At 45.8% G+C, this 115,343-nt stretch carries 80 protein-coding genes, 4 tRNA genes and 6 rRNA genes (1 of these 90 running past the window's edge); 52 read left to right on the forward strand and 38 right to left on the reverse strand.

Translation table 11 applies throughout. From position 1 onward, the window contains the following. Positions 1-85: 85 nt before the first annotated feature. Positions 86-1,141 (forward strand): transaldolase, encoded by a 1,056-nt coding sequence (gene tal, locus D0T92_RS00005; RefSeq protein ID WP_151049054.1) that lies wholly within the window; start codon positions 86-88, stop codon positions 1,139-1,141. Positions 1,142-1,222: 81 nt separating this feature from the next. Here tal and gdhA read toward each other — a convergent pair whose 3' ends face one another. After that, positions 1,223-2,563, reverse strand: coding sequence for an NADP-specific glutamate dehydrogenase (gene gdhA, locus D0T92_RS00010; RefSeq protein WP_151049056.1), 1,341 nt, complete (start codon positions 2,561-2,563; stop codon positions 1,223-1,225). A gap of 398 nt (positions 2,564-2,961) precedes the next feature. Between gdhA and D0T92_RS00015 the strand changes: the two genes are divergently transcribed. Both D0T92_RS00015 and D0T92_RS00020 read left to right on the forward strand, forming a co-directional pair. Further along, complete coding sequence (locus D0T92_RS00015; RefSeq protein WP_151049058.1) at positions 2,962-3,756, forward strand: thymidylate synthase; 795 nt, start codon at positions 2,962-2,964, stop codon at positions 3,754-3,756. 141 nt (positions 3,757-3,897) lie between these two features. Then, positions 3,898-5,532: an ABC transporter substrate-binding protein gene (locus D0T92_RS00020; protein ID WP_151049060.1), complete on the forward strand. Its 1,635-nt coding sequence runs from the start codon at positions 3,898-3,900 to the stop codon at positions 5,530-5,532. Here the strand turns inward: D0T92_RS00020 and D0T92_RS11310 are convergent. Beyond that, positions 5,491-5,634, reverse strand: a complete 144-nt coding sequence (locus tag D0T92_RS11310; RefSeq protein WP_191963645.1) for a hypothetical protein — start codon at positions 5,632-5,634, stop codon at positions 5,491-5,493. The two genes, D0T92_RS00020 and D0T92_RS11310, sit on opposite strands and share 42 nt — an antisense overlap. A gap of 87 nt (positions 5,635-5,721) precedes the next feature. Between D0T92_RS11310 and rmuC the strand changes: the two genes are divergently transcribed. The 7 genes from rmuC to hpf all read left to right on the forward strand — a co-directional run bounded on the left by rmuC (position 5,722) and on the right by hpf (position 12,077). Beyond that, complete coding sequence (gene rmuC / locus D0T92_RS00025) at positions 5,722-7,347, forward strand: DNA recombination protein RmuC (protein WP_151049062.1); 1,626 nt, start codon at positions 5,722-5,724, stop codon at positions 7,345-7,347. Positions 7,348-7,504: 157 nt separating this feature from the next. Next, the gene (gene kdsC / locus D0T92_RS00030; protein WP_151049064.1) at positions 7,505-8,041 is read left to right on the forward strand and encodes a 3-deoxy-manno-octulosonate-8-phosphatase KdsC; all 537 of its coding nucleotides are present in this window, start codon (positions 7,505-7,507) and stop codon (positions 8,039-8,041) included. After that, positions 8,038-8,616, forward strand: coding sequence for an LPS export ABC transporter periplasmic protein LptC (gene lptC, locus D0T92_RS00035; RefSeq protein WP_151049066.1), 579 nt, complete (start codon positions 8,038-8,040; stop codon positions 8,614-8,616). The genes kdsC and lptC overlap by 4 nt, the downstream gene beginning before the upstream one ends. After that, the gene (gene lptA, locus D0T92_RS00040) at positions 8,597-9,109 is read left to right on the forward strand and encodes a lipopolysaccharide transport periplasmic protein LptA (RefSeq protein WP_151049068.1); all 513 of its coding nucleotides are present in this window, start codon (positions 8,597-8,599) and stop codon (positions 9,107-9,109) included. The genes lptC and lptA overlap by 20 nt, the downstream gene beginning before the upstream one ends. 215 nt (positions 9,110-9,324) lie before the next feature. Then, positions 9,325-10,053, forward strand: a complete 729-nt coding sequence (gene lptB / locus D0T92_RS00045; protein ID WP_151049070.1) for an LPS export ABC transporter ATP-binding protein — start codon at positions 9,325-9,327, stop codon at positions 10,051-10,053. A 216-nt stretch (positions 10,054-10,269) separates the two neighbouring features. Continuing rightward, positions 10,270-11,619 carry an RNA polymerase factor sigma-54 gene (gene rpoN, locus D0T92_RS00050; RefSeq protein WP_151049072.1) on the forward strand — a complete coding sequence of 450 codons (1,350 nt, stop codon included), beginning with the start codon at positions 10,270-10,272 and terminating at the stop codon, positions 11,617-11,619. Positions 11,620-11,756: 137 nt separating this feature from the next. Continuing rightward, positions 11,757-12,077 carry a ribosome hibernation-promoting factor, HPF/YfiA family gene (hpf, locus tag D0T92_RS00055; protein ID WP_151049074.1) on the forward strand — a complete coding sequence of 107 codons (321 nt, stop codon included), beginning with the start codon at positions 11,757-11,759 and terminating at the stop codon, positions 12,075-12,077. A gap of 132 nt (positions 12,078-12,209) precedes the next feature. On the opposite strand, the gene D0T92_RS00060 is transcribed toward hpf, so the two are convergent. The 6 genes from D0T92_RS00060 to D0T92_RS00085 form a co-directional block, all read right to left on the reverse strand. After that, positions 12,210-12,506 (reverse strand): ComEA family DNA-binding protein, encoded by a 297-nt coding sequence (locus D0T92_RS00060; protein WP_151049076.1) that lies wholly within the window; start codon positions 12,504-12,506, stop codon positions 12,210-12,212. Positions 12,507-12,707: 201 nt separating this feature from the next. Beyond that, a 5S ribosomal RNA gene (rrf, locus tag D0T92_RS00065) occupies positions 12,708-12,820 on the reverse strand. A gap of 114 nt (positions 12,821-12,934) precedes the next feature. Continuing rightward, positions 12,935-15,823, reverse strand: a 23S ribosomal RNA gene (locus D0T92_RS00070). Positions 15,824-16,164: 341 nt separating this feature from the next. Further along, a tRNA-Ala gene (locus D0T92_RS00075) sits at positions 16,165-16,240 on the reverse strand. Between the two features lie 42 nt (positions 16,241-16,282). Next, positions 16,283-16,359: transfer RNA gene (locus D0T92_RS00080), tRNA-Ile, on the reverse strand. Between the two features lie 127 nt (positions 16,360-16,486). Then, positions 16,487-18,027: ribosomal RNA gene (locus D0T92_RS00085) — 16S ribosomal RNA — on the reverse strand. The 16S, 23S and 5S rRNA genes sit together here with 2 tRNA genes alongside, the layout of an rRNA operon. Positions 18,028-18,399: 372 nt before the next feature. On the opposite strand from D0T92_RS00085, the gene thrB reads away from it, so the two are divergent. Then, positions 18,400-19,323: a homoserine kinase gene (thrB, locus tag D0T92_RS00090; RefSeq protein ID WP_151049078.1), complete on the forward strand. Its 924-nt coding sequence runs from the start codon at positions 18,400-18,402 to the stop codon at positions 19,321-19,323. 68 nt (positions 19,324-19,391) lie between these two features. On the opposite strand, the gene D0T92_RS00095 is transcribed toward thrB, so the two are convergent. From D0T92_RS00095 to hemN, 4 genes are all read right to left on the reverse strand, one after another. Continuing rightward, the gene (locus tag D0T92_RS00095; protein ID WP_151049080.1) at positions 19,392-20,918 is read right to left on the reverse strand and encodes a DHA2 family efflux MFS transporter permease subunit; all 1,527 of its coding nucleotides are present in this window, start codon (positions 20,916-20,918) and stop codon (positions 19,392-19,394) included. Between the two features lie 235 nt (positions 20,919-21,153). Beyond that, a complete protein-coding gene (locus D0T92_RS00100; protein WP_151049082.1) occupies positions 21,154-22,329 on the reverse strand; it encodes an HlyD family secretion protein in 1,176 nt (391 codons plus the stop codon). A 328-nt stretch (positions 22,330-22,657) separates the two neighbouring features. Continuing rightward, on the reverse strand, positions 22,658-23,341 hold the full coding sequence (gene bioD, locus D0T92_RS00105; RefSeq protein WP_151049084.1) for a dethiobiotin synthase: 684 nt from the start codon (positions 23,339-23,341) through the stop codon (positions 22,658-22,660). Positions 23,342-23,443: 102 nt separating this feature from the next. Next, entirely contained in the window at positions 23,444-24,850 is a 1,407-nt protein-coding gene (gene hemN / locus D0T92_RS00110) for an oxygen-independent coproporphyrinogen III oxidase (protein ID WP_151049086.1), read from the reverse strand. A 289-nt stretch (positions 24,851-25,139) separates the two neighbouring features. On the opposite strand from hemN, the gene fnr reads away from it, so the two are divergent. Beyond that, positions 25,140-25,874, forward strand: a complete 735-nt coding sequence (gene fnr, locus D0T92_RS00115) for a fumarate/nitrate reduction transcriptional regulator Fnr (RefSeq protein ID WP_225315115.1) — start codon at positions 25,140-25,142, stop codon at positions 25,872-25,874. 93 nt (positions 25,875-25,967) lie between these two features. Here fnr and D0T92_RS00120 read toward each other — a convergent pair whose 3' ends face one another. From D0T92_RS00120 to D0T92_RS00160, 9 genes are all read right to left on the reverse strand, one after another. Beyond that, positions 25,968-27,221: an NRAMP family divalent metal transporter gene (locus D0T92_RS00120; protein ID WP_151049088.1), complete on the reverse strand. Its 1,254-nt coding sequence runs from the start codon at positions 27,219-27,221 to the stop codon at positions 25,968-25,970. A 209-nt stretch (positions 27,222-27,430) separates the two neighbouring features. After that, the gene (locus D0T92_RS00125) at positions 27,431-28,684 is read right to left on the reverse strand and encodes an Nramp family divalent metal transporter (RefSeq protein WP_151049090.1); all 1,254 of its coding nucleotides are present in this window, start codon (positions 28,682-28,684) and stop codon (positions 27,431-27,433) included. 266 nt (positions 28,685-28,950) lie between these two features. Then, the gene (locus D0T92_RS00130) at positions 28,951-29,247 is read right to left on the reverse strand and encodes a ComEA family DNA-binding protein (RefSeq protein ID WP_151049093.1); all 297 of its coding nucleotides are present in this window, start codon (positions 29,245-29,247) and stop codon (positions 28,951-28,953) included. Between the two features lie 201 nt (positions 29,248-29,448). Beyond that, positions 29,449-29,561 (reverse strand): 5S ribosomal RNA (rrf, locus tag D0T92_RS00135). Positions 29,562-29,675: 114 nt separating this feature from the next. Beyond that, positions 29,676-32,564, reverse strand: a 23S ribosomal RNA gene (locus D0T92_RS00140). Positions 32,565-32,905: 341 nt separating this feature from the next. Then, positions 32,906-32,981 (reverse strand) — tRNA-Ala (locus D0T92_RS00145). A 42-nt stretch (positions 32,982-33,023) separates the two neighbouring features. Next, positions 33,024-33,100 (reverse strand) — tRNA-Ile (locus D0T92_RS00150). Positions 33,101-33,227: 127 nt separating this feature from the next. Continuing rightward, a 16S ribosomal RNA gene (locus D0T92_RS00155) occupies positions 33,228-34,768 on the reverse strand. Positions 34,769-35,433: 665 nt separating this feature from the next. Then, positions 35,434-36,234, reverse strand: a complete 801-nt coding sequence (locus D0T92_RS00160; protein ID WP_151049095.1) for a cytochrome C assembly family protein — start codon at positions 36,232-36,234, stop codon at positions 35,434-35,436. Between the two features lie 112 nt (positions 36,235-36,346). Between D0T92_RS00160 and ffh the strand changes: the two genes are divergently transcribed. After that, on the forward strand, positions 36,347-37,717 hold the full coding sequence (gene ffh, locus D0T92_RS00165) for a signal recognition particle protein (RefSeq protein WP_151049097.1): 1,371 nt from the start codon (positions 36,347-36,349) through the stop codon (positions 37,715-37,717). A 190-nt stretch (positions 37,718-37,907) separates the two neighbouring features. On the opposite strand, the gene D0T92_RS00170 is transcribed toward ffh, so the two are convergent. From D0T92_RS00170 to D0T92_RS00185, 4 genes are all read right to left on the reverse strand, one after another. Next, positions 37,908-38,744, reverse strand: a complete 837-nt coding sequence (locus D0T92_RS00170; RefSeq protein ID WP_151049099.1) for a PHP domain-containing protein — start codon at positions 38,742-38,744, stop codon at positions 37,908-37,910. A 373-nt stretch (positions 38,745-39,117) separates the two neighbouring features. Further along, complete coding sequence (locus tag D0T92_RS00175) at positions 39,118-39,576, reverse strand: DIP1984 family protein (RefSeq protein WP_151049101.1); 459 nt, start codon at positions 39,574-39,576, stop codon at positions 39,118-39,120. 67 nt (positions 39,577-39,643) lie between these two features. Next, positions 39,644-39,871: a hypothetical protein gene (locus tag D0T92_RS00180; protein ID WP_151049103.1), complete on the reverse strand. Its 228-nt coding sequence runs from the start codon at positions 39,869-39,871 to the stop codon at positions 39,644-39,646. Next, complete coding sequence (locus D0T92_RS00185; RefSeq protein WP_151049105.1) at positions 39,849-40,082, reverse strand: RNA-binding S4 domain-containing protein; 234 nt, start codon at positions 40,080-40,082, stop codon at positions 39,849-39,851. Before D0T92_RS00185 ends, D0T92_RS00180 begins: the two co-directional genes overlap by 23 nt. A gap of 319 nt (positions 40,083-40,401) precedes the next feature. Here D0T92_RS00185 and D0T92_RS00190 point away from each other — a divergent pair, with 319 nt between their 5' ends. Then, positions 40,402-41,910: a catalase gene (locus tag D0T92_RS00190; protein ID WP_151049107.1), complete on the forward strand. Its 1,509-nt coding sequence runs from the start codon at positions 40,402-40,404 to the stop codon at positions 41,908-41,910. A gap of 356 nt (positions 41,911-42,266) precedes the next feature. After that, positions 42,267-42,893 (forward strand): opacity family porin, encoded by a 627-nt coding sequence (locus D0T92_RS00195; RefSeq protein ID WP_151049109.1) that lies wholly within the window; start codon positions 42,267-42,269, stop codon positions 42,891-42,893. A gap of 214 nt (positions 42,894-43,107) precedes the next feature. On the opposite strand, the gene D0T92_RS00200 is transcribed toward D0T92_RS00195, so the two are convergent. The 4 genes from D0T92_RS00200 to D0T92_RS00215 are packed head-to-tail and all read right to left on the reverse strand — an operon-like array spanning position 43,108 to position 46,629. After that, positions 43,108-43,962, reverse strand: coding sequence for a metal ABC transporter permease (locus D0T92_RS00200; RefSeq protein WP_151049111.1), 855 nt, complete (start codon positions 43,960-43,962; stop codon positions 43,108-43,110). Next, positions 43,955-44,818 carry a metal ABC transporter permease gene (locus D0T92_RS00205; protein ID WP_151049114.1) on the reverse strand — a complete coding sequence of 288 codons (864 nt, stop codon included), beginning with the start codon at positions 44,816-44,818 and terminating at the stop codon, positions 43,955-43,957. Before D0T92_RS00205 ends, D0T92_RS00200 begins: the two co-directional genes overlap by 8 nt. Positions 44,819-44,821: 3 nt before the next feature. After that, positions 44,822-45,748 carry an ATP-binding cassette domain-containing protein gene (locus tag D0T92_RS00210; protein WP_318527723.1) on the reverse strand — a complete coding sequence of 309 codons (927 nt, stop codon included), beginning with the start codon at positions 45,746-45,748 and terminating at the stop codon, positions 44,822-44,824. Then, positions 45,748-46,629, reverse strand: a complete 882-nt coding sequence (locus D0T92_RS00215) for a metal ABC transporter substrate-binding protein (RefSeq protein ID WP_151049116.1) — start codon at positions 46,627-46,629, stop codon at positions 45,748-45,750. The genes D0T92_RS00210 and D0T92_RS00215 overlap by 1 nt, the downstream gene beginning before the upstream one ends. A 292-nt stretch (positions 46,630-46,921) precedes the next feature. Here D0T92_RS00215 and D0T92_RS00220 point away from each other — a divergent pair, with 292 nt between their 5' ends. The 5 genes from D0T92_RS00220 (at position 46,922) to dnaE (ending at position 61,202) form a co-directional block, all read left to right on the forward strand. Continuing rightward, positions 46,922-48,217: a valine--pyruvate transaminase gene (locus tag D0T92_RS00220; protein ID WP_151049118.1), complete on the forward strand. Its 1,296-nt coding sequence runs from the start codon at positions 46,922-46,924 to the stop codon at positions 48,215-48,217. A gap of 398 nt (positions 48,218-48,615) precedes the next feature. Then, a complete protein-coding gene (locus tag D0T92_RS00225) occupies positions 48,616-49,974 on the forward strand; it encodes a calcium-binding protein (RefSeq protein ID WP_191963646.1) in 1,359 nt (452 codons plus the stop codon). Positions 49,975-50,372: 398 nt separating this feature from the next. Beyond that, positions 50,373-53,258, forward strand: coding sequence for a calcium-binding protein (locus tag D0T92_RS11315; RefSeq protein WP_191963647.1), 2,886 nt, complete (start codon positions 50,373-50,375; stop codon positions 53,256-53,258). Positions 53,259-53,645: 387 nt separating this feature from the next. Continuing rightward, positions 53,646-57,659, forward strand: a complete 4,014-nt coding sequence (locus D0T92_RS00255) for a VWA domain-containing protein (protein ID WP_151049122.1) — start codon at positions 53,646-53,648, stop codon at positions 57,657-57,659. A gap of 108 nt (positions 57,660-57,767) precedes the next feature. After that, positions 57,768-61,202, forward strand: coding sequence for a DNA polymerase III subunit alpha (gene dnaE, locus D0T92_RS00260; protein ID WP_151049124.1), 3,435 nt, complete (start codon positions 57,768-57,770; stop codon positions 61,200-61,202). 88 nt (positions 61,203-61,290) lie between these two features. Here dnaE and D0T92_RS00265 read toward each other — a convergent pair whose 3' ends face one another. Next, positions 61,291-68,691, reverse strand: coding sequence for an Ig-like domain-containing protein (locus D0T92_RS00265; protein WP_151049126.1), 7,401 nt, complete (start codon positions 68,689-68,691; stop codon positions 61,291-61,293). Positions 68,692-69,061: 370 nt separating this feature from the next. Here D0T92_RS00265 and hpaR point away from each other — a divergent pair, with 370 nt between their 5' ends. Next, the gene (gene hpaR, locus D0T92_RS00270; RefSeq protein ID WP_151049127.1) at positions 69,062-69,505 is read left to right on the forward strand and encodes a homoprotocatechuate degradation operon regulator HpaR; all 444 of its coding nucleotides are present in this window, start codon (positions 69,062-69,064) and stop codon (positions 69,503-69,505) included. Between the two features lie 10 nt (positions 69,506-69,515). After that, entirely contained in the window at positions 69,516-70,022 is a 507-nt protein-coding gene (hpaC, locus tag D0T92_RS00275; protein WP_151049129.1) for a 4-hydroxyphenylacetate 3-monooxygenase, reductase component, read from the forward strand. A gap of 122 nt (positions 70,023-70,144) precedes the next feature. Here hpaC and prmC read toward each other — a convergent pair whose 3' ends face one another. Beyond that, positions 70,145-70,972, reverse strand: a complete 828-nt coding sequence (gene prmC, locus D0T92_RS00280; protein WP_151049131.1) for a peptide chain release factor N(5)-glutamine methyltransferase — start codon at positions 70,970-70,972, stop codon at positions 70,145-70,147. Between the two features lie 74 nt (positions 70,973-71,046). After that, on the reverse strand, positions 71,047-71,700 hold the full coding sequence (locus tag D0T92_RS00285) for an HAD-IIIA family hydrolase (RefSeq protein WP_151049133.1): 654 nt from the start codon (positions 71,698-71,700) through the stop codon (positions 71,047-71,049). A gap of 440 nt (positions 71,701-72,140) precedes the next feature. Between D0T92_RS00285 and mgtE the strand changes: the two genes are divergently transcribed. Beyond that, positions 72,141-73,577, forward strand: a complete 1,437-nt coding sequence (gene mgtE / locus D0T92_RS00290) for a magnesium transporter (RefSeq protein WP_151049135.1) — start codon at positions 72,141-72,143, stop codon at positions 73,575-73,577. Positions 73,578-73,676: 99 nt separating this feature from the next. Here mgtE and D0T92_RS00295 read toward each other — a convergent pair whose 3' ends face one another. The 4 genes from D0T92_RS00295 to aroG form a co-directional block, all read right to left on the reverse strand. Beyond that, a complete protein-coding gene (locus D0T92_RS00295; RefSeq protein ID WP_151049137.1) occupies positions 73,677-74,000 on the reverse strand; it encodes a hypothetical protein in 324 nt (107 codons plus the stop codon). A 38-nt stretch (positions 74,001-74,038) separates the two neighbouring features. Further along, positions 74,039-76,192 (reverse strand): YccS family putative transporter, encoded by a 2,154-nt coding sequence (gene yccS / locus D0T92_RS00300; RefSeq protein WP_151049139.1) that lies wholly within the window; start codon positions 76,190-76,192, stop codon positions 74,039-74,041. A gap of 189 nt (positions 76,193-76,381) precedes the next feature. Continuing rightward, positions 76,382-78,550, reverse strand: a complete 2,169-nt coding sequence (locus D0T92_RS00305) for a primosomal protein N' (RefSeq protein ID WP_151049141.1) — start codon at positions 78,548-78,550, stop codon at positions 76,382-76,384. A gap of 77 nt (positions 78,551-78,627) precedes the next feature. Continuing rightward, complete coding sequence (gene aroG / locus D0T92_RS00310) at positions 78,628-79,671, reverse strand: 3-deoxy-7-phosphoheptulonate synthase AroG (protein ID WP_151049143.1); 1,044 nt, start codon at positions 79,669-79,671, stop codon at positions 78,628-78,630. Positions 79,672-80,019: 348 nt separating this feature from the next. Between aroG and pgi the strand changes: the two genes are divergently transcribed. After that, positions 80,020-81,681, forward strand: coding sequence for a glucose-6-phosphate isomerase (gene pgi / locus D0T92_RS00315; RefSeq protein ID WP_151049145.1), 1,662 nt, complete (start codon positions 80,020-80,022; stop codon positions 81,679-81,681). An 83-nt stretch (positions 81,682-81,764) separates the two neighbouring features. Here pgi and dnaN read toward each other — a convergent pair whose 3' ends face one another. Together dnaN and dnaA are read right to left on the reverse strand one after the other, a co-directional pair. Beyond that, entirely contained in the window at positions 81,765-82,868 is a 1,104-nt protein-coding gene (gene dnaN, locus D0T92_RS00320; RefSeq protein ID WP_151049147.1) for a DNA polymerase III subunit beta, read from the reverse strand. Positions 82,869-82,887: 19 nt separating this feature from the next. After that, a complete protein-coding gene (gene dnaA, locus D0T92_RS00325) occupies positions 82,888-84,519 on the reverse strand; it encodes a chromosomal replication initiator protein DnaA (RefSeq protein WP_151049149.1) in 1,632 nt (543 codons plus the stop codon). 516 nt (positions 84,520-85,035) lie between these two features. On the opposite strand from dnaA, the gene rpmH reads away from it, so the two are divergent. The 28 genes from rpmH to D0T92_RS00465 form a co-directional block, all read left to right on the forward strand. Further along, positions 85,036-85,170 (forward strand): 50S ribosomal protein L34, encoded by a 135-nt coding sequence (rpmH, locus tag D0T92_RS00330; RefSeq protein WP_002214728.1) that lies wholly within the window; start codon positions 85,036-85,038, stop codon positions 85,168-85,170. A 1-nt stretch (position 85,171) separates the two neighbouring features. Beyond that, on the forward strand, positions 85,172-85,510 hold the full coding sequence (gene rnpA / locus D0T92_RS00335) for a ribonuclease P protein component (protein ID WP_151049151.1): 339 nt from the start codon (positions 85,172-85,174) through the stop codon (positions 85,508-85,510). A gap of 4 nt (positions 85,511-85,514) precedes the next feature. Further along, positions 85,515-85,727, forward strand: a complete 213-nt coding sequence (yidD, locus tag D0T92_RS00340; RefSeq protein ID WP_151049153.1) for a membrane protein insertion efficiency factor YidD — start codon at positions 85,515-85,517, stop codon at positions 85,725-85,727. Between the two features lie 224 nt (positions 85,728-85,951). Beyond that, positions 85,952-87,601, forward strand: a complete 1,650-nt coding sequence (gene yidC, locus D0T92_RS00345) for a membrane protein insertase YidC (RefSeq protein ID WP_151049155.1) — start codon at positions 85,952-85,954, stop codon at positions 87,599-87,601. 282 nt (positions 87,602-87,883) lie between these two features. Next, complete coding sequence (gene gyrB, locus D0T92_RS00350; RefSeq protein WP_151049157.1) at positions 87,884-90,277, forward strand: DNA topoisomerase (ATP-hydrolyzing) subunit B; 2,394 nt, start codon at positions 87,884-87,886, stop codon at positions 90,275-90,277. A 212-nt stretch (positions 90,278-90,489) separates the two neighbouring features. Then, positions 90,490-90,954 (forward strand): transcriptional regulator NrdR, encoded by a 465-nt coding sequence (gene nrdR, locus D0T92_RS00355; protein WP_151049159.1) that lies wholly within the window; start codon positions 90,490-90,492, stop codon positions 90,952-90,954. Between the two features lie 87 nt (positions 90,955-91,041). Then, positions 91,042-91,617 carry a cytochrome C gene (locus D0T92_RS00360; protein WP_225315116.1) on the forward strand — a complete coding sequence of 192 codons (576 nt, stop codon included), beginning with the start codon at positions 91,042-91,044 and terminating at the stop codon, positions 91,615-91,617. Positions 91,618-91,649: 32 nt separating this feature from the next. Further along, positions 91,650-92,744 (forward strand): bifunctional diaminohydroxyphosphoribosylaminopyrimidine deaminase/5-amino-6-(5-phosphoribosylamino)uracil reductase RibD, encoded by a 1,095-nt coding sequence (gene ribD / locus D0T92_RS00365; RefSeq protein ID WP_151049161.1) that lies wholly within the window; start codon positions 91,650-91,652, stop codon positions 92,742-92,744. Between the two features lie 419 nt (positions 92,745-93,163). Then, on the forward strand, positions 93,164-94,468 hold the full coding sequence (locus D0T92_RS00370; protein WP_151049163.1) for a nucleotide sugar dehydrogenase: 1,305 nt from the start codon (positions 93,164-93,166) through the stop codon (positions 94,466-94,468). A gap of 98 nt (positions 94,469-94,566) precedes the next feature. Continuing rightward, positions 94,567-95,619, forward strand: coding sequence for a Gfo/Idh/MocA family protein (locus D0T92_RS00375; protein ID WP_151049165.1), 1,053 nt, complete (start codon positions 94,567-94,569; stop codon positions 95,617-95,619). 2 nt (positions 95,620-95,621) lie between these two features. Continuing rightward, the gene (locus D0T92_RS00380) at positions 95,622-96,662 is read left to right on the forward strand and encodes a glycerol-3-phosphate dehydrogenase/oxidase (RefSeq protein WP_151049167.1); all 1,041 of its coding nucleotides are present in this window, start codon (positions 95,622-95,624) and stop codon (positions 96,660-96,662) included. Next, positions 96,659-97,255 (forward strand): acyltransferase, encoded by a 597-nt coding sequence (locus D0T92_RS00385; protein ID WP_151049168.1) that lies wholly within the window; start codon positions 96,659-96,661, stop codon positions 97,253-97,255. Before D0T92_RS00380 ends, D0T92_RS00385 begins: the two co-directional genes overlap by 4 nt. After that, complete coding sequence (locus D0T92_RS00390; RefSeq protein WP_151049170.1) at positions 97,255-98,334, forward strand: DegT/DnrJ/EryC1/StrS family aminotransferase; 1,080 nt, start codon at positions 97,255-97,257, stop codon at positions 98,332-98,334. The genes D0T92_RS00385 and D0T92_RS00390 overlap by 1 nt, the downstream gene beginning before the upstream one ends. A gap of 142 nt (positions 98,335-98,476) precedes the next feature. After that, positions 98,477-99,916: a lipopolysaccharide biosynthesis protein gene (locus D0T92_RS00395; RefSeq protein WP_151049172.1), complete on the forward strand. Its 1,440-nt coding sequence runs from the start codon at positions 98,477-98,479 to the stop codon at positions 99,914-99,916. Between the two features lie 51 nt (positions 99,917-99,967). Then, on the forward strand, positions 99,968-101,137 hold the full coding sequence (locus tag D0T92_RS00400) for a glycosyltransferase (protein WP_151049174.1): 1,170 nt from the start codon (positions 99,968-99,970) through the stop codon (positions 101,135-101,137). An 11-nt stretch (positions 101,138-101,148) separates the two neighbouring features. After that, the gene (locus D0T92_RS00405) at positions 101,149-102,444 is read left to right on the forward strand and encodes an O-antigen ligase family protein (RefSeq protein WP_225315117.1); all 1,296 of its coding nucleotides are present in this window, start codon (positions 101,149-101,151) and stop codon (positions 102,442-102,444) included. 4 nt (positions 102,445-102,448) lie between these two features. Continuing rightward, the gene (locus D0T92_RS00410; protein ID WP_151049176.1) at positions 102,449-103,519 is read left to right on the forward strand and encodes a glycosyltransferase family 4 protein; all 1,071 of its coding nucleotides are present in this window, start codon (positions 102,449-102,451) and stop codon (positions 103,517-103,519) included. 17 nt (positions 103,520-103,536) lie between these two features. Next, a complete protein-coding gene (locus D0T92_RS00415) occupies positions 103,537-104,706 on the forward strand; it encodes a glycosyltransferase (RefSeq protein ID WP_151049178.1) in 1,170 nt (389 codons plus the stop codon). Next, positions 104,703-105,320, forward strand: a complete 618-nt coding sequence (locus D0T92_RS00420) for a sugar transferase (RefSeq protein ID WP_151049180.1) — start codon at positions 104,703-104,705, stop codon at positions 105,318-105,320. The genes D0T92_RS00415 and D0T92_RS00420 overlap by 4 nt, the downstream gene beginning before the upstream one ends. Beyond that, positions 105,307-106,278 carry an ATP-grasp domain-containing protein gene (locus D0T92_RS00425; RefSeq protein ID WP_151049182.1) on the forward strand — a complete coding sequence of 324 codons (972 nt, stop codon included), beginning with the start codon at positions 105,307-105,309 and terminating at the stop codon, positions 106,276-106,278. Before D0T92_RS00420 ends, D0T92_RS00425 begins: the two co-directional genes overlap by 14 nt. Beyond that, complete coding sequence (locus tag D0T92_RS00430) at positions 106,262-106,942, forward strand: HAD family hydrolase (protein WP_151049184.1); 681 nt, start codon at positions 106,262-106,264, stop codon at positions 106,940-106,942. Before D0T92_RS00425 ends, D0T92_RS00430 begins: the two co-directional genes overlap by 17 nt. A 62-nt stretch (positions 106,943-107,004) precedes the next feature. After that, positions 107,005-107,787, forward strand: a complete 783-nt coding sequence (locus D0T92_RS00435) for a formyltransferase family protein (protein ID WP_151049186.1) — start codon at positions 107,005-107,007, stop codon at positions 107,785-107,787. Next, positions 107,780-108,955, forward strand: coding sequence for a DegT/DnrJ/EryC1/StrS family aminotransferase (locus tag D0T92_RS00440; RefSeq protein WP_151049188.1), 1,176 nt, complete (start codon positions 107,780-107,782; stop codon positions 108,953-108,955). Before D0T92_RS00435 ends, D0T92_RS00440 begins: the two co-directional genes overlap by 8 nt. A 108-nt stretch (positions 108,956-109,063) precedes the next feature. After that, positions 109,064-110,968, forward strand: coding sequence for a nucleoside-diphosphate sugar epimerase/dehydratase (locus tag D0T92_RS00445; protein ID WP_151049190.1), 1,905 nt, complete (start codon positions 109,064-109,066; stop codon positions 110,966-110,968). Between the two features lie 101 nt (positions 110,969-111,069). Then, positions 111,070-112,197, forward strand: coding sequence for a polysaccharide export protein (locus D0T92_RS00450; protein WP_151052918.1), 1,128 nt, complete (start codon positions 111,070-111,072; stop codon positions 112,195-112,197). A 30-nt stretch (positions 112,198-112,227) separates the two neighbouring features. Beyond that, positions 112,228-112,668 (forward strand): low molecular weight protein-tyrosine-phosphatase, encoded by a 441-nt coding sequence (locus tag D0T92_RS00455; RefSeq protein ID WP_151049192.1) that lies wholly within the window; start codon positions 112,228-112,230, stop codon positions 112,666-112,668. A gap of 50 nt (positions 112,669-112,718) precedes the next feature. After that, positions 112,719-114,893, forward strand: coding sequence for a polysaccharide biosynthesis tyrosine autokinase (locus tag D0T92_RS00460; protein ID WP_151049194.1), 2,175 nt, complete (start codon positions 112,719-112,721; stop codon positions 114,891-114,893). Between the two features lie 374 nt (positions 114,894-115,267). After that, a protein-coding gene (locus D0T92_RS00465) for an ammonium transporter (RefSeq protein ID WP_225315151.1) crosses the window boundary here: on the forward strand, positions 115,268-115,343 show its 5' portion. The gene runs 1,226 nt beyond the window's last position; only the first 76 of its 1,302 coding nucleotides appear in the window; its start codon is at positions 115,268-115,270; its stop codon lies beyond the right edge, outside the window.

Genomic DNA, 115,343 nt, shown 5'->3' on the forward strand with positions numbered 1-115,343 from the left:
ATTTGTTTTCCCGTAGGGCTATCCAAACACGCGGATTCAGGTTAGGATTTCCCATTACTTAGTATCAATTATAAGGATTTCAGAGATGACTATTTTATCGGACGTTAAAGCATTGGGCCAACAAATCTGGCTCGACAACCTGTCTCGCTCACTGATTCAGAGTGGTGAACTTGCAAAAATGTTGCAACAAGGGGTGTGCGGTGTTACATCCAACCCTGCTATTTTCCAAAAAGCTTTTGCGGGCGACACCCTTTACGCCGACGAAATCGCCAAGCTGAAACAACAAGACCTTGCCCCCAAACAACGTTACGAAACACTGGCGATTGCCGATGTTCAAGCCGCCTGCGACGTCTGCCTGCCCGAATTTGAATCGACCGGCGGCAAAACCGGCTTTGTCAGCCTTGAAGTCGCGCCCGATTTATCACACGACACCGAAGGCACCGTTGCCGAAGCCAAACGCCTGCACGCCGCCATCAACCGCAAAAACGTGATGATTAAAGTGCCGACTACCGACGAAGGCATAAAAGCGCTAACCCAACTGGTTGCCGACGGCATCAGTATCAACCTAACCTTAATCTTTTCACGCCGGCAAACCTTAAAGGCCTATGAAGCCTATGTTGCCGGAATCGAAAGCCGTCTGAAAGCCGGTTTACCGGTTGACAATATCCAAGTTGTGGCCAGCTTTTTCCTTTCCCGCATCGACCATGCCATTGATACCACCCTACCAGCACACCTGCAAGGCAAAATCGCCATTGCTTTGGCCAAAACCGCCTATCGCGACTGGCAAAACTTTTTCGGCAGCGAGCGTTTCAAAGCACTCGAAGCACAAGGTGCCAACCCCGTACAACTATTATGGGCATCTACCGGCGTGAAAAACCCCAGCTATCCCGACACACTCTATGTAGACAGCCTAATCGGCCCCAACACCGTCAATACCGTCCCCGATGCCACATTAAAAGCCTTTATCGACCACGGCACGGCAGCACAAACGTTAACGCAAGATGTTGAAACCGCCGAAGCACAACTGGCCGAAACTGAAAAACTAGGCGTCGACCTAGAAGCACTTGCCGCCCGATTGCAGGAAGACGGTTTAAAACAGTTTGAAGATGCATTTGACAAACTTTTAGAACCATTAAAGTAACTGTTTAATTCTTTTGATTAAAATAAATAAGCCGTCTGAAAACCTTTCAGACGGCCTTTTATATCTTTAGAAAGCAACCGGTTAAACTACACCTTGCGCCAGCATAGCATCGGCCACTTTCTTAAAGCCGGCAATATTGGCGCCGTTCAGATAGTTGATAAAGTCGCCTTCTTTGCCATTGGCCACACAGTTTTCATGGATATTTTCCATAATACCGAAGAGTCTTCTATCTACTTCTTCACGGCTCCAAGACAGACGGATGTGGTTTTGGCTCATTTCCAAGCCTGAAGTAGCTACACCGCCGGCATTGGATGCTTTACCCGGAGAAAACAGGATTTTTGCATCAATAAAGGCCTCAATTGCTCCTAATGTAGAAGGCATATTGGCACCCTCCGCCACACAGAAGCAACCGTTAGACAGCAGTGTTTTAGCATCTGATTCATCCAGCTCGTTTTGCGTTGCGCAAGGCAGTGCCACATCGCAAGCCACACCCCAAGGTTTTTTATCGGCAAAATATTGTAGGTCTTGCTCTTGTGCATATACGGATAAGCGTTCGCGGCGAACTTCTTTCAATTCGATTAATGCAGCCAAATGCGCTTCGGTCATGCCGCTGTCGGGGAAGAGTACGAAACCGTTGGAATCGGAAACGGTTAATACTTTCGCGCCCAACTGAATCGCTTTTTCAGCCGCATACTGGGCAACATTACCGGAACCGGAAATCAGTACCCGCTTCGCCCCCATGCTGTTGCCTCTGGTTTTCAACATGTTGTCGGCAAAATAAACAGTTCCGTAGCCGGTTGCTTCCGGGCGGATTAGACTACCGCCGTAGTTCAAACCTTTACCGGTCAACACGGAAGTAAACTGATTGCTCAAACGTTTGTATTGCCCAAATAGGAAGCCGATTTCACGACCGCCGACACCGATATCGCCGGCCGGCACGTCGGTATCGGCACCGATATGGCGGTAAAGTTCGCTCATGAATGATTGGCAAAAACGCATCACTTCGGCATCGCTCTTGCCTTTAGGATCAAAATCAGAACCGCCTTTACCACCGCCCATCGGCAATGTGGTCAGTGCGTTTTTAAATACTTGCTCGAATGCCAAAAACTTCAATACGCCCAAGTCGACCGTCGGGTGAAAACGCAAGCCGCCTTTATAAGGGCCGATAGCCGAAGACATTTGTACGCGGAAACCACGGTTTACCTGTACTTCGCCTTTATCATCCACCCAGGGCACGCGGAACATCACTACACGTTCCGGCTCTACTAGGCGTTCCAACAAATTATATTGGGTATACTTCGGATTTTTTGCCAAAAAGGGCGCCAAGCTGCCGAATACTTCTTCTACGGCTTGGTGGAAAACAGGCTGATTGGGGTCGCGCTGTTTGATTTTTTCAAAAAGGTCATTGAGATTAGCAGACATAACATACGCTCCAAAAAGTAGTGGCAATTAAATTTACTTAACAAGCAAATAAAATAAATTTTAGAGTGGGAAATATAACCCTGTTCCTACTTCTTGCCAAGCTGAAATTGTTAACATTTTTCGTTTTCAGTTATTTTATTTTTCAACTTTAACACTATAATTTTTTTATTTTTAAATTTTAATTTCACATAATTTATAAAAAATAAAATTAAACATTATTTGATAGAAATTGAATTAGCAAATTTTGTTATTTTTAATTTTTTTTGCGGTTTTTAATACCATACACCATGCCCTTCCAAACACTATCCGCCAAACTGACTTAATACGGCAACTAAATGTTACAATAGCGGCTTTCAAAAGCCATCACCATCAATCTATTTTTATTATAAGGATACTTAATGAAGGCCTATCTCGACCTGATGCGCCATGTACTCGAACACGGTGCCGATAAATCCGACCGTACCGGTACGGGTACCCGTTCCGTATTCGGTTATCAGATGCGCTTCGATTTGCGGGAAGGTTTTCCGCTACTAACCACCAAAAAACTACATCTGCGTTCGATTATCCACGAGCTGCTTTGGTTTCTCAAAGGTGACACCAATATCCAATATTTAAAAGACAATCAAGTGTCTATTTGGGACGAATGGGCAGACGAAAACGGCAATTTAGGCCCGGTTTACGGCTATCAATGGCGCAGTTGGCCCGCTCCCGACGGCAGACACATCGACCAAATCGCCAACGTCATCCAACAAATTAAAAACAATCCCGACAGCCGCCGCTTAATGGTTTCGGCATGGAATCCGGCCTTAATTGAAGAAATGGCGCTTCCGCCCTGTCATGCCCTGTTTCAATTTTATGTTGTCAACGGCCAGCTTTCCTGCCAGCTTTACCAACGCAGTGCCGATATTTTTCTGGGCGTGCCGTTTAATATCGCCAGCTACGCCTTGCTAACCATGATGGTTGCCCAAGTGTGCGGTTTGGAAGCGGGTGAGTTTATCCATACCTTCGGCGATGCCCATCTATACAGCAACCATTTCGAGCAAGCCGAACTGCAATTAAGCCGTACCCCGCGCGCGCTGCCGAAAATGAAAATCAACCCGGAAGTGACCGATTTATTCTCGTTCCGCTTTGAGGATTTCGAGCTGACGGATTACGACCCTCATCCGCATATTAAAGCCCCAGTAGCGGTATAATGCCATCTTATTATTTATAAATTAATAAACCTTAGAGGCCGTCTGAAACAATTATTCATTTCAGACGGCCTCTTATCTGATTTCGGTTTCATTACAAAATAATTTCAGTTATATTCAGGCATCTGAAAATAGGAGGCCATTATGTCGTTTTCCCCGTTCCGTTTTTCCGCTTATGCCGTTGCCGCTATCCTGCTTACCGCATGCGGCCAATCATCCGACAACCCGCAACAATCGGCGGGAACACAGCAGCCTTCCGCCTCTATCGTTACCCGAAATAACGTTACCGAACCGCAGTCTCTCGACCCCCATCAGATTACCGGCGTGCCCGAAATCAATATTGTGCGCGACCTATTGGAAGGATTGGTAGAAACCGATGAAACGGGTGCCATTATTCCGGCCGTTGCCGAATCATGGGAAAGCGCCGACAATAAAATATGGACTTTCAAACTGCGCCCCGATGCCCGCTGGAGCAACGGCGATCCCGTTACCGCCGAAGATTTTGTTTATAGTTGGCGGCGTTTGGTTGATCCGAAAACTGCATCCCAATATGCTTCTTATCTTCAGGCGGCCAAAATAGCGAATATAGACGATATTCTCGATGGTAAAAAACCGGCCGACAGCTTAGGCGTTAAAGCCGTTGATCCGCATACTTTGCAAATCACCCTCACCGCCGCCGTGCCCTATTTCCCCCAAATGCTCTATCACGCCGCCACCAAGCCGGTACACCGTGCAACCGTGGAAAAATACGGTGTCAAATGGACACAGCCCGAAAACTTTGTCGGCAACGGCGCCTATGTGATGGACAAATGGGTGGTCAACGAACGTATCGAACTGGTGAAAAATCCCCAATACCGCGATGCCGATCATGTCAAAATTGAAAGAGTGGTATTTGTACCGATCGGTTCGCAAACCGATGATGTTGCCCGCTATGAAGCCGGCGAAATCGATATTACCGATGCCCTGCCGCCTGAAATGTATGCCGGCTTGCAAGAAAAATATCCGCAGCAACTCAAGCGCAGCCCGTATTTATGTACCTACTATTTTGAAATCAACAACCAAAAGCCGCCTTTTGACGACGTGCGCGTCCGCAAAGCCTTATCGCTGGCACTCGACCGCGACATCATTGCCTCCAAAGTACTCGGGCGCGGTGAAGAAGCCGCCTACAACCTGACCCGCGTCGGCACTAGCGGCTTTGTGCCTTATGATCCCGAATGGCGCAAACTCGCTTATCCAGCTCGCGTTACCGAAGCCAAAAAGCTATTAGCCGAAGCCGGGTATGATGAAAACCACCCGCTCACGTTTAATTTCCTTTACAACACTTCCGAACAGCACAAAAAAATCTCCATTGCCGCCGCCTCAATGTGGCAGCAGGCATTCGGTTTTGTGAAAGTCAATCTCGAAAACCAAGAATGGAAAACCTATCTCGACAACCGGCGCAGCGGCAACTATCAAATCGCCCGCGCCTCTTGGTGCGGCGACTACAACGAACCGTCCACCTTCTTAAACACCCTGCAATCGGACAACAGCAGCAACCGCGCTTTCTATAAAAATCCCGAATACGACGCCCTACTCGCACAAACCCTGCAAGCGGGCATCAGCGACCAACAACGTGCCGAATACTATACGCAGGCCGAAGTCTTAATCGACCGCGACACCGCCATTATTCCCGTTTACGGTTATGTCAACTCGCGCTTGGTCAAACCACGCATCGGCGGATATTCGGATAAAGACGTATTAAACGAACTGCCCAGCAAGCGCTTGTTTATCCAACCATAACGCTTTATTTTCAAATAAAAGGCCGTCTGAAATATCACCTTTCAGACGGCCTTCTACTTCTTTAATGGTTAGAACGATAGTGCAAGCCGTCTGAAAACCCATCAAGCCCTATCCGTTATTTCCCTTTCGAAAGCCGGCATTTCTTTGTTATAGTGCATACCGCTTTGTTTTTCAGACGGCCCTATCACTATGAATGCCAACGACTTCACCCTTTATCTGATACTCACCGCCATTGCCGCCTTATTGTTCGGCATATTATTGACTTGGCTGATATTACGCAGCAAACACCGCAACGAGCGAAACCACCTAAATCAGCAATTAACCGAACGCACTCGCCAATATGAAACCGCCACGCAACAGCATACCGAAGCCGAGCATGCCTTAACCGAATTGCAACAACAGTTTCAGACGGCCCAAACCCATCTGGCCGCCTCCGAAACCCGCAACCGCCAAATCGAACCTTTGCAAAACGAACTGGCGCAAAGCCGGCACCACCAACAAGAAACGCAAGACAAACTTCAAGAAATCCACAGCCGTTTGGCCGCCGCACAGCAACACATCAACAGCCTGCAAGAGCGCGAACAAGAATTAGGCCGTTTGAAAGAAGACTATCAAGAATTGCAACAACAACTGGCCGACACCCGTATCCGCAACGAACGCCTGCACACCCAAATCGATCAGGAACGCGCCGCCCAACAGGAAAAAATCGAACTGCTGACCGAAGCCCGCCAAAGCATGACCGACCAATTCCAAAACCTGGCCAACAGCATTCTCGAAGAAAAAACCAAACGCTTCACCGAGCACAATACCGAAAGCATCCACCGCCTGCTCACTCCACTCAACGAACGCATGGGCAAATTCAGCGAATTGGTACAAACCACCTACGAAAAAGAAGCCAAAGAGCGGCTAACTCTTGAAAACGAGCTCAAGCGCCTGCAAACCCTCAACACCCAACTGCATACCGATGCCAAAGCCCTCACCGACGCACTCACCGGCGTACAAAACAAAACACAAGGCAACTGGGGGGAAATGGTATTGGAAACCGTTTTGGAAAACTCAGGCCTCACCAAAGGCCGGGAATACATTGTCCAAGCCGCCGGTACGCGTCGCGAAGAAGATGGCAGCACCCGCCGCCTGCAACCCGACGTTTTGGTCAACCTGCCCGATAACAAACAAATCATTATCGACAGCAAAGTATCGCTTACCGCTTATGTGCGCTACACACAGGCACAAACACCGGCCGAAGCCGAACGCGAATTGGCCGCCCATATCGCCAGCGTACGGGCGCACGTGAAAAGCCTGTCGCTGAAACAATATAACGATATAGAAGGCGTGAACACATTGGATTTTGTCTTCATGTTTATTCCGGTCGAGCCTGCCTATCTGCTCGCCCTGCAACACGACGACACCCTCTTCCAAGAATGCTTCGACAAACGCATTATGCCCGTCGGCCCCAGCACCCTGCTGGCCACCCTGCGTACAGTTGCCAATATCTGGCGCAACGAGCAACAAAACCAAAATGCCCTCACCATCGCCGAAGAAGGCGGCAAACTCTACGATAAATTCGTCGGCTTTATCTCTACCCTAGAAAACGTCGGCAAAAATATCGAACAGGCACATACCCATTACCAATCGGCTTTCAAACAGCTTTCCGAAGGCCGCGGCAATCTGGTTAACCGTGCCGAAAAACTGCGTAAGTTAGGGATAAAAGCCAGTAAACAACTGGAAAAAAGTTTGGCTGAAAAAGCCGCCGAAGAAGCCTTGAACCTACCCGAGTCTCCGAACGACAATCAAGAAGACAATACAGCCGTATAGGGCATCAGGCTGTATCTATTTAGGTTGCACGCGATTAATCGGCCTATAAAACATACCGTAAAATTCAATTTTCCAACCCTAATCTTTTTCAGACGGCCTTTTACTTGCTTTAATGTTAAAATACCACTTTTAAAAGCCGTCTGAAAAAGATATATCCATGCAAGAGCTCTCTCCAGAAATCCAAACCCGTGCCGCCAAAATCAAACTCCTGATTATGGACGTAGACGGCGTGTTAACTGACGGACGTATTTTTATCCGTGACAACGGTGAAGAAATCAAATCATTCCACACCCTCGACGGGCACGGCCTGAAAATGTTACAGGCCAGCGGCGTTCAGACGGCCATTATTACCGGCCGTGATGCCCCTTCGGTCGGCGTACGCGTGAAGCAACTCGGCATCCGCCACTACTACAAAGGCATTCATGACAAACGTGCCGCCTATGCCGACTTATGCGCACAAGCCGGCGTCAGCGAACAAGAATGTGCCTTTATCGGTGATGACGTGGTTGATCTGCCGGTGATGGTGCGCTGCGGTTTACCTGTGGCCGTTCCCGAAGCACATTGGTTTACCTTGCAACACGCAGCCTATGTCACGCAAAAGAGTGCCGGGAAAGGTGCTGTTCGCGAATTGTGTGACCTGATTATGCAGGCACAAGGCAACTTGGAAAATGCTTTGCAGGAGTATATAAAATGATGAAATGGCGGCACGGCTTGCTGTTTCCCTTAATCCTAGCCATTTGTCTAGGCGGCCTTTCCGCATGGCTCGGGCGCATCAGCGAAGTCGATATTGAAGAGGTTGAACTCAATCCCAACGAACCTCAATACGCCATGTCCGGTATTGATGGCAAAAGGTTTGACGAACAAGGCCGTCTGAAAGAAAATTTAAATGCCAAAGCCGCTTGGCAATTACCTAAAAGCAACGAAGTAACCTTTGAAAAACCGCAACTTGTACTCTACGACAACGGTAAATTGCTTTACAAAGTGGAAAGCAACAAAGCCGGCTACAACACCGAAAACCGCACGGTTACCTTTAAAGAAAATGTTATATTAACCAAAACCGCAGAAGCAGAACGCCCTGCCGGCATTTTAAAAACCAGCAACCTAATCGTAGATACGCAAACAAAAATTGCCGAAACCAAAGCACCGGTTGAATACCGCTACGGCGAATCCTACGGCACAGCAAACGGCTTGGTTTATGATTACAATAAAGGCTTCCTGAACCTGCCCTCCCGAGTGAAAGCGATTATTTATGATCCCAAAAATATTTAATATTGCCCTTCTTACCGCCGTACTTGCTGTGCCGGTCTCCGCATTCGCACTGGAAAGCGACCGCAAACAACCTATTCAGATCGAAGCCGACCAAGGGTCACTTGATCAGGCCAATCAGGTTACTACTTTCAGCGGCAATGTGATTATCAAGCAAGGAACGTTACATATTAATGCCGGCAGCGTGCGCGTATCACGCAACAGTAAGGGCGAACAAACCATATCGGCTGACGGTCGGCCTGTCCGCTTTGGACAAACTTTAGATGGCGGAAAAGGTACGGTAAACGGCCAAGCAAACAAAGTAGAATATGCATCTGCCACCAATATCGTAAAACTGATAGGTAACGCTAAAGTACAACGCGGTGGCGACAGTGCTGAAGGTGCCGCCATCACCTACAATACTCGTACTGAAGTCTACACTGTGAACGGCAGTAAAGCAGCGGGAATGAGTGGTAACCGACGTGTTACCGTCGTCATACAACCTTCCGCTAAATAATATTTACTGGCCGTCTGAAAACGACAAATCCATTTCAGACGGCCTATCATTATCCTTAATTGAAAACACATCGGCCATCTAAAGCACATCGAGACAAATATATTCAAACACTCGTATTTATTTTATTAATATACAAATCTTCACAAACATTAAATAAATATTTTCAAAAGTTATTAAAATAAATTACAATAGTAATCATAGTTAAAGAGTACCTCATGACCCAAAGCTGTTTAAACGTACAAAACCTACAAAAAAGCTTCAAAAAACGCCAAGTGGTGAAAAATTTTTCACTAGAAATTAAAAGTGGAGAGGTTGTCGGCCTGCTCGGCCCCAACGGAGCAGGTAAAACCACCAGCTTTTATATGATTGTAGGCTTGATTGCAGCCGATGCTGGCAGTGTAACGCTTGATGGGCAAGAAATACGCCATCTGCCAATACACGAACGTGCCCGTTTGGGACTTGGCTATTTGCCGCAGGAAGCATCGATTTTCCGAAAAATGACGGTAGAGCAAAATATCCGTGCTATTTTGGAAATCAGCCTCAAAGATAAAAATAAAATTGATGCCGAATTAGAAAAACTACTGGCTGATCTAAATATTGAACGACTCCGCAACAATCCAGCCCCATCTCTTTCAGGTGGTGAACGCCGCAGGGTCGAAATAGCCCGTGTATTAGCCATGCAGCCACGCTTTATTTTGCTTGACGAACCGTTTGCAGGTGTCGACCCCATTGCCGTCATTGATATTCAAAAAATTATCGAATTCCTTAAAACACGAGGTATAGGTGTGTTAATTACCGACCATAACGTACGTGAAACCTTAAGAATTTGTGATCGTGGTTATATTATTAGTGAAGGTGCCGTACTCGCTTCCGGTCATCCTGAAGAATTAGTTGGTAACGAGCAGGTAAGAGCTGTTTATTTAGGAGAGAATTTCAATTATTAATTATCTAATCAAAACTTACCTAAAATATAAGTATTTAAAAATAAACAATTTATAATAAAAATTACAAGATATTGAATTAAATTTAAAGGGTAAAATATAAAATAAATACATAGGTTTACTTTCCTATTCATATCTTCTGAAATATCCTCTGCTTTATCCGAGATTTATTCTATTTTGCCCTAAATTGCGGTGCACTTACTCACGAAACTAAAAATTATGAGCCAAAACTTAGGATTAAAACTCAAGCAAACCCAACAGCTGAACCAACAGCTGCAACAATCACTGCGTATTCTGCAAATGTCAGGGTTGGAGCTGGATCGGGAAGTTGAAGACTGGCTACAAGATAATCCTCTTTTAGAACGAGTGGAAGACAACGAACCCTCAGATGTTCAACAAAACCACTTATCTGCAGCTTTACCTACAAGTTCTGGAATTGGTGGAGAGGATGCAGAAGATATCTGGGCAACCATTGCCGAAAAAGACAATTTTAACGACTATTTGCATAAACAAGTGTGCGAGCATCCATTAAGTGAAGCAGAAGCAGCCAGAATACATATCCTCATCGACTTTTTAGACGATCAAGGCTATCTTACCGACAGCCTTGATGAAGTACTTGATCACACACCTTTAGAATGGATGTTGGAAGAAACCGACATGCATGAAGCATTGGATATTCTACAAACATTCGATCCCCCCGGTGTTGGAGCAAGTAATCTTACCGAATCCATGCTATTACAATTGATGCGACTGCCCGCCTCCCCTGCCCGCCAACTTGCGGCTAAAACTGCTCAGCTTCATTTAGATGATTTAAGCCGCAGCCGGCAACAAAATATAACCAAAATGCGCAAATGGTTTCCCGATATCGATATCGATACCATTCAGACGGCCTTAGATTTAATGACCAACCTCAACCCCTACCCTGCATACGGATTCTCCTCTACCGAACCAACACACTATATACAACCGGATATTATTGTTAAAGAAAATAAAAATGGTTGGAGTATAAGTAGCAATGAAAAAATCTGGCCCAAAGTAAAATTAAATAATGAATATTGCGACCTACTAAAAGAAGTCGGAGAAATCAGCCCCGAATGGAAAGAAAAGCTTCAAGAAGCCCGTCAAAAAATAGACAGTTTAGCACTACGTAAGAGTACTGTTTTGCGTTTAGCAGAATATATTGTAGCAAAACAAGAAGATTTTTTTATCTTTGGAGAAATCGGCCTTACCCCCATGTTAATAAAAGATGCTGCTGCCGAGCTTGGTGTTGCTGAAAGTACAGTATCACGCGCCGTAAATCATAAATATTTGTCTTGCCCGCGCGGAGTGTTTGCGCTACGCTATTTCTTCACACAAGCGGTTTCATCAGGAGATGGAGAGGGCGTCAGCCAAAGTGCTGTAAAAGCCATGATTGCCAAATTAGTCGAAACAGAAGACAAAAGTAAGCCACATTCTGATGAAGCTTTAAGCCAACTATTAAAACAACAAGGCATAGAAATTGCCAGGCGTACGGTTGCCAAATATCGTGAATCATTAAATATTCCAGGGGCACACCAAAGGAAACCTTAATCTAATTAAATATATAAGTCTTCCCAACAAAGAGAACTCTGTCTTTTCAGACGGCTTATGTACAAAAATCAACTTAATAAGATTTCCCCACCACCTATATATCACAGGTGGTACAACCTAACTGAAGGAGTAACGCCATGAATTTAAAAATTAACGGTTTGAATTTTGAAGTAACCGAAGCCATTAAAAATCATGTAACCGGCAAATTAGAACGTATAAACCGCCATGCCGCCAATGTAATTTCTGTCGTTATCACCTTATCGGTAGAAAAACTAAATAATCAAGCAGAAGCCGATGTTCATTTGGCAGGTAAAGATTTACATATACAAACCGTTGAATCTGATATGTATGCTGCGATTGACATTTTGATGGATAAAGTAGACCGAGCTATCTTAAAACATAAAGGCAAAAGTAGTGATGTACGTTCCACGGTTAAACCTCAACCCATAGATGAATAATACCCACTAATCATTAAAGTAAAAAAAATTCATTCGGTTTTAATAATAGATAGTTTATTATGCAAGTTATGCCCCCTTTGGGGGCATAAGTATTTTACTGCCGGTATTTCGTAAACTAAATGGCGGCTATATTTACTTTTTCAGAGCGGGTTTGGCTTTTTTATTGGCATTGTCGGCATTATCGGCGGTAACGGCCTCTTCGCGTACCTTCGCTAAAATACCGTCGCCAATCCCCTTCACATTCTTCAACTCTGCCACCGACTTAAAGGCACCATTCTCATCACGGTAGGCCACAATCGCCGCCGCCTTCGAGGGCCCGATACCCGGCAGCTCGGCCAACTCCTCCGCCCCCGCCGTATTGATATTCACCGCTGCCGCAGCCATCGTCACCGATAGCGCCGCCCAGATGCCCAACAAATAACGCTTCATCACTGCTCCTTTGTCGTTGTGTATAAGATACCGTCTTCTTCCCAGACAGCAGCCCCATCATAAAGCAGCATACAAGTATTAACAATTATTATCACTGCATTTATCATATCTGTTGTCATGACGTCACAATAAGTATTTGTAATATATCTCTGTAAAAAGCAAAAACCCCTGATAGTATTCTATCAGGGGTTCGGTATAAGTGTCTGGCAGTGACCTACTTTCACATGGGTATCCACACTATCATCGGCGCTGAGTCGTTTCACGGTCCTGTTCGGGATGGGAAGGCGTGGGACCAACTCGCTATGGCCGCCAGACTAAACTGTCAAATCGGTAAAGCCGTTTTTATTTCAATCAACTGTTTCGGTAATGTTTGTATCGTATCCTTTTGAAGGATACAGTAAGCTTTCATCTGAAGTTCTTCAAATGATAGAGTCAAGCCTCACGAGCAATTAGTACAGGTTAGCTCCACGTGTTACCACGCTTCCACACCCTGCCTATCAACGTCCTGGTCTCGAACGACTCTTTAGTGCGGTTAAACCGCAAGGGAAGTCTCATCTTCAGGCGAGTTTCGCGCTTAGATGCCTTCAGCGCTTATCTCTTCCGAACTTAGCTACCCGGCAATGCGACTGGCGTCACAACCGGTACACCAGAGGTTCGTCCACTCCGGTCCTCTCGTACTAGGAGCAGCCCCCGTCAAACTTCCAACGCCCACTGCAGATAGGGACCAAACTGTCTCACGACGTTTTAAACCCAGCTCACGTACCACTTTAAATGGCGAACAGCCATACCCTTGGGACCGACTACAGCCCCAGGATGTGATGAGCCGACATCGAGGTGCCAAACTCCGCCGTCGATATGAACTCTTGGGCGGAATCAGCCTGTTATCCCCGGAGTACCTTTTATCCGTTGAGCGATGGCCCTTCCATACAGAACCACCGGATCACTATGTCCTGCTTTCGCACCTGCTCGACTTGTCGGTCTCGCAGTTAAGCTACCTTTTGCCATTGCACTATCAGTCCGATTTCCGACCGGACCTAGGTAACCTTCGAACTCCTCCGTTACTCTTTGGGAGGAGACCGCCCCAGTCAAACTGCCTACCATGCACGGTCCCCGACCCGGATTACGGGCCTGGGTTAGAACCTCAAAGACACCAGGGTGGTATTTCAAGGACGGCTCCACAGAAACTAGCGTCTCTGCTTCAAAGCCTCCCACCTATCCTACACAAGTGACTTCAAAGTCCAATGCAAAGCTACAGTAAAGGTTCACGGGGTCTTTCCGTCTAGCAGCGGGGAGATTGCATCTTCACAACCATTTCAACTTCGCTGAGTCTCGGGAGGAGACAGTGTGGCCATCGTTACGCCATTCGTGCGGGTCGGAACTTACCCGACAAGGAATTTCGCTACCTTAGGACCGTTATAGTTACGGCCGCCGTTTACTGGGGCTTCGATCCGATGCTCTCACATCTTCAATTAACCTTCCAGCACCGGGCAGGCGTCACACCCTATACGTCCACTTTCGTGTTAGCAGAGTGCTGTGTTTTTAATAAACAGTCGCAGCCACCGATTCTCTGCGACCCTCCAATGCTTACAGAGCAAGTCTTTCACATCGAAGGGCATACCTTCTCCCGAAGTTACGGTATCAATTTGCCGAGTTCCTTCTCCCGAGTTCTCTCAAGCGCCTTAGAATTCTCATCCTGCCCACCTGTGTCGGTTTGCGGTACGGTTCAATTCAAACTGAAGCTTAGTGGCTTTTCCTGGAAGCGTGGTATCGGTTACTTCTTGTCCGTAGACAATCGTTATCGCTTCTCGGTGTTATGAAAGTCCGGATTTGCCTAAACTTTCCACCTACCGGCTTGAACAAGCTATTCCAACAGCTTGCTAACCTAACCTTCTCCGTCCCCACATCGCATTTGAATCAAGTACGGGAATATTAACCCGTTTCCCATCGACTACGCATTTCTGCCTCGCCTTAGGGGCCGACTCACCCTACGCCGATGAACGTTGCGTAGGAAACCTTGGGCTTTCGGCGAGCGGGCTTTTCACCCGCTTTATCGCTACTCATGTCAACATTCGCACTTCTGATACCTCCAGCAACCTTCTCAAGTCACCTTCTTCGGCCTACAGAACGCTCCCCTACCATGCATGCAAGCATGCATCCGCAGCTTCGGTTACAGATTTGAGCCCCGTTACATCTTCCGCGCAGGACGACTCGACCAGTGAGCTATTACGCTTTCTTTAAATGATGGCTGCTTCTAAGCCAACATCCTGGCTGTCTGGGCCTTCCCACTTCGTTTACCACTTAATCTGTCATTTGGGACCTTAGCTGGCGGTCTGGGTTGTTTCCCTTTCGACAACGGACGTTAGCACCCGCTGTCTGTCTCCCATGATTGCACTTTCCGGTATTCTTAGTTTGCCATGGGTTGGTAAGTCGCAATGACCCCCTAGCCATAACAGTGCTTTACCCCCGGAAGTGATACATGAGGCACTACCTAAATAGTTTTCGGGGAGAACCAGCTATCTCCGAGTTTGTTTAGCCTTTCACCCCTATCCACAGCTCATCCCCGCATTTTGCAACATGCGTGGGTTCGGACCTCCAGTGCGTGTTACCGCACCTTCATCCTGGCCATGGATAGATCACTCGGTTTCGGGTCTACACCCAGCAACTAGACGCCCTATTAAGACTCGGTTTCCCTACGCCTCCCCTATCCGGTTAAGCTCGCTACTGAATGTAAGTCGTTGACCCATTATACAAAAGGTACGCAGTCACACCTAAAGGTGCTCCCACTGTTTGTATGCATCAGGTTTCAGGTTCTATTTCACTCCCCTCCCGGGGTTCTTTTCGCCTTTCCCTCACGGTACTGGTTCACTATCGGTCGATGATGAGTATTTAGCCTTGGAGGATGGTCCCCCCATATTCAGACAGGATTTCACGTGTCCCGCCCTACTTGTCGTATATTTAGTACCACCAATGAAATTTCGAATACGGGGCTGTCACCCACTATGGCCAAGCTTCCCAGCTTGTTCTTCTATCTCAATGGCTATCGTATACAGGCTCCTCCGCGTTCGCTCGCCACTACTTGCGGAATCTCGGTTGATTTCTTTTCCTCCGGGTACTTAGATGGTTCAGTTCTCCGGGTTCGCTTCTCACTCCCTATGTATTCAGGAGCGGATACTGCACAGAATGCAGTGGGTTTCCCCATTCGGACATCACCGGATCATAGCTTTATTGCCAGCTCCCCGATGCTTTTCGCAGGCTTACACGTCCTTCTTCGCCTATCATCGCCAAGGCATCCACCTGATGCACTTATTCACTTGACTCTATCATTTCAAGAACCTCTTTGACTTCATCTAAATTACCGTTGACGAGTAATCAGATTAGATGTTCATACTTTGATAAAGCTTACTGCTTTTGTTGTGTGTAACTTATGCCTTTTGTCTTTCATAAGTTACTCGATACAATCATCACCCAAATACTGTACAACTTACCTTTCGGTAAATCGACATTGTCTTTGTTTGTTGATTTCGGCTTTCCAATTTGTTAAAGAGCGATGCATGCCTACTAAACAACGACTGTTGCTTAGTCACTTTGCAAATTAAAAACAGCTTTTAAAGCTGGCTTTAATTTAAAAAGTAGCAATATGTTTTAACCTAGCGGCTTTTGGTGGAGGCAAACGGGATCGAACCGATGACCCCCTGCTTGCAAAGCAGGTGCTCTACCAACTGAGCTATGCCCCCTTATCCGTCCGGACAGCTTCTACAACCTGCCCGAAGAATCTCTGGTGGGTCTGGGAGGACTTGAACCTCCGACCCCACGCTTATCAAGCGTGTGCTCTAACCAGCTGAGCTACAAACCCAAGGTCTCTATTGTCTTAACAACAGACAGCTTATAGCTTGCGCATAAGCATTCTTAAAACTTCTCATGCATCTTTTACACAGCTTACCGATAAGTGTGAGTACCCAACAACCTCTTCTTTTCTCTAGAAAGGAGGTGATCCAGCCGCAGGTTCCCCTACGGCTACCTTGTTACGACTTCACCCCAGTCATGAAGCATACCGTGGTAAGCGGGCTCCTTGCGGTTACCCTACCTACTTCTGGTATCCCCCACTCCCATGGTGTGACGGGCGGTGTGTACAAGACCCGGGAACGTATTCACCGCAGTATGCTGACCTGCGATTACTAGCGATTCCGACTTCATGCACTCGAGTTGCAGAGTGCAATCCGGACTACGATCGGTTTTATGAGATTGGCTCCACCTCGCGGCTTGGCTACCCTCTGTACCGACCATTGTATGACGTGTGAAGCCCTGGTCATAAGGGCCATGAGGACTTGACGTCATCCCCACCTTCCTCCGGCTTGTCACCGGCAGTCTCATTAGAGTGCCCAACTTAATGATGGCAACTAATGACAAGGGTTGCGCTCGTTGCGGGACTTAACCCAACATCTCACGACACGAGCTGACGACAGCCATGCAGCACCTGTGTTACGGCTCCCGAAGGCACTCCTCCGTCTCTGGAGGATTCCGTACATGTCAAGACCAGGTAAGGTTCTTCGCGTTGCATCGAATTAATCCACATCATCCACCGCTTGTGCGGGTCCCCGTCAATTCCTTTGAGTTTTAATCTTGCGACCGTACTCCCCAGGCGGTCAATTTCACGCGTTAGCTACGCTACTAAGGCATCAAGTGCCCCAACAGCTAATTGACATCGTTTAGGGCGTGGACTACCAGGGTATCTAATCCTGTTTGCTACCCACGCTTTCGGGCATGAACGTCAGTATTATCCCAGGGGGCTGCCTTCGCCATCGGTATTCCTCCACATCTCTACGCATTTCACTGCTACACGTGGAATTCTACCCCCCTCTGACATACTCTAGCTACCCAGTTTCAAACGCAGTTCCCAGGTTGAGCCCGGGGATTTCACATCTGACTTAAGTAACCGTCTGCGCCCGCTTTACGCCCAGTAATTCCGATTAACGCTCGCACCCTACGTATTACCGCGGCTGCTGGCACGTAGTTAGCCGGTGCTTATTCTTCAGGTACCGTCATATGTTCGTGGTATTAGCACAAACCCTTTCTTCCCTGACAAAAGTCCTTTACAACCCGAAGGCCTTCTTCAGACACGCGGCATGGCTGGATCAGGGTTGCCCCCATTGTCCAAAATTCCCCACTGCTGCCTCCCGTAGGAGTCTGGGCCGTGTCTCAGTCCCAGTGTGGCGGATCATCCTCTCAGACCCGCTACTGATCGTCGCCTTGGTAGGCTCTTACCCCACCAACTAGCTAATCAGACATCGGCCGCTCGAATAGCGCGAGGTCCTAAGAGCCCCCGCTTTCCTTCTCAAAGCGTATGCGGTATTAGCCATCCTTTCGGACAGTTATCCCCCACTACTCGGTACGTTCCGATGCATTACTCACCCGTTCGCCACTCGCCACCAAAAGAGCAAGCTCTTCCGTGCTGCCGTTCGACTTGCATGTGTAAAGCATGCCGCCAGCGTTCAATCTGAGCCAGGATCAAACTCTTATGTTCAATCTCTAACTTATAACTTCTGGTCTGCTTCAAAGAAACCGACAAGATTTTATTCCTGTCTGTTTTTGTCGCAGTGTGAGGCCGTCAGGCACTCACACTTATCGGTATTCTGTGTTGTTAAAGAGCATTCCCGCCACTGCGTCAGCAGCGAAGAAACCGAACTATACCGACTCAAAACTACCCAGTCAATACCCACAAACTCAAAAATATACACTCCTTCATCACCACATTGTTTATCTTGAGAATTTTTTGAAGAGCGCTTTATCTTTCTCAATATTCGGCTACTACAACTCTATTTTTTCGTACATTAAGTCAGCTGATAAGTATATTTTTTTGATATGATTTGGTGTTCATTTTTATAAGGCTTAGGTTATGTCTGTTTATACCAGTGTTTCCGATGAAGAGATGTGCCAGTTTCTGACTGATTACGATTTAGGTGATTTTCTTTCACTTCAAGGAATTGCTCAAGGAATTACCAATAGTAATTACTTTTTAACGACAACTAAGGGGCGTTTTGTTTTAACTATTTTCGAAGCATTAAAACAAAATGAACTGCCTTTCTTTTTAATTCTGAAACAACATCTAAGCCAAAACGGTGTCGCCTGCCCTGCTCCTATACCCCGTAAAGACGGAAAGTTTGACTCGGTTTTATCGGGAAAACCAGCTTGCTTGGTAACTTGTCTAGAGGGTTCAAATACTAGTTGGCCGTCTGAAAAACAGTGTTTCCATACCGGTGAAATGTTGGCCAAAATGCATCTAGCCGGCAAAAACTTTCCATTAACCATGGATAATCCCCGTTACACACGATGGTGGCACGAGGCTGCCGTTCGATTACAGCCTATGTTAAATACGGAAGATGCTGAATTACTCCAAAGTGAAATCCGTTTTATTGATGAACATAATGGTGAAAATTTACCATCAGGTATTATTCATGCGGATCTGTTTAAAGATAATGTTTTATTAAATGGTGAGGAAGTTGCCGGTTTTATTGATTTTTATTACGCCTGCAATGGTAATTTTATGTATGACTTAGCCATTGCCGTAAATGACTGGGCACGAACTGCCGATAATCAGCCTGACGCCACTCTTGAGCAGGCTTTTTTAGCCGGATATGAAAGTATCCGCTCATTAAGTGCTGAAGAGCACAATTATTACCCTATTGCAAAACGAGCCGGCTGCCTACGTTTTTGGGTCTCTCGTCTTATGGATTTTCATTTCCCCCAGGAAGGTGAAATCACATTCATTAAAGATCCCAATGTTTTTAGAGATTTATTACTTAAATTACGAGCCGGATAAAATAAGTCATAAGGCCGTCTGAAAACTTTTCAGACGGCCACAAACATATTGTCATACCAACCACATCATTAATGCCCTCCGCCTGTCGGAGAGCCGAACGGTGGTTTGGCAAACCAAATCACAACAATCAATGCAATAAACAACAGCCCGCCTGCAAAAAATATCTCATTGGATCCGATAATAAAACCTTGCTGGGTAATGAGCCGTCTCATACTTTCCAAACCTTGCTCTTGCGATAAACCTGATTGCGACATAGCTTGGGCGGCACTTTGCATTTGTGGCGAGAATCCATTGATATGTTCAGTTAATCTTGCATGATGCAAAGCTTCCCTTCTCTCCCATAAGGTAGTCACAATCGACACCCCAACACCACCCATAAACACCCTTAAAAAATTGGACAAACTGCCTGCTGCGGCAAGTCGTGCATTAGGGATATGCGACAAAGTAATGGTAGTTAATGGCAAGAAAAACATAGCAACGCCCAAACCCTGCCAAAACTGCGGGCCAATCACACTTGACATACCCATATCAACATAAAAATCAGTGCGCCAATAGAATGTACAAGCAAAAATCAAAAAGCTTGCCGTTACCAACCAGCGCATATCGACATGGTGGCCGAACCGTCCGATAATAGGCGACAATAAAACGGGAAAAAATCCGATTGGAGCGGCAACCAATCCGGCCCAAGTGGCGGTATAGCCCAAATTTGTCTGCAACACTAATGGCAACAAGGTTAATGTACCCATATACAACATAAAGCCCAAAGAAGTGGCGATCGTACCGACTGTAAAATTCCGGTCTTTGAACAAAGATAAATCAACGATGGGATGCCGTTCATCCAATTCCCAGATAATAAAATAAGTTAAACAAACCACTGCCACCACAGCTAATATAATAATTTCATTCGAAGCGAACCAATCCAGCTCTTTACCTCGGTCAAGCATCATTTGCAAAGCGCCGATACCAATAATCATCAGCACCAAGCCAGTATAGTCGATAGGAGTCTTTTTAATTTCGGTTTCTCTCCGACTCAACTGCTTCCATGTCACAACTGCCGCCACCACGCCAACGGGGATATTGATAAAGAAAATCCAGCCCCAATGCCAGTTATCAGAAATCCAGCCACCTAAAATCGGCCCCAATACCGGCGCGACCACCACTGTCATCGCCCAAAGTGCCAGTGCCAACGTTCGCTTTTCAGGCGGATAAGAAGCCATCAGCAAACTTTGCGACAACGGAATCAGCGGCCCCGCAACAAACCCCTGTACAACCCTAAACAAAACCAACACGGTTAAATTTGGTGCCATACCACACAACCACGAGGTAATGACAAAGCCGATAATCGAAACGACGAATACCCTCACTTCACCAAAACGATTGGCAAGAAAACCAGTTAACGGCACAGAAATCGCATTGGCGACTGCAAACGCCGTAATCACCCAAGTTCCCTGAGTGGTTGCCGCACCTAAATCTCCGGCGATTACAGGCACAACCACATTGGCAATGGTGGTATCCAAAACCTCCATAAACACCGCCAAGCTCAATGCCAGCGTTACCCATACCAGATTGACACCTTTTAAAGGGGGATGAGCCATTTCAATCTATACTTTCTTAAATGATGTTGAGGTTGATATTATTTCAGACGGCCTTCATATTTATATACTCATCGTGATATCGGTATCCGGTTTACCGCAAAGCCGTCTGAAAAATTCTAAATATTATTCCGAATGAATAATAGATATACTGTTGCAATCTTAGTGATTTGACAATAAAGGCCGTCTGAAATCTGTTTTTTTCAGACGGCCTAATACTTATGATTCCAACCAATAGCTATTTGGCATATTTATCAAAAATCTGCTCAATAAGTGCATCAGCCGCCGACCAATCTACTACATCAGCTTCAGCCGCGGCCACATTTCTATCAGCTGCTTCGGCCATCGTTTTTCCAGTTGCACTATTAGAGGTATCCACTGTTACCTGCATAGATAAACCGACACGCAGTGGATTTGCCCTCAATTGCTGTTGATCCAAACTGATACGTACCGGAACACGTTGCACGACCTTAATCCAGTTACCGGTGGCATTCTCCGGTGGCAACAAAGAAAACGCACTGCCCGTTCCGGCCGATAATCCCATTACTTTACCCTTGAATACCACACGGCTACCATAAAGATCCGCTGTCATTTCCACAGGCTGACCGATACGCATTTTTCGTAATTGCACCTCTTTAAAGTTAGCGTCTACCCATAAATTCTGCAAAGGCACCACTGCCATCATTAAAGCCCCCGGCGCAATGCGCTGACCAACTTGGACGTTACGTTTGGCAATTTGCCCCATCATCGGTGCACGGATTTGAGTACGCTGCAAATTCAACCAAGCATCTTTAACTCGGCTAATCGCTGTTTGTACTGCCGGCTGTTGGCGCAAAGGAATATTTTTACCTAAAGCGGCCTGCGCCGCCACCTCTTCTGCCTCAACCGCTTTTAAGGCAGCTTGTGCCTGCACAACGGCAGCACGTGCATGGCTCAATTCTTCGCCTGAAATCGCGTCTGTTCCTTCTAATGACTGACGACGACGCAAATCTGATTGCGCTCTAGCCAAATCAGCCTTACGCATCAAAACTTGTGCTTTGGCACGACTATCTGCAGCAGATTGTTGGTTGTATTGCCGGATGGCTTGAATCAATTCATTTTGTGCACGGTCGTAAGCCAATTGGAAGTCGCTATCGTCCAACAATACCAAAACATCGCCTTTTTTCACCAAATCGGTATCATCAACCAGCACTTTACGCACCGTGCCACCCACTTGCGGAGTGATTTGCACCAAATGGCCGGCCACATAAGCATCATCTGTTTCTTCTTCATGCTGCCAAATTAAAAAATAAGCAATGGCAAAACCCAGCGCAATCACAATAAAAAACAAAGTAGCCAATGTCAGGTTACGTTTGCGGCGAGACGATCGGCGGCGCTCAACCATATTATCAGCATTATTTTTTGGAGTATCCATCATCCCGTCCGTTTTGATTTTATACCTAAATACCCATATTTCAGACGGCCTGCTGGCTCACACAGGCCGTCTGAAAACATTCGAGCGAAATCTTTATAAATAAGATAATGAAAATGTTGATTTCAAAATATTTATTTAAGCTAAAGCATTATAAAAATAATATGCTGTTATTTTATCTTTGCGCCTATTAATTAGGCAAGTTATAGTATAAAAATGAAAATAAATGAGATAAATCTCATTTTACAGAAAATCACATAATATAATATTGAAAATATATTAATAAATAGTTAATTACCCACACTTAAAATAATTCAAAAAATTATTTTTCTCATTTTTTGGAATCTAAGAGCGGTTCAATAGAAAGATAAGCCGAAGCCTTTTCAGCATCGGCATCCGGAAGATAAGGCATGGCACCAAGAAAAGGTGCTGGAATACGCTGTTTTAATTCAGCCAAATAATCCTCAAAACGATGTGGGTATATACTCAAACAATTAGCAATCCAACCTGCCAACGGCAATCCGGCTTGCGCAACGGCATGCACTGTCAGTAAAGCATGGTTAAGGCAGCCCAACTTCATACCAACCACCAAAATAACCGGCAACCGTTCAAATACAACCCAATCTGAAAAATCAGTTTCGGAGTTGAGTGGTGTCAGCCACCCTCCAGCCCCTTCAGTGAGAACAAAATCACCTTGTTTTTTCAGCTCAGTCAAACCATCACTCAATTTTTGTGGTTGAATGACTATGCCCATATCGGCAGCCGCCAAATGAGGAGCGGTAGCCTCTGAAAAGGTATAAATATTATGTTGGTTGTAATTCAAACGAACAGATGATGCGGCTTGCAGTGCCAAAACATCCGCATTTAAGCCACCTTCGCCGGCCTCCGAAGCCACCGGCTTAAACCCGATACTAATCTGCCCCCGACGAGCAACCGCTCGCAACAAAGCAGCGGTACAAAATGTTTTGCCTGATTCGGTATCGGTTCCGGTAACAAAGTAAGTAAGCGGTGGCATAATTTTTTCAGACGGCGTTTTGTTAAAGCATTATATTCTACCTATCAATAAAAGAAGCCGCCATCTTCTTCATACGGAGGATACTGAAACCAAATTAACAAACTAAACTGTTCTGGAATATTGCGCTATGGTTTCTTTATGTCGTAAATAATAATCAAAAACCATAGCAATATTACGAATAAGGAAACGTCCTTTAGCAGTAACATCCAATCCGTTTTTTCTTATCTTCAATAAACCCAGTTCGGCTAATTGCTGCAAATCAGTCAATTCGGTTTGAAAATATTGCGAGAAACGAATACAAAAAACACTCTCATAAATTTGAAAATCTAATGAAAATCGACACATTAAATCTTGAATAATATTACGTCGCAATAAATCATCTTTACTCAAGCAATAGCCGCGCATTACAGGCAATCGACCAGCATCAATGGCATCATAATAAGCATTAATATCCCGCTCATTCTGAACATAAATATTACCGATCTTACCAATTGAAGACACGCCAAGTGCCAACAAATCGCAGTCGGCATAAGTAGAGTAGCCTTGAAAATTACGTTGAAGCCTGCCCTCTTTGAGTGCAAGAGACAATTCATCATCAGGCTTGGCGAAATGATCCATACCAATAAAGAGGTAACCTCGTGAAGTTAAGGTTTGAACGGCATATTGAAGTATGTCCAGTTTTTCTTCGCTACCGGGCACGCTGTCTGTATCAATACGGCGTTGCGGTTTGAAAATATGTGGTAGATGCGCATAATGATAAAGTGCCAAACGATCAGGATTCAAAGAAAGTACTGTTTCCAAAGTCGGTTTAATCGTTTCTTTTGATTGGTGAGGCAAGCCATAAATCAAATCAACGCTAATAGATTTAAAACCTGCTTCTCTCGCTGCATCAATCACTTCTTTGGTTTCTTCAAATGTTTGAATACGGTTCACCGCTTTTTGGACCTTGGGATCGAAGTCCTGAATACCGACACTCATGCGGTTAAAACCCAGCCGTGCCAAATGAAATACAGTTTCCCGAGTTACCTTGCGTGGATCAATTTCAATAGAATATTCACCATCAGGCAGCAAATCAAAGTAACGATGGATAATATTAAACACACGCTCGAGTTGCTCATTACTCAAGAAAGTCGGTGTACCACCACCGAAATGGAGTTGAATTAGCGGTCGCCGCCCATTCAAATAAGGTGCAAGCAATGCCAACTCTCTTTCAAGATATTCAATATAATTATCTGCCTTACCCGTATCTTTGGTAATAATTTTATTACAACCACAGTAATAACAAATGGTATTACAGAACGGAATATGAATATAAAGTGAAAGAGGCTTATTCAACACCCCCATTTGACGAGCATTCAATGCTTTGAGATATTCTTTATCCGTAAAACTACTGAGAAAACGATCTGCAGTCGGATAGGAAGTATAACGTGGTCCGGAGGCAGGCAACGATCCAATCAGTTTTCGATCAAACTCAGAGGAAATATTCGAAACTATTTCAATAGTCTTCATATTGATTAGCAGACATGTTCTATTTAGAAATCAAGTGAATATATGTAATGATTTAATGTTGTAATATTTACATCATTCGCACTTATAAAAACACAAATCAAATTATTGATTTAATTAAATTAAAAAAATCAAATAATAAACAAAAACTGCCCTATTATTAATAAATAGGCAGATACGGCGTATTTTGGTAGAATAACAACATTATGGCAAATATGCTTTGATGCGGGTCAAAATATAATCCGTAAGGGCGAAATAAAGTTGCTTAGTTATTTATTTAAAAGGTTTAAATATGCCCTCTCGCACCATACACAATCAGATGAAAACACTATGTTCTACCTGTTCTCTACGTGAACTGTGCCTGCCTTCAGGCTTAATGCCGTCTGAATTTGCCCAATTAGATGCCGTTATCCGTCAAAGCCGCCGCTTAAAGAAAGGTGAATGCCTTTTCCGCGCAGGCGAACCTTTTTCTTCTTTATTCGCCATCCGTACCGGCTTTTTTAAAACGACTATTGCCAGTCAAGACGGACGTGATCAGGTTACCGGTTTCTTTATGTCAGGCGAGCTTATGGGTATGGATGGTATCTGCACGCGTACCCACAGTTGTGATGCCATCGCATTAGAAGATGGCGAAGTATGCGAACTACCGTTTGCCAATATGGAAGAATTGGGTAAGACTATACCAAGCTTACAAACCCATTTTTTCAGATTAATGAGCCGTGAAATTGTACGTGACCAAGGCGTGATGTTACTACTTGGCAACATGCGCGCTGAAGAACGGTTGGCAGCATTTCTATTAAATTTATCCACCCGACTTCATTCCCGTGGATTTGCTGCTAATGACTTTATCCTACGAATGTCTCGCGAAGAAATAGGCAGTTATTTAGGATTGAAATTGGAAACGGTGAGCCGAACCTTATCAAAATTTCATCATGAAGGACTGATTAGCGTAGATCATAAACATATTAAAATATTAGAACCACAAACACTAAAAAGCATGATTTCGGGATGTACTCATGCCATATAACTAACCAAGTTAATTTTTTTTAAAAATATAGATATAGAGGCCGTCTGAAATATTTCAGACGGCCTCTAAAAGTATTACGAGTATTGTTCTAATCTAACCGAACATACCACCTTGATGCGCGAGGAACAATAAAGTGAATCCGCTTAAATAGATCAACCCTATCCAGCCCAACACCATTAACCATGGTTTCAATCCATAATTACTATTACGTACCAGAGTTAAATTTAACCAAGCAAATACTGGCGTACTTACAAAAGAAGCAATCATAGCAAACTTAAGCATCGGCATCACTGCACCTTTAAAAAATAAAATAATGCACAACGCAGCAATCGCCGCAAAAGTAATCCATATCCCCAAGATACGGTTAGTATTACGCTCACCTCTGATAATCAAACGAAACGCTTCCATATTCGCACGGGAATATCCATCTAAAACAGTAATGGTCGTGCCATACATACAAGCAAAGGCAACAAATGTCACCAACCAACGTGACCATTCACCAATGGTAGAAGCATACATATTTACTAACTGCCCAATATAGGCACCACCGGCCATTTGCACTTCTTCTCCGGTACCATATTGCACCAATGCCCCTAAAGCCAAAAAAACCAATGCCAATAGTGCCGTACCAATATAGCCGACATTAAAATCAAATAAACCGTCTTCATATTTAACAGGTTCCAGTTTGGCTTTAGCTGCCACCCACATCGAGTTAACGGTTGAAATTTCAATTGGAGCCGGCATCCATCCCATTAATGCCACAATAAAAGCCAAGGCCCCCAAGTTCCACGGGCTCGGCTCAATAAAATCAGCCTGAACCTGCGATCCCTGCATCGCCGCAACGATAACCGCTGCTACCGTTGTAATCGTCAGACTCACCATAATAATTTTCGACATGCCATCCACTGTACGATACGGGCCGACAAGCAACATTAATACACCGGAAATCAACACAATCACCGAAAGCATATTGATCGACCACTCACCGGGCAACACAAAGCTTAAAATTACCGCACATAACATACTGACTGCTGCAGCATTAATAATTGTTGCAAACACATTCAATAAGAAAAAAATCCACAAATAGATACGGCTCTTTTCTGCATAGCCTTCCAATAAACTTTTACCGGTCGATAAAGTATATTGCGGGCCAAACCGGAAAAAAGGATATTTAAACACATTTGCCAATACAACAATTAAAGCCAACTGCCAACCATAAAGCGCACCTGCTTGGGTAGAAGCGATAAGGTGCGAACCACCCACTGCTGCCGATGCCATCATAATACCCGGCCCCATTGCACTTAGTCGGGTTTTCCAACGTGAACCATCTATTGTTTTCTCACTCATATTTCTATTCCGTTAATCGATATCCTACACAATTTAAGAAAAGTGATTATACGTCAACTTTGTTAAAAAAATCTGAACAAACAAATGTATTTAAAATTAAAAATATCAAAATAATCAATATATTATTAATTAATAACATCGGATACCAAAGGCCGTCTGAAACATTTCAGACGGCCTTTAAAATATATTTTGTATATTTACCTATCTATTTAACCCAGCATACCGCCTTGATGTAAAAGGAATAATATTGTAAAACCGCTTAAATAACACAAACCCACCCAAGCCAATATCATTAACCAAGGTTTTGATTGATAACTACCACTCCGCACCAAACTCAAATTCAACCAAGCAAAGATAGGCGTACTTACAAAAGAGGCAATCATCGCAAATTTGAGCATCGGCATCACGGCGCCTTTAAAAAACAAAATAACACTCAACCCTGTTACAGCAGCATAAATAATCCATATACTTAAAATACGGTTATTGTTACGTTCTCCTCTTACAACCAAACGCAAGGATTCCATATTCACACGAGAATACCCATCTATAACAGTAATGGTCGTGCCATACATACAAGCAAAAGCAATAAATGTCACCAACCAACGCGACCACTCACCGATGGTAGAGGCATACATATTCACCAACTGTCCAATATAGGCACCGCCGGCCATTTGCACTTCTTCTCCGGTACCATATTGCACCAATGCCCCTAAAGCCAAAAAAACCAATGCTAATAATGCCGTACCGATATAACCGACATTAAAATCAAACAAGCCATCTTCATAACTGACATGTTCAATCTTACGCTTCGCAGCAACCCACATAGAATTAATCGCTGAGATTTCAATTGGTGCCGGCATCCACCCCATAAGCGCCACAATAAAAGCCAAAGCACTCAAATTCCACGGGCTGGGCTCAATAAAATCAGCCTGAACCTGCGCTCCCTGCATAGCAGCAACCACAACTGCAGCCACTGTCGTCACCGTTAGACTTATCATAATAATCTTTGATATTCTATCTACAGTACGATACGGACCAGCCAATAGCATTAATACAGCCGAAACCAATACGGCCACTGAAAGCGCATTCACCGACCACTCACCGGGTAATACAAAGCTCAAAATAACCGCACACAACATACCAACCGCAGCAGTATTAATAATCGTTGCAAATAAACTCAGTATGAAAAAAACCCATAAATACACACGGCTTTTTTCCGCATATCCCTCTAATAGACTTTTACCTGTCGACAATGTATATTGCGGGCCAAATCGAAAAAAAGGATATTTAAACAAATTGGCAAAGACAATAATCAAAGCCAATTGCCAACCATAAAGCGCACCTGCTTGAGTAGAAGCAATAATATGTGAACCACCTATGGCTGCTGATGCCATCATAATGCCTGGCCCCATGGCTCTAAGCCGAGTTTTCCAACGCGAATTGTTTAATATTCCCTCACTCATATTTCATCCTAATAAATTAATTATTATAAAAACAGCATACTTTCACAGCACATATCTACAAAGTTATTATACGTCAACTTTATTTTAAACTTATATATTCCAAGCAGTACAAAACCTTTGAGACTAAACTAGATTAACGGTTCTACCAATTCAAAAAGATTAAAGCAACAAATTGAAAGATCATTCAATTTTCGAAACTAAAGCAGCCGGGCTCATAGACGAATCCGGCTGCTTTATTCTCTCCCAGTCTGCCAAGGCGGCTGTATTTACTTTTTCAGGGCGGGTTTGGCTTTTTTATCGGCATTGTCGGCATTGTCGGCGGTAACGGCCTCTTCGCGCACCTTCGCTAAAATACCGTCGCCAATCCCCTTCACATTCTTCAACTCTGCCACCGACTTAAAGGCACCATTCTCATCACGGTAGGCCACAATCGCCGCCGCCTTCGAGGGCCCGATACCCGGCAGCTCGGCCAACTCCTCCGCCCCCGCCGTATTGATATTCACCGCTGCCGCAGCCATCGTCACCGATAGCGCCGCCCAGATGCCCAACAAATAACGCTTCATCACTGCTCCTTTGTCGTTGTGTATAAGATACCGTCTTCTTCCCAGACAGCAGCCCCATCATAAAGCAGCATACAAGTATTAACAATTATTATCACTGCATTTATCATATCTGTTGTCATGACGTCACAATAAGTATTTGTAATATATCTCTGTAAAAAGCAAAAACCCCTGATAGTATTCTATCAGGGGTTCGGTATAAGTGTCTGGCAGTGACCTACTTTCACATGGGTATCCACACTATCATCGGCGCTGAGTCGTTTCACGGTCCTGTTCGGGATGGGAAGGCGTGGGACCAACTCGCTATGGCCGCCAGACTAAACTGTCAAATCGGTAAAGCCGTTTTTATTTCAATCAACTGTTTCGGTAATGTTTGTATCGTATCCTTTTGAAGGATACAGTAAGCTTTCATCTGAAGTTCTTCAAATGATAGAGTCAAGCCTCACGAGCAATTAGTACAGGTTAGCTCCACGTGTTACCACGCTTCCACACCCTGCCTATCAACGTCCTGGTCTCGAACGACTCTTTAGTGCGGTTAAACCGCAAGGGAAGTCTCATCTTCAGGCGAGTTTCGCGCTTAGATGCCTTCAGCGCTTATCTCTTCCGAACTTAGCTACCCGGCAATGCGACTGGCGTCACAACCGGTACACCAGAGGTTCGTCCACTCCGGTCCTCTCGTACTAGGAGCAGCCCCCGTCAAACTTCCAACGCCCACTGCAGATAGGGACCAAACTGTCTCACGACGTTTTAAACCCAGCTCACGTACCACTTTAAATGGCGAACAGCCATACCCTTGGGACCGACTACAGCCCCAGGATGTGATGAGCCGACATCGAGGTGCCAAACTCCGCCGTCGATATGAACTCTTGGGCGGAATCAGCCTGTTATCCCCGGAGTACCTTTTATCCGTTGAGCGATGGCCCTTCCATACAGAACCACCGGATCACTATGTCCTGCTTTCGCACCTGCTCGACTTGTCGGTCTCGCAGTTAAGCTACCTTTTGCCATTGCACTATCAGTCCGATTTCCGACCGGACCTAGGTAACCTTCGAACTCCTCCGTTACTCTTTGGGAGGAGACCGCCCCAGTCAAACTGCCTACCATGCACGGTCCCCGACCCGGATTACGGGCCTGGGTTAGAACCTCAAAGACACCAGGGTGGTATTTCAAGGACGGCTCCACAGAAACTAGCGTCTCTGCTTCAAAGCCTCCCACCTATCCTACACAAGTGACTTCAAAGTCCAATGCAAAGCTACAGTAAAGGTTCACGGGGTCTTTCCGTCTAGCAGCGGGGAGATTGCATCTTCACAACCATTTCAACTTCGCTGAGTCTCGGGAGGAGACAGTGTGGCCATCGTTACGCCATTCGTGCGGGTCGGAACTTACCCGACAAGGAATTTCGCTACCTTAGGACCGTTATAGTTACGGCCGCCGTTTACTGGGGCTTCGATCCGATGCTCTCACATCTTCAATTAACCTTCCAGCACCGGGCAGGCGTCACACCCTATACGTCCACTTTCGTGTTAGCAGAGTGCTGTGTTTTTAATAAACAGTCGCAGCCACCGATTCTCTGCGACCCTCCAATGCTTACAGAGCAAGTCTTTCACATCGAAGGGCATACCTTCTCCCGAAGTTACGGTATCAATTTGCCGAGTTCCTTCTCCCGAGTTCTCTCAAGCGCCTTAGAATTCTCATCCTGCCCACCTGTGTCGGTTTGCGGTACGGTTCAATTCAAACTGAAGCTTAGTGGCTTTTCCTGGAAGCGTGGTATCGGTTACTTCTTGTCCGTAGACAATCGTTATCGCTTCTCGGTGTTATGAAAGTCCGGATTTGCCTAAACTTTCCACCTACCGGCTTGAACAAGCTATTCCAACAGCTTGCTAACCTAACCTTCTCCGTCCCCACATCGCATTTGAATCAAGTACGGGAATATTAACCCGTTTCCCATCGACTACGCATTTCTGCCTCGCCTTAGGGGCCGACTCACCCTACGCCGATGAACGTTGCGTAGGAAACCTTGGGCTTTCGGCGAGCGGGCTTTTCACCCGCTTTATCGCTACTCATGTCAACATTCGCACTTCTGATACCTCCAGCAACCTTCTCAAGTCACCTTCTTCGGCCTACAGAACGCTCCCCTACCATGCATGCAAGCATGCATCCGCAGCTTCGGTTACAGATTTGAGCCCCGTTACATCTTCCGCGCAGGACGACTCGACCAGTGAGCTATTACGCTTTCTTTAAATGATGGCTGCTTCTAAGCCAACATCCTGGCTGTCTGGGCCTTCCCACTTCGTTTACCACTTAATCTGTCATTTGGGACCTTAGCTGGCGGTCTGGGTTGTTTCCCTTTCGACAACGGACGTTAGCACCCGCTGTCTGTCTCCCATGATTGCACTTTCCGGTATTCTTAGTTTGCCATGGGTTGGTAAGTCGCAATGACCCCCTAGCCATAACAGTGCTTTACCCCCGGAAGTGATACATGAGGCACTACCTAAATAGTTTTCGGGGAGAACCAGCTATCTCCGAGTTTGTTTAGCCTTTCACCCCTATCCACAGCTCATCCCCGCATTTTGCAACATGCGTGGGTTCGGACCTCCAGTGCGTGTTACCGCACCTTCATCCTGGCCATGGATAGATCACTCGGTTTCGGGTCTACACCCAGCAACTAGACGCCCTATTAAGACTCGGTTTCCCTACGCCTCCCCTATCCGGTTAAGCTCGCTACTGAATGTAAGTCGTTGACCCATTATACAAAAGGTACGCAGTCACACCTAAAGGTGCTCCCACTGTTTGTATGCATCAGGTTTCAGGTTCTATTTCACTCCCCTCCCGGGGTTCTTTTCGCCTTTCCCTCACGGTACTGGTTCACTATCGGTCGATGATGAGTATTTAGCCTTGGAGGATGGTCCCCCCATATTCAGACAGGATTTCACGTGTCCCGCCCTACTTGTCGTATATTTAGTACCACCAATGAAATTTCGAATACGGGGCTGTCACCCACTATGGCCAAGCTTCCCAGCTTGTTCTTCTATCTCAATGGCTATCGTATACAGGCTCCTCCGCGTTCGCTCGCCACTACTTGCGGAATCTCGGTTGATTTCTTTTCCTCCGGGTACTTAGATGGTTCAGTTCTCCGGGTTCGCTTCTCACTCCCTATGTATTCAGGAGCGGATACTGCACAGAATGCAGTGGGTTTCCCCATTCGGACATCACCGGATCATAGCTTTATTGCCAGCTCCCCGATGCTTTTCGCAGGCTTACACGTCCTTCTTCGCCTATCATCGCCAAGGCATCCACCTGATGCACTTATTCACTTGACTCTATCATTTCAAGAACCTCTTTGACTTCATCTAAATTACCGTTGACGAGTAATCAGATTAGATGTTCATACTTTGATAAAGCTTACTGCTTTTGTTGTGTGTAACTTATGCCTTTTGTCTTTCATAAGTTACTCGATACAATCATCACCCAAATACTGTACAACTTACCTTTCGGTAAATCGACATTGTCTTTGTTTGTTGATTTCGGCTTTCCAATTTGTTAAAGAGCGATGCATGCCTACTAAACAACGACTGTTGCTTAGTCACTTTGCAAATTAAAAACAGCTTTTAAAGCTGGCTTTAATTTAAAAAGTAGCAATATGTTTTAACCTAGCGGCTTTTGGTGGAGGCAAACGGGATCGAACCGATGACCCCCTGCTTGCAAAGCAGGTGCTCTACCAACTGAGCTATGCCCCCTTATCCGTCCGGACAGCTTCTACAACCTGCCCGAAGAATCTCTGGTGGGTCTGGGAGGACTTGAACCTCCGACCCCACGCTTATCAAGCGTGTGCTCTAACCAGCTGAGCTACAAACCCAAGGTCTCTATTGTCTTAACAACAGACAGCTTATAGCTTGCGCATAAGCATTCTTAAAACTTCTCATGCATCTTTTACACAGCTTACCGATAAGTGTGAGTACCCAACAACCTCTTCTTTTCTCTAGAAAGGAGGTGATCCAGCCGCAGGTTCCCCTACGGCTACCTTGTTACGACTTCACCCCAGTCATGAAGCATACCGTGGTAAGCGGGCTCCTTGCGGTTACCCTACCTACTTCTGGTATCCCCCACTCCCATGGTGTGACGGGCGGTGTGTACAAGACCCGGGAACGTATTCACCGCAGTATGCTGACCTGCGATTACTAGCGATTCCGACTTCATGCACTCGAGTTGCAGAGTGCAATCCGGACTACGATCGGTTTTATGAGATTGGCTCCACCTCGCGGCTTGGCTACCCTCTGTACCGACCATTGTATGACGTGTGAAGCCCTGGTCATAAGGGCCATGAGGACTTGACGTCATCCCCACCTTCCTCCGGCTTGTCACCGGCAGTCTCATTAGAGTGCCCAACTTAATGATGGCAACTAATGACAAGGGTTGCGCTCGTTGCGGGACTTAACCCAACATCTCACGACACGAGCTGACGACAGCCATGCAGCACCTGTGTTACGGCTCCCGAAGGCACTCCTCCGTCTCTGGAGGATTCCGTACATGTCAAGACCAGGTAAGGTTCTTCGCGTTGCATCGAATTAATCCACATCATCCACCGCTTGTGCGGGTCCCCGTCAATTCCTTTGAGTTTTAATCTTGCGACCGTACTCCCCAGGCGGTCAATTTCACGCGTTAGCTACGCTACTAAGGCATCAAGTGCCCCAACAGCTAATTGACATCGTTTAGGGCGTGGACTACCAGGGTATCTAATCCTGTTTGCTACCCACGCTTTCGGGCATGAACGTCAGTATTATCCCAGGGGGCTGCCTTCGCCATCGGTATTCCTCCACATCTCTACGCATTTCACTGCTACACGTGGAATTCTACCCCCCTCTGACATACTCTAGCTACCCAGTTTCAAACGCAGTTCCCAGGTTGAGCCCGGGGATTTCACATCTGACTTAAGTAACCGTCTGCGCCCGCTTTACGCCCAGTAATTCCGATTAACGCTCGCACCCTACGTATTACCGCGGCTGCTGGCACGTAGTTAGCCGGTGCTTATTCTTCAGGTACCGTCATATGTTCGTGGTATTAGCACAAACCCTTTCTTCCCTGACAAAAGTCCTTTACAACCCGAAGGCCTTCTTCAGACACGCGGCATGGCTGGATCAGGGTTGCCCCCATTGTCCAAAATTCCCCACTGCTGCCTCCCGTAGGAGTCTGGGCCGTGTCTCAGTCCCAGTGTGGCGGATCATCCTCTCAGACCCGCTACTGATCGTCGCCTTGGTAGGCTCTTACCCCACCAACTAGCTAATCAGACATCGGCCGCTCGAATAGCGCGAGGTCCTAAGAGCCCCCGCTTTCCTTCTCAAAGCGTATGCGGTATTAGCCATCCTTTCGGACAGTTATCCCCCACTACTCGGTACGTTCCGATGCATTACTCACCCGTTCGCCACTCGCCACCAAAAGAGCAAGCTCTTCCGTGCTGCCGTTCGACTTGCATGTGTAAAGCATGCCGCCAGCGTTCAATCTGAGCCAGGATCAAACTCTTATGTTCAATCTCTAACTTATAACTTCTGGTCTGCTTCAAAGAAACCGACAAGATTTTATTCCTGTCTGTTTTTGTCGCAGTGTGAGGCCGTCAGGCACTCACACTTATCGGTATTCTGTGTTGTTAAAGAGCATTCCCGCCACTGCGTCAGCAGCGAAGAAACCGAACTATACCGACTCAAAAACACCCAGTCAATACCCTCAAACTCAAAAAATGCAACCAAAAACACAACCAATTGTTTATTTTAAATAAATTATATAAATATTTTTTAAACAACTTGAACCATATATATTGGATATATTCAACCTAATCAACAGCTCCTATTTTTTATAGGGCAATTATGATTTAGACAACCTACACACTTAATAACTAGAAAGGCCTAACTTTTTAATTTTTAATTTTAATGATATTTGTTTTTAAATAAATTTCTATTTAATTTTATATTCCCCACAAAGAAAGCTTGCACTTTATCAGAAGATGAATTACATTGAACTACATTAAGTGATGTAAATCACAAAGCCAAGTAAACAAAGGCAAAAATCAATATAATAATTATTGTATTGCAGAAATAGAGAAAATTTAAGCATCAATACCAAGCGGGCTACCTTAAAGTTGTTTAAAGGTAGCCCGTTTTATATAAAAGTATTTTTTACAAAATCTATTTTATTTTTTTATAAAACGACTTCTAAGACAAACTTACTGCCTACATAAGCAAGCATTAGGCTAATAAAACCAATAACCGTCCACACTGCTACTGTTTTCCCACGCCATGCAGTCATACCGTGTTTTAACAATAATCCACCATAAATCAACCAAGATAATATGCCAAAAACTGTTTTATGGGTCAGCATTACCGGCTTATTGAAAATTTGATCGGCAAAAAAAGTACCACTGACAACAGAATAGGTTAGCAATAGGAACCCCGCCCACATACCTTGAAACATCAGTTTTTCCAAACTAAGTAGCGGCGGCAAGAAAGAAACCAACGAGGATATTTTTTTCTTATGTAGATTGTTATTCAACAATAAAATCAAAACAGCCAGTAAAGTCACGATACCAAACAATCCATATGCCAATAATGAAGCGCCAATATGCAACATAAACGGCCAATCACTGATTTGATACCCTGTGAATTTTCCTGGAAAAATAGTTGCCATTAATAGAGACATGGCTGCGCAAGGATAAAGAAGTAACTGTAACCCTTTTAAATTGTAAAAGAAGCTTCCAATACAATACATCGCCAACATCAGCCAAACAATTAGGCTGACAGAATAGCCGAAGCCCATTATCACCACCTTATCTTCCACAACGGGGGTAAGTAATACAGCTAAATGCACCAGTAAAGATGGAGTCAATACGACTAACTCAGCCTTTAAGGGATAAGGCTTATTATTTTGTTTTTGATGATACCACCATACAAAGCCTGTTAATCCTGCATAGACAAGTATCAGATAAATCAATACAACCGGCATGGAAAACTTTCTCTTGCATACATATTCTTGCACGCATGCATAGTGTAAAATACAATAATTTTATCAAAGATAAGCCTGATTCGGGCAGTTTTTCTCAATTTCAAGGACGCTCATGTTAGATAACTTAACCAACCGCTTCGGCAGTGTGCTGAAAAACATACGCGGCCAAGCCAAATTAACCGAAGACAATATTAAAGAAGCTTTAAGGGAAGTCAGATTGGCACTGCTTGAAGCCGATGTGGCTCTGCCTATTGTTAAAGACTTCGTAAATAAAGTAAAAGAACAGGCGCTCGGGCAAGAAATCACCGGCAGCTTAACACCCGACCAAGCCTTTATCGGCATAGTTAACGATGCGCTTGTCGATCTGATGGGCAAAGAAAACAGCTCTTTAGATTTGGCAACGGCTCCGCCCGCCGTGATTTTGATGGCCGGCTTGCAAGGTGCCGGTAAAACCACAACTGTCGGCAAATTATCCCGCCTGCTGAAAACCAATCAGAAAAAGAAAATTCTGGTTGTTTCCGCCGACGTATACCGCCCTGCCGCTATCGAACAACTGCGATTGCTGGCCGAACAAGTCGGCGTCGACTTTTTCCCTTCAGATACCCAACAAAAGCCGGTAGATATTGCCAAAACTGCGGTGGATTATGCGAAAAAGCATTTCTATGATGTTTTGATGGTCGATACCGCGGGCCGCTTGGCGATTGATGAAGAAATGATGAACGAAATTAAAGCATTGCACGCTGCCGTTCATCCTATTGAAACTTTATTTGTTGTAGATGCCATGTTGGGCCAAGATGCCGTCAACACCGCGCAAGCCTTTAATGAAGCATTACCGCTGACCGGTGTGATTCTGACCAAAATGGACGGCGATTCGCGCGGCGGTGCGGCTTTATCGGTACGCCAAGTTACCGGCAAACCGATTAAATTTATCGGTATCGGTGAAAAAATCAACGGATTAGAGCCTTTCTATCCAGACCGTATCGCCAGCCGTATTCTCGGCATGGGCGACGTACTCAGCTTAATCGAAGACGTACAAAAAGGCATAGATGAAGAAGCCGCCACCAAAATGGCGAAAAAGCTGCACAAAGGCAAAGGCTTTGATCTGAACGACTTTAAAGAGCAAATCCAACAAATGCGCAATATGGGCGGCTTGGAAAGTCTGATGTCTAAAATGCCGGGAGAACTTGGCCAATTATCCAAACAGATTCCGGAAGGTACGGCTGAAAAAGCCATGGGGCATGTGGAGGCCATTATTAATTCCATGACCCCCAAAGAGCGTGCCAACCCTGCATTGCTGAAAGCCAGCCGCAAGCGTCGTATAGCCCAAGGTTCGGGCACTTCCGTTCAAGAAGTCAATAAAATGCTGAAACAGTTCGAACAATCTCAGCAAATGATGAAAATGTTCAGCGGTAAAGGCATGGCCAAGCTGATGCGCATGGCTAAGGGTATGAAGGGTATGAAAGGCATGTTTCCAGGTATGTAAACTTTCAGACGGCCTACAAACTATTACAAGGCCGTCTGAAACACTCGAACATCCTCAACATGAGGCCGTCTGAAAACTATTTTCAGACGGCCTTTTATATGCTTTGAATTACGACGCTTTACCATTCAGACGGCCTCTATGAATAAAACAATAACAAGCTATTTTTATCTAACCAGCAATACCGCACTCTTTAGGCCGCCTGAAAACATGCCCACACCGGCCGGCAGATTTCCGGCAGTTCCGGACTCACACCCAATACGCCGCCGCTATAATCGCCCAAGCGGTGAAAATCGCTGCCTACGCTCGACAATAAACCATAGTTCTGCGCCAGTAGCGCATAATTAAAGCAGTCGTTTTTATCACTACTGCCGCTATGCACTTCAATCGCCTGCCCGCCCAAGGCTTTAAACTCTTCAAATAAATTACGCTTGGCCGTAGCCGAAAAACCATAACGCATCGGATGGGCAATCACCGCTACGCCGCCCGCACCGCAAATCGCATCGACACACTCGGCCAATGTTGTCCATTCATGCCCGACCGATGCCGGTTTGCCGTCACCTAAATATTTGGTAAACGCCTGCTGCTTATTGCGGACATGACCTTCGTTGATTAAAAATTCGGCAATATGGGTGCGGCTGACCATTTCGGGATTGGCTGCCAATGCCAAAGCACCTTCATAAGCTCCGCTAATCCCTTTTTTCTCCAGTTTGCCGGCAATCGCTTCCAAGCGTTTCAGACGGCCTTTGCGTACTTCTGCCAACAGATTTTGCAATTTTTCATTCTTTTCATCGAAATTCAAACCGACAATATGCACGGTTCGCTTGCGCCACGTCACCGAAACTTCCACACCGTTAATAAACCGCAAGCCCAAACTGTCGGCTTCCGCCCGAGCTTCTGCTAAACCGCCGGTATGATCGTGATCGGTCAACGCCAGCATGGTGCAACCATTTTGATGGGCCAAGCGAACCACTTCCGCCGGCGAGAGCATGCCGTCTGAAACATTGGAATGGCAATGAAGATCTATCATATAAACGGGGCTTTCAGACGGCCTCGGTGATTTTCCGATACCGTACTACTTAAAAATAAAAGAATATTGGGCGTTATGCCAACGCCCATCAAAACCGGCTTTAAAACCGATGGATAATATCATTGCTAATTTGGCCGCGTGCCAGAAAACCGATTTCCCACATGCCCACCCTCATCTTCCGGATACAAACCGATACATGGTAGTTACAATCAGCGGTTCAGTGTAAACAATCACTTGTACTGGGCATCAGTTGTAACAGGGACAAAGCCCGATATGGCAGCCCTTTGCCACTCCAAGTATGTGTTTTTCACAGAGGTTGTATCCACTTTTGTATCGGAAGACTAACCGAAACGGTTTTCAGACGGCCTTATCGTTAGAGCGGCACATCATACTGCCAATTGGCCTGTTGTACCAACGCATCCAGTTCACGGTATTTTTTTGCCACTTCATCAGCCTGACGGCGGATAGCCTTAATATCGACTGCCGATAACATCTTAATTTCACTACGGCTATAGCGGGATTGCTCAGGTGTCGCCGCATCGGCCAAGGCCGTTAAGGCTGCGTATTCGGCTTTCAATAAATCACGTCGCGCCAGCGCGGTTGTCATACCGGTGCCATCAGATAAGCTGACTCTGCTGTTGGTTTGGTTCACCGCCACAATCAGCTTTTCTAATTTTTCTATTGTCTGCCGATATTCTATTAATAAATCTTTCGGCTGCTCGGCAGGCTCTTCACCTTCCTGATATTGGGCATTTTGTTTTAAACGTTGGGCAAGCTGCGCTAGCTTTCTTTGTAAATCAGCACGTTCGATTAAGGCTTCGGCCAGTTTCATTGTTGTATCCTTATATTTTTATTTTTCAGACGGCCTCTATTCAAAAAAGGCCGTCTGAAATGATTCATTATTTCACCGTTTCGGAGTCCGCTCCGTTTTCGGCAGCTTCCTGCGCCGCCAGTTTTTCTTTCAGGCGCTTCTGTTGTTCGTCGTATTTGGCTTTGTCATTCCAATAAATGGTTTGGATACAGGCATCGCCACAATCACTACCGCAACATTCCCATGCCTCCGGACGTACCGGTTCGGGTAATAGCTCTTCTTCTAATTCTAACTCAGGTTTCCGAATCGTATCCATCTTCAACCTCCAAGACTGCTTCATTATATTCGATGACTTCCCCGCCGCGTATTTTAGCGGTTTTACGGGTTTCCACTTCACCGTTACGCAACACTTCTCCAGCGGCAATCACCATTTTCGCCTGCCCGCCACTATCGACAAGACCGGCCAGTTTCAATAAGTCACATAAAGCAATATATTCGCTATCTTCTAAATAAATAGTTGCATGCATGTTTTTTTCAATCTTTGGGGTTATTAATAAAAATTTAATTATTCTACGGCTAAACCATGAGCCACAATCAAACTTTAAAATTATCTATTAGATTTTATTTTTCAATTTAAAATAACTAAAATAAATCGTATCCATAGTTTTAATAGCCAAAATCTTAATGTATAGTATGTTTCATAGATACAAAACAGCAAAAAGATTAGTTAAATTTACTATATATTTTTAACTATATACTTTGATTTACTGAATATTTTATATTATCTACACAAGCCGCTGCCAAAAACAGCACATAACACAAGAAACCACTTAAGGAGTACAAACTATGTCAAAATGTCCAGTTACCCATTTGACTACCAATGCCGGTGCGCCGGTTGCCGATAACCAAAACAGCTTAACAGCCGGCCCCCGCGGCCCTTTGTTGGCACAAGACTTATGGCTGAATGAAAAATTAGCCAACTTTGTTCGCGAAGTGATTCCCGAGCGTCGTATGCATGCCAAAGGTTCGGGCGCTTTCGGTACGTTTACCGTAACCAACGATATCACCAAATACACCCGTGCCAAAATCTTTAGCGAAGTCGGCAAAAAAACAGAAATGTTTGCCCGCTTCACAACCGTAGCCGGTGAGCGCGGCGCTGCCGATGCCGAACGCGATATCCGCGGTTTTGCCCTGAAATTCTATACTGAAGAAGGCAACTGGGATATGGTCGGCAACAACACCCCCGTATTCTTTATGCGTGATCCGCGTAAATTCCCGGATTTAAATAAAGCCGTAAAACGTGACCCGCGCACCAATATGCGTTCCGCAACCAACAACTGGGACTTCTGGACCTTGCTGCCCGAAGCCTTCCACCAAGTAACAGTTGTGATGAGCGACCGCGGTATCCCTGCTTCTTACCGCCACATGCACGGTTTCGGTTCGCACACTTATAGCTTCTGGAACGAAGCCGGCGAACGTTTTTGGGTGAAATTCCACTTCCGCACTCAGCAAGGTATTAAAAACCTGAGCGATGAAGAAGCCGCTGCGATTATTGCCAACGACCGCGAAAGCCATCAACGCGACTTGTATGATTCTATCGAACGTGGTGACTTCCCGAAATGGACCATGTATGTACAAATCATGCCTGAAGCCGAAGCGGAAAAAGTGCCTTACCATCCGTTTGACCTGACCAAAGTTTGGCCGAAAAAAGACTATCCGTTGATTGAAGTGGGTGAGTTCGAATTAAACCGCAACCCTGAAAACTTCTTTGCCGATGTTGAACAAGCAGCTTTCGCACCGAGCAATCTGGTACCGGGTATCAGCGTATCACCCGATAAAATGTTGCAGGCACGTTTGTTTAACTATGCCGATGCACAACGCTACCGCTTGGGTGTAAACCATCACCAAATTCCGGTTAACGCACCACGCTGCCCCGTACACAGCAATGCCCGTGACGGTTTAGGCCGTACAGACGGCAACTACGGTGGTCTGCCTCACTATGAGCCAAACAGCTTCGGTCAATGGCAAGAGCAAGCCCAATTTGCTGAACCGCCTTTAAAAATTAACGGTGATGCCGCTCACTGGAACTTCCGTGAGGATGATGACGACTACTTTAGCCAACCACGCGCACTGTTTAATCTGATGAATGCGGAGCAAAAGCAGGCACTGTTTAACAATACCGCTGCGGCGATGGGTGATGCTTTAGATTTCATCAAATACCGTCATATTCGCAATTGTTATATGTGTGATCCGGCTTATGGTGAAGGTGTCGCCAAAGCATTGGGTATGACCGTAGCAGATGCTCAGGCGGCTCGTGAAACTGATCCTGCAAAAGGCCATCCGGGGTTCTTATAATGTGGCTGGAATTGGGTGAGTTTTTAGCCGATAAGGTTAAACACTACCAAAAACGCTGAATATAAGCACCCAATATAAAAACAGTAGGCCGTCTGAAAAATTTCAGGCGGCCTACTTATCCATATTTTATGTTATTGATTTATACAACATAAGATACAGATAAAATTTAATTAAAAATCAAATGATTAAAAAATGCTTTATGAAAATATTTGTAAATAGCTAAATTAGCATTGATTGTTTTTCAAAACCCTCTTTAAATACTCAACAGTTTCTGAAAACTCAGTAGTTCAACTTAGCCTATTCTATTGCTTTGTATATCTACAACCATTTTTTACCCTTAAAGAAAGGTATCCATAATGAAACAAACCTCTACCCGCATTAGCGCACTTTTATTGGCTGCTTTTGCTGCTTCTGTATCAAGCGCAGCATTTGCCGATGACACTGTCGGCCCTTATGTTCAAGGCGATATCGGTTTAGCTCATTTAAAATTTGATGACGGCAAAAAATTTAAAATCCGTAATACATTCAGAAATATTAAAGATTCTTATAAAGAATCTGGTTTTATGCCCCGCATTAGCGCCGGTTATGATTATGGTGACTTCCGTGTAGCTGGTGACTATACTCATTACAAAACCATTTCAGAATCTAGCCGTGATGCCAACAGTAGTGCCAATGTAAAAGTTAAAGTACGCGGTATCGGCGCATCTGTAATTTACGATGTACCGATGCAATCCAATTTCCAACCTTATGTCGGTGCACGTTTATCTGTAAATAAAATTAAAAGTGAAGCTAACGTACGCTATTTGAATGAGCGTGGCTCAACTTCCGATAGCTCAACTAAAGTGGGTATCGGTGCTCTGGCTGGTGTCGGCTATAAAATCAACGATAACTTGACTGCTGATGCCGGATATCGCTTCAACCGCTTGACTTCAGATCTCAATACTCACGAAGTTTCTGTCGGCCTGCGTTATACTTTCCGTTAATGAAGCTCTCACTACTCGTATAGCGGCCTAATCCGAACTTGTACGAGTAAATTTATTGTTCAGCGTGCTGCATTCTAGCAGCACGCTTTTTATTTAAGCAGCCTAAAGAATGGAAAAGCTTCTCCTCAGTGATAAACTCGACCATATCCGCTACGGTCACGTTAGTTGATGATACAACATGATCAACTAAATACACGGCTTTGAGGCCTTTTTATTATTCCATTAATTTTAACTTACCTGTATGCAGATATTCCCTCAGTTTGGAATAGCCCAACGCGCACAAAAATAATATCGCCTGCAACAAAATAATCGTGGGCCCGGTAGCAGCATTGAGATGGTAGCTCAGTATCGTTCCCATCAAACTGGTTATAACGGAGCAAGCCACAACGATAATCATCATGTGATCGAAACGGTGGGTTAATAAGGAAGCGGTAATACCGGGTGAAATCAGCATAGCAATCACCAGTACCACACCGGCAACCTGTATCGCACTGATGATGGTCAGTGCTAGCAGAATCAGCAGACCGTAATGAAGGATTCGGGGGGGCAAGCCGACAATTTTTGCCTGAACCGGATCAAAGCAATACAGCATCAAATCCCTTTTTTTCAGCATAACCACGATAAAAATGATAGCGCAAACAATTAACGTGCGAATCAATTCCGAATAGCTTACGCCAAGAACATTGCCGAACAAAATATGAGTCAGGTGTTGATCAGTTTCCACTTTAGTGAATAAAACCAAACCGAAAGCAAACATACCCGAAAACACAATGCCCATGACTGTATCTTCTTTCAGACGGCTATTGTTTTTCAGATAGCCCACACCCAAGGCACAGGCCAGCCCTGAAAAAAACGCACCGACAACCAACGGAATACCGGTTACAAAGGCAACAATAATGCCGGGTAGCACGGCATGGGAAATCGCATCCCCCATCAGCGACCAACCTTTCAGCACCAAATAGCAAGACAAAATCCCGCATACCACCGACACAATCAGTGCAGTAAACAGCGCATATTGCATAAACGGAAAAGACAGCGGCTCGACAAACCAATTGATAATATCAGCCATGTTCTGCTTCTCCCTGCACCGCTACGGCCTTTTTCTGTTGCAACAAACCGTGTTTGGGCGCGAATAAAAAAGCCAAAAGAAAAAGCAGCGTTTGTAAGCAGACAATAATGCCCCCTGTGGCTCCGTCGAGGAAATAACTGATATATGCGCCTATTCCGCTGGTAAAAAAACCCAAAGCCACGGCAATCGAGGCCAGCTTGCTGAATTTGTCGGTAAGCAGATAAGCTGTGGCACCGGGTGTAATCACCATCGCAATCACCAGCACCGCACCCACGGTTTGCAATGCGGTTACCACGCAGGCACTAAGCAGGGTGAAAAACAGAATTTTATAACGTAATGGCGACAAACCTACGACAACAGCCTGTGTTTCATCAAAAAACACCAACAGCAGGTTTTTCCAAAACAGTAATAAAAAAACCAGACACACCACGATAATAATGCCGACTTGAAAAACGTCTTCGTCGGCAATTCCCAAAATATTGCCCAACACGATTTCCTGTACATTGACTGCGGTGGGATTAATCGAAACGATAAACAGGCCGAGTGCGAAAAAAGTCGTGAAAATAAAGCCGATAATGGCATCTTCTTTCAATTTGCTCACGGCTTTAATCCACAAAATCGACAATGCCGCCAAGATGCCCGAAATAAAAGCGCCCACCGAATAAGGCAGGGCGAGCGAATAGGTGATGGCCACACCGGGCACCACAGAATGCGACAGGGCATCGCCGATTAAAGACCAACCTTTAAGCATCAGATAGGCTGATAAAAAAGCACATATCCCCCCCACGGCAGCACTCAATACAATCGCTTTCACCATATACTCATAAGCGAGCGGTTCCAATAAAACATCTAGCATGGCTCAGTCCTTTTCCCCACCTTCCACTTGTTCGACTTTTTTCTTACGATTGTCGACACTTTTCGCTGCAGAAGCAGGCGGATCAATTTTGGTTTGGCCATAGAATACGGCCGGGCGTTTATCTTCGGCCGCTAATACCGTCACTGCACGTTTGTCTTCATCTATATGCAAATCGCTGCTGGCAAGTTTGAAATGGCGCAACACACCACCGAAGGTATGTTCAAGATTACGTTGGTTGAATGTCGATTCAATCGGGCCTGCCGCCTGCACGGTGCCGTTAATCATCACCACATGGTCGCAAAAGTCGGGCACAGCGCCTAAATTGTGTGTGGATACCAAAATCAGACGGCCTTCTGCACGCAATTGGTCCAGAAGATCCATAATCATATTTTCCGTTTTGACATCTACGCCGGTAAACGGCTCGTCCAATAAAATAACCTTACTGTCCTGAGCCAGCGCACGGGCAATAAAGACACGTTTTTTCTGTCCGCCGGAAAGTTCGCCGATTTGCCGTCCGGCAAGATGGGCAATGTCGACACGCTCCATAGCCGTCTGAACTGCCTGCTTATCGGTTTTAGCCGGAATACGCAGAAAGTTCATATAGCCGTAACGCCCCTGCATCACCACATCGTAAACCGAAACGGGAAACTGCCAATCCACTTCTTCACTTTGCGGCACATAAGACACAAAATTGTTTTGTAGTGCCTTGATAATGGGCAGCCCGCATAGACGGATATCCCCCTTATGCGGTTTAAGCAAACCCATCAGGCTTTTAAATAAAGTGGATTTTCCGCTGCCGTTCATCCCCACCAGCGCGCAGGTCATACCGCCTTCCAAACCCAAAGAAAAGTCATAAATAGCCGTGTGACCATTGTTATAGCGCACGGTAAGGTCGTTAATATGAATCGAAGCAGCGGTTTGGAACATCATTATTTTCCGAATCCTTTCACAATCGTAGATACGGTTGTATTAAGCAAATCGGCATAAGTCGGTACCGGACCGTTTTTGGCAGATAATGAATCTACATACAACACGCCGCCGTATTTGGCGCCGGTTTCTTTGGCCACCTGTTGCATCGGCTTGGGTGAAATAGTACTTTCGCTGAACACCACCGGAATTTTGTTTTTGCGTACAACATCAATCACTTTGCGGACCTGCTGAGGGGTGCCTTGCTGCTCAGCATTAATCGGCCACAAATAAACTTCTTTAAAGCCGTAGTCTTTCGCCAGATAGCTGAATGCGCCCTCACTGCTCACCAAGAAACGCTGGTTTGCCGGAACCTGCATGAGTTTGGCACGCAAAGGCTTATCCAACTGCTTGATTTTACTACTGTATGCCGCTGCATTTCTAGCATATACCGCAGCATTTTTCGGATCATATTTTGCCAAAGCATTTTTAATATTTTCAATATAAATCAAGGCATTGCTGGTTGACATCCATGCATGGGGATTGGGCATGCCTTTATAAGGGCCTTCATGAATGGACATCGGTTGAATACCTTGAGTCACCACCACCGCCGGCTTGTTTTTTACATTTTGAAAAAACCGTTCAAACCAACGTTCCAAATTCATGCCGTTCCACAATACCAAATCGGCCGACTGGGCTTTGGCGATATCCTGCGGCGTGGGTTGATAGTCATGAATTTCCGCACCGGGTTTGGTAATCGACTCTACTGTTGCCGCATCGCCGGCTACGTTTTGCGCAATGTCTTGAATAACGGTAAATGTAGTAACAACTTTAAATTTCGCATAAGCGGGCGATGCCGCTAAAACGGTTAAAAATAAACAGGTTGCTGTGATTAAACGGCGCATGATGTGTTCTCCTGCCAGTAGATATAAATAAAAATGATTAAGTGGCAGATAAATAATGCACATCTGCCAACCGCCCCATTATATTATTAATGATAATGATTTTCAATATCAAAAATATATTCAGCTTACCGAAAATAATTTCTAATCTGAGGCCGTCTGAAATGTTTTCAGACGGCCTCAGATTCCATTAATTAAGTAATCATGAGCGCACACTATTTTTTAAACTAAATGAACACGCTGCCTTTATCCGCTATATAATTTGTTTATATTCATTTTTTTCTAAGGACACATCATGCAATTTTCCGCTTTCGGTCAAAAATTCACCCGCATGAGCGGGATTCTGCAACTGATGGACGATTTGGGTAAAGCTCTAAACAGCGACCGCCCCGTTAATATGCTTGGCGGCGGCAACCCTGCCCGCATAGATGAAGCAGACAAGCTGTATCACGAAATATTACAGGAATTGATTGATAACAATACTGCCGTGGAGAGCGTCGGCAACTACTCCACCCCTCAAGGCGATACCCGATTTATTAATACGCTTGTTGACTTTTTCAACCGCGAATACGACTGGGGCATTACCCCGGAAAATATCGCATTAACCAACGGTTCCCAAAACGCGTTTTTCTATCTGTTTAACCTATTCGGCGGCCGCTTCGAGCAAAACGGTATCCATACCGATAAAACCATCCTGCTGCCACTGGTACCCGAATATGTCGGCTATGCCGATGCCCATATCGAAGGCCAACACTTTACAACCGTGCCACCTCATATCGATATCGTCGAGCATGAAGGTGAAAGCGGTTTTTTCAAATACCGCGTTGATTTTGACGCACTGGAAAACCTACCCGAACTGAAAGCCGGCAGCATCGGTGCTATCTGCTGCTCACGCCCTACCAACCCCAGCGGCAACGTTTTAACCGACGAAGAAATGGCCCGTTTGGACAAACTGGCACAAACACACGGCATCCCGCTGATTATCGACAACGCTTACGGTATGCCGTTTCCCAATATTATTTACAGCAATACTACCCTTACTTGGCATGAAAATATTATTCTCTGCTTCAGCCTCTCCAAAGTCGGCCTGCCAGGTGTGCGTACCGGCATTATCGTCGCCGCCCCCGAAGTGGTGAACGCCATCAGCGCACTCAATGCCATTGTTAACTTAGCCCCTACCCGCTTCGGAGCCGCCATCGCTACCCCATTACTTCAAGACGGCCGTCTGAAAACATTATCCGACAACACCGTGCGCCCGTTTTATCAACAACAAGCGAAACTGGCCATATCACTTATCAAAAAAGAATTAGCAGACTATCCAGTGAGAATCCACAAGCCGGAAGGTGCGATTTTCTTATGGCTATGGTTTGAAGGCCTGCCGGTTTCCACTCAAGAACTATACGAACAGCTGAAAGCCGAAGGCACATTGGTGATTCCAGGCGAACATTTCTTTATAGGCATCGACACCGATACTCATCCCCATACCCGTGAGTGTATCCGCATCAGCATTGCACAAAATGAAACCATATTAAGCAACGGTATCGCAGCCATCGGCAAAGCAGTCCGCCGACTTTATGATAATATTAATTAAATAATATTTATTCAATTAATTAAAAAGGCCGTCTGAAACCTAGGACTTTCAGACGGCCTTTTTCTATTTTAATAACTTAGCGAAACGAAAACATACTTAATAATAACAATTAAATGTATTAAAAACATACAGATAGATTAAAAAAACTAACTTTTAAAATTAAAACAAAATTTATTAAAAATATTCAATCAACATTTAATAATAAATATCAAAAAGATAATTTTATAAAAATTACCCTATCATTTTCAATAACTTAAAAATAAATAAAATTAAATATTTTTTACAGTAGAACTGTAACACCAATCAATTCATAACTTATAGCATAACAAAAAGGAAATATTACAAACTTAATGATTGTGATATTACCCCATATAAAACATCAAAAAAGGAGACTAAAAATGGCTAATAACACTAATCAAACCCCTGTTATTAATGGAAAAGTTATTCAAGGCACATCAAGAAATGATGTACTACGGGGCACAAATGGCAATGACACCCTCTATGGTTTGAATGGCAATGATAAGCTATATGGTTTAAATGGTAATGATTTGCTCAAAGGAGGAAAAGGCAACGATACATTATATGGCGGCAACCATAACGACATCCTATACGGTGAAGACAATAACGACCAATTATACGGCGACAGCGGTCGCGATATACTTTATGGTGGCAACGGCAACGATACCCTCCATGGCGGCAACGATAACGATATCCTATATGGTGACGGCGGTAATGACCGGTTATACGGTGAAAACGGTAACGATATCCTCTATGGCGGTAACGGCAACGATACCCTCAACGGAGGCAGCGGCAGCGACGTTATGCGTGGAGGAGCCGGAAATGATGCCTATTATGTCGACAATGCCCGCGACATCGTTATCGAAGCAGCAAACGAAGGCACCGACACTGTATACAGCAGCATTAATTACACCACCCCGCAAAATGTAGAAACCCTGATATTGACCGGCAGCGCGCCTATTAGCGGCCATGGCAATAACAGCAACAACAACATCTACGGAAACAACAATAGCAACCAGCTACATGGTGGCAATGGTAATGATTTTATTCGTGGCGTAAACGGCAACGACAGAATCTATGGTGACAATGGCAACGACTGGCTCTATGGCGACAATGGCAATGATTTGCTCTATGGCGGTAGTGGAAATGACTTACTCAACGGTGGAGCCGGTAACGATAGGCTCTACGGTATGGCAGGTGATGACACCTACCACTTTGGCCGCGGTTATGGAAATGATTTTATTTATGATATTCAAGGCCATAATACACTCCATTTTAACGGCTTAAATACATCGGATGTCCGCATTGAATCCCATAATAATTCTTGGACCATCCATGTTAACGGTACCAATGACAGCGTGACGATCGGCTACCAAAATGCCGGAGCACATGCATCTATCAACAATTTTGTATTTGATGACGGTTCATTCAGCAATACCCAACTCAGCAACATGATGGGGACTACCAAGATATTAGGGGCTTCCCTCGAAAACAGCAATTTGGTTGTCCACAACCAAAACCTAACTGCTGAAAAAGTCGCAGCCGGCGATGCCTTAGAAATTTCCGGCGGCCTGCTTGAAAGCGGCAACGACGGTGCATTGGACAGCCAACTCAACGGCCTGTTTTCCGAACCGCCAGTTACTACCGGCAGCATCGGTGCCGCCGACACCGTAGCTTACGCGACAACAGAAACAGTAACTTATGTGGATGATAATGTTCACAATACATCCATTATCTAATCCTTAACCGAATCATGGCTTAGGCCGTCTGAATATCTTAAAGATTTCAGACGGCCTTTTTCTATTTTAATCTTCTATCAATGCAAAAAACATTCAAAATTAAAGAATAAATGTATTAAAAAACATACAGATACATCAAAAAATAACTAACCAACAAAACTAAAACCAAACTAATTAAAAATACTCAATACTCATTTGATAATAGATATCAAAAAGATATTTGATTAAAAAATTAACTTATCATTTTCAATAACTTACAATAAATAAACTTAAATATTTTTTACAGTAGAACTTTAACACTTCTTAATTCATACCTTATAACATTACAAATAGGAAATATTACAAACATGATGATTGCAATATTGCCTAATATTTAACATAACAAAAGGAGATTAAAAATGGCTAATAATGTAATTCAAGGTACGAATGGTAACGATACCCTCTATGGCGGCAATGGCAATGATTCACTCTATGGTTTAAATGGTAACGATTCACTCTATGGTCGGAACGGTAATGACTCGCTATATGGTGGTAACGGCAACGACACGCTCAATGGTGAAAATGGTAACGACTCACTATATGGTGAAGATGGTCGCGATACACTTTACGGCGGCAGCGGTAACGACTCGCTATATGGCGGCAATGATAACGATACACTCTATGGCGGCAGCGGTAACGATACACTCGATGGCGGCAGCGGTAACGATACACTCAATGGCGGCAGTGGTAATGATGTGATGTCTGGACGAACTGGAGGTGATACTTATTATGTCGACAGCGCCGGAGACTCCGTTATCGAAAGCATCTACGGCGGCTACGACACCGTATACAGCAGTATCAGCTATACCCTCCCTCAAAATGTGGAAAACTTGACATTAATCGGCAATGCACTAAACGGCTATGGAAATGATGACGATAATGTTATTCGGGGCAACAGCAACAACAACTACTTATCCGGCGGTAACAGCGACGACCGACTTTATGGCGACAATGGTAATGATTTGCTCTATGGCGGTAATGGTAACGACCGACTTTATGGCGGCAGCGGTAATGATATTATGCGCGGTCAAGCTGGAGATGATGCCTATTATGTTGACAGTACCAATGACTCTGTTATCGAAGAAGCTAACGAAGGTATTGACACCGTATATAGCAGTATCAACTACACCATCCCCAAAAATGTAGAAAATCTGACCTTAACCGACAATGCTCTAAACGGCTATGGCAATGATAATGATAACATTATCTGGGGTACCGATAATGACAACTACTTATATGGCGGCGATGGTCACGATGAGATTTATGCTGGCAATGGCAACGATACGCTTTATGGTGGTAATGGTAATGACTTTCTCGTTGGCTTTTACGGCAACAACCGACTTTATGGCGGGAACGGCAACGACTGGCTATACGGTGGTAGCAGTAACGATACGCTAAATGGCGGCAGTGGTAACGATACTATGCAAGGTTATGACGGAAACGATACCTATTATGTCGATAATCCCGGTGACAGCGTAATCGAAGTAACTAACGAAGGCACCGATACCGTATACAGCAGTGTCAGCTACACTATCCCGCAAAACGTGGAAAATCTGACTTTAACCGGTAACGCTGTAAACGGTTACGGTAATGCCGCCAATAACGTTATCCAAGGTAACAACAATAATAACTACTTATACGGCGGCAATGGTAACGATACCCTTTATGGATTAAACGGTAACGATACGCTCAATGGCGGTAGCGGTAATGACGTTATGCGCGGCCAAGATGGAAACGATACCTACCATGTCGACAGCTCCGGTGACTCCGTTATCGAAGCTGCCAACCAAGGCACCGATACCGTATACAGCAGTATCAGCTACACTATCCCACAAAACGTAGAAAATCTGACTTTAACCGGCAATGCCCGTATTAACGGCTATGGCAATAACGGCAATAATGTTATCCAAGGTAACAACAACGATAACTACTTATACGGCCGTGATGGCAATGATTCCATTTATGGTGGCTATGGTAACGATACGCTCAGCGGCGGTAATGGCCATGACTCGCTGCATGGCGGCTATGGCAATGACTCGCTACACGGTAACGCCGGCAATGATTCGCTATACGGTGACAGCGGTAATGATTTACTCTATGGCGGTGACGGTCATGATTCGCTCTATGGCGGTGACGGTCATGATTCGCTCTATGGCGGTGACGGTCATGATTCGCTCTATGGCGGTGACGGTCATGATTCGCTCTATGGTGGCATCGGCAACGACCGGCTTGATGGCGGTAGTGGTAACGATGTTATGCGTGGCCAAGATGGAAACGATACCTACTATGTCGACAGCTCCGGCGATTCCGTTATCGAAGCTGCCAACCAAGGTACCGATACCGTATACAGCAGTATCACCTACACTATCCCGCAAAACGTAGAAAATCTGACTTTAACCGGCAATGCCCGTATTAATGGCTATGGCAATAACGGCAATAATGTTATCCAAGGTAACAACAACGATAACTACTTATACGGCCGTGATGGCAATGATTCCATTTATGGTGGCTATGGTAACGATACGCTCAGTGGTGGCAATGGCAACGACTGGTTATATGGTGGTAGCGGTAACGATATCATTTACGGTTGGAACGGTAATGATACGCTCAGTGGCGGTAACGGTAATGACAGGTTATACGGCGGTAATGGTAACGATACGCTCTATGGCGGCAGTGGTAACGATAGACTCTACGGCCAGGCCGGTGATGACACCTACTACTTCGGCCGCGGCTATGGAAGTGATTATATTAACGACACCCAAGGCCATAACTCGCTCCACTTGAATGGTTTAAATACGTCGGATGTCAGCATTGAATCCCATAATAATTCTTGGACTATTCAAATTAACGGCACCACCGACAGTATTACGATTGACCATCAAACCGCAGGGGCTGATGCATCTATCAATAGCTTTGTGTTTAACAACGGTACATTCAGCAACGCACAACTCAACGGTATGATAGGTAGCACCAATATATTGAGTGTTTCGGCCGAAAACAGCAATCTGGTTGTCCATAACCAGAATCCACCTACTGGGAAAGTCGCAGCCGGCGATATCTTAGAAATTTCCGGCGGCCTGCTTGAAAGCGGCAACGATAGTGTATTGGATACCCAACTCAACAGCCTGTTTTCCGAACCGCCGGTTGCCACCAGCAGCATCGGTGCCGCCGATACCGTGTCTTATGCAACAACCGAAGCGGCTGTTTATGTAGACGATAATGTTCAAAATGTCGCTATTATCTAATCCTTAATCCAATCTCCTTAGGCCGTCTGAAAGATTTCAGACGGTTTTTTTCTTTTTCATAACTTATCTAAATACAAACGAACTTAAATAAAAAATTTATTTTTTGTATAAAAAAACATACATATATCTAAAAAAATTTAATATTTATTCAAATAGAAACTTTATTACAAAAATATTTAATATTCATTTGATAATAAATATCATATAGATATACCACTCTTAAAATACATTATCATACTCAATAACTTATAATAAAAAAATTTAAATTTTTTTTACAGTAAATGATTAACGATAATTATTTAAAACTTTTAATATATAAGCAGGAAATATCACATTCATTATGATTGTAATATTTCTCAACATACAATTAATAAAGGAGAGCGACTAATGGATAAAAATACCAATGTAAATACGGTTATTAACGGGACATCTCAAAACGATGTTCTACATGGTACAAACGGTAACGACACCATTTACGGATTGGGTGGTAATGATGTACTTATCGGCCGAGATGGTCATGACTCACTTTATGGTGGTTCTGGTAACGATCGGCTCTATGGCGGGAACGATAATGACATACTCCATGGTGGAGAGGGTCGTGATGTCATGCGCGGTCAAGCTGGTGACGATATTTATTATGTCGACAATATCGGCGATACCGTGATTGAAGCCGCCAATGAAGGTACCGATACCATTTACAGCAGCGTCAGCTATACCGCTTCACCAAACGTTGAAAATCTGGCCTTAATAGGTAGCGACCGTATCAACGGCACAGGTAATAACGGTGATAACGTATTAGCTGGTAACAGCAACTACAACCGCCTCAATGGTGGTCGTGGTAACGATACTATTTATGGCAATCGTGGTGAAGACACCATCGACGGTGGCGAAGGTAACGACAAACTCTACGGTGGTGCCGACCGTGACAATATCTTCGGCGGCAACGGCAATGACTTGCTCGACGGCGGTGAAGGTAAAGATGTAATGCGCGGCCAGGCCGGTGATGATGTTTATTATGTCGACAATGTCGGCGATACCGTGATCGAAGCGGCTAATGAAGGTACCGACACCATTTACAGTAGCGTCAGCTATACCGCTTCACAAAACGTTGAAAACCTGACCTTAACCGGCAACGACCGCATTAATGGTACCGGTAACAACAGCGATAATATCTTGGTCGGTAACGACAACTACAACCGCCTCAACGGTGGCCGTGGTAACGACACCATCTACGGTAACGGTGGCGAAGATACCATCGACGGTGGCGAAGGCGACGACAAACTCTACGGTGGTGCCGACCGTGACAATATCTTCGGCGGCAGCGGCAATGACTTGCTCGACGGCGGTGAAGGTAAAGATGTAATGCGCGGCCAAGCCGGTGATGATGTTTATTATGTCGACAATGTCGGCGATACCGTGATCGAAGCGGCTAATGAAGGTACCGACACCATTTACAGTAGCGTCAGCTATACCGCTTCGCAAAACGTTGAAAACCTGACCTTAACCGGCAACGACCGCATTAATGGTACTGGTAACAACAGCGATAATATCTTGGTCGGCAACGACAACTACAACCGCCTCAACGGTGGCCGTGGTAACGACACCATCTACGGTAACGGTGGCGAAGATACCATCGACGGTGGCGACGGTGACGACAAACTCTACGGCGGTGCCGACCGTGACAATATCTTCGGCGGTAACGGCAACGATTTGCTCGACGGCGGTGAAGGTAGAGATGTGATGCGCGGCCAGGCCGGTGATGATGTTTATTATGTCGACAATGTCGGCGATACCGTGATCGAAGCGGCCAATGAAGGTACCGATACCATCTACAGCAGTGTCAGCTATACCGCTTCACAAAATGTGGAAAACCTGATTTTGACCGGTAACGACCGCATTAATGGTACCGGTAACAACAGCGATAACATCTTGGTCGGCAACGACAACTACAACCGCCTCAACGGTGGCCGCGGTAACGACACCATCTACGGCAACGGCGGTGAAGACACCATTGACGGCGGAGAGGGTGACGACAGAATCGACGGTGGTGCAGACCGTGACAATATCTTCGGCGGCAGCGGCAACGATATATTGCGTGGCGGTGAAGGAAAAGACGTTGTGAACGGTGGTGACGGTGATGACTCTCTGGTTGTTGTCGGCAATCTGACTGCTGGCAGCAAATCTACCAACGCAGCTTATGACGCCGTTTTAGGTACCTCTCTTGCCAAAATGGCCGGTACTGATTGGAATGAAGTTGTAGACGGCGAAATTCTGCGTGGTGGCAACGGCACCGATACGCTCTATGTATTCGGCACAACCGATTTGAGCAAAGCGATTTTGGAGAGTATTGAAAAAATCGAAATGCCTTCCGATGTCACTATGACAGCAGACCAATTGTCAGCAGTAGAGGTAAGCGGCGATAAAGTCGGCACTTTACGTGTTAAAGAAGAAAGTGCCGAGAAAGTTATCGTATTGGATGACCAACAGCTCAACGGCATCAGACAACTCGATATCGGCAGCAATGTAGTTATTGAAGTTAAAAATATCGATTCGCTCAACGGTATCCATATTATCAGTGGCGAAGGCACCTTGCGCTTCACTGAAGCAACCGAGCTGACAACCGACCATACGATTACCGGAACAGTTACAGTGATCAATGCCGACGGCACACCGGCCGCAGGCAAAGCCGAAGTGCTGGATCATATCGCTTCTGCAACAGACAATGATACGGTCGTGACAGAAGTCAAAGATTTGGATTACCAAGACCAGCTCTCTGACGAAGTAAAAGATAGCAGTGACACTGTTCTCGTTTTACAAGGTTCGGAAGGAAATGATTTTCTTGAAGGCAGCAGTTCAAATGATGCATTAAACGGCGCAAACGGCAACGATATTTTAGTCGGCCGTGATGGTAACGATATATTTGTGATTGAAGGCGCCGGCAAGAAAACCATTATCGACGGCGGCAGCAACCAAGATATTGATACCATTGTGTTCCACAATGCAAAAGAGGGTGTGAATATCGATCTGAGCCAATTTAAAGGCAATGTCGGTAGCGATACCACTATTCAAATCGGTGCGGGAGACAGCGGTGGCGTAGCAGGTGCGGCCGGCGACAAAACTAACTTGATGCTGATTATTGACACATCGGGCAGCATGAGCGGCCAAAACATGCTAAATGCACAAAAAGCAGCCATTGAGTTAATCGATAAATACGGGCAGGTGGGCAATATGGCTATTCGTATTATCGGCTTTGATAGCGATGGTTTTGTACAGTTTAACGGCGTAGATTCGTGGATGAATAAAGAAGATGCCGTTAAAGCCATTAATACTCTGTATGCTGGCGGCGGCACCAACTACTATGCTGCCTTGGATACTGCCGAGCAAGCATTTATAAGCAACAGAGGAAATATCTTCCATGAAGACGGACAGAATTTCTCTATGTTCCTTTCAGACGGCTATCCCAACTCGCCCATTCAAATGCCACGGCAACTGCAATGGGAAGATTTTGCCATTAAATACCAAATTGTTTCACATGCTATCGGCTTCGGCGGCATTTACTCCAAAGATGCTTTAGAACCTATTGCATTTGATGGTACAAAAGTAGTCAACACCACCGACAATCACGATCCCGGTCAAATCGACCCGATTTTGGAAGGTGATATCGATAAATTGTCCACAACCGTTACCGGTACGGCAAAAACCGACTTTATTGAAAACGTCGGAGGCTCAAACCATGACGATACCATTGTCGGCAACAGCCTGAACAATGAAATCCGAGCCGGTGCGGGCAACGATATCCTTGATGGCCGTGAAGGCAACGATAAGCTTTATGGTCAAGCCGGTGACGATACCTACGTCTTCAGCCGTGGTTATGGTCAGGATGTGATTATCGACCACCAAGGTGATAACGCTATCCACTTTAAAGGCCTGAATGCCGGAGATGTCAGCATCCAATCCAGTCAGGATGCAGCAGGCCATGAGTCTTGGACCATTCAGATTAACGGTACTAACGACAGCATCACTATCGACCACCAAATCCATGGTTCGGATGTCGCCGTCAACAGCTTTGTGTTTGAAGACGGTACCTTAAGCAATACCGAGTTCGCCCAACTCAATGGTATGGGTACCACCAATATCATGGGGGCTTCCGCCGAAAACAGCAATCTGGTTGTCCACAGCCACAACCTACCTGCTGATAAAGCTGAGCTCATTGATATTTCAGATGCTTCCGGCGGCCTGCTTGAAAGCAGCAACGACGGTGTATTGGACAGCCAGCTTAACGGCCTGCTGCCCGAACCGGTTGCCACCGGCAGTATCGGTGCAGCCGACACCGTAGCTTATGCAGCTACTGAAGCAGCTGTTTATGTGGACGATAATGTTCAAAATACCGCCGTTATTTAATCCTTAATCCGATAATGGCTTAGGCCGTCTGAAATCTTTCAGACGGCCTTTATCTTTTGCAAACCCTGTTACAATACGTTTTTTATTTTCTCCAGCATGTATCCTGCCATGACCGATCCGATTTATATCCCCCTGCGCCTGCATACCGAATTTTCGATTACCGACGGTACGGTGCGCATCAAAGATGCCGTTAAAAAAGCCGTTTCAGACGGCCTGCCTGCTTTGGGTATCAGCGATTTGATGAATATGTTCGGGCTGGTCAAGTTTTATAAAGCCTGCCGGAGTGCCGGCATCAAACCGGTGGCTGCGGCCGATGTATGGATTGAAAACCCCGATGCGCCCGACAAACCTTTCCGTGCCATGTTGGTGGTCAAAAACGATGCCGGATACCTGCGTTTGAGTGAGTTGCTAACCGCGGCCTATGTCGGTAACGACCGCAATACCGAACACGCCGAGCTGCGCCAAAGCTGGCTTGAAACAGGCGACAACAGCGGTTTAATCTGCTTATCCGGCGCACACTACGGCGAAGTAGGCGTCAACCTGATCAACGGCCATCCCGATGCTGCCAAAGCGGCCGCCCAAAAATATGCGGCATGGTTTCCGAATGCTTTCTATCTGGAGCTGCAACGCCTACCCGAACGGCCGCAATGGGAAACTTCGGTTTCCGGCAGTGTCGAGATTGCCGCCGAGTTGGATTTGCCGGTGGTCGCCACCCATCCGACCCAATTTTTAAACCGTGACGACTTTCAGGCACACGAAGCGCGGGTATGCATTGCCGGCGGTTGGGTGCTGGCCGATAAAAAACGCCCGCACGAATTTACCCCCGGCCAATTTTTTATTTCCCCCGAAGTGATGGCGGAACGTTTTGCCGATTTGCCCGAAGCCCTGCAAAACTCGGTAGAAATTGCCAAACGCTGTAATCTGACCATTACTTTAGGTAAAAACTTCCTGCCTTTATTCCCGACTCCCGACGGCTTGTCGCTCGATGATTATCTGACACAACTGGCCAACGAAGGCTTGCAGGAACGCATGATCCAACTTTATCCGGATGAAGCCGAACGCAAACAAAAAATGCCCGAATATCAGACACGTTTGGATTTCGAGCTGGGTATTATTATTCAAATGGGTTTTCCCGGCTATTTCCTTATCGTACAAGACTTTATCAACTGGGCTAAAAACAACGGCTGCCCCGTCGGCCCCGGGCGCGGTTCCGGTGCCGGCTCGCTGGTAGCCTATTCGCTCAAAATTACCGACCTCGACCCGTTGAAATACGCCCTGCTGTTCGAACGTTTCTTAAACCCCGAACGCGTTTCCATGCCCGACTTCGATATTGACTTCTGCCAAAGCAACCGTGGCCGTGTGATTGAATATGTGCGCGGAAAATATGGTGCCGATGCGGTCAGCCAGATTGTGACTTTCGGCACCATGTCGTCTAAAGCCGTTATCCGTGATGTCGGCCGCGTATTGGAGCTGCCGTTCGGCTTGTGTGACCGTCTGTCGAAACTGATTCCGTTGGAAGCCAACCGTCCCGTCAGCCTAGATAAAGCCATGGAAATGGAGCCGGAAATCAAGCAATTGATTGATGATGAAGACGCCGGCGAATTGATTGAATTGGCCAAAAAACTCGAAGACCTGACCCGTGGTTTGGGTATGCATGCGGGCGGCGTATTGATTGCCCCCGGCAAAATTTCGGATTTCAGCCCTGTTTATCAGGCCGATGAATCCGCTTCGCCCGTATCGATGTATGACAAAGGCGATGTGGAAGACGTGGGGCTGGTGAAGTTCGACTTTTTGGGCTTGCGCAACCTCACCATTATCGAAATGGCGCAAAACTTTATCAAACAAACCACCGGCGAAACGGTGGATGTCGGCAAAATCACCTTAGACGACCCCGCCGCCTATAAAATCTTTTCCACCGCCAACACCACCGCCGTTTTCCAGTTTGAATCGACCGGTATGAAAAAAATGCTGCAAAAGGCCAAACCTACCAAGTTTGAAGAGATTATTGCCTTTGTGTCGCTCTACCGCCCCGGCCCGATGGATCTGATTCCCGACTTTATCGACCGCATGCACGGCGCTAAATTCGAATATCTGCACCCGCTTTTGAGCGAAGTGTTGGCGCCGACCTACGGCATTATGGTTTATCAGGAACAAGTGATGCAGTCGGCGCAGGTTGTCGGCGGCTACTCACTCGGCGGCGCCGACTTATTACGCCGTGCCATGGGTAAGAAAAAACCGGAAGAAATGGCCAAACACCGTGAGATTTTTGCCGAAGGCGCTCAAAAACAAGGCATTTCCAAAGCCAAAGCCGATGAAATTTTCGACTATATGGAAAAATTTGCCGGCTACGGCTTCAATAAATCACATGCCGCCGCCTATTCGCTGGTTGCCTATCAGACCGCATGGCTCAAAGCGCACTACCCCGCCGAATTTATGGCCGCTACCATGTCGTCCGAGCTGGATAATACCGACCAGCTCAAGCATTTCTACGATGACGCCCGCGCCAACGGCATTACCTTTTTAGCACCCGATATCAACGAATCCGACTACCTGTTTACTCCCGACAACCAACGCCGCATCCGCTATGCGCTCGGTGCGGTAAAAGGCGTCGGCGAAGGCGCGGTAGAGGCCATTGTCGAAGCCCGCAATACGGGCGGCGCATTTAAAGACTTGCTCGATTTCTGCGAACGGGTCGATAGAGGCCATCTGAACAAGCGCACCGTCGAATCGCTGGTACGCGCCGGTGCATTCGACACCCTCAACCCCAACCGCGCCATGCTGTTGGCCAATATTGATCTGGCTATCCACAATGCCGAACAGAAAACCGCCAATGCCAATCAGGGCGGATTGTTTGATTTTATCGAAGATGCCATCGAGCCGGTTCAAATGGAAGCCGTACCTGAATGGAGCGAATCGGAAAAACTGGCCGAAGAAAAACAAGTATTGGGTTTCTACTTTTCCGGCCACCCGTTCGGCCCTTATGCCGAAGAAGTCCGCCAAATCGCCCCAACCCGTTTAAGCCGTCTGAAACCGCAAGACAATGTGCGGGTTGCCGGCTTCACCACCGCCGTACGCACCATGATGGGTAAACGCGGCAAAATCGCTTTTGCCACCCTTGAAGACCAAAATGGCCAAGTCGAAGTAATGATCAGCGGCCATGTATTGGAAGAAAGCGCAGGCCGTCTGAAAGCCGACCAAGTGCTGATTATGGAATGCAAGGTCAGCCGCGACGATTATAACGGCGGCGATGCCCTACGCATTATGGCCAATCAGGTGATGACTCTACAATCCGCCCGCGAACGCTACGCCCGCAGCCTAAGCCTAAACTTAGGTCCCGACCACGACATCACACAACTGGCGGCACTTTTAAACGAACACCACCTGCCCGATACCGGACACATACCGATACGGCTGTCTTACAGCAATCATGCTGCCAGCGGTGATTTGAAAATTTCGCCAAAATGGACGGTAACACCGAGCGCGGCATTGTTCGACAGCTTAGAAAGCTTACTTGGCGGCCGTTCTGTTAGGGTGAATTGGTAGCTGTAACCCACATCAATAAATGTCATAACACATGATAAAACGAGGCCGTCTGAAAAGTTTCAGACGGCCTCGTTAGATTGAAAAGACTTTAAACCACAATAAAGCTTTGCTGATCTATCTGCAAATCTTTATCCAGCGTTGCAAATTGAATGGCATCGCCAGAGCCGCGACCGTCACGATCATAAGTCAGATGGCCGGTATCGGCATGGTATTTCACATATTGTTCCCATTCGGCCATCGTATTACTACTCAAAGCATCGAAGATTGAGGATTGCAATTCAATCTTATCCTGCCCTACGGTGAAATCGGTAATGATATCGACACTACCGTCTAAAACACTATCGAATACAAACGTATCGCGTCCTTCACCGCCGGTTAGGGTATCGCTACCCGCACCACCGATAATACGGTCGTCGCCCGCCATACCGTTCAAAATATTATCCAAGCCGTTGCCTGTTATAATATTGTTTTCGGCATTGCCGGTACCATGAATTGCCGTGGTGCCGATAAGGGTCAGATCTTCCACATGGTCGGTTAAGGTGTAGTCGATATTGCTGTATACATGATCATGGCCTTGACCGGCCAATTCAATCACTTTATCGCCAATATTATCGACCATATAAATATCGTTGCCGATACCACCGCTCAAAGTATCCGCACCTTTACCGCCATCGAGATAATCGTCGCCTGCACCGCCGTCAATCACATCATCACCTGCGCCGCCGTCGATATTATTGCCGGCTTTATTTCCGGTCAGATAATCGTTGTGTTCGGAGCCGATCAGGTTTTCAATCTGCGTGCCGTATCCGATAAAGGCTTGCCCTTCTGTATAGGTGTTTAAGGATACTTTATCCCCACGATAACCGCTTAATGAAACAGACTTGTCTAAGCCAAAGTAGTCATGCATATCGTAGGTATCAATATTCTTCACGCTAAACAGTTTTTCACGCGTATCGCCGACATAAATCCATGAGCCGGGTGTCAGGTTTACATGCACGCCTTGCGCTTCATGTGAGGCATCGAAAGTATCGATACCGCCGGCATCCCAAATATAGCGGTCGCTATCCTGACTATACATATTGTAGTTTTTAAACGTATACACATCGTTGCCCAAACGAACATTACGGTTCGGGCCGAAAGCGTATTGCATATAGGCCAAATCATAGGTACGCAGTTGTCCCAAGCTTAAAAACAGGTTGTTGTTGGCATAGGCTTTATACGACATGCTGGAAAACTCAAAGGTTTCTTCTTTGGCATAATCACCGGTAAAGCCTATCGAAGTGTGTTTCATATTAAATGTATGGGTCGCTTCGTGCATTACAGTGTAATTTAGGAAGTCTTTACCCCACCCCATATAATTGTATCGGCTGTTCCAAGCAATCAAGCCGCTGTTATAGGCAATGGCTGAAGCCCCCTCGAACCCATTAAGCAGATTACCCATAAAGTACTTGGTGTTTGCTTCAGCCGCCGTTGCCACTTCAACAAACTCAACGTTGGCAATGGCACTGATTTGTTTATAAGCATTGCGCACAATTTCTTGCAGTTCGGATGGATAAGTAATCATCGAGCTGCGGTCGATATAATGGTTATAGTTTTGCGGCAGTTGGGCGATTTCGTCCAAAGTCATAAAGTGGTATTTAATAATGGCCGGTCCGTCTTGCTTGCCGCCGAACGGAATGCCGTAGCTCCCACCATATAATGAGCCTGTTTTCTCTATAAAATAGGGAAAATTATAGTTATCAGCGCTGTGATCGGTCTGGATGCCGCTGTTAATGCGGGAGTGCGGGTTAACAAACTCACTATCGTTTGTCCGCATCGCCGCATAATTTTCAATATCGCTCACCGCAATCGTTTGGCCTGTTTTATCGGTAGCATTCAATACCGCCCGAACATGATGTTCTTTTGCTGCGGCCATTTCGGCAGCCGAAACGGAAGTGGAAAAACTGAAATCGTCTTTCACTTCGGTGCTATATACTTTGTCGCCGATTTCCAGATTCACGATATCGCCGGCCTTGGCAGATCCGCTCACTACACCGCTGATGCTGACTTGGTTTTCAACCGCACCCGATACGATTTGACGGCCCTCTGCATCCGTCACAATATGCGGACTGTCAAACTTCACTTCTTTTATCTGTACCGGTTCATTACGCTCCATACGGTAGATATAGTAAGCCGGCTGGCCGTTTTGCGATGATATGGCTATTCTTTGATACAGCTGCGGATCGGCATCCACTTTAAACGACAACGGTTTACCCTCTAAAGATGCCCATTCGTCGACAGGAATATCTAAGAAGAAACTACGGTCTGGTTTCACACCGACCTTATAGGTTTTTTCGCCGATATCAACGGTAATTTGGCGTAAGCGCTCGCTATTCATACCATCGGCAAATGCGCCGTCCAATTCAATCACACCATTCAGACGGATATTGGCGGCAGCCTGCCCTGTGCTGACGTTAAAGCCGTCACCAATCGCGGTAATATCAATTTTCGCTGCGCTTGCTTCGGTAACCTCATAGCTGCGGGCGGTTTTGGCTTCAGCCGAATTTGCACCGTGTGCATGGGCGGAAACAGTATAGCCGTCGTTATTTAAGAACTTATCGGCAGCAATATCCGCACTAAAACTTAAATCGTTTTGTACTTGTGCCTGAACGGTTTCACCATGAATGGTTAAATCAACCATTTCCCCCGCTTTGGCCTCTCTACCCGATACACTACCTGAAACCGTTATTGCCTGCTTGGCTTCAATCGGATTAATCATATCGTCGCCGGCAATAGGATTTAAGTGAATAGACATCCCGCCGCGCGTTACACGATAGTCGAGCGAAGTATGTGTCGAGCTACTGTTACCGGCCTCGTCGACAGTACTCATAGCCGCATGAATCACCGGTATGGCTGCTCCGGTCAGCTTTTGGGCAGGTACTGCCATACGGAATACACCCATTCTATCTACTTGGGCTTGATAAGTTTCATTGTTAATACTCAAATTAACCTTATCACCGGCTTTAAATTCGCCGCTTACCTTACCGGATACATTAATATTACCGTTGGCCGCATTCGCAATAACATTATTTGTATTGATATCGTTTAAGGTAATCACCGGCACAGGGGCAAGCGTATCTACCTGATAATCTTGATTAGTAACGGCTTCGACAGTATTGCCATATTGATCGGCCACCATTACCGCAGCTTTTACGTTCAGACGGCCTTCTTGAACAGCCAAGTCGGTAGCCGGAAGCGTCAATACCCATTGATTGCCGGATATGGTTGCCGTATGGTTTTGACCGTTAACGGTAACCACCACATTCGTTGAAGATCCCGCCGTACTTGCCGAAACATTCAACGAGCCTTCTATGGTAATCGTCTTAGATAAATCGGCGGCATTAATCGGCTTACCGCCGTTAATACGGTCGATGGTAATTTGAGCGGTCGGTTCTTCAGTATGCAGCGTATAGGATTGCGTGCCTTCAGTGGCTTCACCATGGCGGTTTGACGAATCTTTAAGTTCGCTGCGTGCCGTGATTTGTGTATTGGCTGTTAAGATTTCAGACGGCACTTGAACATGGAATGTAGAACCGACAACGGAAGCAACATAATCTTTACCGCCGACATTCACGGTTGCCGATGTAACTTCATCACCCTCGCCCAATCGGTTGACTCTTCCGCTAATCAATATAGTGTCTTGCTCAGACTCAGCACGGTTAATCACGTTATCACCGGTGACGGCATCCAAAACCACCTGGCCCTTCGGTGCCACTTTATCCACCAATAAAACACGGGAAACAGATACCCTGCCGTTGCCTTGGTTGCCTGCTTCATCAATACGTTGCACACTGGCGGAAACCGTATATTTGCCTTCATCCACTTTCGGTGAAAAACGTGCCGGTTCAACAGCAATACTATAGCGCCCGTCTGCCTGAACGGTGCCTGAGAAAGTTTTGCCGCCGACAACTACATTCACAATGGCGCCTTCTTTGCCGTCACGCACCATACCGGTGATATTCACAATATTGGATTCCGCCGTTTCCCGCTCGTCCAATACGTTGTCACCGGTTACCGGATCGATACTGATACTCGTCCGGTTCACCAAATCAATATAATAAGATTGCGAAGCACGCAGTGTTTGCGTTTGGCCTTCATAAGTATGCGTTACAGCAGCATTTAAAGTCCCCAGTGCTTCTTCGGTTCGGTCGTTAATACCGAAAAAGGATTTTTCAACGGTAACACTGAAACGGCCGTCTGAAACCGTTGCCTGAGCTTTACTACTGTTGCCAATGCTTAGCTGTACCACCGCACCGTCATCAATATTATTGACACTGCCGGACAAAACAAAGCTATTCGAATCGGCTTCCGCCTTACTGATAATATTGTCGGTAGCCACCGAATCCAAAATAATTTCCGGCTCGGACGAGCTAACCTGATAAACACGACTGCTTGCCGCCTCGGCACTATTGCCCGCAGCATCGCTGACTTTAGCGGTGACGGACACCTGCTCTGCCGCAGCCAATGCTGCAGAAGAAACTTGTGCGGTATAGCTGTTGCCATTAACCGTTGCCGTATGATTTTGGCCGTTAACGCTCACCACCACCTCATCAATACGCTCATCCGCTGCCAAACCCTCTACCGTGCCCGAAACCGATTGCGTAGCTTGTGCCTGTTCGCCTTTTGAGAGCACATCGTCGCCGGCAATCGGATGAATAGATACCGTGGCTTCGGGCGCTTGCAAATCTTTGCTGTATTGTTGGCTGTCGGATACCGTAGCCGTATTACCGGCCTCGTCTTGTGCCGTTACCGTCGCTTTTACTGAGTTATAACCCTCTTTACTCAAGCTGTCGCCCGCCACTTCAACCGAAAACGCACCATTTTGTACTTTTGCCAAAATATCGGTCCACTTCACCGAACGGCAACTCGGACAATTACATGAAATCACCACATCCGTACCGTCTTCTACATCGGTAACGGTGCCGCTAATGGTAACGTTACCTTTAGACTCGTTAATATTGAGTACATTGTCGCCGGCAATTTTATTCAAACTAATGGTCGGGTTATATTCGGTGCGGACACGATAAACACGGTCTGCCGATGCCGAAGCACGATTACCGGCATCGTCTGCGGTGTTCAAGGTCGCCGATACCTGACCGTGATTGACTAACGTTTTGGTATCGACCTGAACGGAAAATTGACCGTCATGCACGGTTCCGCGATAAACCGCTTCGCCCACTGTCAATAATACTTCGGCATTCTCTTGAGCATGTTCGGCCGAACCGGTAATCAGCGTTACTGCCGATTGCGACTCAACCAAGTTAATAATATCGTCTTGTGCCACCGGGTTTAGCGTCACCACCGGCGTTTCAATCTCGGTATCTACCTCATAATGATGCTGTGCAGTAGCCTGAACCTGATTGCCTGCACCATCGGCCGTCTGAACGCTAACGCCGATTTCACTTTGAGCTGCCAATACCGAACCCGGAACACTGGCTGAGAATCCGCCATTTTGGACGGTAGTTTGATAAGTATTTTCACCAACCGTTAAGGTAACCGCATCACCGGTTTTGGCATTAGCAACCTTGCCGGAAACCGTGACCGTTCCTTGTGATTCTTGGGCATTAATGACATTATCGGCAGTAATCGGATGAACGGTAATGCTTGGCGTAGCAATATCGGTATCGACTTGATAAGTATGTTTGACTGTCGCTTGTGTTTGGTTACCCGCACTATCGGCCGTCTGAACGCTGACACCGATTTCACTTTGAGCTGCCAATACCGAACCCGGAACACTGGCTGAGAATCCGCCATTTTGGACGGTAGTTTGATAAGTATTTTCACCAACCGTTAAGGTAACCGCATCACCGGTTTGGGCATTAGCAACCTTGCCGGAAACCGTGACCGCTCCTTGTGATTCTTGTGCATTAATTACATTATCGGCAGTAATCGGATTAACAGTAATGCTTGGCGTAGCAATATCGGTATCGACTTGATAAGTATGTTTGACTGTCGCTTGTGTTTGGTTACCCGCACTATCGGCCGTCTGAACGCTGACACCGATTTCACTTTGAGCTGCCAATACCGAACCCGGAACACTGGCTGAGAATCCGCCATTTTGGACGGTAGTTTGATAAGTGTTTTCACCAACCGTTAAGGTAACCGTATCACCTGTCTGGGCATTGGCAACCTTACCGGAAACGGTAACGCTTCCTTGTGATTCTTGTGCATTAATCACGTTGTCGGCGGTAATTGGATTAACAGCAATGCTTGGTGTAGCTATTTCAGTATCAACCGTATACTGATATACCGTGCTTTCACTATGAATTTTGCCTGAAGCATCAATTACCTCTACCACAACAGTTATATTTTGTTCACATTGAATACCGGCTAATGCACTACCATCAATATTAGCTGACCAGACATTATCTTTAACTTCAGCCGGATAGGTTTTATCACCGATAATCAGGGAAATGTTTTTCTCTGTAATCGCCCCTTCGGTTTTTACCGTACCGGAAAAGGTAACCATACCATTGCTTTCTTGACGGTTAATGACACCGTCTTCCGCTATGGTATTCATCGTTGTACTGATATGAACCGGTTCTACTACCGGTGGCTTGATTTCTTCAGTTTGTTGCGTTTCCTCAACCGATTGTTCTGTTTCGTTTGTTTCTTGTTGTGTTTCCTCGGTCGGTTGTTCCACTTTGGCTGTTTTTTGCTGTGTCTTTTCAGTTACCTGCTCTACTTCGGTCGGTTGTGTCTTTTCTACCGACTGTTCTACTTTATTTGTTTCCTGCTGCGCTTCCTCAGTCGATTGTTCTGCTTTATTTGTTTTCGACTGATTCTCTTCTACCAGCAGTTCTACTTCATTATTTGTTTCTTGCCGCACATCTTCTATCGGCTGCGTTACTTCGTTTGCTTCTTGTTGCGTCTCTTTCGCTGACGATTCTGCTTCGGTTGTTTCTTGTCGAGTCTCTTCAGACGGCTGTTCTACTTCATTCGTTTCCTGTTGCGGCTCTTCAGTTGGTTGTTCTGTTGCACCATTTTGTTGCCCATTCGCAGATGAAGAGCCACCCCCTCCATGTGATGCAGCAGCCACACCGGCAACCGCTGCTGCTGCCGCAGCACCCCACAACGGCGCGGCACTGCTCCAAGTTGTAATACCCACTTCTTCGGCAACCGGCATAGACAATTGTTGTAATGATGCTTCATCGGCTGCAGTAGCCAAGGTTGACTGCATATCATGGAGATAACGGCTATTCTGTATTGGATAATGATGACCGTAATCTTTCAAAATCAAATCAGGCATGCCTTCTTGCACGCCGTCTGAATATATTTGCAAGTCATCACCAACCCATTCCATAGCAGGCTGTTCGATGAGTTGGCCGTTTTCATCCAACAACTGATAAAAAGTACCCGGCTGTGCTTGCAATACGACAGTTTCCCCTTCTTTGAGCAAAATAGTCTCTTGGTGTCTGTTATGCGAAATATTTAAAGTATAGTTTTTCATAATTATCCGTTAAAGAATGTAATGATCAAGGTCTGTATTGGTACTTTTAGGAAACAAAATATTACATTTATTTATTATAACTATATTTATTTACTACAACAAATTTTATGATAAAAAGATAAAGAAATACCGAAAGATATACTATTAAATAATATTATTTCTAATATTCAATATCTTTCAGGTAGTTTTGTCTTACGTTGGAATACATAAAAAAACTGTCTCGAAAAGCATAGAGAAATCATACATTTTTTATGTTTCAATCTGATGTTATTGAGATTTTTCGCGTATTGGAATAATATTAGTTATTCGGTGAAACATGTAAAACCAACAATAACCACACACACAACCAGATGACCGGAGAACCACTATTATGGCTCACCTATCTAAATATGCATCTTTAAATATCAGCCTGATTCAAGCTCGTGAAGCATTGATGACGCAATTCCGCCCTATACTGCATAATTCAGGGCTAACCGACCAACAATGGCGGATTATCCGCCTATTGGCAGAAAACGGCACATTGGATTTCCAAGACTTAGCCAATCAGGCCTGTATCCTGCGTCCCAGTCTTACCGGTATTTTAACCCGTTTGGAAAAATCCGGCATTTTAGTACGCTTAAAACCTTCCAATGACCACAGACGTGTTTATTTGAAATTAACAGAAGAAGGTGAACGGCTTTATCAAAATTTGGGTGAACAGGTAGACCAACGTTACGACCGTATTGAAACCGTATTTTCCCAAGAAAAAATAAAACAGCTGCAAATGCTTCTGGGGGAGCTTTCCCATATCGGTCAAATGCTTGATAAAACATAAAAACAACAATATGACCGAAGCTCACCTAAATTTCTCTGTACAACAATCTTTCCGTGATGCCATGGCCTCATGTGCTGCCGGTGTGCATGTTATTACTACAGATGGCGAGGCCGGCCGTTACGGCATTACCATGACGGCAGTCACACCGGTAACCGACGAGCCGCCAACGGTTATGCTGTGTATTAATCAAAAATCATCTATTATTCCGATACTTTCCGCCAATCAATACCTGTGTATTAATGTATTATCGGCACAACAGCAAGATGTTGCAGAACACTTCGCCGGCATAACCAAACTTTCGCCCGAAGAACGTTTTGAATACCATATCTGGCATCGTGGCGAAACAGGACAATTACAAGTTGAAGGTGCACTTGCGCATCTGCACGGCAAAGTAACTGCCCAACACCAAGTCGGCACACATTATGTGTTTTACGTCGATATAATGGAAATTAAAGCATATCACTCATCCGAACCTGCATTGGTTTATTTCCGCCGTCATTTCGGTAGCTTGGCATAACCGGTTATATCGCCAACAAACATGTTTATCAACCTGCATGCATATCAAATACTAAAGCCGTCTGAAAAATATGAATACACTATTTTTCAGACGGCTTTCTTAATATCTAAAATACTATTATTTCATTTTATTGCCTTCAGACGGCCTATAGTCAACCGATCCAAACCGGCCAAATCAGGCAACGTTTCCACTTCAGAAAATCCATTGTCTTCAAATAAAGTACGCACTGCGCTGCCCTGATTATAACCATGCTCGACCATCAACCACCCTCCGACTTTCAAATAAATACCCGCTTCACAAGCCAATACACGGAAAGCACTTAGGCCGTCTGAAAAATCGGTTAATGCATTTTGCGGCTCGAAACGTAAATCACCCTGCCGCAAATGGCCATCCTCCGCCTCAATATAAGGCGGGTTGGAAACAATCACATCATAGCTATGCTTTTCAGACGGCCTATCCACATCAAACCAAGAACCACAAGTAAACTCAATCTCGGCACCCAGTTTGGCAGCATTCACTTTAGCCGTATCCAACGCGGCAGGGCTGATATCGGACGCACGTACATGCACATCAGGCCGCGCCAATGCAATAGTAACGGCAATAATACCGCTACCCGTACCCACATCCCACACGCTGCCATTTTGCGGTAAATATCGTAGAACGGCCTCGACTAGGTGCTCTGTTTCGGGGCGCGGAATCAAGACATTCGGATTCACCGCAAATATGCGCCCGTAAAATTCCCTTTCACCCAAAAGATAAGCCATCGGCTCGCCTTGAAGCCGACGATCTACCAAATGATTTAATGATACTAAAACACTTTCAGATAAAATATCTTCCGCGCAAGTAATCTGACGGGCACGGGTATAACCGCCCGCATACTGCAACAGCATTCGTGCTTCAGACCTAGACAAAGAGCAGGATCGGAGCCAGTCGGCAAGGGTTTGCGGCATTTCAGACGGCCTTGAAAAAAATTTGGATTATACCGTAAAGTAACCGTATCATTTTGGCATACTGCCAACCTATATTATGCCAAACCGGCAACAAACGATGGCAACTCAGACAAATCATCCAATACCGTCAAACAACTTTCCTGCTGCAATTGCTCCACCGAATGTGCCCCTGTAGACACCGCAATCGCACGAACACCGGCATTGGCCGCCATTTGTAAATCATGTACGGTATCACCGACCACAACCGCTTGCGCCGTATCCACCCCCAATTCATCACACAACTTCCACACCATATCCGGTGCCGGCTTAGAAAGGCTCTCATCGGCACACACTGTAGCCAGCCAAAAATCTGCCGTTTGCGTTTGTTTAATAGCTTTATCCAGCCCGACCCTGCCTTTGCCTGTCGCCACTGCCAACCAATAACCTTGCGCCTGCAGTGTTTGTAAGCATGGAATGGCGCTATCAAACAGCTTCATATTATGGTTGTTGGGATTGAGATAATGGCGGGTATAAGTTTGGGCAATACGTTCTTGCAAGCCCGGCTCGGTTTCCGGCGCAAGACGACGAACCATCACGGCCAGATTAAACCCGATTAATGCACGGATAGTTTCTGCTTTAGGTTCAGGTAGTCCGCATTCAATAAACGTTTGTTGCATCGTGGTAATAATCGGTATCGTGGTGTCGGCTAAAGTACCGTCCCAATCAAAAATAATGAGTCGGGGATGCATAGCGATTCTCTTTTGTGAAACATTAAACAATCTGCCCGGCAACTTAGAAAATTGCCCATATAGCAATAAAAACAAACTATATCAGTATTATATAGTGAAAAAAGCCAACTACCACAATATAAAAAAACCAGATAATGATATTAATTATCCAATCAAAAGAAAACTGTATTAAACCCTACCTATATGATTGCCATCCGGAATAAATAGATAAAAAACGCTTTAAGTATCTACCATCTGTTTTTCAGACGGCCTATTTGCTCCGGCCTCTTGGTCAAGCCGTTTGAAACAGTGTAGAATATGCCGCGTTTCCAACTCAAAGCCTGATTGAAAACAGGCATAGGCTATGGACGATCCCAGTTTATTACCGCCACAGCAAACCTTTACCATTTAATCATCCCGCCTGAATACTGCGTCCCGCAATACAGGTGGGCGGAGTATTTATGAGCATCGAGCAAGAAATCCCAACACAAAGCGACATTGAGCGCCTGCCACTCGATATTGAGCGTATTCACGAACTTTCCGAAGTATTGCTACCCGTTTTCGAACAAATAGAACAAGGGCAGCAGATTGAAGACGAAACGCTTAACGCCAAGCTGGTCGAATTAATCAATATTCTGCAAGAGCTGCACCCTGCCGACGTAGCCGACGTGCTGGAATCATTGCCGCCGAAAGAGCGGGCATTGGTGTGGCATCTGGTTTCACCCGAAGAAGACGGCGAAGTGTTGCTGGAAGTATCCGATGCCGTTCGTGAAACCCTGATCGAATCGATGAACAAGGACGAGCTCCTTGCCGCGGTTGACGATTTGGATGCCGACGAACTGGTCGAGCTGGCCGGTGATCTGCCGCATCAAGTGGTATACGAAGCCCTACAAACCCGTGATCCCGACGAGCGCGCCAAAATTCAGGCGGCTATGTCGTATGAAGATGACCAAGTCGGCGCGATTATGGATTTTGAGTTTATCAGCATCCGTGCCGATGTTGCTTGTGAAGTGGTGCTGCGTTATCTGCGTCGTTTTGACAACCTGCCCGACCATACCGATAAAATCTTCGTGGTTGACCAATATGATGTTTTGCAAGGCGTATTGCCTATCCGCAAACTCTTGGTGGCCGACCCTGAAGAACTGGTGGCCGATGTGATGGCAACCGATGTAGTCCGTTTCCGACCGGAAGAAAACGTTGAAGAGGCGGCTCAAGCATTCGAACGTTACGACTTGATTACCGCCCCTGTGATCAATGCCGATAAAAAGCTGATCGGCCGCATTACCATTGATGAAATGGTAGACGTTATCCGTGAAGAAACCGAAGCCGATATGTTAAATATGGCCGGTTTGCAAGAAGAGGAAGATTTGTTTGCCCCGGTTTGGGACTCGGTAAAAAACCGCTGGATGTGGCTGGCCATTAATCTTTGTACCGCCTTTATCGCCAGCCGTGTTATCGGTGCTTTTGAAGGTAGTATCGAAAAAATCGTCGCTCTGGCCGCTTTAATGCCGATTGTAGCCGGTATCGGCGGCAATTCCGGCAACCAAACCATCACCATGATTGTGCGTGCAATGGCGATGGGACAACTTTCCGGCCTGCAAGCGGGGCGTTTATTGAAAAAAGAAATCGGTGTGGCTTTGGTAAACGGTTTGGTATGGGGCACGGTGATGGGGGTTGTTTCTTGGATGCTGTATGGCAATATCGGTATCGGACTGGTGATGGTTGCCGCGATGACGCTTAACCTTTTATTAGCCGCTACCGTCGGCGTGCTGATTCCTGTGCTGATGGATAAAGCAGGGCGAGACCCCGCATTAGGCAGTTCGGTGTTGATTACCGCAGTAACCGACTCCGGCGGCTTCCTGATTTTCTTGGGACTGGCAACTTTATTCTTAATATAGTTCTATAAACGGAAAGTAATCGTTTAAGCAGAGGCCGTCTGAAAAGTTATCTTTCAGACGGCCTCTGCTTAATATCATTCAAAAAAAGCGGATAATTACTTATCTTCCAGCAGCATGGGCAGCCTGCCATGCGGCATTAAGACGTTGCCCTGCCGCTTGCAAAGCACTGTCGGCCTGTGCTTTTTTGGCCGTTTCTTCCTGCAATTCCTGCTGCATTCTTGCGATGTCGGCCTGAGCCTGCTGAATACGTGCCTGTGCCGCAGCAATATCGGTTTGCAGGGTGGCTACGCGGCCGCTACTGCTGCTCTGTGCTCTTAATGCGGTACGGTAAGCTGCTTGTGCGCTGTATAGTTCATCGTTAACACTGTCTGCTAAAACAAAAGGGCTGGACAATAATAAAGCCAAAGCCATTCTTTTTTTCATGTTTCATCCTTTCGGTTAGGGCCGTTTCAAATAACTTTTTAAGCAGCCTCAGCGGCCAGCGGTTGTATATTGTCTGACTGGGCACTCTGTATGGCCGTGTAACACGGTTCGAGTTGGCCGGCAATCAGGCTGATCTGTTGCCATAATATATTATTTTGGCGGTCATCTTGCACCAATGTCTGTAAGTATGCCAATCGGCTTTTCATTTCATTAAGGGCCGTCTGAAAATCTGCTTCTGAATAAAGTGCGATATTTTCCAGTATATCGGCAACTTGATCGGCTGTGCTGAAAAATTCTTTGGTAAAGCCGGAATCATCGCTGTTGGCCATCCGGTTGCGGTAAGCACCCAGTGCGGAAATATAGCCGATAAGGGCATAACTGATTTTCAGCAGATTAAAGCCGTCTTGCAATTTATTGCCATATATACGCGGTTGACTACTCATATCAGAAACCGAGCTACTCAAAGCGGCGGCGGCTTCATGTGCTTTCCGACGGGCAATGCGGTAGTTCATATCGTCCGAATTGCCGTTTTGAAATTGGCTGATAATATGATGCAGATAATTGCCGTTACTACTGATGGATTTGGCACCGGTTTGCTTGAGGGTCAGATAACGCCAGTCCGGCCACAAGTAAGATACAGCTGCCCAAGCAATCACACTGCCCACAAGCGTATCAAGCAACCGGCTCCAAGTTAGGTCAAACACATCCAATCCGGCCAAAGACATAGAAGTCAGCGCCTGCACAGTAATAAAAAATGTGGAGAAGCTGAATTTATTGGTACGAAAGAAAAAGAATAAGGTTGCAGACGCCAACACAATCCATAATTTCGTTTCGACAGAAGGGGTGAAATACGGCACCAACGAGCCGACACATACCCCTAATACCGTACCGACAATCCGCTGGTTAATCCGGCTTTTGGTGGCTGAATAGTTGGGTTGGCACACCAACAGAATTGTTAGCAACACCCAATAACCTTCTGAATAATTAGAAATTTCCACAAAAGAACAAGTCAAACCGAATACAATAGACAAACGTACGGCATGACGGAATACGGCTGATTCAAAATTCAGTTGGCTACGAATGGTACGCCAGGCATGACGCAGACCACCTGTTTCGGTGGCGGCGATACCGATTTTTTCATTAGCGGCTTCTTCTTCGCTATTTTCAAGATGACTGAGCTGATAGTCCACGCCAAACAGATTTTCCAGCAATCTTTGAATAGCATGCACTTCCCTGCCTTGATATTGTTCGGCATACAGCTTCAACGACTGACGGCAACCTTGGACGGCACGCCCCAACCTTTCGCTGTATTGGTAAGGTTTATCGTTGCGCAAGCATTCGGCAATATCACGACAGGCCTGCCCCTGCAATTCAAGCAGTCGGCCGATACGGAAAATCAAATCGGTATTTTTCAAACGGTCGGACAAATCAAGGTAATCAACATGCACGGAGCTGATTCGTTCATGAATATCCTGTGCGGCAAAATAATAGTGAAGCATACGCAATGTACGCGGATGGCGGTGTTGCCCGCGCATACGGTAAAACAAAGCAGTCCGGCAACGGTTGAAGGTTTCGATAATGGCGGTATTCCGCATCGCCAATTCAATTTGGCGTTTTTCCAGATAATCGGCCTCATCCGGATCAAAAAAAGCCGCTTTGGCATCCAAATAATTAGCCAATGCCGAATAGGCTGCCGCCATACTTTCCTGAACGGGACGGTTGGGGAATATGATATAGAAAATCAGCGTGGTGACGCTATACAACAGCGTACCGAATAAAATAAACATCGGATTCACAAACCACGGGGTTTCCGAATGATAAACCAATGTTGTATAAGTCGCGACTACCAAAGCACCAAACGCGAAAGTGCGATAGCTCAAACCGACAACACCCAATAAGATGGATATAAAAGTCAGCAGAGTCATCACCAAAATAAACGGCAATCCCGTACCGTATGTCATCTGTGCAGCCAATGACGATATCGAAAACAATATTATTGTAATCACGATATTTTTCAGACGGCCTGTAATACGGTTATCCAAATCTACCAATGCACCGGCAATAATCCCTAAAATAAATGGCGTGGTGACCGATGGTTTTTGTAAATACCATACAACCGACACGGCACAGAACAAACTGAAGAAAACCGGTAGTGTGGAAACTATTCTGGAGTTTATGGCAGGTGTACGCATTTGTATCTTATTAAAAATAATTAAGATGCGATTGTATAGTAAAAAAACGCCCTAATTCTAGTTTATAGTGTGTTGCTTAATAGGCAACATTAATATTTCATCACAACAGGCCGTCTGAAATATTTTATCTTCATAAAAATATAAGGGCGGATACTGCTTCCCGCCCTCAAATATTCTGTTTTCAATTTACTACATTTCAGCCGGATCCACATCCACCGACCATCTGATTTTATGGTCGCGGTATTGCTGCAATACCTGCACCCACAAACCGACAGCATGATGCAGGGCTTTGCGCGAAACAGACTCTAAAAAGATTTGCGCCCGTTCGCGCTCGGCAAGCCGCACCATCAACATCGGTGCCGGCCCGAATACGGATACTTCAGACGGCATCAGCGGCGCGACCACTGCCTGAATATCTTGTAAAAACTGCAAGGCATCGCCGATATTTGCGGCATCGGCACGGATGGCCGTCTGAAAACCAAACGGCGGCATGGCAAACAGGCGGCGTTCGGCCAATTCGTTTTCGGCAAAAATGCGGTAATCCTGCGCTTTAACCGCGGCAAACACCGGATGCTCCGGCAATCGGGTTTGGATCAACACCCTGCCCGCCGTTTCCGAACGCCCCGCCCTGCCGGAAACCTGCATCAGTTCGGCAAACAATTTTTCAGGTGCGCGAAAGTCGGCGCTGTATAAACTGCCATCGGCATTCAACACAATCACCAGATTCAAGCGTGCGAAGTCGTGCCCTTTCGACAACATCTGCGTGCCAACCAAAATATCGACTTCATCGGCGGCAATACGGCGGTATAAATCCGCCCAGTCGTTTTGATGGGCGGTGCTGTCGCGGTCGACACGAACCACCGCCGCCTGCGGCAGCCAAGCGCGTAGGGTTTCTTCAATACGCTGCGTGCCCTGCCCGACCGCGGTTAAATCCTGATTGCCGCATTCGGGGCAGGCATAGGGAACGGGCTGCCTGAAATCACAATGATGGCAGCGCAATTGGCGGGCGCGTTGGTGCAATACCATCTTGGCCGAACAACGCGGACAGCCGAAAGTATGCCCGCATTCGCCACAAAATAAAGCGGGCGCAAAACCGCGACGGTTGAGATACACCAACGACATCCCACCTTGTTGATAATTGTTTTGCAGCAGCTTCAATGCCTGTGGCGAAAAGCCGTTATCTAGTTTCAGACGGCCTATCGGCAATATATCGACCTGCGGCAGATGTGCCGCCGTATGTGCGCGCTCAGTAAGCGTTTGCAAACGGTATGCCCCGCTTTGTGCTTTGTGCCAGCTTTCCAAGCTCGGCGTGGCGCTGCCCAACACAATCGGGCAGTTTTCCTGCTTGGCGCGCCAAATCGCCAAATCGCGTGCCTGATAACGCAATTCGTTGTCTTGTTTGAACGAACCGTCGTGTTCCTCATCCACCACCACCAAACCCAAATCAGGCAGCGGCGTAAATACCGCCAAACGCGTACCGATAATCAGCTTGGCCTGCCCCAACATAGCGCGTAAATAATCCTGCGTGCGCCGTCCCGATGCGGTCTGGCTGTGTAAAACCGCGGTCGGCACTCCACCAAACCGCGCTTGCACCCGTTTTAAAAGCTGGGGAGTGAGATTGATTTCGGGCAATAAAAACAACACCTGTTTGCCTGCCGCCAATACTTTGGCCGCAATATCGAAATACACTTCGGTTTTGCCGCTGCCGGTAATGCCGTACAGTAAAAAAGGCATGAAACTGCCAAAGGCCGTCTGAACCGCTTCCGAAGCGGCTTTCTGCTCTGCATTTAAACGGTGTTCAGACGGCTTAATAACAGGCATATCGGCTGCGTTTGCCTGTATCCAACCCTCTGCCGTCCACGTTTCAAGCAGCTTCGGGGCTTGGGTATTGATTTTTTTCAAGGCGGCCAAACTTTGGCCGTCTGAAAGCAAGGCCTGCCAAAGCGCGTATTGCTTATGAAACCGTTGCGGCGGCGGAGTCTGCTCTCTGCCTACCTGACTCAATGAATAAAACAGTGGCGGCTGCGGAATGGCCACCGGTTTCGGCTCTTTCAAACCCAGCGGCAATGCCGCCGACACCGCCTGCCCGAGCGGATAATGATAATAGCGCGCGGTAAAAGCCAACAACGCCATCCAGTTAGCCGGCAACGGCGGTTCGTCGGCAAAGGCCGTCTGAACGGGTAGGATTTTGGCCGTATCGATATCGGGCGTGATATGGCTTGCCCATACGATGCCCACCACTTTTTTATTGCGGAAAGACACAACCACCCGACAGCCTTGCGGTAGTGCTGTCGGGTGTGCATAAGTGAAGAGGCCGTCTGAAATCGGAACATTCAGCGCGATGTGATGGTAAATCATGCCGATATTATAACGCGGTTGCCAATGAAACAGAGGCCGTCTGAAATATTTCAGACGGCCTGTTTATACCAAATTAATTATACACGGCAGCGGTTGGCCTCGGCCAATAACGCCAGCAATGCTTCGGTTTGATCCCAACCGATACAGGCATCGGTGATACTTTGGCCGTAGACTTCGGGTTTATCCTGCCGCCCTTCTACCAAATGGCTTTCCACCATCACGCCCATAATATTGTTTTCACCGTCGCGGATTTGCTGCGCCACATCTTCGGCTACTTCCATTTGGCGTCTGTAATCTTTACGGCTGTTGGCATGGCTGAAATCGACCATCAGCTTGGGCGTTACCCCCGATTTAACCAACTGTTCGGCCGCTTCTTTTACATGCTTACTGCTGTAATTCGGCTCTTTGCCGCCGCGTAAAATCACATGGCAGTCGGGGTTGCCGGCGGTATGCACGATGGCGGAATGGCCGGATTTGGTTACCGATAAAAAGTGGTGCGGATGGCTGGCTGCGCCAATGGCATCAATGGCAATTTTCAAATTACCGTCGGTGCCGTTTTTAAAACCGACCGGGCAAGACAAACCGCTGGCCAGCTCGCGGTGAACCTGACTTTCAGTCGTACGCGCCCCGATAGCACCCCATGAAATCAGGTCGGCATAGTATTGCGGCGTAATCATATCGAGAAACTCGGTAGAAGCCGGCATGCCCATTTCATTGAGTGCCAGCAACAATTTACGCGCCTGCCGCAGGCCGAAATTAATATCGAACGTACCGTCAAGGTGTGGGTCGTTAATCAAACCTTTCCAGCCGACCGTGGTGCGCGGTTTTTCAAAATAAACCCGCATCACAATCAGTAATTCCTTGGCATACTTTTCACGCAAAGACATCATACGTTGCGCGTATTCAAGCGCGGCTTTCGGATCATGAATGGAACAGGGACCGATAATCACCAATAGGCGGTTGTCTTCACCGTGTACCAACTTAGCGATTTCCTGTCGGGTACGGTATACCAAATCCGACACATTTTCAGTAATCGGCAATTCGTATAAATGGGCTATCGGCGGCAGCAGTTCTTTGACTTCTTTGATTTTGACATCGTCAGTTTGGTGGCGTGGTATCATGATTGTTCTTTTCTATCTAAGATTTTATGGCCATAAAGGTTAACGCTTCACGCATGCTATGGCAAGACTGAAAGTTTATTTTTAGCTATTTTATTGTGTAAATCTATTGTTTTTAATTTTATGAGAATTATAATTTTCAATTTTAAAAAATATTAGTATTATATTTTAACCAATAACCAACAAAACAGACCGTATCCAACCAAGCATCACACAGCGATTTATTGTACCATTACGAACTTTAAAATCAGTACGGCAGCGATATATAACCACAACATCCGGTAATAATAGGTTTCAGACGGCCTGCCTGCTATTTAACTCAATATTTATCAAACACATACTTACTTAAATATGAATAAACCCGATCGGCGTACTATCCAGCTTTCCCTTCAAGACCATCAAACCGACATCGCCCCGCTGCATATGCGCCATTTGTTTGAAACCGATAAACAGCGCTTTGAAAACATGCACGAAACGCTACACGGCCTGCTATTGGATTACAGCAAAAACCGCATTACCGAAGAAACACTGAATTTATTGTGCGATTTAGCAGAAGCCGCCGGAGTGGCTCAACAGGCGCAAGCCATGCGCAGCGGTGTCAAAATCAATCTCAGCGAAAACCGTGCTGTATTGCACACCGCCCTGCGCCTGCCTGCCGATGCAGAACCGGTTTATGTGGACGGTGAAAACGTATTGCCTAAAATTCATCACGAACTGGAACGTGCTTTAAACTTTGCAGACAACTTAATCAACGGACATTATCAAGGGGCAACCGGCAAACGCATTACCGATTTCGTCCATATCGGCATCGGCGGTTCCGATTTGGGCCCGCAAGTGGCCGTACAGGCATTGCAGCCGTTTCAGCAAAATATACGCGTACACTTTGTTTCCAACTCGGATGACGCTGCCATCGCCCAAACATTGGCAGGCTTAAATGCCGAAACCACCATTTTCTGCGTTGCCAGCAAATCGTTCCGCACGCCCGAAACCCTACTTAATGCCCGCGCCGCCCGCCATTGGTTTCTAGCGCAAGGCATGCCCGAATCTGCCGTCGGCCATCATTTCATCGCCATTTCTTCTTCCGTAGAAACGGCATGTGATTTCGGTATTGGCGAAGAAAACGTCTTCGCCATGTTTGAATGGGTCGGCGGGCGTTATTCGGTATGGTCGGCCATCGGCCTACCGGTGATGGTTGCCATCGGCGGTGCGAATTTCCGACAGTTTTTAAACGGCGCCCATGCTATGGACGAGCATTTTTTCCATACCGATTTCCGCCACAATATCCCTGTTTTACTGGCATTACTCGGCGTTTGGTATGGCAATTTTTTTGGCGCGCAAGGCCATGCCGTCGTGCCTTACAGCCACAATCTGCGCCGTTTCCCCAGCTATTTAAAACAACTGGATATGGAAAGCAACGGCAAATACCGCACCCTGCAAGGTGATGAAGTTGACTACCACACCGGCGGTATTGTATTCGGTGAAGCGGGGGTAGACTGCCAACACGCTTTTTTCCAATTGCTGCATCAGGGCACACGCCTGATTCCGGTTGATTTTATTATCCCGATGAGCAGCCCATATGCCGTCGGCGACCAACACCGCTTTACCGTCGCCAACGCCTTTGCCCAAACCGAAGCCTTAATGCGCGGCAAAACCTTAGCAGAAGCCCGTTCCGAATTATCCTATCTGCCCGAAGCAGAACAAGAAGTCCTTGCGCCCCATAAAACCTTTCCCGGCAACCGCCCCTGTAACAGCATCTTATTAGATGAACTTAATCCGTTTAACTTAGGTATGCTTGCCGCCATGTATGAGCACAAAGTTTTTGTGCAAGGGGTAATTTGGGATATCAATTCCTTCGACCAATGGGGTGTGGAATACGGTAAAGTATTGGCCAAAACCATTGAGCCGGAATTGGCGCAACGGCAGCCGCTACATCACGATTCATCTACCAACGGCTTAATCGACTATTACTACCGCTGCACACAACCCTTAACCGGGCAAAAAAACCCAAGCTAAAACATTATGGTTTTATTAAAACAAGGCCGTCTGAAAACCATTCAGACGGCCTTGTAATGAAATAAATACATGACTAGTAATGATTAAATCCGCATCGGCATCACAATATATTTAAAGTTCGGATTATTCGGAATAGTAAACAGGGTTGAACGGTTGCTGTCGCCGAAAGCCAACTGCATATCGTCTGAATGTACATTACGCAATACATCCATCAGGTAGCCGATATTAAACCCGACTTCCAATTCTTCACCCTGATAGGCAATTTCGATTTCTTCCCGCGCTTCTTCCTGCTCGTTATTGCTACATACCACGCTTAATAAACCGGGGCGCAATAGCAGGCGGGCGCCGCGGAATTTTTCATTAGCCAAAATCGCGGCACGCTCTAAAGCGCCCAGCAGTTGGGTTCTGCCAATCAGGAAGATTTTATCGTTATCCAACGGAATCACGCGGTTGAAGTCGGGGAATTTGCCATCCACCACTTTACTCACGATAACGGTGTCGTTACAACGGAAACGAACCTGATTATTCAACAACTCGATGGTAATCGGGTCGGACGGATGGTTTAAGAGTTTGAAAAGTTCCAACACGGTTTTGCGCGGCAGAATGATTTCGGTTTTCGGCAAATCGGCATCAATGGTTGTGCATGCATAAGCCAAGCGGTGTCCGTCGGTAGCGACCAAACGCAGCTGATCCCCTTCAACCTGCATCAATAATCCGTTGAGGTAGTAGCGGATATCCTGTACCGCCATGCTATATTGCACTTGCGACAGCATATTTTTAAATGCTTCTTGCGGCAGCGAAAAGGCAGCACTCACATTGTCGCCCACACTCATCAGCGGAAAATCTTCCGCCGGCAGGGTTTGCAAACCGAAACGGGATTTTCCGGCTTTCAAGGTGAGGCGGTTTTGCGCCCAATCCAAAGCCACTAAAGAACCTTCCGGCAAAGCGCGCAGAATATCTTGTAATTTTTTGGCATTGGTGGTGATGCGGAAATCTTCGGCTTCGCTGTGCGGGCCGGCGGTATTGATCTGAATTTCCAAGTCGGTTGCCAAGATATTGGTTTGTCCGTGTACGTTTTCGAGCAATACATTAGATAAAATCGGCAAGGTATGGCGGCGTTCAACGATACCGGTAACCGTTTGCAGCGGTTTGAGCAAAGTGTCTCGTTCGGCTTGTAAAATCAACATGTTTATCCCTTCGGATTGATTAATTCTGAATAATAATCAAAAGTTTTTCGTAATCTTGCGCGATTTCCGAATCTTCTTCCCGCAATTTGGTTACGGCTTTCACCCCATGCATCACTGTGGTGTGATCCCGCCCGCCGAAAGCATCACCGATAGACGGCAGGCTGAGATTGGTTAACTCTTTGGTTAAACTCATGGCAATCTGGCGCGGGCGTGCAATATTACGAGTGCGCTTTTTACCAAGTATATCGCTGATTTTAATGCGGTAATATTTAGCGGTTGCATCAATAATCAATTCGGCGGTAATCACTTTATAAGAGCTGGCGACAATATCCTGCAAGGCCGTCCGCGCCAAGTCGATATCAATAGGTTTCTTTAAAAACCGGCTACTGGCGCTTACTCGGTTAAAGGCACCTTCCAATTCGCGAACATTGGAGCGGATAAGGTTGGCAATAAAAAACGCGGCATCCTCGTTTAAATCTACACCGGCCGTTTCGGCCTTCTTCTGCAAAATCGCTACCCGCATTTCCAATTCGGGTGGTTCCAATTCCAATGTCAGTCCCCATGAAAAGCGGGATTTCAGACGGGCATCCATATCTTCGATTTTGGTCGGCAACACATCACAAGTCAGAATCAGTTGTTTTTTCTTATTGTGAAAATGGTTATACAAATAGAAGAATTCTTCCATTGTACGGTCTTTGCCTTTAATAAACTGAATATCGTCGATAATAAGCAAATCATATTGCTTATATTGTTGCTTGAATACGTCATAACTATTGGTACGCACGGCATTCATAAAACTGCGGATGTAATCATCGGAATGCATATAGCGCACTTTGGCATCCGGCTTGTTTTTCAGCAACTCATTGCCAATGGCCTGAACCAAGTGGGTTTTCCCCAAGCCGGTACTGCCATATAAGAAAAACGGATTATAACCTTGGCCGGGATTCTCGGCGATAGATTGGGCAGCGGCGGCGGCAATACGGTTACCCTTACCTTCAACCAAGGTTTCAAACGTATAGTCGGGCGATAGGTTGGATTGGGTATATTGCGAGGCTTCCGAACCTTTAGCGGCAGCCGGTTGCGAATACCCGGCAGTCTCTTTTTTCGTCTTGGCAGTTTTAGGGTTTACCGCTGCCGATTTCTTCGGTTTATCCTGATCATGAGGCAACTGCTTCATGCGTTCGGCCAAAATATCGCGGGCGCTTTTTTTCGGTGTGGCGCCCGACGGCATAGCATCATTATCGGCTGTTTTGATTTCAGCCGGTGCTTCTATTGTTTCAGACGGCATAGTTGCCGCTTTAGCAGCATCTTGAGTAGCGAAAGCCGCTTTATCCGAGCCGTCTGAAACGGTTTGTACCGGTGCCGACTTTATTTCGGCATCTGCTTCCGCTGCCATTTCATAACGTTCGCCCTGCCCTGCTTTAAAAACCAGTGCAGATACCGTCGGCACAAGTTCGGCACGCACCGCCTCGATAGCACCGGCAAACCGACTACTCAACATATTTACAGCAAACTGATTTTTAGCATAAACCACCCATACACCATTTTCTTCGCCCACCGTCAGCGGCGCAATCCAAGTTTGGTATTGCTGTGGCGGTAGAGTATCGTGTAGTCGGCGCAAACACTGCGGCCAAAAATCTGCTAGCTTCATAGATGTTGCCTAGATTATTACGGTTTGGGGTATGGATATCACTAAAGGGCTTTGACAACATGCATGTTGGTCAAAAGGCCGTCTGAAAAACTAAGACGGGTTAAAATCAATCAACCTGTTTTCAGACGGCCTGCCGTATCTTTTATACTTATGTCGTATCACCGACAAGGCACGGCGGATTATACCGAAAATTATCCACAGCCGCCATGTATTAAACAACTATTTCACAGGAATATTTGTGGATATCTTTCTTCAACTACCCTGAAATTAACAACATGATTTTCTTAAAAATAAGCACTTCATATGCCAATACAGCATGATTTGCAGCACATCTGCCACACACCGCTTCAATCAACGCCGACACAGCTCGGGAGAGCCGCTATCACATTATTCCCATAGCCGATATCCATCAAACCACTTATTTCTTTTACCGCAACCTGCTTTTTCCATTGACAAAAGCCAATATTTGCTGTGTAATTTACGGTTTAATTTTCTGATAAAACTTAGGAAACAGACATGAAACGCACTTATCAACCTTCAGTGACCAAACGCAAACGCACCCACGGTTTCTTGGTACGCTCTAAAACCCGTGGCGGACGCGCCGTTTTGGCTGCTCGCCGTGCCAAAGGCCGCAAACGTTTGGCCGTATAAGTTGAAGCAAGGTTTCGCCAAGCGTTACCGCTTATTAAAAACGGATGACTACTCATCCGTTTTTGCGTTTAAAAAACAGCGCGGCACCGCATCGCTACAAGTGTTTTTTCTACCCGACAACGGCTTAAATCATGCCCGCCTAGGCTTGGTTGTCAGCAAAAAAACAGCCAAGCGTGCCAACAAGCGCAATTATATGAAACGCGTTATACGCGAATGGTTCCGCTGCCATAAAGAATATTTGCCTGCTTATGACTTTATCGTCAGGGTACGCAAACCCTTTACCCGTGAAAACGCTGCCGAAATCCGCAAACAACTCGAACAGTTAACACGGAAATCTTAAAAATATGGCCGCAAAGATTCTATTGGCACTGGTTCGCTTTTACCAATACGCCATTAGCCCGCTTATCCCGCCACGCTGCCGCTATACGCCGACATGTTCGCAATATGCCGTGGAAGCCATCAAAAAATATGGCGCGATAAAAGGTGGTTGGCTGGCATTAAAACGTATTTTGCGGTGCCACCCTTGGGGCGGTTGCGGACACGATCCCGTCCCTTAATTCGCCCCATATAATAGGAAATCATATTAGATTAGCGTTAAATTAGGGCAGACTTTCCAATATGTTTGTAAGCACCCTCGCACGTTTATCTATATAATGCCGTCTGAAATCAATCCGGCATGTATCCGAAAGTCATACGGAAACCACATACCGGCATACTTAATATATTACGGGGCATTGACGACTAAAAAGGTTTATACCTTCTGCACCATTAGGAATATTCTATGGATTTTAAAAGATTAATGATCTTCTTTGCTATCGCCGCAGCAATTTTGTTCGGCTGGGAACAGATGTTTCCCACTCCCCAGCCGACACCTGCGCAGCAACAGGCCGCACAGGAAACAGCGGCAGGCACTCCGGCAGCAGCTTCTTCAAGCACTCCGCTAACCCCGACCGTACCGGTTACGGTTACTACCGACTTAGTGAAAGCGGTTATTGATGAAAAAAGTGGTGATCTACGTGATCTGACTTTGCTGAAATACAATTCCAGCAGCGATGAAACCAAAGATTTTGTCTTATTTAACAATGATCAAAATCATACTTATGTCGCCCAATCCGAACTATTGGATGCCGAGGGCCGCAACCTATTAAAAGATATTGCATTCACCGCGCCGCAAAAACAATATACGTTGAACGGCGACAAAGTCGAAGTGCGTTTGAGTGCACCGGAAACCGCCGGCTTAAAAATCAACAAAGTGTACACATTCACCAAAGGCAGCTACCTGATTAATGTACGTTACGACGTTACCAACAGCAGCGGGCAGCCGGTGAAACTGAATGTGGTTTACAGCCTACTACGCGACGGCAACAAACCGGAAGGCGAAGGTTATTTCAACCATACCTACACCGGCCCGGTTGTCTACACCCCCACAGGTGATTTTGAAAAAGTACCGTTCGATGATTTGGACGACGACTTCCAATCCGGTAAAAATGAAGCCGAATATGTCCGCCGCACCAATAGCGGTTGGGTAGGTATGATTCAACACTACTTTATGTCGACCTGGATTTTACAACCTAAAGACGGTCAAAGCATTTGTGAAACAGGCACCTGCCAGATTGACTTAAAACGCCGCAGCGATAATTTATATTCAGCTTCCGTACGCGTCCCAATGCCGGCTATTCAAAACGGCAGCACTGTCGACTTCCCCGTGAATCTGTATGCCGGTCCGCAAACCACCGACATTATCAGCAACGTGGCCGACAACCTGCAATTGGCTAAAGACTACGGTAAAGTGCATATTTTCTCATCACCGCTATTCTGGTTACTGAACAAACTGCACGATATCGTCGGCAACTGGGGATGGGCGATTGTATTGCTGACCATTATTGTGAAAGCCATACTTTATCCGCTTACCAATGCCTCTTACCGCTCAATGGCGAAAATGCGTGCGGTTTCCCCACGCTTACAAGCCTTGAAAGAGAAATATGGTGACGACCGTATGGCCATGCAACAAGCCATGATGCAGATGTACAAGGAAGAAAAAATCAACCCTCTGGGCGGCTGTTTGCCTATGCTGTTACAAATTCCCGTATTCATCGGTTTGTATTGGGCGATTTTCTCTTCTGTAGAATTACGTCAGGCACCTTGGTTCGGCTGGATTACCGACTTAAGCCGTCCGGATCCACTGTTTATCCTGCCGATTATTATGGCGCTCACTATGTTTATCCAAACCCATCTGAATCCGCCTCCTTCCGACCCAATGCAGGCCAAGATGATGAAGCTCATGCCGATTATTTTCTCTATCATGTTCTTCTTCTTCCCTGCCGGTTTGGTGATTTACTGGGTAGTCAATAATATTCTCACCATTCTGCAGCAATGGTATATCAACCGCAGCATTGAAAAGCAACGTGCCACAGGTGAAGTAGTATCATAACGCTGGCATGAACAACTTAAAGCCGTCTGAATCCTAAAACCCGATATTTGGTTATCATGGAACAGACGGCTTTTTTATGAACAGGCTCTCTGCAAATTTATCCGCCTCGCACAATAGGCATTCAGACGGCACCTATCCTATGTAACCATGCTATGAAAACACTGAAAATACTTAGGAAATCAGGTATAATATGATGATTATTCTGCCGTTTGAATAAACCAACCCGATTTAGGTTTCAAATAGCACAACCTATTTAAAATCAGTAAGAAAAGACTTAACAATATGACCCAGCAGCAAGAAGAATACGGTGCCGACAGCATCCAAGTGCTCGAAGGCTTGGATGCAGTACGCAAACGCCCCGGTATGTATATCGGTGACACGCAGGACGGCTCCGGCCTGCATCACATGGTTTTCGAAGTATTAGACAATGCCATTGATGAAGCTTTGGCCGGTCATTGTGACCAAATCACCGTTGCCATCAATGCCGATAACTCCATCACCATCGAAGATAACGGTCGCGGCATTCCCACAGGTATTCACCCCAAAGAAGGGCGTTCTGCTGCGGAAGTCATTATGACCATTCTTCACGCCGGCGGTAAATTCGATAATAACAGCTATAAAATCTCAGGCGGTTTGCATGGTGTGGGCGTATCAGTGGTTAACGCCCTATCCGATTGGCTACGCCTCACCATCTATCGCGACGGTAAAGAGCATTTTGTCGAATTCAGACGCGGCGTTGCAGTCGAACCGTTAAAAGTGGTTGGCGATGCACCCGCAGGTCGTACCGGTACCAAAGTACACTTTTTGGCCAGTGAAGAAACATTCGGCCAGGTAGAATATCACTTCGATATCTTGGCCAAACGTATCCGTGAATTATCATTTTTGAACAACGGTGTCGGTATCAAACTTCTCGACCAACGAGATGGAAAAGAAGAAGATTTTGCCTTTTCCGGCGGGGTAGCCGGCTTCGTTCAATACATGAACCGCAAGAAAAACCCGCTGCACGAAAAAATCTTTTATGCATTGGGCGAACGCGACGGCATGAGTGTTGAATGCGCCATGCAGTGGAACGACAGCTACCAAGAATCGGTACAATGTTTTACCAACAACATCCCCCAACGCGACGGCGGTACGCACCTTACCGCCCTTCGCCAAGTCATGACGCGTACCATTAACCAATATATTGAATCTAACGAAATCGCCAAGAAAGCCAAAGTCGATACCAGTGGTGACGATATGCGCGAAGGCTTAACCTGTGTGTTATCGGTTAAACTGCCTGATCCGAAATTCTCTTCACAAACCAAAGACAAACTGGTTTCCAGCGAAATCGGCCCGGTTGTAAACGAAGTTATCAATCAGGCATTGAACGAGTTTTTAGAAGAAAACCCCACCGAAGCCAAAACCATCTGCGGCAAAATTGTCGATGCCGCACGCGCACGCGAAGCAGCTCGCAAAGCACGCGAAATTACCCGCCGTAAAGGCGTGATGGACGGCTTGGGATTACCAGGGAAATTGGCCGACTGCCAAGAAAAAGACCCTGCATTATCTGAACTTTATCTTGTCGAGGGTGACTCCGCAGGCGGTTCTGCCAAACAAGGGCGTGACCGTAAATTCCAAGCTATTTTGCCGCTTAAAGGTAAAATTCTAAATGTGGAAAAAGCCCGTTTTGAAAAAATGCTGGCCAGCCAAGAAGTCGCTACCCTGATTACCGCCTTAGGCGCCGGCATCGGTAAAGAAGAATTCAATCCGGAAAAACTGCGCTATCACCGTATCATTATTATGACCGATGCCGATGTGGACGGTGCCCATATCCGTACCCTACTGCTGACCTTTTTCTACCGCCAAATGCCCGAGCTGGTCGAACGCGGCTATATCTACATCGCCCAACCGCCGCTCTATAAAGCCAAGCATGGCAAGCAGGAACGCTATCTGAAAGACGAATTGGAAAAAGACCAATGGTTGCTCGGCCTTGCCCTAGATAAAGCCAAAATTGTTTCAGACGGCCGCACCGTAGAAGGTGAAGAGTTGGCAAAAATTTCTAAGCAATTCCTGTCTGCCAAAAACGTTGTGCTTCAGGAAAGCCGCATTATGGACGATTTAGTGCTTCAAGCCATGATGTATGCCGATCCGGTAGATTTATCATCAGCCGAAACTACCGACAAAGCCATCACATCTTTGAATGCCTTATTGGATAGCGAAGAAGTTGCTTTAGAGCGCATTGATGGCAACGAAGGCAACCACTTCATCAAAATCACCCGCAAACTGCATGGCAATGTCATGGTCAGCTATATCGAACCCAAGTTCCTCGGCAGCAAGGCCTACCAAACCTTACAGCAAACCGCAACCATGCTGAACGGCCTAATCGGCGAGCATGCCAAACTGTATAAAGGTGAAAATGAGTTTGAAGTCGGCAGCTTTGAAGAAGCTTTAGGTATTTTGATGGGTATTGCTCAAAAAGGTATGTCTATCCAACGCTATAAAGGCTTAGGCGAGATGAACCCCGAACAACTTTGGGAAACCACCATGGATCCTAGCGTGCGTCGTTTGCTTAAAGTGCGCATCGAAGATGCCATTGCCGCCGATGAAGTCTTTATGACCTTAATGGGTGACGAAGTCGAACCACGCCGTGCCTTTATTGAAAATAATGCATTGGTTGCCCAAAATATTGACGTTTAAAGATATATCGCATGCAAGAGGCCGTCTGAAAATAATTCAGACGGCCTGTTTATGACTGATAACTTAATATTTACCAATTATTTAACGCTTCCAATATATTATTTTCAGACGGCCCAAACTAAAAAAACAAACAACAAAATATCATGTATTTACTATAAATCATTTATTTACGTTACAATAATCACGTTTATACCCATAGCGACACTGCACTAATGAAATGCCCTTTCTGCCACCACCCCAATACCCAAGTCACCGACTCACGGTTATTGGAAGAAACCAACAGCATCCGCCGACGCCGACGCTGTCTTTCCTGTGGTCAACGTTTCAGCACTTTTGAAACCATAGAAATGCGGATGCCGCAGATTATAAAAAGCACCGGTGCCCGTGTCGCATTTAATCCGCACAAATTACGTACCAGTTTGGAGCGTGCATTACACAAGCGTCCCATTGATGCAGAAACCATAGACGACACCGTTGCCCTAATCGAACAACGCCTCTACCAACTCGGCCATAAAGAAGTGTCTTCACAATTGGTTGGTGAAATGGCTATGGAGGAGCTGGCCAAAATCGACCAAGTGGCCTATGTACGCTTTGCCTCGGTTTACAAAAGCTTCAATGACGTTTCCGAATTTACTCAGGCTATCGCAACCCTGCCACAAGCCGGCGGTAAAGATTAAAACATCACATCAAAATGTGATACGATAACCGGCATACTTTTGATATACTTGGTACAAATGATCACAACACATACGGAATCTGATTCAATGAAAATGAAATTATCTACGTTCACCCTGATTGCTGCCGCAGCCTTTAGCCTGGCAGCTTGTAAACAACAAGCCGAAACTTCCGTTCCTGCCGAAGCAACACAAGAAACTGCCTCCGCTACGACCGAAAACAGCGTACAAACCCTAACCAGCAATGACGGGAAAATCAATATTTTGATTCAAAACGGTAATTTTGAAGATATCTCTCATGATCCGGCTACTCTACCCGATGGCATCACTGAAGAAGAGCTGACACTGCTCCAACATGATGCCGGCCGTAATATCTCCATTTATATTGCCAATCTCGGCACGCCGAAAACCGATGCTAAAAATTATTTTGGCAACCTGAAAACTACACTCGAATCCACTTCAGGACTCACCGAAGTTCAAACCGGTGCCGCTACCGATACTCGGATGAACTATCGTTTTGCCCAAAATGACAGTGAAGGCAATCTATTGCGTGAGAACTGTATTTCAATTTACGAAACCAACCTCTACAATGTTTGCGCCAGCAGCACCTCTGCATCACAAGAAGAATTGGCCGGCGTATTGAAAGAAGTCAATCTGGTTAAATAATCACTCAAAATTTATATAGAGGCCGTCTGAAAATGTTCGACGAAACCGATATACAAATGATGCAAAACGCCCTCGCCCTCGCATGGCAAGGGCGTTTTTCAACATCCCCCAATCCACGTGTCGGCTGTGTTATCGCACACGGCACACAAATTGTCGGACAAGGTTTTCATATCAAAGCCGGCGGCCCGCATGCCGAAGTCCATGCTTTACGGCAAGCTGGAGAATTTGCACAGGGTGCGACCGCCTATGTTACTCTCGAACCATGCAGCCATTACGGTCGAACGCCACCCTGTGCCATAGCACTGACCGAGGCCGGCGTGTCGCGGGTTGTCGCTGCTATGGCCGATCCTAATCCGCTGGTGGCAGGCAGAGGTTTCGCTATGCTTGAAGCTGCGGGCATTCAAGTCGAAAGCGGATTATTCGAAGCAGAAGCCCGCAAGCTAAACCGTGGTTTTTTATCCCGTATTGAGCGAGGCCGCCCGTTTGTACGCTTGAAATGTGCTGCCAGTATGGATGGTAAAACTGCCCTTTCAGACGGCCGCAGCCAATGGATAACCGGTGAAGAAGCACGGGCAGACGTGCAAATATTAAGAGCAGAAAGTTGCGCTATTATTACCGGTATCGGTACAGTACTTGCAGACAATCCGAAATTGAATGTCAGAGCATTTTCCACCTTACGCCAACCCGCACGCGTGGTTGTCGATACCGCACTAAAAATACCGCTCGAAAGCCAATTGATACAAGACAGCGGAAGCCCGACAATTATTGCGACCTTATCAGATAATAAAGAAAAATTACAAAAACTCACACAATATTCACATGTGAAAATTTTAAAGCCGTCTGAAAATAACGGTAAAATCGATCTCCATGATTTATTGGTTGTATTGGCTGAAGAAGGTTACGGTGAAATAATGATAGAAGCCGGTATTACATTATCAACCGCCTTTTTAGAGGCTGATTTAATAGATGAAATCATCTTATATCAATCAGCCAAGATATTGGGAAATCATGCCAAAAGTTTATTTGGATTTATTGACAATGAATCTGTCTTAAGCAAACCTGCCACATGGAAAACTGTTTCAGTAAATACAATCGGCAAAGATATCAAGTGGATTTTGGAAAAATAACCATTATTATTGTAAATAATATGAAGTATAATTTAAGCGTATTATTCCTGCATAATAATATGAAAAATTTTGTAAACTAAATATCATATATTTTCTATCTTACACTTATGAATAACGGCACTCCGGGCACTTTAAATTCGTTTCCAGCGTGCCGTTATCTTTTCAACAAGTTACTTCACCCTATAACAATTATTTTATTCATTACGGAACCGGTGTAGTCAATTTCTTTCAAATGGCTCTCTCTCCTTTAGCCATTCAAAAATTTGTTTTGTTTTTGTAAATATACCCGATTTGCATCAATACAATGAAACCGATAGACGGCAAAACAGTCATACTGTCAATATATCGCCGGTTTTGTACAATCAACTTTTGCTGATACTGCTCTCCCGGCATTTCTTTCCCTAGCAAGAGACTGCCTTATGAAAAATGCAACCATTCAAAAATTCACAGACAAAACAGCCAAAATAGGTATCGTCGGTTTAGGCTATGTCGGTTTACCTTTAATGTTGCGCTATGTTGACATCGGTTTTCAAGTATTAGGCTTTGATATTGATGCAGAAAAAGTAGAAAAACTGAATCAGGGCCAAAGCTACATCGAGCATATTCCTTCTGAAAAAATTGCCGAAGCAAGCAAAACACGCTTTGAAGCCACTACTGATTTTTCACGTATCGACGAAGTAGAAGCCATTATTTTATGCGTACCTACTCCATTGAATAAATACCGTGAGCCCGATATCAGTTTTGTCATTAACACCACTGATGCAGTTAAGCCCTATCTGCGCAAAGGGCAAGTACTCTCATTGGAAAGCACCACCTACCCCGGCACAACCGAAGAAGAATTACTACCACGTATGGAAGAAAACGGTTTGAAAGTCGGCGATGACGTCTTCTTGGTTTATTCACCGGAACGTGAAGACCCGGGCAATCCTAATTTTGAAACACGCACTATTCCCAAAGTGATTGGTGGACATACCCCTGCTTGCTTAGAAGTCGGTATTGCGCTTTATCAGCCGGCTATCGACAAAGTCGTTCCTGTCAGCTCAACCAAAGCAGCCGAATTAACCAAACTTTTAGAAAATATCCACCGTGCCGTCAATATTGGTTTAGTCAATGAAATGAAAATTGTGGCAGACAAAATGGATATTGATATTCACGAAGTCATCACTGCTGCCGCAACCAAACCTTTCGGTTTTGTCGCCTATTATCCGGGCCCCGGCTTGGGCGGTCACTGTATTCCTATCGACCCGTTTTACCTCACTTGGAAAGCCCGTGAATACGGCATCAACACCCGTTTTATCGAGCTGGCGGGAGAGGTCAATTCCTCTATGCCTGAGTTTGTGGTGAATAAAACCATGTTGGCATTAAACGACCGTAACCAATCTATTAAAGGCAGCAAGGTATTGGTTTTAGGCATCTCTTATAAGAAAAATGTGGACGATATGCGCGAAAGCCCGTCGGTAGAAGTCATGGAGCGCTTACGTGATTTAGGTGCACAGGTAGCCTATACCGACCCGCATGTGCCGGTGTTCCCCAAAATGCGCGAACACAAATTCGACTTGAAAAGCGAACCGTTTACAGCCGAAAACATTGCCGGCTTCGATTGTGTGATTCTCACTACCGACCACGATAAGTTTGATTACGATTTATTGAAAAAACACGCCAAGTTGATTATTGATACCCGTGGCAAATTCAAAGGTGCTGAGAAAAACATTATAAAAGCATAATCATTGTATGACGGTACCGTTATGCTTTCTCTAGCTTGATAAACATAACGGTCGCTCGTTTAAAACCCGTTTCACTATGATAAAGGCCGTCTGAAAATATGTTCGACACTATCAAAAACCGTAAAATTAAATTCGCACTTATTGGCTGTGGCCGTATTGCCAACAACCACTTTGGTTCATTTGAAGCATTGAAAGACCATTGTGAAATTGTCGCCGTTTGCGATATTCATCCGGAACACCTACAAGCTGCAGTTGAGCGCACCGGTGCCAAAGGCTATAGAAAATATGCGGATATGCTGGCAGAAACCGATGCCGATATTATTGTATTAACCACCCCTTCCGGCCTTCACCCCGAACAAGCCGTTCAAGCTTTTGAAGCGGGCTTTCATGTGGTAACTGAAAAACCGATGGCGACCCGTCTTCATGATGGCGAACGCATGGTTAAAGCCGCCGACAAAGCCGGAAAACGTTTATTCGTGGTCAAACAAAACCGCCTCAACGCTACATTGCAACTACTCAAGCGCGCAGTGGATGAAAAGCGTTTCGGTAAGATTTGTATGGTGCATCTGAATGTATTTTGGACACGCCCCCAATCTTATTACGACCAAGGCAACGGTTGGCGTGGCACTTGGGAATTTGACGGCGGTGCTTTTATGAATCAGGCCAGCCACTACGTTGATTTGACCGAATGGCTTATCGGCCCCGTACAAGACGTACAAGCCATGATTTCGACACACCGCGATATAGAAGCGGAAGATACCGGCGTGATGAATATCCGTTGGCGTAACGGCGCACTCGGCTCGATGGCCGTTACCATGTGCACCTATCCGAAAAATCTTGAAGGCTCGATTACCATTCTCGGCGAAACCGGTACGGTGCGTATCGGCGGCATGGCGGTCAATGAAATCCAAGAATGGAATTTTGCCGATACCCGCGATTACGACGAGCAAGTCAAAACCGCCAATTATGAAACGACTTCGGTTTACGGTTTCGGTCATCCGCTCTACTACAAAAACGTAATAGATGTCATGCGTGGTGAGGCAGAGCCGATAACAGACGGTCGCGAAGGCTTGAAATCGTTGGAACTGTTGATCGCCGCTTATCTTTCTGCGCGCGACAATAAAACCGTTTCATTGCCTTTGGTGTATTAAAGATGAAAATCGCTGTTGTGGGGGCAGGTATTGTTGGTGCATGTACCGCGTGGGCAGCAGCCGAACGCGGTTTGGCCGTTACCCTGTTTGAGCAAGATACCCCGATGTCCCACACCAGCCGTTCTTCTTCAAAACTATTACACGGCGGTTTACGCTATTTGGAAACCGGTCAGTTTGCTTTGGTTAAAAAAGCCTTACAGGCACGCCGTTTCTGGCTGGATCAAGCACCTCACCTGTGTCGGCCGTTGGGTTTATTGTTTCCTATTTATGAAAATCGGGGCCGCCCTAAATGGCAGATAGGTATCGGTACCAAACTATATGATTTTCTGGCCTCCGGTAGCGGCTTTCCCCGTAGCGCATGGTTGGATAAACAAACAGTATTGAAACAATACCCAACCCTACTTTCAGACGGCCTAAAAGGGGCATTTTCCTTTTATGACGCACAAATGGACGATTTCGCTCTCGGGCACTGGGTAATTGAAAAGTGCCGTAATTTAGGCGTAGATGTTGTCGAACACCATAAAATCGAATATCTGAATGATCTTGATACATTCGACCGCATCGCCAATGCCACCGGACCGTGGGCAATGACATTACGTGCACAGCAAAACGGTTTGCCTGCCTATACTCTCGATTGGGTTCGCGGCAGCCATATTTTAACCAATATCCCGACACCGGCTGCTCTGATGCTGCCGATACCGGGTGAAAAAAGGATTTTTTTCGTGTTGCCCTATCAGGGAAAAACCTTAATCGGCACCACTGAAATACGCCAAGACCACCCTGAAGCGGAACAAGCTTCCGAGCAAGAAATAGATTACCTGCTGGCGGCATACAATGCCTACCACCGACAGCCCATCAACCGCTCTGATATTGACAGCAGTTTTTCCGGTGTCCGCCCGTTGTTGAAAAGTGCAAGCAACCCCAGCGATGCCACCCGCGAATGGGCATTCGAGCGGATAGACAACGTCCTGCATATTTATGGCGGCAAATGGACTACTGCCAAGCTTCAAGGTGAAGCCGCTTTAGAGGAATTATTAAAATGACAGACTATACCGTACACCCCTCCGCCATTGTCGACGAAGGTGCAAAAATTGGTGCCGGCAGCCGTATTTGGCATTTCGTACATATTTGCAGCGGTGCCGAAATCGGCCAAAACTGCTCGTTCGGACAAAATGTTTTTGTCGGAAACCGGGTCAAAATCGGCGATAACTGCAAAGTTCAAAACAATGTTTCCGTGTATGACAACGTTTATCTCGAAGACGGCGTATTCTGCGGGCCGAGCATGGTATTTACCAATGTTTATAACCCGCGTTCGCTTATCGAACGTAAAAGCGAATACCGCGATACCTTAGTTAAAAAAGGGGCAACACTGGGCGCCAATTGCACGGTAGTCTGTGGCATCACCATCGGACGCTTCGCCTTTATCGGCGCCGGTGCGGTCGTGAATAAAGATGTGCCCGATTATGCGCTGATGGTCGGCGTGCCTGCACGGCAAATCGGCTGGATGAGCGAATACGGCGAACAACTGAATCTGCCTGTTCAAGGAGAAGGCCGTGCTATCTGCTCCCATACCGGTGCGGTATATACCCTTTCAGACGGCCGCCTGAGCAAATCAGAAGAAACAAGGAGCGCATAATGCAATTTATCGATTTAGCCGCCCAACAGGCACGGATTAAAGACAAAATCGATGCCAATATTCAAAAAGTATTGGCACACGGGGCTTATATTCTCGGCCCCGAAGTAGCCGAACTGGAAGAAAAACTAGCCGCCTATTGCGGTGCACAATACTGCATCAGCGTGGCTAACGGTACCGATGCACTGCAAATTGCTCTGATGGCATTGGGCGTCGGCGTGGGAGACGAAGTGATTACTCCCGGGTTTACCTATATCGCCACTGCCGAAACCGTAGCGCTACTGGGCGCAAAACCGGTATATGTCGATATTGATGAAAAAACCTACAATATTCATCCGGAACAAATCGAAGCGGCGATTACCGATAAAACCAAAGCAATTATCCCTGTATCACTCTACGGGCAATGTGCCGACTACGATGCCATTAATGCCGTAGCCACCAAATATAATCTGCCTGTGATTGAAGATGCCGCCCAAAGTTTCGGCGCCATCTATAAAAACAAAAAATCCGGTAATCTGACCACCATTGCCTGCACCAGTTTTTTTCCAAGCAAACCATTAGGTTGCTATGGCGATGGTGGTGCGGTGTTTACCAACGACGAAGCACTGGCCACCGTTATCCGCCAAATTGCCCGCCACGGCCAAGACCGCCGTTATCATCATATCCGTGTAGGCGTTAACAGCCGTTTGGATACGCTTCAGGCGGCCATTCTGTTGCCCAAATTGGAAATACTGGAAGAAGAAATGCAACTGCGCCAGCAAGTTGCTGCCATGTATGCCGAAGCCTTAAAGGATACTGGCATTGCCGTGCCGTTTATCGAAGCACATAACCGCAGTGCTTATGCCCAGTTTACTGTCCGCGTGAAAAACCGTGATGCCGTTCAGACGGCCTTAAAAGAAAACGGTATTCCGACTGCCGTCCATTATCCGATTCCATTAAATAAACAGCCTGCAGTGGCCAGTGATGCCCTACTACCGATTGGAGACTTGGTTGCACAAGAAGTCATGAGTCTGCCCATGCATCCTTATATGACGCAAAAACAGATCATGCAGGTTGCCGATGCTCTGAAAGCTGCTATTTAAAAGTATTTCAGACGGCCTCTCGGTACCCCAACCCCGATCTAAAAGCATAACAACGAAAACGATAAAAATTTAATTTTTATAAAATAATATTTTTCTTTACCACACACGATACAGGCCGTCTGAAAACTAAATTTATGAATACATGAATACACGCAAAATTTTCGGCTACGCACTCGGTCCCTTAGGGAGTGCTGCCATCGGTATTATCTCTCTGCCACTGATTTCTTGGTATTTCCCTGCCGAAGATATCGGGCGGATTGTAATGCTGCAAACCGTAGCCGCCCTCACCCTAAATCTAACCGGTTTGGGCTTGGATCAGGCATATATCCGTGAGTATCATGCCGCAACCGATAAAGCTGCATTGTTTCGAGCTATTGTATTGCCGCCTGTAATACTCACTGCCCTTCTTTGCCTAGCCATTGCGCTTATCCGTCTTTCATGGCCGTCTGAACAAGTACTGGAAATCAGCAACAATACACTCGGCTTGTTGTGCCTGATTTTCTTTAGCGGCTCGCTGCTCACACGTTATTTCGCCTTGATTTTAAGGATGGAAGAAAAGGCTTTTGCGTTCTCATTCAGCCAACTTGCCCCCAAAGTATTGATTTTGATTTTTGTCTTAATGAGTGTTGCCATAGGCTTTCCCACCCATACGTTGACACTCGTTTCCGCCTATACTTTGGCACAGGTTCTAACCGTTGTGATTTTGGTATTGCAAACTCGGAGTGAACTAAAAGCAGCAGCTTCAGTATCTCTTTCCACACCGCTACTGAAAGAAAGCCTACATTACGGACTGCCCTTGGCATTAGGCGGTTTGGCTTATTGGGGCTTTACCTCGGTAGATCGTTTTCTTTTAAAAGAATTGTCCGGCCTTTCCGAATTGGGTGTGTATTCCATGGCTGTCAGTTTCGGTGCCATTGCGCTTATTTTCCAAAATATTTTTTCGGTTATTTGGGCACCGATGGTGTTTAAATGGGTCAAAGAAAAAACCAACTTAGATAAAATAGGCAGCATCACCGAATCGATGACCGATTTAATTGCCGCATTAATCTGCATTGTCGGCCTTTTTTCACCATTGGTTAATTGGATACTGCCCGAAAAATATGCACCGGTTCAGTTTATCCTGCTATCAAGCATGCTGTTTCCGCTACTGTATACGCTCACGGAAGTTACCGGCATCGGTATTAATGTCAGCAAAAAAACCTGGTTGATTACTGTTTTTTCCCTTACTGCGCTGCTGTGTAATCTAGGCTTGCTATACGCGTTGGTACCCATAGCCGGTGCCCGAGGTGCCGCCATATCCACTGCTATATCTTTTTGGCTGTTTTCTATATTAAAATCAGAAGCATCCATACGTTTATGGCAACCGCTTCCAAGGATAAAACTCTACGGCAGTACCTTTTTATGCCTTGCTGTATGCTTGCTCTATACCTATTACGGCACCAGCCAAAATTACTACTTTTTCGCTGTATTGTGGTTGGCAGCATTAATCCTATTACTGTTTAAAAACCGTAATGCATTAAATAATTTAGCCGTACAGATAAAAGGCCGTCTGAAACACCGTTCCGGCCGACAACCTGAATAACAAATAATGGCACCGACTCTGCCCATTTGAACAATAATAAGGCGCCCCAGTATGCATGTTTTAATTATTCCCTCTTGGTATCCGGAAACGCCGGAAGATGTTGACGGTATTTTCTTCCGCCAACAGGCTCAGGCTTTGCAACGCTCCGGCCTGAAAGTAGGTGTGACCGCACCGCTGTTCCGCTCTTTACGAAGAACAAAATCAATTGTAATGGGGGGATACGGCATCCGCCATTATGTCGAAGAAAACATACCGACTTATGTCTACAAAAGCATGTATTTTTTCCCAAGGCTGCCGCTAGACCGTACCCGCTGGGTAAATGCCGGCAAAAAACTGTTTGAACACTACGTTCGTGATCATGGGTATCCGGATATTATTCACGCACATGCCATGAATTTCGGTGGTATTTTGGCGCACGCCATCCATGAGCAAACAGGTATTCCTTATGTTATTACCGAACACAGCTCCACTTACGCCAGAAAATTAATCCGCAATTGGCAATGGGATGCCATGCACTTGTCGGCACAAAAATGTGCTTCACGCATTGCTGTCAGCAAGCATTTCTGCACCTTGCTTGAAAAAATATACCGTGGTTTGGAATGGAAATATATTCCCAATATCTTATCCGCCCAAGCTTCGGAAGTATTTGATTTTTCTACCAAGCCACAAAACAGTCATTTTACCTTCTGCTCGGTCGCACATCTGAATTTTAATAAAGGCTTTGATATCTTATTGCCTGCTTTTGCCAAAGTATTGGAAAAATATCCCGACATACGGCTGGAAATCGGCGGTACCGGTTTGGCAGCACCCCAGCTGCATGAATTGGCCAAGCAATTGAATATACAAAATTCGATGAGTTTTTTAGGCGGCCTCCAATATCATGAAGTATTAAACCTGATGCGCCGTTCCGATGCTTTCGTATTGGCCAGTAGAAATGAAACCTTCGGGATGGTATTTATTGAAGCACTCTCGCAAGGGCTGCCGGTTATCGCCACACGCTGCGGCGGCCCCGAATCGATCGTGACGGAGGAAAACGGCTTACTGGTGCCTACCGAGGATATTGATGCACTGGCACAAGCCATGATTAATCTGTATGAAAACCGCCAAAACTATCACCCCGAATCATTGCGCAACGATTGTATCAATGAGTTTAGTGAAGCCAGTATTGTGAATAAAATTACTGAAGAATATAAAAACGTATTGTCCAATCAACAGAATTAAATTGAAAACTCATGAAAATAAAAAGCCAAACCATTTATATTTTTATGGTATATGCCATGCTTACCGCATATATGATCGGGCCGATGTTGTCTTATCTGGTAGGGATACCCCGTATTGATAATCCTTTATCGATGCTGTTTGTATTGGCTGCTTTGTTGATTGCTTTCTTAGAAAACAAACGTTTTATGCCCAAAACAGGATTGGCACTCTTAAGCTTGGCTTTAATGTCCGGCTGGTCTGCCATACATTTTTTTATCACCCCACTGGAAATGTCGAACTATGCAGATTTAACTTTCTTTTTAACCATCCCTGCCTTTTTCTATCTACTACATTTGATTCTTTCCCGCCATGCCGATAGAGTTGGTTTTATCCGCCATTTGATTATTGTATTTACACTGTTTATCTGTATACCGCCATTAATCGAACTTCTAACCGGCTTTCAATTTGTATCCGGAGACGAAATATTGGCTGTAGAAGCAGGTATTATTAAAGGTCTGTTCTTCAATCCCAATAATCTGGGCACCACCGCCCTGTGTTTGTCACCCACAGTATTATTATTTTTTAACCTACAAAAAACATCACTTAAAGATACCTTAATCGGCTGGCTACTCTTCTTATTATTGGGCTTTATTATTATTGCCAGTGCATCACGCACGGCTACCGTGTGTTACTTAGCACTCTTTTTCCTGGCTCTCGCATATCGGAACAATAGCTTCACAGTATTGTTATCCACCGGCTTGGTTGCTTTAGGCCTTTATTCCATACCTACCCGCTGGATACAGGATTTTTTATTGTCACTCTACGGCAATCCGTTTTTAGAAAATATTTCTTCGCGTTTATATCTGTTTCTATTCGATTTAGAGCAAGACAATTCCGTTTCTTACCGTAAAGAAATCTATAACTATTTCTGGGAAAATCCGCCTTTTTTATTCACAGGATACGGCCCTAAAAACTTTAACGAATATTTCGGTGGTCATTTAAGTTTCGAATTGGGCTTTGAGAATCCGCACAGCTTCCTTATCGAACTGTATTTAGGCTTCGGCATCATTTCCTTACTCGCATTTGCCGGCTATGTTATTACTTACATTTTTACAATGGCAACAACACATTTAACAAATAAACAACGCTTTTTCTCGCTGACTTGCTTGGCCATATTTTTAATCGGTGGATTTATTCCTTCTTCTATCTTGAGACTGCCGTTTATATGGCTCCCTTGTTTCTTGAGTTTTATTTATGCCACATATGCTTTGCCGGTCAAACATACAGTCTCGCGCAGACAACCTTATTTTCAACTAAAACGGTTATAACACAATGAAAATTATTTTAAGCACTTCAATGAGCGGATTAGGCGGAACCGAACATGCATCATTACGACTCGGCCGCCTCCTGAACCATTATGGACACGACGTTGTTTTAGCATCCTCTTCCGGGCCTTTATTGCAAGATGCACTGGATTTGGGTATCCGTTGGTATGACATTGATTTCTATTCTGGCGGGAAATTGGGCTATCTGAATGCCACACGCAAATACATGAAAATGCTGTCTCAAGAAAAGCCCGATATTATCCACTGTCAAATGGCACGGATTGTGCCGGCCTGCGCCATTGCAGCCAAAATCGCTTCGCCCAAAACCAAAGTTTTTTACCATGCCCGCGGCCTGCATGCGCCAACCTATCCGAAAATCGCCAAACTGTTTAATAAACTGAATGTTTATATTATCGCCAACTGCAAACACGAACGCGATAAGCTTATCCGCCACGGCTTTCCGGCTAATCGAATCACTTATACTTATAACGCTCTGCATAAAGTAGATTATGTACCGGAAAAAACCGATAAAGATTATGTGATGTTGGGCACATTATCACGCCTCGACAATATACGGGCCGTACATTTAATGTTGGATATTTTCAAGATTTTGGATGACCGCCATATTCCCGTACGCCTGCAAATCGCCGGCACGGGTGAGAATATGGAGAGCCTAAAACAACAGGCACAATCGTTAGGTATTGCCGATAAGGTTACCTTTCTCGGCGGGGTTCGCGATTTAACAACTTATTTTAAAGAAACCGATATTCTGGTTAATACACCTAATTGCAAAGGCGATGACTGTGCCGGTGTCGGTAATAATGTTTTGGAGGCAGGTTTATACAACACACCGGTAATTACTTACGATATGTCCGGTATTTCAGAAATGGTTGTCGACGGCAAAACCGGCTATTGCGTTGAGCTTGGAAACAAGGAACGTTTTGCTCAATGTGTTGAAGACTTAGTCAATAATCCTGAATTACGCCATCAATTGGGGCAGGCACTTCATGACCATGTTATCCGTTTATGTTCAGACGAAGAAATCTATCGGACAACAATGGCAGCTTATAATATGTAAGTTCGGAAGATAACGATATGAATATTACCATTGTCGCTCCTTATTGCTCGCTGCCGCCGGAACCGCACTTCAACCGTTTCTGGTATTTGGCCGAATTACTGTCCGAGTCACATAATGTGGTTCTTATCACCAGTAATTTCCGGCATTACGACAAATCATTTCGAACATCCGAGCAAGCGGCGGCTGCCTCAAACGACCGTTTAAAAGTAATATTACTTAATGAAAGCGGCTATCAGAAAAATGTGTCGGTTGCCCGACTGAAAAGCCATCATGTTTTTGTTAAATCATTGGAACAGATGCTGGAGCATGGTGATTTCGGTACACCCGATATCGTCTATTCTGCCTATCCTTTTATTGCTTCCAATATTGTATTGGGCAAGCATAAGCAGCGCTTGGGCTACAAACTTATTATTGATGTACAGGATATTTGGCCGGAATCATTTTCTGCCGTCATCCCCCAATTGAAAAAAATCCCACACCGCCTCTTACCCTTTTCTTCCAAAGCCGACCGGGCTTACCGCTATGCCGACGGCTTGGTCGCAGTATCCCAAACTTACTTACAACGGGCACAGGAAGCCAATCCTAAAGTACCCGGTGAAGTGGTTTATATCGGTGCCGATTTCGATACATTAGAAAGCGTACCCATACATACTTTTCATAATCAAAAAATACGTTTTTTCTATCTTGGCACGCTAAGCTTCAGTTATGACATGGAAACTGTATGCAAAGGTATTACCCAATTGGCCGGTGAAGGTGAAAATGTTGAGTTACATATTATGGGCGGCGGGCCCGATTTAGAAAAATTACAAAACTATACTCATGAATCAATAAAATTTTACGGTTACTTGCCTTATAGTGAAATGATGTCGGTCGCCAAAGCATGCCATATTGCCATCAACCCTATCCACGCACACTCTTCCGCCTCTATAACGAATAAATTATCCGATTATATGGCACTACAAAAGCCGATATTAAACAGTCAGGTAGGAAAAGAAACTGACGAAGTGCTCTCGCTACTTCCTCACGCAAATTATCAATCCGGTAATGTGGAGAGTTTCGTTGCTGCTGCCCGCAATATCTTAAAGCATAAAGATGATCCCATTCAAAATGATGAAATTATCAAACGCTTTAAACGAGATGTTTCCTATCGAAAAATCATCAATCTGATAGAGGGGTTAGGTGTATGAATAAGCTCTTGAAACGCCTTTTGGATATTGTCGCTTCGGCACTCGGTTTGATTATCTTATCACCGATATTGCTGATACTCATCTATTTAATCCGCAAAAATCTCGGCTCCCCTGTTTTCTTTACCCAAACGCGTCCGGGCCAAGATGGCAAGCCGTTTAAGATGATTAAGTTTCGCTCTATGCGTGATGCGGTTGATGCAAACGGCAATCCTTTACCCGACAGCGAACGGCTGACCGATTTCGGTAAAAAACTCCGTGCCACCAGTCTCGACGAACTGCCTGAGTTATGGAATGTTTTAAAAGGCGATATGAGCTTGGTCGGCCCGCGCCCGCTGTTGATGCAGTATCTGCCGCTCTATAATGAATTCCAATACCGACGCCATGAAATGAAACCGGGAATTACCGGTTGGGCCCAAGTCAACGGACGCAACGCTCTTTCATGGGATGATAAATTCAAATACGATGTTTGGTATATCGATAATTACAGCTTTATGCTGGATATAAAAATCTTATTTTTAACCATTAAAAAGGTATTCGTGCGGGAAGGTATTTCCGCAGAGGGAGAAGCAACGATGCCTTATTTCACGGGAAACCACGATCATGAAAAAAAATAATATTCTTATTTTATCTGCCGGACGCAGAGTGGAGTTGATACAAGACTTCAAAACTGAAGCCGCGCAATTGTCGGATGACATTAAAATTTTCACTACTGACTTAAACCCACGTCTTTCATCTGCATGCCACATAGCAGATGCAGCCTTTAGCGTCCCACCGATAAGTGACGACGGTTATATAGACTATATTTTCGAGCTGGCTGTGGCACAAAATGTCGGCATGATCATACCCACTATTGATACGGAATTACAGAAACTTGCCAATGCACGTGTGCGCTTTGAAGAGGCGGGCATCCATATTGTGATTTCCGATCCTGTTCTGGTAACTATCTGTCGTGATAAACGTCTGACGGCCAAATTATTTGACCGTTACGGTATTGAAGCCCCCGAAATATATGATCGTAAAAACCTTTCTTTCCCTTGCTTTGCCAAACCCTACGACGGCAGCCGCAGTATCGGTACAAAATATATCCATTCAGCCGAAGATTTATCTTATGAATTGTTAAAAGACCCAAAAATTATTTTCTGCCGCTATATCAATATTAAAGATGAATTTACCGAATTTACTGTTGATTTGTATTACGACCGTTCAAGCCGTCTGAAATGCGCGGTTCCTCGTGAACGCCTTGAAGTACGTAGTGGAGAAGTCAGCAAAGGTGCGACACGCCGCAATAATCTATATCAATTGATGATTGAGAAACTTTCTGTATTAGAAGGCGCACGCGGCTGTATTACTGCCCAGTTTTTTTGTAAAGGCGATACCATTTACGGCATTGAAATCAATCCCCGATTCGGTGGCGGCTTTCCGCTCACCTATGCTTCCGGCGGCAATTATCTGGGCTGGCTGATACAAGAATATTTTTATAACCGCGACATTGCTTTTTTCGACCAATGGGAAAACAACTTAATTATGTTGCGTTACGATGCGAAAGTGTTGGTGCATGAAGACCACCGTTAAGCCGTCTGAAAGTATTCTGGTTTTAGATTTGGATGATACGCTGTATGCCGAACATGACTATAAGCTATCGGGAATTCATGCGGTATGCCGGGAAATTTCATCACTTTACCCTGAATACCGTGAGAAAGATCTGATATCGCGTATCAACACAGACAGCAGTACTTGGCTGGAAGAGCTTTGCACTATTTGTGAATTTAACGAATCGGAAAAGCAATCACTTTTATGGCTTTATAGAACGCATAAACCGAACTTAAACGGTTTTATGCCGTCTGAGAAACTTAAGTGCATATTAAAACAATTTACTGCATGCGTCCTACTTTCAGACGGCCGCAGCCTGACACAAAGACAGAAACTCAAGGCTTTAAATTTATTAGATTATTTTGACGATATTTTGATTTCGGAAGCTTATCGTTCCGAAAAACCTGATAGCAAACGTTTTTTACAGGTACAACAAACCTATCCGGGCAAAAATTATATTTATATTGGCGATAATATTAAAAAAGACTTTATCACCCCTAACCGCCTAGGCTGGTTGACCATAGGCATCCGGCCGACATCAAAAAATATCCACCGGCACCGTGCGGATGATTTTGATGAAGCACACCAGCCCTGCGTATGGATAGAAAGTATTAACGAACTGCCGACACTTTTTTTGTCGGAGTAAAAAATAATATCGCTATTCAATTCACTTTTACAGATAATTTCATCGAAAAGGAATGACCCCAAATGACCAAAATTCTTTTTATGGGCCGCAAAAAAGTATCAGCCGCATTATTAGAATTTCTAATGCACCAAGCCGATGTGGAAATTGTAGGGGTATTAACCGACAGCCATTTACAAGGCTCGCCTACAGCTGCAGCTGCCAACCGTCTCGGTCTGCCTTTATATACTTTTGATACCGCACTACAAGCCATGCGTGAAGGCCGTCTGAAATATGATTTAGGGGTATCCGTACTCTACTGGCGTAAGCTGCGTGATGAATTTCTAACCACGCCCGTGCGCGGTACGATTAATTTCCACCCCGCTATTCTGCCCGAATACAAAGGCACCGGCGGCTATAACCTAGCCATTATGGACAAGCTTTCCGAATGGGGTATTTCCGCACACTATATCGATGATTCTATCGACACCGGCGACTTAATCGAGGTCGTTCGTTTTCCAATGAATCCGGATACCGAAACCGCCCAATCGCTCGAGCAAGAATCTATGCGTGTTTTAGAGCATTTTGCCAGACGGTTGATTATGCAAGCTATTGGCAGCACTGAAAAATTACCGACTTACCCCAATATCGGCGGCAGTTATACCAGCCGTGCCGAAATGGAAGCCATGAAAGCCATCCGTCCCGGCGACGATGTAGAAAGAAAAATACGTGCATTTTGGTTTCCGCCATACGATGGTGCCTACATTGAAATCGACGGTAAAAAATATACCTTAATCAACCGTCAGATTTTGGAAGAAGTCGCCCCCAAAGATTCCACCAGCCTTTTTGCAGGACAAGCCGATGCTTAATACTTCTCTCGCTCCCTGGCCAAGCTTCACCCAAGAAGAAGCCGATGCCGTATCCCGTGTTTTACTGTCTAATAAGGTTAACTATTGGACAGGAACGGAGTGCCGTGAATTTGAAAAAGAGTTTGCCGCATTTGCCGGTACACAATATGCCGTTGCGCTCGGCAATGGCACTTTAGCCCTAGATGTTGCCCTTAAAGCCATGAATATCGGCGCGGGTGATGATGTGATTGTGACATCACGCACTTTCTTGGCCTCGGCATCAACCATTGTCACCGCAGGTGCCAATCCGGTGTTTGCCGATGTGGATTTAAACAGCCAAAACATCACTGCCGAAACCATTCAAGCCGTTCTCACGCCCAATACCAAAGCCATTATCGTGGTACATCTGGCCGGTATGCCCGCCGATATGGACGGGATTATGGCATTGGCCGAACAGCACAAACTATGGGTGATTGAAGATTGTGCCCAAGCACACGGTGCCAAATATAAAGGCCGCTCCGTCGGCTCTATCGGCCATATCGGTGCATGGTCGTTCTGCCAAGACAAAATCATGACCACCGGCGGCGAAGGCGGCATGGTCACCACCAACGATAAAGAATTGTGGTCGAAAATGTGGTCGTATAAAGACCACGGTAAAAGCTACGATGCGGTTTACCACCGCCAACATCCGCCGGGCTTCCGCTGGCTGCACGAAAGCTTCGGTACCAACTGGCGCATGACCGAAATGCAGGCGGTTATCGGACGTATCCAACTCAAACGCATGCCGGAATGGACGAAACTGCGCAGAGAGCATGCCGCGCAACTTGAAGCTACTTTAAAACCGTTCAACAGTATCCGCCTCATCGAAGTATCCGATGATATCGAACACGCCCAATACAAATTCTATGCGTTTGTCCGACCTGAAAACCTGAAAGAAGGTTGGAGCCGCGACCGTATTGTCGAAACATTAACCGAACGTAAAGTCCCCTGCTATCAGGGTAGCTGTTCGGAAGTTTATTTGGAAAAGGCTTTCGAAAATACACCTTGGCGGCCGGCGAAACGTTTAAAAAATGCCGTAGAACTGGGCGAAACTTCATTGATGTTCTTGGTTCACCCCACCATTACGGCAGAACAAATGGATTTCTGCCGCCGTAATATTGATGAAGTTTTAAGGGAAGCAACAAGGTAAGCCTCTTTTCAGACGGCCTATTACTTCAGGCCGTCTGAAATAGCTGTATATAAAACATCATCTATGATTGATATAAAAAAACAATAAATAACTAACCGGATAATAAAAATGAATCTGGAAACATTGCTGAGTCTGCCTCGAAATACTAAAAAAACATTCTTCGTTATCCACGATATGATGGTGATATTCGTGGCCTTTTGGTTTGCCGAAAGCCTGAAAGCCAATTACAACAACGAATGGAGCAGTATTGCCAACTGGTTCGCATTTGCGTCAACCGCTTTATTGACTATATTGTTATTTGTCAAAATGGGGCTCTATCGTGCCGTTACCCGGTATGTGAGTACCCGCATTCTTAGCACTGCCGTTATTGGCTGTGTTATTTCCGCAGTGATCTTTTTTATCAGCGTTTTGGTGTTCGAGCAGCGTCTGCGTTTGGCTTTGCCGATTGTCTATTTTCTGATGCTGGTGGTTTTGATTACCAGTTCGCGTATTATTCTCAAGGCCATATTGACCGACCGTAGCAACCGTAAGCAAATGACACCAGTCATTATCTATGGTGCAGGGCAATCGGGTCGCCAATTACTCGAAGCCATCAAACAAGTCAACGAATACAATGCCGTCGCCTTTGTTGACGATAATCCCGCTATCCAGCGCACCACCATCTATGATCTTCCTGTGTACAGGCCGTCTGAAATCAAAGATTTGATCAGCCGTTACGGCGTCGAAAAAATCTTATTGGCTATTCCCAGTGCCAGCCATGAAGAACGCAAAATAATTATCGAACGTTTGAAAAAACTGCCTTGCGAAGTATTGGCGATTCCTGGCATGAAAGATTTGGTAGACGGCAAAATCAGCGTCAGCTCGTTGAAAAAAGTTTCAGTTGTCGATTTACTCGGCCGCGAACCTGTTGCCCCCAACCCTGAATTGATGGGTGCGGATATAACCGGAAAAGTGGTCATGGTTACCGGTGCCGGCGGCTCAATCGGTTCGGAATTGTGCCGCCAGATTATCCGCCAACATCCTGCCAAGTTGATATTGTTTGAGTTATCCGAATTCTCGCTATACAGCATTGATAAAGAATTAAATGAAACTCAGGCAAACGCATCCAATCCGGTAGAAATCATACCGCTGCTCGGCTCGGTACAACACCGTAAACGTCTAAACAGCATTATGAAAGCCTATGATGTACAAACCGTTTACCATGCCGCCGCCTACAAACATGTTCCGATGGTCGAATTCAATACTATTGAAGGCATACGCAATAATGTATACGGCACGCTATTCTGCGCCCAAGCCGCTATTGATGCTGGGGTAGAAACTTTTGTTTTGATTTCTACCGATAAAGCCGTCCGCCCTACCAACACCATGGGTGCCAGCAAACGCATGGCCGAACTTTGTTTACAAGCATTAGCGGCCGAAAGCGGTCAAAAAACCCGTTTCTGTATGGTTCGGTTTGGTAATGTGCTTGGTTCTTCCGGTTCGGTCGTACCTGTTTTCGAAGCTCAGATTGCCGGCGGCGGCCCCGTTACCCTGACACATGAAAACATTACCCGTTATTTCATGACCATACCCGAAGCCGCCCAACTGGTGATTCAGGCCGGTGCGATGGGCATAGGTGGGGATGTGTTTGTGTTGGATATGGGCGAATCTGTGAAAATCATTGATCTCGCCCGTCAAATGATTCGTTTGAGCGGCTTTGAAGTGAAAGACGAAAACCACCCTCACGGCGATATTGAAATTAAAGTGACCGGCCTGCGTCCGGGTGAAAAACTGTATGAAGAATTGTTAATCGGGGAAGAAGTACAGAAAACTACCCATCCGCGCATTATGACGGCCAGTGAAGTGATGTTGCCTTGGTCAGAACTGGAAAAAATACTCCAATATATGGATTCCGCATGCCGGGAAATGAACCAAATGGCACTCAGACAACTCTTATTAGAAGCACCCACAGGTTTTGCCCCGAAAGATGACATTTGCGATTTGGTATGGCGGCAACACCAGCAGGCCGTCTGAAAACCCATATAGCGTTTTCAGACGGCCTGCCGTGGCAACCAATCAGATAAATATTCGGCAGCCTGTTATAAACGCTTTACCCTTAAGGAACAACCGTGAATATAAAAAAATACAGCATTATCAGTTTTTCACTGCTGGCTTTTACTGCCGGCTGTACCGTGATACCCGGTTCAGGGCTGCCTACTCGCAATAAAACCGTTGTTTATGAAAACAATGAATCCGAAACCGACAACGATCTTGACAGCCGCATCAACCTTTATCCTGTCACGCTCAACCTGATCGAGCGGATGGAAAAACCTATACCGACTGCTTTAAGCAATCCCGCACTCGACCGACAAAAAGCCGGATACCGTTACCGTATCGGCCCTGGTGATGTTTTGAATATTGTTGTGTGGAACCATCCCGACCTCAACACACCGGCCCAAATCGCCCATAATCCGGAAAGCAGACAAGTCGCCAACGGCGCCTGGATTGATGAATCCGGTTATCTGGACTACCCTTTAATTGGTCGGGTTTTAGCCAAAGGGAAAACCTTATCAGAATTACAAAATATTCTGACAGCCCGCCTAAAACGCTATATCAAAAAACCACAGGTTTCCGTTAATATTGCCGAATTCCGCTCACAACGTATTTCCATATCCGGTGCCGTCGGCAAACCCGGACAACTACCGATTACCAATGTTCCATTAACCCTACTGGATGCTATTGATCAAGCAGGCGGTGCCGCGGATAACGCCGACACCCGAAACATCAAATGGACCCAAAACGGCATCGAACGCACCATCTCGTTGCAAGACATGCGCCAATACGGCGACCTCTCGCAAAACTTACTCTTAAGCGGTGGTGACGTGATTTATGTACCCACCATCGAAAACAGTAGAGTTTATATGATGGGTGAAGTCGGCAGACAAACCGCACTGAATATGGGCAATTACGGACTCACACTAACACAGGCACTCGGTCAAGTAGGCGGCATCAGCCAGCTGACTTCCAATGCTTCCGGCATTTTTGTTATCCGCAATGCCCCCGACGACCTCCAAAAACCGATACATATTTACCAACTTAACCTGAAAGATGCCTCGGCCTATGCATTGGCCAACCGCTTCCATCTACAAGCAGAGGATGTGGTTTATGTGACGGCTGCACCTGTTGCCCGTTGGAATCGTGTTGTTTCACAACTGACGAATTCGATTACCAATATCAATTCGATAGACGATACCCTCCGATAAGCAGCTTTAAAGCATTAACGGGCGAGCACCATGTATCAAAAAATTTTAATCGTATGTATCGGTAATATTTGCCGCTCGCCCACAGCCGAGCAGTTATTGAAACAAAAAATGCCCCATCTGGATGTTTCATCAGCCGGATTGCGGGCACTGGCAGGTAAAGATGCTGACCTGCAAGCGATTCGGACTGCCTTACGGCACGGCCTGATTATCGCAGGGCATACCGCCCGCCAACTGACCGCCGCTATGTGCCGGCAGGCAGATTTGATATTGGTGATGGAAACGGCACATATTGATATGGTGGCGGCCGTATTGCCTTCGGCCAGAAGCAAAACCATGCTTTTCGCCCAATGGCTGCCACACAAAAACATACCCGACCCTTATCGTCGGGACAACGAAGTGTTTGAAGCAGTTTACCGCCAGCTAGAAGCAGCTGCCGAACAATGGGCATTTAAACTAACCCTTCGCCCCTAAGCCGCTTTATTGATAAGAAAATAAATAAAATACACAAGGAAATACCGATAATGGCAAAACAATACTCCGCTTTTTCACCCAACAACAATAACAGCGGCGAAATCGATGTAGGCCTGCAACTACGCAACCTACTCAATTACAAATATCCCATCCTTATCGCCGTAACCGCAGGAGCGCTACTTGGCGCACTATATAGTTTTGCCGCCACACCCGTGTATCGTGCCGATGCCATGCTGGAAGTTGAAACCAAGCAAAACCAAATTCTGGCTGAAATCAACAGTATGTTGAATTCCACGGAATCCCCCACCTCCGAAGCAGAATTGGAATTAATACAGTCGCGCTTGGTTTTAGGCCAAACCGTTGACGAACTGCAACTGGCACAAACCGTTAGCCCGAAATACTTCCCGATTATCGGCAATCTGGTACACAACCTCAGTAGCGACATCGATCCTGAAATCCGTATCCATACCTTTACAGTTGGCGACGAATGGCTCAATCAACCTTTCATCCTCACCAACCAAAACAACAAACTGTATACCGTAGAACTGCCCGACGGACGCACAGTCAACGGCACTGTCGGACAGGCACTAAAAATAGGCCCGAGAGCAACATTACAGATTAATCAAATTTTGGCGGAAAGCGGTCAACGCTTCACACTGGTCAAACACTCCAAACTTAGCGCTATTGAAAATCTCAAACAAAACCTGACCGTATCCAGCAAAGGGAAAACCAGTCCGATTATCAATCTGGCTTACCGTGGTACCGATCCGGCCAAAATCACCCGGATACTGAACAGTATTGCCGATAACTACGTCAACCAAAACATCAACCGCGATGTTCAGGTTGCCGCCAGCGGCTTGGCCTTTATCGGCGAAGAGCTGCCCCGCCTGAGATCTACCCTCCAAGATGCAGAAAATAAATTAAACGAATACCGCAGACGAACCGGCTCATTGGATATTCCGGTTGAATCGAAAGGTGCCTTGGAAAGCCTGATTAATATCGAAACCGAAATTACCATGCTACGAACCGAAGAGGCCGGCCTTGCCGAATTATTCACGCCCGAGCACCCCAACTACAGAGCCGTGCTTGATAAATTATCGGTTTTAGAAAAAGCCAGAAATAAAATCAACCAACAGATTGCCGAATTGCCCAACACCCAACAGGAAGTAATCCGCCTGACCCGTGATGTGGAAACCAACCAAACCACCTACACCCAATTGTTGGCCAAACAGCAAGAACTGAATATTATGAAAGCCAGTGCTCAGGGCAATGTATGGATTGTCGATTACGCTGATGTACCAGAGCTCCCCGTTGCACCGCGTAAAGTTGTCATTACTTTGCTTACCGCATTATTTGCCGGCGGTCTGACTGCAGCTTGGTATATGATACGCTCCATATTGCGCCACGGCCTGAGCAGACCCGAAGAAATCGAAGCTATGGGCTTGGATGTTGCCGCCCTGATTCCATTGTCTAAAACCCAACATCGACGCAGTGCATTCGGCGGCAAGCTGAAAACCCGTTCCGGCCACACGCATCCTCACTATCTGTTGAGTTTGGAATCCCCCACAGATGCCGCAGTAGAAGCTTTGCGTGCCTTGCGTACCAACGTCTATTTTTCAATGGCAGATGCCAAAAACAATATTCTGATGATTACAGGCACGGCACCTGGAACAGGAAAATCCTTTATTTCCGCCAACTTAGCCACCCTGATGGCACAATCCGGCAAAAAAGTGCTGTTAATAGACGGCGATATGCGTAAAGGTTATTTAAATGATTTTTTTGGTGCCACACCGGATCAAGGCTTATCTGAAATTTTAGAAGGCAAACTATCACCCGGACAGGCCGTACAAGAAACCAATATTTCAAATCTAAGCTTTATCAGTCACGGCGAGCTGCCGGAGAATCCTTCCGAACTCCTGTTGGATGGCCGTCTGAATACACTATTGGGTCGTGCCCGCCAGCGTTATGATTATGTGATTGTCGATACCCCGCCGGTATTGTCGGTTACCGATGCCAACATTGTCGGCCAACAAGCAGGTATTTCTCTGCTGGTGACCCGCTACAACAGCACAACCGAACGCGAACTCGATATCAGTGTCAACCGTCTGCTACAAAGCAACATAGATATTCACGGCATCATCCTCAACGGCATGAAAAGTGAAGGTATAGATGGTTACGGCTATTATTCCAGCTATACCGATTACAAACCTGATATGAAAAAATAATATATAAAAACAGGCCGTCTGAAAACTTTGTATGAAAGTTTCAGACGGCCTACTTTATACAAGCCCAGCATATCTCATCTTCAAAAAAAACATCTCAAAAACAGCTTCATTTTATCAATCAAAATATTTTTCTTGAGCAAAGAATCAAATTGTAGTAATTTCATTACAAGAGATTGTAAACAATTTTACAAAACCAAACTAAATAATCAAAATATAAAACGATAAAACCATTCTATAAAATATTATTATAATCTTATATATATACAAAAAAATAATAGAAATCTTTACCTAATAAACCCCAATCAGACACGATAAAAATATTTAAAAAACCATATCCATTCCCTAGGAGCCACCTGCCAGTGAAACAAACACATATATTACCCACATTAGCCGCCTTAGCCCCTCTGCCCGTATTCGCTTCGGGAACGGAAGATTGGTGGCAGCCGTTTA

Source organism: Neisseria zalophi, from assembly GCF_008807015.1.
In the GTDB taxonomy this organism is placed as follows: Bacteria; Pseudomonadota; Gammaproteobacteria; order Burkholderiales; family Neisseriaceae; genus Neisseria; species Neisseria zalophi.

Excerpts from the sequence above, each read along its gene's own strand:
- tal (WP_151049054.1), top strand. The coding sequence starts at position 86 with ATGACTATTTTATCGGACGTTAAAGCATTGGGCCAACAAATCTGGCTC.
- gdhA (WP_151049056.1), bottom strand. The coding sequence starts at position 2,563 with ATGTCTGCTAATCTCAATGACCTTTTTGAAAAAATCAAACAGCGCGAC.
- D0T92_RS00015 (WP_151049058.1), top strand. The coding sequence starts at position 2,962 with ATGAAGGCCTATCTCGACCTGATGCGCCATGTACTCGAACACGGTGCC.
- D0T92_RS00020 (WP_151049060.1), top strand. The coding sequence starts at position 3,898 with ATGTCGTTTTCCCCGTTCCGTTTTTCCGCTTATGCCGTTGCCGCTATC.
- D0T92_RS11310 (WP_191963645.1), bottom strand. The coding sequence starts at position 5,634 with ATGGGTTTTCAGACGGCTTGCACTATCGTTCTAACCATTAAAGAAGTA.
- rmuC (WP_151049062.1), top strand. The coding sequence starts at position 5,722 with ATGAATGCCAACGACTTCACCCTTTATCTGATACTCACCGCCATTGCC.
- kdsC (WP_151049064.1), top strand. The coding sequence starts at position 7,505 with ATGCAAGAGCTCTCTCCAGAAATCCAAACCCGTGCCGCCAAAATCAAA.
- lptC (WP_151049066.1), top strand. The coding sequence starts at position 8,038 with ATGATGAAATGGCGGCACGGCTTGCTGTTTCCCTTAATCCTAGCCATT.
- lptA (WP_151049068.1), top strand. The coding sequence starts at position 8,597 with ATGATCCCAAAAATATTTAATATTGCCCTTCTTACCGCCGTACTTGCT.
- lptB (WP_151049070.1), top strand. The coding sequence starts at position 9,325 with ATGACCCAAAGCTGTTTAAACGTACAAAACCTACAAAAAAGCTTCAAA.
- rpoN (WP_151049072.1), top strand. The coding sequence starts at position 10,270 with ATGAGCCAAAACTTAGGATTAAAACTCAAGCAAACCCAACAGCTGAAC.
- hpf (WP_151049074.1), top strand. The coding sequence starts at position 11,757 with ATGAATTTAAAAATTAACGGTTTGAATTTTGAAGTAACCGAAGCCATT.
- D0T92_RS00060 (WP_151049076.1), bottom strand. The coding sequence starts at position 12,506 with ATGAAGCGTTATTTGTTGGGCATCTGGGCGGCGCTATCGGTGACGATG.
- thrB (WP_151049078.1), top strand. The coding sequence starts at position 18,400 with ATGTCTGTTTATACCAGTGTTTCCGATGAAGAGATGTGCCAGTTTCTG.
- D0T92_RS00095 (WP_151049080.1), bottom strand. The coding sequence starts at position 20,918 with ATGGCTCATCCCCCTTTAAAAGGTGTCAATCTGGTATGGGTAACGCTG.
- D0T92_RS00100 (WP_151049082.1), bottom strand. The coding sequence starts at position 22,329 with ATGGATACTCCAAAAAATAATGCTGATAATATGGTTGAGCGCCGCCGA.
- bioD (WP_151049084.1), bottom strand. The coding sequence starts at position 23,341 with ATGCCACCGCTTACTTACTTTGTTACCGGAACCGATACCGAATCAGGC.
- hemN (WP_151049086.1), bottom strand. The coding sequence starts at position 24,850 with ATGAAGACTATTGAAATAGTTTCGAATATTTCCTCTGAGTTTGATCGA.
- fnr (WP_225315115.1), top strand. The coding sequence starts at position 25,140 with ATGCCCTCTCGCACCATACACAATCAGATGAAAACACTATGTTCTACC.
- D0T92_RS00120 (WP_151049088.1), bottom strand. The coding sequence starts at position 27,221 with ATGAGTGAGAAAACAATAGATGGTTCACGTTGGAAAACCCGACTAAGT.
- D0T92_RS00125 (WP_151049090.1), bottom strand. The coding sequence starts at position 28,684 with ATGAGTGAGGGAATATTAAACAATTCGCGTTGGAAAACTCGGCTTAGA.
- D0T92_RS00130 (WP_151049093.1), bottom strand. The coding sequence starts at position 29,247 with ATGAAGCGTTATTTGTTGGGCATCTGGGCGGCGCTATCGGTGACGATG.
- D0T92_RS00160 (WP_151049095.1), bottom strand. The coding sequence starts at position 36,234 with ATGCCGGTTGTATTGATTTATCTGATACTTGTCTATGCAGGATTAACA.
- ffh (WP_151049097.1), top strand. The coding sequence starts at position 36,347 with ATGTTAGATAACTTAACCAACCGCTTCGGCAGTGTGCTGAAAAACATA.
- D0T92_RS00170 (WP_151049099.1), bottom strand. The coding sequence starts at position 38,744 with ATGATAGATCTTCATTGCCATTCCAATGTTTCAGACGGCATGCTCTCG.
- D0T92_RS00175 (WP_151049101.1), bottom strand. The coding sequence starts at position 39,576 with ATGAAACTGGCCGAAGCCTTAATCGAACGTGCTGATTTACAAAGAAAG.
- D0T92_RS00180 (WP_151049103.1), bottom strand. The coding sequence starts at position 39,871 with ATGGATACGATTCGGAAACCTGAGTTAGAATTAGAAGAAGAGCTATTA.
- D0T92_RS00185 (WP_151049105.1), bottom strand. The coding sequence starts at position 40,082 with ATGCATGCAACTATTTATTTAGAAGATAGCGAATATATTGCTTTATGT.
- D0T92_RS00190 (WP_151049107.1), top strand. The coding sequence starts at position 40,402 with ATGTCAAAATGTCCAGTTACCCATTTGACTACCAATGCCGGTGCGCCG.
- D0T92_RS00195 (WP_151049109.1), top strand. The coding sequence starts at position 42,267 with ATGAAACAAACCTCTACCCGCATTAGCGCACTTTTATTGGCTGCTTTT.
- D0T92_RS00200 (WP_151049111.1), bottom strand. The coding sequence starts at position 43,962 with ATGGCTGATATTATCAATTGGTTTGTCGAGCCGCTGTCTTTTCCGTTT.
- D0T92_RS00205 (WP_151049114.1), bottom strand. The coding sequence starts at position 44,818 with ATGCTAGATGTTTTATTGGAACCGCTCGCTTATGAGTATATGGTGAAA.
- D0T92_RS00210 (WP_318527723.1), bottom strand. The coding sequence starts at position 45,748 with ATGATGTTCCAAACCGCTGCTTCGATTCATATTAACGACCTTACCGTG.
- D0T92_RS00215 (WP_151049116.1), bottom strand. The coding sequence starts at position 46,629 with ATGCGCCGTTTAATCACAGCAACCTGTTTATTTTTAACCGTTTTAGCG.
- D0T92_RS00220 (WP_151049118.1), top strand. The coding sequence starts at position 46,922 with ATGCAATTTTCCGCTTTCGGTCAAAAATTCACCCGCATGAGCGGGATT.
- D0T92_RS00225 (WP_191963646.1), top strand. The coding sequence starts at position 48,616 with ATGGCTAATAACACTAATCAAACCCCTGTTATTAATGGAAAAGTTATT.
- D0T92_RS11315 (WP_191963647.1), top strand. The coding sequence starts at position 50,373 with ATGGCTAATAATGTAATTCAAGGTACGAATGGTAACGATACCCTCTAT.
- D0T92_RS00255 (WP_151049122.1), top strand. The coding sequence starts at position 53,646 with ATGGATAAAAATACCAATGTAAATACGGTTATTAACGGGACATCTCAA.
- dnaE (WP_151049124.1), top strand. The coding sequence starts at position 57,768 with ATGACCGATCCGATTTATATCCCCCTGCGCCTGCATACCGAATTTTCG.
- D0T92_RS00265 (WP_151049126.1), bottom strand. The coding sequence starts at position 68,691 with ATGAAAAACTATACTTTAAATATTTCGCATAACAGACACCAAGAGACT.
- hpaR (WP_151049127.1), top strand. The coding sequence starts at position 69,062 with ATGGCTCACCTATCTAAATATGCATCTTTAAATATCAGCCTGATTCAA.
- hpaC (WP_151049129.1), top strand. The coding sequence starts at position 69,516 with ATGACCGAAGCTCACCTAAATTTCTCTGTACAACAATCTTTCCGTGAT.
- prmC (WP_151049131.1), bottom strand. The coding sequence starts at position 70,972 with ATGCCGCAAACCCTTGCCGACTGGCTCCGATCCTGCTCTTTGTCTAGG.
- D0T92_RS00285 (WP_151049133.1), bottom strand. The coding sequence starts at position 71,700 with ATGCATCCCCGACTCATTATTTTTGATTGGGACGGTACTTTAGCCGAC.
- mgtE (WP_151049135.1), top strand. The coding sequence starts at position 72,141 with ATGAGCATCGAGCAAGAAATCCCAACACAAAGCGACATTGAGCGCCTG.
- D0T92_RS00295 (WP_151049137.1), bottom strand. The coding sequence starts at position 74,000 with ATGAAAAAAAGAATGGCTTTGGCTTTATTATTGTCCAGCCCTTTTGTT.
- yccS (WP_151049139.1), bottom strand. The coding sequence starts at position 76,192 with ATGCGTACACCTGCCATAAACTCCAGAATAGTTTCCACACTACCGGTT.
- D0T92_RS00305 (WP_151049141.1), bottom strand. The coding sequence starts at position 78,550 with ATGATTTACCATCACATCGCGCTGAATGTTCCGATTTCAGACGGCCTC.
- aroG (WP_151049143.1), bottom strand. The coding sequence starts at position 79,671 with ATGATACCACGCCACCAAACTGACGATGTCAAAATCAAAGAAGTCAAA.
- pgi (WP_151049145.1), top strand. The coding sequence starts at position 80,020 with ATGAATAAACCCGATCGGCGTACTATCCAGCTTTCCCTTCAAGACCAT.
- dnaN (WP_151049147.1), bottom strand. The coding sequence starts at position 82,868 with ATGTTGATTTTACAAGCCGAACGAGACACTTTGCTCAAACCGCTGCAA.
- dnaA (WP_151049149.1), bottom strand. The coding sequence starts at position 84,519 with ATGAAGCTAGCAGATTTTTGGCCGCAGTGTTTGCGCCGACTACACGAT.
- rpmH (WP_002214728.1), top strand. The coding sequence starts at position 85,036 with ATGAAACGCACTTATCAACCTTCAGTGACCAAACGCAAACGCACCCAC.
- yidD (WP_151049153.1), top strand. The coding sequence starts at position 85,515 with ATGGCCGCAAAGATTCTATTGGCACTGGTTCGCTTTTACCAATACGCC.
- yidC (WP_151049155.1), top strand. The coding sequence starts at position 85,952 with ATGGATTTTAAAAGATTAATGATCTTCTTTGCTATCGCCGCAGCAATT.
- gyrB (WP_151049157.1), top strand. The coding sequence starts at position 87,884 with ATGACCCAGCAGCAAGAAGAATACGGTGCCGACAGCATCCAAGTGCTC.
- nrdR (WP_151049159.1), top strand. The coding sequence starts at position 90,490 with ATGAAATGCCCTTTCTGCCACCACCCCAATACCCAAGTCACCGACTCA.
- D0T92_RS00360 (WP_225315116.1), top strand. The coding sequence starts at position 91,042 with ATGAAAATGAAATTATCTACGTTCACCCTGATTGCTGCCGCAGCCTTT.
- ribD (WP_151049161.1), top strand. The coding sequence starts at position 91,650 with ATGTTCGACGAAACCGATATACAAATGATGCAAAACGCCCTCGCCCTC.
- D0T92_RS00370 (WP_151049163.1), top strand. The coding sequence starts at position 93,164 with ATGAAAAATGCAACCATTCAAAAATTCACAGACAAAACAGCCAAAATA.
- D0T92_RS00375 (WP_151049165.1), top strand. The coding sequence starts at position 94,567 with ATGTTCGACACTATCAAAAACCGTAAAATTAAATTCGCACTTATTGGC.
- D0T92_RS00380 (WP_151049167.1), top strand. The coding sequence starts at position 95,622 with ATGAAAATCGCTGTTGTGGGGGCAGGTATTGTTGGTGCATGTACCGCG.
- D0T92_RS00385 (WP_151049168.1), top strand. The coding sequence starts at position 96,659 with ATGACAGACTATACCGTACACCCCTCCGCCATTGTCGACGAAGGTGCA.
- D0T92_RS00390 (WP_151049170.1), top strand. The coding sequence starts at position 97,255 with ATGCAATTTATCGATTTAGCCGCCCAACAGGCACGGATTAAAGACAAA.
- D0T92_RS00395 (WP_151049172.1), top strand. The coding sequence starts at position 98,477 with ATGAATACACGCAAAATTTTCGGCTACGCACTCGGTCCCTTAGGGAGT.
- D0T92_RS00400 (WP_151049174.1), top strand. The coding sequence starts at position 99,968 with ATGCATGTTTTAATTATTCCCTCTTGGTATCCGGAAACGCCGGAAGAT.
- D0T92_RS00405 (WP_225315117.1), top strand. The coding sequence starts at position 101,149 with ATGAAAATAAAAAGCCAAACCATTTATATTTTTATGGTATATGCCATG.
- D0T92_RS00410 (WP_151049176.1), top strand. The coding sequence starts at position 102,449 with ATGAAAATTATTTTAAGCACTTCAATGAGCGGATTAGGCGGAACCGAA.
- D0T92_RS00415 (WP_151049178.1), top strand. The coding sequence starts at position 103,537 with ATGAATATTACCATTGTCGCTCCTTATTGCTCGCTGCCGCCGGAACCG.
- D0T92_RS00420 (WP_151049180.1), top strand. The coding sequence starts at position 104,703 with ATGAATAAGCTCTTGAAACGCCTTTTGGATATTGTCGCTTCGGCACTC.
- D0T92_RS00425 (WP_151049182.1), top strand. The coding sequence starts at position 105,307 with ATGAAAAAAAATAATATTCTTATTTTATCTGCCGGACGCAGAGTGGAG.
- D0T92_RS00430 (WP_151049184.1), top strand. The coding sequence starts at position 106,262 with ATGAAGACCACCGTTAAGCCGTCTGAAAGTATTCTGGTTTTAGATTTG.
- D0T92_RS00435 (WP_151049186.1), top strand. The coding sequence starts at position 107,005 with ATGACCAAAATTCTTTTTATGGGCCGCAAAAAAGTATCAGCCGCATTA.
- D0T92_RS00440 (WP_151049188.1), top strand. The coding sequence starts at position 107,780 with ATGCTTAATACTTCTCTCGCTCCCTGGCCAAGCTTCACCCAAGAAGAA.
- D0T92_RS00445 (WP_151049190.1), top strand. The coding sequence starts at position 109,064 with ATGAATCTGGAAACATTGCTGAGTCTGCCTCGAAATACTAAAAAAACA.
- D0T92_RS00455 (WP_151049192.1), top strand. The coding sequence starts at position 112,228 with ATGTATCAAAAAATTTTAATCGTATGTATCGGTAATATTTGCCGCTCG.
- D0T92_RS00460 (WP_151049194.1), top strand. The coding sequence starts at position 112,719 with ATGGCAAAACAATACTCCGCTTTTTCACCCAACAACAATAACAGCGGC.